Annotated in this window: 109 protein-coding genes, 9 tRNA genes and 2 riboswitches (2 of these 120 running past the window's edge); of the genes, 92 read left to right on the forward strand and 26 right to left on the reverse strand. The window is 52.7% G+C overall.

Features of this window, described 5'->3' with window-relative positions; all coding sequences use genetic code 11:
* From NST23_RS03070 to ggt, 35 genes are all read left to right on the forward strand, one after another.
* A tRNA-Met gene (locus NST23_RS03070) sits at window positions 1–26 on the forward strand (it extends 51 nt beyond the left edge of the window).
* A 46-nt stretch (window positions 27–72) separates the two neighbouring features.
* Window positions 73–149, forward strand: a tRNA-Asp gene (locus tag NST23_RS03075).
* 40 nt (window positions 150–189) lie between these two features.
* Window positions 190–265: transfer RNA gene (locus NST23_RS03080), tRNA-Phe, on the forward strand.
* A 15-nt stretch (window positions 266–280) separates the two neighbouring features.
* Window positions 281–356 (forward strand) — tRNA-Thr (locus NST23_RS03085).
* A gap of 4 nt (window positions 357–360) precedes the next feature.
* Window positions 361–435: transfer RNA gene (locus NST23_RS03090), tRNA-Gln, on the forward strand.
* Between the two features lie 5 nt (window positions 436–440).
* A tRNA-Lys gene (locus NST23_RS03095) sits at window positions 441–516 on the forward strand.
* Window positions 517–579: 63 nt separating this feature from the next.
* Window positions 580–658: transfer RNA gene (locus tag NST23_RS03100), tRNA-Leu, on the forward strand.
* 51 nt (window positions 659–709) lie between these two features.
* Window positions 710–785, forward strand: a tRNA-Gly gene (locus NST23_RS03105).
* 182 nt (window positions 786–967) lie between these two features.
* Window positions 968–1,044: transfer RNA gene (locus tag NST23_RS03110), tRNA-Arg, on the forward strand.
* Between the two features lie 237 nt (window positions 1,045–1,281).
* Window positions 1,282–2,235 (forward strand): AAA family ATPase, encoded by a 954-nt coding sequence (locus tag NST23_RS03115; protein WP_122965618.1) that lies wholly within the window; start codon window positions 1,282–1,284, stop codon window positions 2,233–2,235.
* A gap of 14 nt (window positions 2,236–2,249) precedes the next feature.
* On the forward strand, window positions 2,250–3,455 hold the full coding sequence (locus tag NST23_RS03120; RefSeq protein ID WP_122965617.1) for a DUF58 domain-containing protein: 1,206 nt from the start codon (window positions 2,250–2,252) through the stop codon (window positions 3,453–3,455).
* A 4-nt stretch (window positions 3,456–3,459) separates the two neighbouring features.
* Window positions 3,460–5,694 (forward strand): transglutaminase TgpA family protein, encoded by a 2,235-nt coding sequence (locus NST23_RS03125; RefSeq protein ID WP_173597808.1) that lies wholly within the window; start codon window positions 3,460–3,462, stop codon window positions 5,692–5,694.
* 20 nt (window positions 5,695–5,714) lie between these two features.
* Window positions 5,715–5,817, forward strand: a riboswitch (purine riboswitch).
* A gap of 232 nt (window positions 5,818–6,049) precedes the next feature.
* Window positions 6,050–7,588 carry a glutamine-hydrolyzing GMP synthase gene (guaA, locus tag NST23_RS03130; protein WP_122965627.1) on the forward strand — a complete coding sequence of 513 codons (1,539 nt, stop codon included), beginning with the start codon at window positions 6,050–6,052 and terminating at the stop codon, window positions 7,586–7,588.
* 89 nt (window positions 7,589–7,677) lie between these two features.
* A riboswitch (purine riboswitch) is annotated at window positions 7,678–7,779 on the forward strand.
* A 120-nt stretch (window positions 7,780–7,899) separates the two neighbouring features.
* On the forward strand, window positions 7,900–9,276 hold the full coding sequence (locus NST23_RS03135) for an NCS2 family permease (RefSeq protein ID WP_063229610.1): 1,377 nt from the start codon (window positions 7,900–7,902) through the stop codon (window positions 9,274–9,276).
* 284 nt (window positions 9,277–9,560) lie between these two features.
* Window positions 9,561–10,856, forward strand: a complete 1,296-nt coding sequence (locus NST23_RS03140; RefSeq protein WP_280648982.1) for a histidine--tRNA ligase — start codon at window positions 9,561–9,563, stop codon at window positions 10,854–10,856.
* Between the two features lie 99 nt (window positions 10,857–10,955).
* The gene (locus tag NST23_RS03145; protein WP_340963079.1) at window positions 10,956–12,416 is read left to right on the forward strand and encodes a M1 family metallopeptidase; all 1,461 of its coding nucleotides are present in this window, start codon (window positions 10,956–10,958) and stop codon (window positions 12,414–12,416) included.
* Between the two features lie 19 nt (window positions 12,417–12,435).
* Complete coding sequence (locus tag NST23_RS03150) at window positions 12,436–13,983, forward strand: M1 family metallopeptidase (RefSeq protein ID WP_242772869.1); 1,548 nt, start codon at window positions 12,436–12,438, stop codon at window positions 13,981–13,983.
* 181 nt (window positions 13,984–14,164) lie between these two features.
* Window positions 14,165–14,653 carry a 5-(carboxyamino)imidazole ribonucleotide mutase gene (gene purE, locus NST23_RS03155; protein WP_173597812.1) on the forward strand — a complete coding sequence of 163 codons (489 nt, stop codon included), beginning with the start codon at window positions 14,165–14,167 and terminating at the stop codon, window positions 14,651–14,653.
* Window positions 14,650–15,807, forward strand: a complete 1,158-nt coding sequence (gene purK / locus NST23_RS03160; protein WP_122965611.1) for a 5-(carboxyamino)imidazole ribonucleotide synthase — start codon at window positions 14,650–14,652, stop codon at window positions 15,805–15,807. Before purE ends, purK begins: the two co-directional genes overlap by 4 nt.
* 2 nt (window positions 15,808–15,809) lie before the next feature.
* Window positions 15,810–17,105: an adenylosuccinate lyase gene (gene purB, locus NST23_RS03165; protein WP_063229604.1), complete on the forward strand. Its 1,296-nt coding sequence runs from the start codon at window positions 15,810–15,812 to the stop codon at window positions 17,103–17,105.
* A 395-nt stretch (window positions 17,106–17,500) separates the two neighbouring features.
* Window positions 17,501–18,016 (forward strand): sigma-70 family RNA polymerase sigma factor, encoded by a 516-nt coding sequence (locus tag NST23_RS03170; RefSeq protein WP_122965610.1) that lies wholly within the window; start codon window positions 17,501–17,503, stop codon window positions 18,014–18,016.
* A 150-nt stretch (window positions 18,017–18,166) separates the two neighbouring features.
* Entirely contained in the window at window positions 18,167–18,865 is a 699-nt protein-coding gene (locus NST23_RS03175; RefSeq protein WP_063229601.1) for a response regulator transcription factor, read from the forward strand.
* Window positions 18,862–19,878: a sensor histidine kinase gene (locus NST23_RS03180; protein WP_122965609.1), complete on the forward strand. Its 1,017-nt coding sequence runs from the start codon at window positions 18,862–18,864 to the stop codon at window positions 19,876–19,878. The genes NST23_RS03175 and NST23_RS03180 overlap by 4 nt, the downstream gene beginning before the upstream one ends.
* A 69-nt stretch (window positions 19,879–19,947) precedes the next feature.
* Window positions 19,948–20,718 carry an ABC transporter ATP-binding protein gene (locus NST23_RS03185; RefSeq protein WP_122965608.1) on the forward strand — a complete coding sequence of 257 codons (771 nt, stop codon included), beginning with the start codon at window positions 19,948–19,950 and terminating at the stop codon, window positions 20,716–20,718.
* Window positions 20,693–22,582 (forward strand): ABC transporter permease, encoded by a 1,890-nt coding sequence (locus NST23_RS03190; protein ID WP_122965607.1) that lies wholly within the window; start codon window positions 20,693–20,695, stop codon window positions 22,580–22,582. Before NST23_RS03185 ends, NST23_RS03190 begins: the two co-directional genes overlap by 26 nt.
* Window positions 22,583–22,726: 144 nt before the next feature.
* Window positions 22,727–23,197, forward strand: a complete 471-nt coding sequence (locus NST23_RS03195) for a nucleoside deaminase (protein ID WP_063229597.1) — start codon at window positions 22,727–22,729, stop codon at window positions 23,195–23,197.
* A gap of 255 nt (window positions 23,198–23,452) precedes the next feature.
* Window positions 23,453–23,929 (forward strand): Lrp/AsnC family transcriptional regulator, encoded by a 477-nt coding sequence (locus NST23_RS03200; protein ID WP_063229596.1) that lies wholly within the window; start codon window positions 23,453–23,455, stop codon window positions 23,927–23,929.
* A 110-nt stretch (window positions 23,930–24,039) separates the two neighbouring features.
* On the forward strand, window positions 24,040–25,602 hold the full coding sequence (locus NST23_RS03205; protein ID WP_122965606.1) for an ABC transporter substrate-binding protein: 1,563 nt from the start codon (window positions 24,040–24,042) through the stop codon (window positions 25,600–25,602).
* A gap of 43 nt (window positions 25,603–25,645) precedes the next feature.
* Window positions 25,646–26,602 (forward strand): ABC transporter permease, encoded by a 957-nt coding sequence (locus tag NST23_RS03210; RefSeq protein ID WP_063229594.1) that lies wholly within the window; start codon window positions 25,646–25,648, stop codon window positions 26,600–26,602.
* Window positions 26,602–27,432, forward strand: coding sequence for an ABC transporter permease (locus NST23_RS03215; protein ID WP_063229593.1), 831 nt, complete (start codon window positions 26,602–26,604; stop codon window positions 27,430–27,432). Before NST23_RS03210 ends, NST23_RS03215 begins: the two co-directional genes overlap by 1 nt.
* A 35-nt stretch (window positions 27,433–27,467) precedes the next feature.
* Window positions 27,468–28,442, forward strand: coding sequence for an ABC transporter ATP-binding protein (locus NST23_RS03220; RefSeq protein ID WP_173597814.1), 975 nt, complete (start codon window positions 27,468–27,470; stop codon window positions 28,440–28,442).
* Window positions 28,439–29,425, forward strand: a complete 987-nt coding sequence (locus NST23_RS03225) for an ABC transporter ATP-binding protein (protein WP_173597815.1) — start codon at window positions 28,439–28,441, stop codon at window positions 29,423–29,425. The genes NST23_RS03220 and NST23_RS03225 overlap by 4 nt, the downstream gene beginning before the upstream one ends.
* Window positions 29,426–29,447: 22 nt before the next feature.
* A complete protein-coding gene (locus tag NST23_RS03230; RefSeq protein ID WP_122965602.1) occupies window positions 29,448–30,029 on the forward strand; it encodes a chromate transporter in 582 nt (193 codons plus the stop codon).
* Entirely contained in the window at window positions 30,026–30,556 is a 531-nt protein-coding gene (locus tag NST23_RS03235; protein WP_122965601.1) for a chromate transporter, read from the forward strand. Before NST23_RS03230 ends, NST23_RS03235 begins: the two co-directional genes overlap by 4 nt.
* Window positions 30,557–30,595: 39 nt before the next feature.
* A complete protein-coding gene (gene ggt / locus NST23_RS03240) occupies window positions 30,596–32,206 on the forward strand; it encodes a gamma-glutamyltransferase (RefSeq protein ID WP_274874804.1) in 1,611 nt (536 codons plus the stop codon).
* Window positions 32,207–32,312: 106 nt separating this feature from the next.
* Here the strand turns inward: ggt and NST23_RS03245 are convergent, their stop codons facing one another.
* The gene (locus NST23_RS03245; RefSeq protein WP_229049806.1) at window positions 32,313–32,630 is read right to left on the reverse strand and encodes a DUF3139 domain-containing protein; all 318 of its coding nucleotides are present in this window, start codon (window positions 32,628–32,630) and stop codon (window positions 32,313–32,315) included.
* A gap of 225 nt (window positions 32,631–32,855) precedes the next feature.
* Between NST23_RS03245 and NST23_RS03250 the strand changes: the two genes are divergently transcribed.
* Window positions 32,856–33,188: a hypothetical protein gene (locus NST23_RS03250; protein WP_242772848.1), complete on the forward strand. Its 333-nt coding sequence runs from the start codon at window positions 32,856–32,858 to the stop codon at window positions 33,186–33,188.
* A 181-nt stretch (window positions 33,189–33,369) separates the two neighbouring features.
* On the opposite strand, the gene NST23_RS03255 is transcribed toward NST23_RS03250, so the two are convergent.
* The 3 genes from NST23_RS03255 to NST23_RS03265 form a co-directional block, all read right to left on the reverse strand.
* The gene (locus NST23_RS03255; RefSeq protein WP_173597818.1) at window positions 33,370–33,708 is read right to left on the reverse strand and encodes a cupin domain-containing protein; all 339 of its coding nucleotides are present in this window, start codon (window positions 33,706–33,708) and stop codon (window positions 33,370–33,372) included.
* A gap of 129 nt (window positions 33,709–33,837) precedes the next feature.
* The gene (locus tag NST23_RS03260; protein WP_122965596.1) at window positions 33,838–34,818 is read right to left on the reverse strand and encodes an ABC transporter substrate-binding protein; all 981 of its coding nucleotides are present in this window, start codon (window positions 34,816–34,818) and stop codon (window positions 33,838–33,840) included.
* An 86-nt stretch (window positions 34,819–34,904) separates the two neighbouring features.
* A complete protein-coding gene (locus tag NST23_RS03265; RefSeq protein ID WP_173599440.1) occupies window positions 34,905–35,732 on the reverse strand; it encodes a helix-turn-helix domain-containing protein in 828 nt (275 codons plus the stop codon).
* 341 nt (window positions 35,733–36,073) lie between these two features.
* Between NST23_RS03265 and NST23_RS03270 the strand changes: the two genes are divergently transcribed.
* On the forward strand, window positions 36,074–36,433 hold the full coding sequence (locus tag NST23_RS03270) for a response regulator (protein WP_122965594.1): 360 nt from the start codon (window positions 36,074–36,076) through the stop codon (window positions 36,431–36,433).
* Window positions 36,434–36,531: 98 nt separating this feature from the next.
* A complete protein-coding gene (locus NST23_RS03275) occupies window positions 36,532–37,254 on the forward strand; it encodes a polyphosphate polymerase domain-containing protein (RefSeq protein WP_340963083.1) in 723 nt (240 codons plus the stop codon).
* 105 nt (window positions 37,255–37,359) lie between these two features.
* Here the strand turns inward: NST23_RS03275 and NST23_RS03280 are convergent, their stop codons facing one another.
* Both NST23_RS03280 and NST23_RS03285 read right to left on the reverse strand, forming a co-directional pair.
* Complete coding sequence (locus NST23_RS03280; protein ID WP_242772828.1) at window positions 37,360–38,505, reverse strand: response regulator; 1,146 nt, start codon at window positions 38,503–38,505, stop codon at window positions 37,360–37,362.
* 79 nt (window positions 38,506–38,584) lie between these two features.
* Entirely contained in the window at window positions 38,585–39,037 is a 453-nt protein-coding gene (locus NST23_RS03285) for a hypothetical protein (protein WP_274874813.1), read from the reverse strand.
* Here NST23_RS03285 and NST23_RS03290 point away from each other — a divergent pair.
* From NST23_RS03290 to NST23_RS03360, 15 genes are all read left to right on the forward strand, one after another.
* Window positions 39,018–39,470 carry a prepilin peptidase gene (locus NST23_RS03290; RefSeq protein WP_233454110.1) on the forward strand — a complete coding sequence of 151 codons (453 nt, stop codon included), beginning with the start codon at window positions 39,018–39,020 and terminating at the stop codon, window positions 39,468–39,470. The genes NST23_RS03285 and NST23_RS03290 overlap by 20 nt on opposite strands.
* Window positions 39,471–39,593: 123 nt before the next feature.
* On the forward strand, window positions 39,594–40,454 hold the full coding sequence (locus tag NST23_RS03295) for a flp pilus assembly protein CpaB (protein ID WP_340963086.1): 861 nt from the start codon (window positions 39,594–39,596) through the stop codon (window positions 40,452–40,454).
* 3 nt (window positions 40,455–40,457) lie between these two features.
* Window positions 40,458–41,615, forward strand: a complete 1,158-nt coding sequence (locus NST23_RS03300; RefSeq protein ID WP_173597822.1) for an AAA family ATPase — start codon at window positions 40,458–40,460, stop codon at window positions 41,613–41,615.
* A gap of 12 nt (window positions 41,616–41,627) precedes the next feature.
* Window positions 41,628–43,016 carry a CpaF family protein gene (locus tag NST23_RS03305; protein WP_340963088.1) on the forward strand — a complete coding sequence of 463 codons (1,389 nt, stop codon included), beginning with the start codon at window positions 41,628–41,630 and terminating at the stop codon, window positions 43,014–43,016.
* Window positions 42,994–43,920, forward strand: coding sequence for a type II secretion system F family protein (locus tag NST23_RS03310; protein ID WP_173597823.1), 927 nt, complete (start codon window positions 42,994–42,996; stop codon window positions 43,918–43,920). Before NST23_RS03305 ends, NST23_RS03310 begins: the two co-directional genes overlap by 23 nt.
* Before the next feature lie 4 nt (window positions 43,921–43,924).
* Window positions 43,925–44,860 (forward strand): type II secretion system F family protein, encoded by a 936-nt coding sequence (locus NST23_RS03315; RefSeq protein ID WP_122965588.1) that lies wholly within the window; start codon window positions 43,925–43,927, stop codon window positions 44,858–44,860.
* 97 nt (window positions 44,861–44,957) lie between these two features.
* A complete protein-coding gene (locus NST23_RS03320; RefSeq protein WP_122965587.1) occupies window positions 44,958–45,182 on the forward strand; it encodes a hypothetical protein in 225 nt (74 codons plus the stop codon).
* A 118-nt stretch (window positions 45,183–45,300) separates the two neighbouring features.
* On the forward strand, window positions 45,301–46,710 hold the full coding sequence (locus NST23_RS03325) for a VWA domain-containing protein (RefSeq protein WP_340963091.1): 1,410 nt from the start codon (window positions 45,301–45,303) through the stop codon (window positions 46,708–46,710).
* A 50-nt stretch (window positions 46,711–46,760) separates the two neighbouring features.
* A complete protein-coding gene (locus tag NST23_RS03330) occupies window positions 46,761–47,660 on the forward strand; it encodes a hypothetical protein (protein WP_340963094.1) in 900 nt (299 codons plus the stop codon).
* Window positions 47,661–47,714: 54 nt separating this feature from the next.
* Window positions 47,715–48,434 carry a hypothetical protein gene (locus tag NST23_RS03335; RefSeq protein ID WP_340963097.1) on the forward strand — a complete coding sequence of 240 codons (720 nt, stop codon included), beginning with the start codon at window positions 47,715–47,717 and terminating at the stop codon, window positions 48,432–48,434.
* Entirely contained in the window at window positions 48,431–48,631 is a 201-nt protein-coding gene (locus NST23_RS03340; protein WP_242772824.1) for a hypothetical protein, read from the forward strand. Before NST23_RS03335 ends, NST23_RS03340 begins: the two co-directional genes overlap by 4 nt.
* 39 nt (window positions 48,632–48,670) lie before the next feature.
* Entirely contained in the window at window positions 48,671–48,871 is a 201-nt protein-coding gene (locus NST23_RS03345; protein WP_173599444.1) for a hypothetical protein, read from the forward strand.
* On the forward strand, window positions 48,858–49,349 hold the full coding sequence (locus NST23_RS03350; protein WP_340963099.1) for a TadE/TadG family type IV pilus assembly protein: 492 nt from the start codon (window positions 48,858–48,860) through the stop codon (window positions 49,347–49,349). Before NST23_RS03345 ends, NST23_RS03350 begins: the two co-directional genes overlap by 14 nt.
* The gene (locus tag NST23_RS03355; RefSeq protein ID WP_122965581.1) at window positions 49,350–50,021 is read left to right on the forward strand and encodes a Tad domain-containing protein; all 672 of its coding nucleotides are present in this window, start codon (window positions 49,350–49,352) and stop codon (window positions 50,019–50,021) included.
* Window positions 50,022–50,091: 70 nt separating this feature from the next.
* Window positions 50,092–51,405, forward strand: coding sequence for a VWA domain-containing protein (locus NST23_RS03360; protein WP_340963101.1), 1,314 nt, complete (start codon window positions 50,092–50,094; stop codon window positions 51,403–51,405).
* A 134-nt stretch (window positions 51,406–51,539) separates the two neighbouring features.
* Here NST23_RS03360 and NST23_RS03365 read toward each other — a convergent pair whose 3' ends face one another.
* Window positions 51,540–52,133: a hypothetical protein gene (locus NST23_RS03365; RefSeq protein ID WP_122965579.1), complete on the reverse strand. Its 594-nt coding sequence runs from the start codon at window positions 52,131–52,133 to the stop codon at window positions 51,540–51,542.
* Window positions 52,134–52,351: 218 nt separating this feature from the next.
* On the opposite strand from NST23_RS03365, the gene NST23_RS03370 reads away from it, so the two are divergent.
* Window positions 52,352–53,143: a DUF169 domain-containing protein gene (locus NST23_RS03370; protein WP_217365751.1), complete on the forward strand. Its 792-nt coding sequence runs from the start codon at window positions 52,352–52,354 to the stop codon at window positions 53,141–53,143.
* On the opposite strand, the gene NST23_RS03375 is transcribed toward NST23_RS03370, so the two are convergent.
* The 5 genes from NST23_RS03375 to NST23_RS03395 all read right to left on the reverse strand — a co-directional run bounded on the left by NST23_RS03375 (window position 53,140) and on the right by NST23_RS03395 (window position 57,904).
* The gene (locus tag NST23_RS03375) at window positions 53,140–53,661 is read right to left on the reverse strand and encodes a DinB family protein (RefSeq protein WP_217022636.1); all 522 of its coding nucleotides are present in this window, start codon (window positions 53,659–53,661) and stop codon (window positions 53,140–53,142) included. The two genes, NST23_RS03370 and NST23_RS03375, sit on opposite strands and share 4 nt — an antisense overlap.
* Before the next feature lie 65 nt (window positions 53,662–53,726).
* Window positions 53,727–54,674 (reverse strand): helix-turn-helix transcriptional regulator, encoded by a 948-nt coding sequence (locus NST23_RS03380; RefSeq protein ID WP_122965576.1) that lies wholly within the window; start codon window positions 54,672–54,674, stop codon window positions 53,727–53,729.
* A gap of 165 nt (window positions 54,675–54,839) precedes the next feature.
* Window positions 54,840–55,298, reverse strand: coding sequence for an AraC family transcriptional regulator (locus NST23_RS03385; protein ID WP_274874819.1), 459 nt, complete (start codon window positions 55,296–55,298; stop codon window positions 54,840–54,842).
* Between the two features lie 202 nt (window positions 55,299–55,500).
* The gene (locus NST23_RS03390; RefSeq protein ID WP_122965574.1) at window positions 55,501–56,616 is read right to left on the reverse strand and encodes an aminopeptidase; all 1,116 of its coding nucleotides are present in this window, start codon (window positions 56,614–56,616) and stop codon (window positions 55,501–55,503) included.
* Window positions 56,617–56,704: 88 nt separating this feature from the next.
* Window positions 56,705–57,904 (reverse strand): iron-containing alcohol dehydrogenase, encoded by a 1,200-nt coding sequence (locus NST23_RS03395; protein ID WP_122965573.1) that lies wholly within the window; start codon window positions 57,902–57,904, stop codon window positions 56,705–56,707.
* 178 nt (window positions 57,905–58,082) lie between these two features.
* Between NST23_RS03395 and NST23_RS03400 the strand changes: the two genes are divergently transcribed.
* Window positions 58,083–59,285, forward strand: a complete 1,203-nt coding sequence (locus NST23_RS03400) for a PIN domain-containing protein (RefSeq protein WP_287103251.1) — start codon at window positions 58,083–58,085, stop codon at window positions 59,283–59,285.
* A 68-nt stretch (window positions 59,286–59,353) separates the two neighbouring features.
* On the opposite strand, the gene NST23_RS03405 is transcribed toward NST23_RS03400, so the two are convergent.
* Window positions 59,354–61,069, reverse strand: coding sequence for a methyl-accepting chemotaxis protein (locus NST23_RS03405; protein ID WP_340963102.1), 1,716 nt, complete (start codon window positions 61,067–61,069; stop codon window positions 59,354–59,356).
* 265 nt (window positions 61,070–61,334) lie between these two features.
* On the opposite strand from NST23_RS03405, the gene purC reads away from it, so the two are divergent.
* The 7 genes from purC to purN are packed head-to-tail and all read left to right on the forward strand — an operon-like array spanning window position 61,335 to window position 68,296.
* Entirely contained in the window at window positions 61,335–62,054 is a 720-nt protein-coding gene (gene purC, locus NST23_RS03410) for a phosphoribosylaminoimidazolesuccinocarboxamide synthase (protein ID WP_173597834.1), read from the forward strand.
* A complete protein-coding gene (gene purS, locus NST23_RS03415; protein ID WP_122965570.1) occupies window positions 62,047–62,295 on the forward strand; it encodes a phosphoribosylformylglycinamidine synthase subunit PurS in 249 nt (82 codons plus the stop codon). Before purC ends, purS begins: the two co-directional genes overlap by 8 nt.
* 4 nt (window positions 62,296–62,299) lie before the next feature.
* The gene (purQ, locus tag NST23_RS03420) at window positions 62,300–62,992 is read left to right on the forward strand and encodes a phosphoribosylformylglycinamidine synthase subunit PurQ (RefSeq protein ID WP_122965569.1); all 693 of its coding nucleotides are present in this window, start codon (window positions 62,300–62,302) and stop codon (window positions 62,990–62,992) included.
* Window positions 62,973–65,216, forward strand: a complete 2,244-nt coding sequence (gene purL, locus NST23_RS03425) for a phosphoribosylformylglycinamidine synthase subunit PurL (RefSeq protein ID WP_122965568.1) — start codon at window positions 62,973–62,975, stop codon at window positions 65,214–65,216. The genes purQ and purL overlap by 20 nt, the downstream gene beginning before the upstream one ends.
* Complete coding sequence (gene purF / locus NST23_RS03430; protein ID WP_122965567.1) at window positions 65,201–66,619, forward strand: amidophosphoribosyltransferase; 1,419 nt, start codon at window positions 65,201–65,203, stop codon at window positions 66,617–66,619. The genes purL and purF overlap by 16 nt, the downstream gene beginning before the upstream one ends.
* A gap of 31 nt (window positions 66,620–66,650) precedes the next feature.
* On the forward strand, window positions 66,651–67,691 hold the full coding sequence (gene purM / locus NST23_RS03435) for a phosphoribosylformylglycinamidine cyclo-ligase (protein WP_287103254.1): 1,041 nt from the start codon (window positions 66,651–66,653) through the stop codon (window positions 67,689–67,691).
* Complete coding sequence (gene purN, locus NST23_RS03440; protein ID WP_122965565.1) at window positions 67,685–68,296, forward strand: phosphoribosylglycinamide formyltransferase; 612 nt, start codon at window positions 67,685–67,687, stop codon at window positions 68,294–68,296. The genes purM and purN overlap by 7 nt, the downstream gene beginning before the upstream one ends.
* 100 nt (window positions 68,297–68,396) lie before the next feature.
* Here purN and NST23_RS03445 read toward each other — a convergent pair whose 3' ends face one another.
* On the reverse strand, window positions 68,397–70,574 hold the full coding sequence (locus NST23_RS03445) for an EAL domain-containing protein (RefSeq protein ID WP_167470350.1): 2,178 nt from the start codon (window positions 70,572–70,574) through the stop codon (window positions 68,397–68,399).
* 150 nt (window positions 70,575–70,724) lie between these two features.
* On the opposite strand from NST23_RS03445, the gene NST23_RS03450 reads away from it, so the two are divergent.
* The 3 genes from NST23_RS03450 (at window position 70,725) to purD (ending at window position 74,160) form a co-directional block, all read left to right on the forward strand.
* Window positions 70,725–71,099 carry a hypothetical protein gene (locus tag NST23_RS03450; protein WP_063229564.1) on the forward strand — a complete coding sequence of 125 codons (375 nt, stop codon included), beginning with the start codon at window positions 70,725–70,727 and terminating at the stop codon, window positions 71,097–71,099.
* Between the two features lie 195 nt (window positions 71,100–71,294).
* Window positions 71,295–72,845, forward strand: a complete 1,551-nt coding sequence (gene purH / locus NST23_RS03455; RefSeq protein WP_122965563.1) for a bifunctional phosphoribosylaminoimidazolecarboxamide formyltransferase/IMP cyclohydrolase — start codon at window positions 71,295–71,297, stop codon at window positions 72,843–72,845.
* A 37-nt stretch (window positions 72,846–72,882) separates the two neighbouring features.
* Window positions 72,883–74,160 carry a phosphoribosylamine--glycine ligase gene (gene purD / locus NST23_RS03460; RefSeq protein ID WP_173599454.1) on the forward strand — a complete coding sequence of 426 codons (1,278 nt, stop codon included), beginning with the start codon at window positions 72,883–72,885 and terminating at the stop codon, window positions 74,158–74,160.
* A 123-nt stretch (window positions 74,161–74,283) separates the two neighbouring features.
* Here purD and NST23_RS03465 read toward each other — a convergent pair whose 3' ends face one another.
* The 4 genes from NST23_RS03465 to NST23_RS03480 form a co-directional block, all read right to left on the reverse strand.
* A complete protein-coding gene (locus NST23_RS03465) occupies window positions 74,284–75,522 on the reverse strand; it encodes an MFS transporter (protein WP_173597839.1) in 1,239 nt (412 codons plus the stop codon).
* Between the two features lie 11 nt (window positions 75,523–75,533).
* Window positions 75,534–75,977 (reverse strand): MarR family winged helix-turn-helix transcriptional regulator, encoded by a 444-nt coding sequence (locus tag NST23_RS03470; protein WP_122965560.1) that lies wholly within the window; start codon window positions 75,975–75,977, stop codon window positions 75,534–75,536.
* 123 nt (window positions 75,978–76,100) lie between these two features.
* Window positions 76,101–76,235, reverse strand: coding sequence for an EYxxD motif small membrane protein (locus tag NST23_RS03475; protein ID WP_255679199.1), 135 nt, complete (start codon window positions 76,233–76,235; stop codon window positions 76,101–76,103).
* A gap of 19 nt (window positions 76,236–76,254) precedes the next feature.
* Window positions 76,255–76,794, reverse strand: coding sequence for a YgaP family membrane protein (locus tag NST23_RS03480; protein ID WP_340963106.1), 540 nt, complete (start codon window positions 76,792–76,794; stop codon window positions 76,255–76,257).
* A gap of 192 nt (window positions 76,795–76,986) precedes the next feature.
* Between NST23_RS03480 and NST23_RS03485 the strand changes: the two genes are divergently transcribed.
* The 9 genes from NST23_RS03485 to NST23_RS03525 all read left to right on the forward strand — a co-directional run bounded on the left by NST23_RS03485 (window position 76,987) and on the right by NST23_RS03525 (window position 86,912).
* Window positions 76,987–78,741, forward strand: a complete 1,755-nt coding sequence (locus NST23_RS03485) for an adenine deaminase C-terminal domain-containing protein (RefSeq protein WP_274874823.1) — start codon at window positions 76,987–76,989, stop codon at window positions 78,739–78,741.
* A 319-nt stretch (window positions 78,742–79,060) separates the two neighbouring features.
* Window positions 79,061–80,311 (forward strand): branched-chain amino acid ABC transporter substrate-binding protein, encoded by a 1,251-nt coding sequence (locus tag NST23_RS03490; RefSeq protein ID WP_122965557.1) that lies wholly within the window; start codon window positions 79,061–79,063, stop codon window positions 80,309–80,311.
* Window positions 80,312–80,456: 145 nt separating this feature from the next.
* Window positions 80,457–81,419: a branched-chain amino acid ABC transporter permease gene (locus tag NST23_RS03495; RefSeq protein WP_167470349.1), complete on the forward strand. Its 963-nt coding sequence runs from the start codon at window positions 80,457–80,459 to the stop codon at window positions 81,417–81,419.
* A gap of 9 nt (window positions 81,420–81,428) precedes the next feature.
* Window positions 81,429–82,712, forward strand: a complete 1,284-nt coding sequence (locus tag NST23_RS03500; RefSeq protein WP_063229622.1) for a branched-chain amino acid ABC transporter permease — start codon at window positions 81,429–81,431, stop codon at window positions 82,710–82,712.
* 21 nt (window positions 82,713–82,733) lie between these two features.
* Window positions 82,734–83,510 carry an ABC transporter ATP-binding protein gene (locus NST23_RS03505; RefSeq protein ID WP_122965555.1) on the forward strand — a complete coding sequence of 259 codons (777 nt, stop codon included), beginning with the start codon at window positions 82,734–82,736 and terminating at the stop codon, window positions 83,508–83,510.
* Between the two features lie 14 nt (window positions 83,511–83,524).
* Window positions 83,525–84,232 carry an ABC transporter ATP-binding protein gene (locus tag NST23_RS03510; RefSeq protein WP_063229556.1) on the forward strand — a complete coding sequence of 236 codons (708 nt, stop codon included), beginning with the start codon at window positions 83,525–83,527 and terminating at the stop codon, window positions 84,230–84,232.
* A 179-nt stretch (window positions 84,233–84,411) separates the two neighbouring features.
* Window positions 84,412–85,872, forward strand: a complete 1,461-nt coding sequence (pdxR, locus tag NST23_RS03515; protein ID WP_340963109.1) for a MocR-like pyridoxine biosynthesis transcription factor PdxR — start codon at window positions 84,412–84,414, stop codon at window positions 85,870–85,872.
* Window positions 85,873–85,924: 52 nt separating this feature from the next.
* Entirely contained in the window at window positions 85,925–86,602 is a 678-nt protein-coding gene (locus NST23_RS03520) for an AzlC family ABC transporter permease (RefSeq protein WP_309538873.1), read from the forward strand.
* The gene (locus NST23_RS03525; protein ID WP_229049812.1) at window positions 86,592–86,912 is read left to right on the forward strand and encodes an AzlD domain-containing protein; all 321 of its coding nucleotides are present in this window, start codon (window positions 86,592–86,594) and stop codon (window positions 86,910–86,912) included. Before NST23_RS03520 ends, NST23_RS03525 begins: the two co-directional genes overlap by 11 nt.
* A 116-nt stretch (window positions 86,913–87,028) precedes the next feature.
* On the opposite strand, the gene NST23_RS03530 is transcribed toward NST23_RS03525, so the two are convergent.
* The gene (locus NST23_RS03530; RefSeq protein WP_122965553.1) at window positions 87,029–87,790 is read right to left on the reverse strand and encodes an IclR family transcriptional regulator; all 762 of its coding nucleotides are present in this window, start codon (window positions 87,788–87,790) and stop codon (window positions 87,029–87,031) included.
* A gap of 190 nt (window positions 87,791–87,980) precedes the next feature.
* On the opposite strand from NST23_RS03530, the gene NST23_RS03535 reads away from it, so the two are divergent.
* Genes NST23_RS03535 through NST23_RS03555 form a run of 5 tightly spaced genes read left to right on the forward strand, consistent with a single transcriptional unit; the run spans window position 87,981 to window position 92,994 of the window.
* Entirely contained in the window at window positions 87,981–89,099 is a 1,119-nt protein-coding gene (locus tag NST23_RS03535; RefSeq protein WP_122965624.1) for an ABC transporter substrate-binding protein, read from the forward strand.
* An 8-nt stretch (window positions 89,100–89,107) separates the two neighbouring features.
* Entirely contained in the window at window positions 89,108–90,202 is a 1,095-nt protein-coding gene (locus NST23_RS03540; RefSeq protein WP_122965623.1) for an ABC transporter ATP-binding protein, read from the forward strand.
* A gap of 3 nt (window positions 90,203–90,205) precedes the next feature.
* Window positions 90,206–91,048, forward strand: coding sequence for an ABC transporter permease (locus NST23_RS03545; protein WP_122965552.1), 843 nt, complete (start codon window positions 90,206–90,208; stop codon window positions 91,046–91,048).
* Window positions 91,045–91,845 carry an ABC transporter permease gene (locus NST23_RS03550; protein ID WP_122965551.1) on the forward strand — a complete coding sequence of 267 codons (801 nt, stop codon included), beginning with the start codon at window positions 91,045–91,047 and terminating at the stop codon, window positions 91,843–91,845. Before NST23_RS03545 ends, NST23_RS03550 begins: the two co-directional genes overlap by 4 nt.
* A gap of 12 nt (window positions 91,846–91,857) precedes the next feature.
* The gene (locus tag NST23_RS03555) at window positions 91,858–92,994 is read left to right on the forward strand and encodes a M20 family metallopeptidase (protein ID WP_281869908.1); all 1,137 of its coding nucleotides are present in this window, start codon (window positions 91,858–91,860) and stop codon (window positions 92,992–92,994) included.
* A gap of 80 nt (window positions 92,995–93,074) precedes the next feature.
* On the opposite strand, the gene NST23_RS03560 is transcribed toward NST23_RS03555, so the two are convergent.
* The gene (locus NST23_RS03560; RefSeq protein ID WP_309538874.1) at window positions 93,075–94,250 is read right to left on the reverse strand and encodes an MFS transporter; all 1,176 of its coding nucleotides are present in this window, start codon (window positions 94,248–94,250) and stop codon (window positions 93,075–93,077) included.
* Window positions 94,251–94,257: 7 nt separating this feature from the next.
* Window positions 94,258–94,716 (reverse strand): MerR family transcriptional regulator, encoded by a 459-nt coding sequence (locus NST23_RS03565; protein WP_173597846.1) that lies wholly within the window; start codon window positions 94,714–94,716, stop codon window positions 94,258–94,260.
* Between the two features lie 208 nt (window positions 94,717–94,924).
* Here NST23_RS03565 and NST23_RS03570 point away from each other — a divergent pair, with 208 nt between their 5' ends.
* The gene (locus tag NST23_RS03570; protein WP_340963110.1) at window positions 94,925–95,899 is read left to right on the forward strand and encodes an aldo/keto reductase; all 975 of its coding nucleotides are present in this window, start codon (window positions 94,925–94,927) and stop codon (window positions 95,897–95,899) included.
* 61 nt (window positions 95,900–95,960) lie between these two features.
* On the opposite strand, the gene NST23_RS03575 is transcribed toward NST23_RS03570, so the two are convergent.
* On the reverse strand, window positions 95,961–97,460 hold the full coding sequence (locus NST23_RS03575) for an IMP dehydrogenase (RefSeq protein WP_063229548.1): 1,500 nt from the start codon (window positions 97,458–97,460) through the stop codon (window positions 95,961–95,963).
* 102 nt (window positions 97,461–97,562) lie between these two features.
* Here NST23_RS03575 and NST23_RS03580 point away from each other — a divergent pair, with 102 nt between their 5' ends.
* Complete coding sequence (locus NST23_RS03580; protein WP_340963112.1) at window positions 97,563–98,357, forward strand: GNAT family N-acetyltransferase; 795 nt, start codon at window positions 97,563–97,565, stop codon at window positions 98,355–98,357.
* 72 nt (window positions 98,358–98,429) lie between these two features.
* Here the strand turns inward: NST23_RS03580 and NST23_RS03585 are convergent, their stop codons facing one another.
* A complete protein-coding gene (locus tag NST23_RS03585) occupies window positions 98,430–99,833 on the reverse strand; it encodes a sensor histidine kinase (RefSeq protein ID WP_122965545.1) in 1,404 nt (467 codons plus the stop codon).
* Window positions 99,830–100,531 (reverse strand): response regulator transcription factor, encoded by a 702-nt coding sequence (locus tag NST23_RS03590; protein ID WP_122965622.1) that lies wholly within the window; start codon window positions 100,529–100,531, stop codon window positions 99,830–99,832. Before NST23_RS03590 ends, NST23_RS03585 begins: the two co-directional genes overlap by 4 nt.
* A gap of 173 nt (window positions 100,532–100,704) precedes the next feature.
* Here NST23_RS03590 and NST23_RS03595 point away from each other — a divergent pair, with 173 nt between their 5' ends.
* The 3 genes from NST23_RS03595 (at window position 100,705) to NST23_RS03605 (ending at window position 102,882) form a co-directional block, all read left to right on the forward strand.
* Entirely contained in the window at window positions 100,705–101,769 is a 1,065-nt protein-coding gene (locus tag NST23_RS03595) for a DUF3048 domain-containing protein (RefSeq protein WP_173597850.1), read from the forward strand.
* Window positions 101,770–101,887: 118 nt separating this feature from the next.
* Window positions 101,888–102,178 carry a YerC/YecD family TrpR-related protein gene (locus tag NST23_RS03600; protein ID WP_063229546.1) on the forward strand — a complete coding sequence of 97 codons (291 nt, stop codon included), beginning with the start codon at window positions 101,888–101,890 and terminating at the stop codon, window positions 102,176–102,178.
* 17 nt (window positions 102,179–102,195) lie between these two features.
* A complete protein-coding gene (locus tag NST23_RS03605) occupies window positions 102,196–102,882 on the forward strand; it encodes a heptaprenylglyceryl phosphate synthase (protein ID WP_287103257.1) in 687 nt (228 codons plus the stop codon).
* Window positions 102,883–103,029: 147 nt separating this feature from the next.
* Here the strand turns inward: NST23_RS03605 and NST23_RS03610 are convergent, their stop codons facing one another.
* Window positions 103,030–103,254, reverse strand: coding sequence for a hypothetical protein (locus NST23_RS03610; protein ID WP_340963114.1), 225 nt, complete (start codon window positions 103,252–103,254; stop codon window positions 103,030–103,032).
* A 114-nt stretch (window positions 103,255–103,368) separates the two neighbouring features.
* On the opposite strand from NST23_RS03610, the gene NST23_RS03615 reads away from it, so the two are divergent.
* The 3 genes from NST23_RS03615 to NST23_RS03625 all read left to right on the forward strand — a co-directional run bounded on the left by NST23_RS03615 (window position 103,369) and on the right by NST23_RS03625 (window position 106,903).
* A complete protein-coding gene (locus NST23_RS03615; protein WP_287102815.1) occupies window positions 103,369–104,067 on the forward strand; it encodes a hypothetical protein in 699 nt (232 codons plus the stop codon).
* 406 nt (window positions 104,068–104,473) lie between these two features.
* On the forward strand, window positions 104,474–105,637 hold the full coding sequence (locus NST23_RS03620; RefSeq protein ID WP_340963117.1) for a HesA/MoeB/ThiF family protein: 1,164 nt from the start codon (window positions 104,474–104,476) through the stop codon (window positions 105,635–105,637).
* Window positions 105,638–105,664: 27 nt separating this feature from the next.
* Complete coding sequence (locus tag NST23_RS03625) at window positions 105,665–106,903, forward strand: PqqD family protein (protein WP_340963120.1); 1,239 nt, start codon at window positions 105,665–105,667, stop codon at window positions 106,901–106,903.
* A 117-nt stretch (window positions 106,904–107,020) separates the two neighbouring features.
* On the opposite strand, the gene NST23_RS03630 is transcribed toward NST23_RS03625, so the two are convergent.
* Window positions 107,021–108,118 carry a DUF418 domain-containing protein gene (locus NST23_RS03630; RefSeq protein ID WP_274875351.1) on the reverse strand — a complete coding sequence of 366 codons (1,098 nt, stop codon included), beginning with the start codon at window positions 108,116–108,118 and terminating at the stop codon, window positions 107,021–107,023.
* 162 nt (window positions 108,119–108,280) lie between these two features.
* Between NST23_RS03630 and NST23_RS03635 the strand changes: the two genes are divergently transcribed.
* The 5 genes from NST23_RS03635 to NST23_RS03655 all read left to right on the forward strand — a co-directional run.
* Window positions 108,281–109,081: a VanW family protein gene (locus NST23_RS03635; protein ID WP_340963122.1), complete on the forward strand. Its 801-nt coding sequence runs from the start codon at window positions 108,281–108,283 to the stop codon at window positions 109,079–109,081.
* A 100-nt stretch (window positions 109,082–109,181) separates the two neighbouring features.
* Complete coding sequence (gene pcrA / locus NST23_RS03640) at window positions 109,182–111,524, forward strand: DNA helicase PcrA (protein WP_173597854.1); 2,343 nt, start codon at window positions 109,182–109,184, stop codon at window positions 111,522–111,524.
* 41 nt (window positions 111,525–111,565) lie between these two features.
* Entirely contained in the window at window positions 111,566–113,584 is a 2,019-nt protein-coding gene (gene ligA, locus NST23_RS03645; RefSeq protein ID WP_122965537.1) for an NAD-dependent DNA ligase LigA, read from the forward strand.
* Window positions 113,585–113,666: 82 nt separating this feature from the next.
* Window positions 113,667–114,521 (forward strand): WD40/YVTN/BNR-like repeat-containing protein, encoded by an 855-nt coding sequence (locus tag NST23_RS03650; protein WP_233454105.1) that lies wholly within the window; start codon window positions 113,667–113,669, stop codon window positions 114,519–114,521.
* 32 nt (window positions 114,522–114,553) lie between these two features.
* Window positions 114,554–115,343, forward strand: the 5' portion of a protein-coding gene (locus NST23_RS03655) for a CamS family sex pheromone protein (protein ID WP_122965536.1). It continues 278 nt past the right edge of the window; only the first 790 of its 1,068 coding nucleotides appear in the window; its start codon is at window positions 114,554–114,556; its stop codon lies off the right edge, out of view.

The following is a 115,343-nucleotide window of genomic DNA, read 5'->3' on the forward strand; positions in this document are numbered from 1 at the left end:
AGGTTCAAATCCTGCTCCCGCAACCAAATTTTCCTTGATGGAATGGAAGTACCCTTGGGTGCAACCAAACATGGAGCTGTGGTGAAGTTGGAGTTCACGCCGGTCTGTCACACCGGAGGTCGCGGGTTCGAGTCCCGTCAGCTCCGCCATTTTTTGAATAAAAGAATGGCATAAGATAAAAATCATTATGGCTCGGTAGCTCAGTCGGTAGAGCAGAGGACTGAAAATCCTCGTGTCGGCGGTTCGATTCCGTCCCGAGCCACCATTAGTAACATATCTTGCCGGTATAGCTCAATTGGTAGAGCACCTGACTTGTAATCAGGGGGTTGTGGGTTCAAGTCCTATTGCCGGCACCACCATTGGGGTATAGCCAAGCGGTAAGGCAACGGACTTTGACTCCGTCATTCCTAGGTTCAAATCCTAGTACCCCAGCCATTTGCGAGCCATTAGCTCAGTTGGTAGAGCATCTGACTTTTAATCAGAGGGTCGAAGGTTCGAGTCCTTCATGGCTCACCAGTTTTTACAATCAAGAGTCGAGTAGCACGATAGAAATATCGATGCGCTTTTCTGTTTTATCTTGCGGGTGTGGCGGAATGGCAGACGCACCAGATTTAGGTTCTGGCGGGAGACCGTGGGGGTTCAAGTCCCTTCACCCGCACCTTATAAGAAAAAGGATTTGCAGCCAGAGCAAACCTTTGTTCATGTACATGCGGACGTAGCTCAATTGGTAGAGCGTCGCCTTGCCAAGGCGAAGGTCGCGGGTTCGAGACCCGTCGTCCGCTCCATAGATGTTCTCGGGTCTCTCACCCGTTCCGGGTTTACCCTTGAAGAGCATTAAAGAAGAGTGTCACGGGCACTTCAGATCTGGCTTGTCGGGTAGCAAATCGACGAAGTGGTGCCAGTAGAAGCGAGACCCGTCGTCCGCTCCATCATTATTCAACCGTTTCAGGTTGACTCTTACAATTAAGTGCCCTTAGCTCAGCTGGATAGAGCGTTTGACTACGAATCAAAAGGTCGGGAGTTCGAATCTCTCAGGGCACGCCATTACTTCATATGAAACCGTAGAGTAGGATCAATTCCTACTCTTTTTTGCATAACCTCGGCTGCATTCTTACAAATTTTAAGTAAGTTTTCCTTGTATCTCCCAATTCCATCTATTACTTTAGAATTACACTGTATTTTCAACATCAACAATACAGGTGATACAAGGGAAAACAGGTGACAACGAGAGTTTGTTACATGCGTGATGGAAGAATAAGATGGAACAGGAGATGTATCAACGTGAACCCAATTAAATTGGACCAAATGCATCCTGCAATTGCTAAACTGATCGATAATATAGAAAAAGTTTTGATTGGAAAACGTTCGGTAATCGAGATGATGGTCGCAGCGATTTTGGCGAATGGGCATGTTCTTTTGGAGGACGTGCCGGGTGTCGGAAAGACGATGCTCGTACGCGCTCTGGCCAAATCGATCGGGGGCGAGTTCAAGCGTATCCAATTCACGCCCGATTTGCTGCCGACCGACGTGACTGGGGTAGCTATCTTCAACCAGCAAACGATGGAGTTTGAATTTCGGCAAGGACCGTTGTTTGCAAACGTGATTTTGGCGGATGAAATCAACCGGACATCGCCAAAGACACAGTCAGCTCTTTTGGAAGCAATGGAAGAGCGCTCAGTCACCGTAGACGGCACAACGTATCGGTTGGCCAACCCGTTTTTTGTGATGGCGACGCAAAACCCGCTGGAATACGAAGGAACGTTTCCACTGCCGGAAGCACAGTTGGACCGTTTTCTGATGCAATTACGCTTGGGATATCCGACTGTAGATGAAGAAATGCGGATGTTGTCGAGATTCTCAGATGTGAATCCGCTCACAGAGCTTGAGCCTGTCTTGTCGGCAGCAGACTTGACGCAGCTCCAGAAAGAAGTTGCTGCGATCAAGGTGTCGGAAGGGGTAAAAGAATACATTGTGCGGCTTTGCCACCGTACACGTGAACACCACCATATTTACCTTGGTGTAAGTCCACGCGGGTCACTTGCCTTGTATAAAGCGGTGCAGGCACTTGCATTTGTACGCGGCAGAGATTACGTTATCCCGGATGATGTCAAAGAACTGGTGCCGTTAGTATTCGCCCATCGGATGATCGTGAAGCCGGAAGCACGTCTGGAAGGAGCAACCGTTGATCGGGTACTGACCGTGATCTTGACCGAAACCCGAGTGCCGGTGAGCTGAGGCGGTGACTGCGAATGAGACAGCAAAGATGGGGTAAGCTCAAAGCGGTCCTGCTTGTGGTGATCACCTATGTTTTCGCCAAATTTCAGGGCGGTTTTTCCAGCTGGTTTCTTTTTTACAGCAGTCTGGTGTTTCTGGTATATGAGGCTCTGGCGTATTTTCTCATGTTCTCTACGCTGGAAGTAGAACGCCACATCGATCGCAACCGTTTGCAGGACGGCGAGGACGTCGTTGTGACGGTTCGTCTGCGCCGGAGAATCCGGTTTCCGCTCGGGTGGCATATGGTTGTGGAGCCGTTGCCGGAGCGTCTCGCAGGCGTGTATGAGCCGCACAGACAGCTGATTTTTCCTTGGTTTAAAAAAGAGATGGAGTTTCGCTACGTCATTCCCAGTCTGCCACGCGGTTTTTACACGCTGGATCAGTGTGTTGTCAGCGGAGGAGATTTTTTCGGATTTTGCGAAAGGCGGAAAGTGTTTTCATTCCCCCAGGAGTTTCTCGTCTATCCACGCTATAAGGAATTGACGCATTGGGCTTTGGGCGATGGCAGCTTCAGCGGGAATGTCCACGTGTCACACAAGCGCTCCGACGACGTCGCTGCGGTAAGGGGCGTACGCGATTATCAGCGCGGTGACCGTCTGAGCCAGATTCATTGGCGTGCATCTGCCAGAGGGACTGGCTTAAAAACAAAGGAATTTGAGCATCAGGCGATGAATCAGGCTGTCTTTTTCCTTGATGTAGAAAAGGAAAGCTACGAGGGCCAGCCAGCCCAGCTTTTCGAAACGGCGGTAAAGCTAAGTGCAAGCCTGATCGCGTATGCCAACCGGAACCAGTATCACTACGGGCTGGTGTACAGGCAAAAGGAACGCATCTCGATTGCTCCGGCGCTGTCCCATGCCCACTTCCTGCGTGTGTTTGATCAGTTGGCGCGAGTCATGCCGCAAGGAAGCGAGTCGTTCGCACGGGTTGTAGGGCGAGAAGCGCTGGAACAGCAACAAGGTGTAACGCTGATTATCGTCACACCGCGAGTAGACAAAGACCTGGTCAATCGACTGATTGCGTTGTCGCAAAAAGGAAGAAGAGTGCAATTGTTCTACGTACATGCGGAAGCCACCATTTCCCAGGAGCGCAGACGAATGCTGCAACTGCTCGGCGGAAGCAAAGTATCGTGTACGTCTATCCACGTCGATGAACAAGAGTGGAAGCGGATAGGAGGTGCTTAGACTCATGAGCGTGTGGAAACGTCCAACGGTATGGCAATGGGTCTCGGCCCTTTTTCTGTTCCTGATGCTAAGAGAGTGGCTATTGCCTTTGCAGGAGCTGACAGATACAGGCATCCTTTGGCCTTTTTATGCGATCGTGGCCGGAGTGCTGATTATCGACGTAGCCATACCGTATCGCTGGATTACAATACCGATCAAAATGCTGGGCCTGCTGTGGCTTTTGCATGCTTCTTTGTTCGACACACCGCTGTTTGCGACGGATTGGCTGGCGGAGTTGTACGGGCAGATAGTTCATGACCTCCCGTTGGCTTTTCAGCAGGATTGGGCAGCGATGTCCATCTTGTCGCGAAATGCCTTGTTTGACCTGATGCTGATCGTTTTGATCACGATGCTGACGTACTTGGTACTGGAGCAGCGGCAAGGCTTATGGTTCGTCTTTTTGACAGAGCTGTATTTGGCTGTCCTTGATACGTTCTTGCCGTATGACGCCAGCGAGGGGATTGTGCGGACGCTCATTTTCGGGTTCTTGCTCCTGGCTGTCAGTCATTTGATGAAGATGACCAACATGGCTACCGTGGCAGAAAAAAGGAGCCGACTTCTCTTCGGTTCTCTGATGGCTTCTCTCCTGATCATTCTCGTGAGCGTAGGCATCGGCTATGCCGCTCCGAAGAAAGCAGCGAGCTGGCCTGATCCGATTGCTTTTCTGATGGGCAACGGGAACGAGACGCCGACAGCGGTCATGAAAAAAGTTGGTTACGACAACAACGACGAGCGGTTGGGCGGACCTTTTCTGCAAGACAATACGCTGGTGTTCATTGCGACAACGAACGAGCGCAGCTATTGGCGCGGCGACTCCAAAGACCTGTATACAGGTGTAGGCTGGGAGAAAGGGGAACGCGATTACACGGCGATTCTCGACCCGCAAAACTACGAGTGGAAAAATGAACTGTTCCACGGGTTCGAAATGAAAAAGGTAGAAGCAACGCTGGAATTTAAAGGACCGCAGCAGTTTGCCACTGTCTTTTATCCGGGGCAATTGAACAAGGTGAGCAATTACGCTCCGCCGAATGCTACTGTCGTGTACGATCAGTTGAACCAACAGCTAGAGGTGCGGGCAGGCAAAATCAACCTGATCCAGCCCAGATCGCAAAATGGCAAAACGGAATACGCTCCTAACACATTGCTGCTCAAGCTCAACCAGTACAAGGTGAATGCAGAGGTTCCGGTTGTCAGCGAAAAGGCAGTGACCGAAGCGGGAACCGACTATCCGGAAGAGATCAAAGAGCGGTACTTGCAGCTTCCGGCAACTTTGCCGCCGCGTGTAAAAGAGCTGGCGAAGTCGATTACGCAAAATGCCAAGACCCCGTACGAAAAAGTCCGGGCGATCGAGAATTACTTGCGATCGAGTGGAAAATATAAGTATGAAACGAAAGATGTGCCTGTAGCTGCGGAGGGTCAAGATTTTGTCGACCATTTTCTCTTTGACAGCATGAGAGGGTACTGCGATCATTTCTCCACCTCCATGGCGGTTATGTTGCGCTCTCTGGACATCCCGACGCGCTGGGTAAAAGGCTTCGCTCCGGGGGAGAGAGTAGGCAGCGACGATCAAAACCGCGACATCATGGAAATTCGCAACAAAGATGCCCACTCGTGGGTAGAGGTGTACTTCCCGGGTCACGGGTGGATTCCTTTTGAAGCGACCAGCACCTTTATCTCGCCAGTGCGATTCAACTACGATTTGCAAACCTCCCAACCGCAATTGCCGATCCCTGTGCCGGATCTGGGCAACCAGACTTCGCCAGACAGAGGAGACGGGCGCTTCAATGAGCTGGAAGAGGGAGATGCCGTCCCTGGGAAAAGCTTTTCGATTCCGTGGCAAGTCAATGCGGGGCTGGTGGTTGTGGCAGCCGTTGCGGGCTTCATGGCTTGGAGGAGGAGAAAAGACATTCAACTATGGTGGCTCCGAAGACAGATTGATCAACATAAAGGAAACAAGTACCAGGATCGTTTCAACTGGTTGCTTCGCGTGATGGAAAGTGTCTACTCACGTCGGCAATCGGGTGAGACTCTCCGGGAGTATGTAGGCAGAATCACGATTCCAGCCGACAAGCGGCAAGACTTGCGTTACTTGACGGAAATGTACGAGCGAACCGTTTACGGCTACAAGGAATTGGAACAAAAGGCACGTTCCGTGGCAGAGCAGCTGATCGAGAGATTGATCCGTCAACTGAAGCCTTGAACAAAGCCGTCCCATCTGCTAGAATGACGATCAATGAGTCTCGTATAATGATCAGGAATACGGCCTGAAAGTTTCTACCGCTGAACCGTAAATTCGGCGACTACGAGGAGAGCACTTCGGATTTCTGTACATGCAACCACACATGTGTACACAAGCTGGGACGCTGCCTCCGTATGAAAGATCGGAGTCACCGTCCCGGTTTTTTTGCAAATATGCGACAATTCGGCTTGTAGACGAGTGAGCATGATGCAGAACCGGGGGAAGCGGAAACTGTTTGACCATGCATCAAGCGAGGAGGTCGGCAAAATTGCAGCCGACACTCACGTCCTGTGCGTAACAGGAGAAGGGGGATATGATGGACAAGTCATTGGAAATGGTCGTCGTACTCGATTTCGGAGGCCAGTACAATCAATTGATCGCGCGACGCGTTCGCGATCTCGGTGTCTACAGCGAGCTGATGCCGTTCAATACGCCTGTAGAAAAAATCAAGGCAATGCAACCAAAAGGGATTATTTTCTCCGGCGGACCTGCGAGCGTGTACGAAGAGGGAGCGCCTAAAGTAGATCCGGCGATTTTTGATCTGGGCTTGCCAATCCTGGGTATTTGCTACGGCATGCAGCTGATGAGCCACATGCTGGAAGGAAAAGTAGAGCGAGCTGGCAAACGCGAGTACGGAAAAGCGGAGCTGCGTTTGCAAAATGCCCACAGCCTGTACGAAAAATGGGATGCGAATGAAATCGTCTGGATGAGCCACACCGATAAAGTAGTAGAGCTTCCGACTGGTTTTAGCGTAGATGCTGTGAGCGACAGCTGCCCGGTAGCGGCGATCAGCAACCCTGAGCGCAAGCTGTACGGCGTGCAATTCCACCCAGAAGTTCGTCATACCGTAAAAGGAAGCGAGTTCATCGGCAACTTCCTGTTTAACGTGTGCGGTTGCGAGCCTACCTGGAGCATGACGACTTTCATCGAGGACGAGCTGGTTCGCATCCGTGAAACCGTAGGCAACAAGCAAGTTCTGTGTGCCTTGAGCGGCGGCGTTGACTCTTCCGTCGTAGCAGCGTTGATCCACAGAGCGATTGGCGATCAATTGACTTGCATGTTCGTAGACCACGGCCTTCTGCGCAAAGGGGAAGCGGAAAGCGTCATGGAGACATTCGGTGAGAAATTCTCCATGAAAGTGATCAAGATTGACGCTCGCGAGCGTTTCCTGAGCAAGCTGAAAGGCGTTTCCGATCCTGAGCAAAAGCGCAAAATCATCGGCAACGAGTTCATTTACGTATTCGATGAAGAAGCAGGCAAACTGACAGACATGGACTTCCTGGCGCAAGGTACACTGTACACGGACATCGTGGAAAGCGGAACGGCGACAGCGCAAACGATCAAATCCCACCACAACGTGGGCGGCTTGCCGGAAGACATGAAGTTCGAACTGATCGAGCCTTTGAAAACATTGTTCAAGGACGAGGTTCGCAAATTGGGTACAGAGCTTGGCTTGCCGGATGAAATCGTTTGGCGTCAACCGTTCCCAGGTCCGGGACTCGGCATTCGCGTTTTGGGCGAAGTGACAGAGGAAAAACTGGAGATCGTTCGTGAATCCGACGCGATTCTTCGCGAAGAGATTGCCAAAGCAGGTTTGGATCGGGACATTTGGCAATACTTCACAGCTCTGCCGAACATGACGACAGTGGGCGTAATGGGCGATGTACGCACTTATTCCTACACAGTAGGCATTCGTGCCGTTACTTCCATCGACGGCATGACAGCTGACTGGGCACGCATTCCGTGGGATGTTCTGGAGAAAATCTCCACGCGGATCGTCAATGAAGTCGACAACGTAAACCGCATCGTGTACGATGTCACTTCCAAACCACCAGCAACGATTGAGTGGGAATAAAATAAATCCGGATGTTCACCTTATTTCAAAAATGAACGTTCGTATTTTCGTTGACATTCGATATGTCACCTGATACACTTCTCAATGTGAACAGGTAATATAGGAAGGTTCGTATATTCTTGAGAATATGGCTCAAGAGTTTCTACGGGGTCGCCATTAACGACCTGGCTACGAACAAAATGTCGACGGGATGCGAGTTTGTTATTATTTTTGAAATTGTTCCCGGAGTGTTTTGTGAAGAGGCCAGGCGCATACTAATAGCGTCCGGGCCTTTTTTCATTGCCACTACCATAAGCATGGGGGGACTTACGGTGCGGAAGTACTTTGAGTTTGACAAACTGGGCACCAATTACCGCCGCGAAACAATCGCGGGCATCACTACTTTTTTGGCCATGGCGTACATTCTGGCTGTCAATCCGTTCATTCTCAGCGGTGCAGACTTGCCGCCGGATCTGAAAGCAAACTACCCTGAGTTCGGCGCTGTATTCACGGCGACAGCTCTGGCAGCAGCGATCGGAACGCTGCTCATGGGGATTCTTGGACGTTTGCCGATCGGGCAAGCACCAGGGATGGGACTGAATGCGTTCTTTACTTACACCGTCGTGTTGACGATGCACATTCCTTGGCAGCAAGCATTGGCTGGGGTATTTGTCTCTTGTACGATCTTTTTGATTCTGTCCTTGACTGGCGTTCGGGAAGCGATCATCAAAGCGATTCCAAAAGGGTTGAAATATGCGGTTTCTGCGGGGATTGGGCTGTTTATCGCATTTATCGGTTTGAAAAACGCAGGCATTGTGGTTGCAAATGACGCGACGTTTGTCGCTTTGGGTCATTTGACCTTTTACCATGAAGGAATGAAGCCAGAAGACGTATTGGCTGCGAAAAATGCCTTGCTGGCAATCTTCGGTCTGATTGTTACGGTCGTTCTGCTTTCGCGAAAAGTGAACTCCGGTATTTTCATCGGGATGGTGGTCACAGCTGTAGTCGGGATGATCTTCGGTCTGGTCAGCCTGCCAGAGCAGGTTGTATCTGCACCGCCGAGCCTGGCGCCGACATTCGGTGCGGCGTTCCAATACCTCGGTGATCCATCTGCTTTGTTTACAGTGAACATGCTGATCGTTGTTCTTACGTTCTTGTTCGTTGACTTCTTCGATGCAACAGGTACTTTGCTCGGCGTAGCCAGCCAAGCTGGATTGTTGAAAGAAGACGGAAACTTGCCGCGTCCTGGCAAAGCGCTCGCTTCTGATGCGATTGCCGGTATGGCGGGTGCGGTACTCGGTACTTCGACGACTACTGCTTATGTCGAGTCCACGGCAGGGGTAGCAGCAGGCGGCCGTTCCGGTTTTACTGCTATCGTTACAGGCGTGTTGTTCTTGTTGGCTCTGTTCTTCTCGCCGCTGCTCGCGATTGTGACCCCGGCTGTTACCGCCCCGGCGCTGATTATCGTCGGTGTGCTGATGGCTTCGCATATCGCCCATGTGGCTTGGAACGATCTGGACGAAGCGTTCCCGGCGTTCCTGACGATCTTGTTGATGCCGCTGACTTACAGTATCGCAACAGGGATTGCGACTGGCTTCATCGTTTATCCAGTGATGAAGTTGCTGAAAGGCAAAGGGCGTGAAGTGCATCCGGCGATGTACGTTCTGTTCTTCGTGTTCCTGGCCTACTTCATCTGGTTGCGCGAATAGGATATTTTGGAAAATGGCTTCTCGTCTACTGGACGGGGAGCTTTTTTTGCGCTATGATAGGAAAAATCTTTTGATGTGGAGGGACCTCTGTCATGTTTAGCCAAATGTCGTTCCTTCAACAGCATCACCACGGCTAGAGCGTTTGTATCTTCGGAAATGTTTCCGCAGGTGCAAGCGCTTCTTGTGCTTTGTGCCTGCGGTGGTGATTTTTTTGTAGCCATGCGGGCATGAAGTTGCCTCGCATGGCTATTTTTGTTGGTTCGAAAACAGAAAGGATGAGGGACATGGAAAACAGCGTTTTGAAAAGCGTGAAAGGAACAAAAGACTTTTTGCCAAAAGAGCAGGCGCAGCGCAACTGGATACGGCGCACGCTGGAGGCGGTGTTCGAGGCGTACGGCTGCAAGCCGCTGGAGACTCCGACATTGCAATACTATGAGCTGCTCGCATCCAAATACGGCGGCGGGGACGAGATTTTGAAAGAAGTTTATCGGCTGAGTGACCAAGGGGAGCGGGAACTCGCCTTGCGCTACGATTTGACGGTTCCTTTGGCAAAAGTCGTCGGGATGAACCCGGAGATGAGATTGCCCTTCAAGCGCTATGAGATCGGCAAAGTGTTTCGCGACGGTCCGGTGAAGACTGGACGGCTGCGGGAGTTTATCCAGTGCGACGTCGATATCGTCGGTACGTCCTCGATGCTTGCCGAGGCAGAGCTGATCAGCATGGCGTTTGCGGCATTCGCCAAGCTTGGGCTGGACGTGTACATCGAGGTAAACAATCGCAAGCTGTTGTCGGGCGTGTTGCAGGAGCTGGGGGTACCGGCAGAACGGGCGGGAGATGTGATGCTGTCGCTCGACAAGCTGGAGAAAATCGGCGTGGAAGGGGTACGCGACGATTTGCGGGAGCGCCAGGTGGAGGAGCCGCTTGTTGCAGCGATCACGGCTTTTTTGCAAAAGGGTGCGCTGACTTTGGACGCTTTGGCGAAGCAGTTTTCCTCTGATACTTTCCAGCAGGGCGTACAGGAGCTGCAAGAGCTGTTTGACTACTTGCAAGGAGCAGGCGTCTCTGGCGAGGTGCGCTTTTCGCCGTTTTTGGCCCGCGGCTTGGGGATTTACACGGGTACGGTCTACGAGATTTTTTTGCAGGATCGAAGCATTGCCTCAAGCATCGGGAGTGGCGGCAGGTTCGATGAGATTATTGGGCGGTTTTTAGGCGATGGGCGAGCATATCCGGCGGTGGGCATCTCGTTTGGGCTTGATGTGATTCTGGCGGCGCTCTCCATGCGGGAGGCAAGCGAGCGGGCAGCCGCTGACGTTTTGGTCATCCCGCTCGGCACCGAGACGCTTAGCCTTGGGCTAGCGAATCGCCTGCGTGCGAGCGGTCTCCGGGTCGAGCTGGAGCTTGCGGGCAGGAAGCTGAAGAAAGCGCTGGACTACGCAAACAAGGAAGGGATAGCCTACGCGCTGATTTACGGCGAAAATGAAGTGAACAGCGGACAGGTGATCGTGCGGGACATGCGGCAGGGCAGTGAAGAGGCAATAGCACTCGATTCTGTTTCAAGCTGGTTGTCCAGTAGACTGTAAAGGAGATAGCCTTTTTTTGCCACTTTCGTTACGATAAAGAAAAAAGGGGGCGAAGGCATGCGAAAATGGGCCTTTTGGCTAGGATGCAGTTGCTTGGTGATGAACTTGGGATGGCCAGCTAAGGCAAGCGAGGAGCCGCTTTTGCAAAAGCCGTTGTATCAGGCGAATGTCCACATTGATCCAGTGAAAAAAGAAGTGAGCGGAAGCATAGCCATCACCTTTTGGCCGAAAGACCCGAAACATGCCTACCTTCATCTTTATCCGGACGTATTTACGAAACGACAAGATGGAATGCTATGGGAGGAACTTTTAGGCAAGGAACCTGGACTTGGCACGTATGATAGTAACAAGCTCACAGTCGACGGAAAAGCGGTTGCGGGCAAAAAGACTGGGCATATTTTGGAGATACCGCTTGCAGCAGAAGGAAAACCGATAAACGAGACAGGCCCGCACAAAATCGAGCTGGATTTTGCGATGAAGCTTCCTCACAACGACGGGAGGATGTCATACGATGAGCACGCGATCTGGCTGGGCAACTGGCTGCCGATTCTCGCCGTGTACGATCAGGGCGGGTGGCGTCTCGATGCGTACGAGCCTGTAGGCGATCCCTTTTACAGCGAGGTCGCAGATTACGAGGTCAACGTCACTTTTCCAGCGGGCTATCAGTGGGCGAGTACGGCACCCGATAAAGCAGCAGAGGTGACTGCGCCGTCAAAAGGAGAAAAAACGGCACGGCTGCGCGTAAAAGATGTGCGCGATTTCGCCCTTGTTGTCATGGATGCGAGCTACCAGAGCACAGAGAGCAAAGCAGGAGATACAGTAGTTCGCACTTGGTGGCGCCAAGGGGATGACGTGCAGCAAGCCAAGCAAAACCATCAGGCGGCTGTTTCGTCACTGGCGTATTTTCATCAAAACTTGGGGGCATATCCGTACACGGAGTACGATGTGATTCGGACAGGCGGGGCGATCAACGGGATGGAGTACCCGGCTTTGGTGTTTCTGGACGGGCGGCATTTTCTGGCGAATGCAGAGTACGCGATCGATACGGTGGTGCATGAGACGGCCCACCAATGGTTTTACGGATTGGTCGGCAACGATCAGCTTCGCGAGGCGTGGCTGGACGAAGGCTTTACTGAATATGCAACGATCGCCTTCCTGACGGAACAGTATCCGCTACACGGTGCTGAGCGCGTGCGCAGGCGGCTTGCCAACGGGACGTTTGTGCCACTTTACGTAAAAGAACATCAGCGGCCGTGGCAGGCTCTCACCGAGTTTCCTGCCAATCAATACTATAGCGACCTCGTTTACTCCAGGACAACCTCCATGCTGTGGCTGTTGCGGGGAGCTTGGGGGGAAGAGCGGCTGTATGATGTTTTGAGACAGTATGTGGCGACTTACCGTTACCAGCTTGTCAGCGGCGAGCAATGGAACGCGTTTTTGACAAAAGCGGCTGGCGAGGACGCGAGCGCATTTTTGGACTATTGGATGAATCTGGACATGTCCCAGCAGGAACAGGCAGCGGCTTGGCTGGAACGACAACGCGAAAAGCAGCAAAAGTAAGCGAAGGCAGGGGAGTGCCATGTGGCGCAAGCATTGGGTGGTCGGCATGGTAGTAGGGATTGCTCTGGCAGTGTGCTTGTGGAGCAGCCCGTGGGCGGGACAAGCCGGGGCAGATGTGACAGTGATCGCCAACCCGGAGCAGAAGCCGGCAGCTGTCACGTACAGCGCAGAGGTGTGGCTGGATATGAACGAGCGAGTCGTAAAAGGAACGTTGACGACCCGCTTTGTACCACAGGATGACAAAGCCTTTTTCCATCTGTATCCGAATGCTTTCGCTACAGAGGCGGATCTTCGCTCAGAAAACTGGGAGCAAGTGCTGGGCAAACAAAGAGAGCCGGGCGGCATTGCGATCTCGGCTGTCAAAGTAAACGGACGCCAAGCTGATGTTCGCTATGAAGGAAAAACGAACACGCTTTTGCGCGTGCCGCTCCCACAGCTTCCGCCGAACAAGGCAAAAGCCGAAACGGTTGTGGAGATGAGCTTCCGCCTGCAAGTGCCGTATAACAACGGGCGGCTGTCTTACCACGATCATGCCATGTGGCTCGGCAATTGGCTGCCGATTCTCGCCGTCAAGGACAGCGGCGGCTGGCGACTCGATCCGTACACAGCGATCGGCGACCCGTTTTACAGCGAGGTGGCGAACTATCATCTGCGCGTTCATTTGCCGGAAGGGTATCAGCTTGCTACGACGGGGCTGGAAAGTGTCGCTGTCGTCACGCAAACAAGGCCGCAGCGCCAAAGTATATACGAGCTGGATGCCTGGAACGTTCGTGATTTTGCCATGGTCGTGATGGATGACACGTATCAGGCGATGTCCGGCAAGGTGGGGGAAACTGTCGTTCGGACCTGGTCGCAGCAAGGCGATGATGCGGCAGTCGTGAACAGCTTGCACCAGACGGCGATGGAATCGCTCGACTACTATGGAAAACAGTTTGGCACGTACCCCTACAAGGAATACGATGTCGTCAAGACGGGCGGCTTTTTTGGGGGAATGGAGTATCCGAGTCTCGTCTTTATTGAAGAGGAATTTTTCAACACAGCGAATAGCATGGGAGCGGCTGTGGTTGCGCACGAAACCGCCCATCAATGGTTTTACGGCATCGTCGGCAACGATGAAGTGCGGGAGGCGTGGCTCGATGAAAGCTTGACCGACTACGCCACGATGGCGTTTTTGCAGGAAAAGGATGCCAAGCGCGCGCAGGCGTACATGCGGATGAGGCAAGGCCAGTCGCGAGCGGCGGAAGCGTATGCGAAGCAAGGAATTGACGCCGAGACGAGTGTGACGGCCTTCCCGGACTGGAAAAGCTACAATGAGCTGGTCTACGGACGCTCAGGCGTCATGTGGTGGACTTTGCGGGATGCTTGGGGAGCCGAACGGCTGAATCAGCTATTGCGCCAGTACGTGAGTGAGCACCAGTACGGGCTTGCGAATGGAGCAGCGATCAAGGAACTGGTATCGGCGGCAAGCGGAGCGGATGCCACACCGTTTTTTGATTACTGGCTTCATCTCAAGCTGGAGCTTGCGGAAGCAGCGAACGGCTGGTTGGAAAAGGTTAAACACGAATGATGGAATCAAACCTAATTTAAAATGTTCGGAAGCGTGGTTGACAGGCAAACTTTCTCCCTGCTACACTGTGTATGTTGATAGCAAACGAGTACGAATAGCCCAGGCGATGAGTACGGCGCAAAAAGCCGTTAGTCGGTTGGGTTTTCTTCTGATGATACAAAACGTAGGGGGCGAATGGTTCATGCTACAGCCGTTGGTAGGCGTCATTATGGGCAGTACGTCAGACTGGGAAACGATGAAGGAAGCATGCGCAATTCTCGATGAATTGCAGGTTCCGTACGAAAAGAAGGTCGTCTCTGCACACAGAACGCCTGACCTGATGTTTTCGTATGCCGAGAGTGCAAAAAGCCGCGGGCTGGAAGTCATCATCGCGGGAGCGGGTGGCGCAGCCCATTTGCCGGGCATGGTGGCTGCCAAGACTGAACTGCCAGTAATCGGTGTACCTGTGAAGTCTTCCAATCTGAACGGACTGGATTCGCTTTTGTCCATCGTGCAAATGCCAGGCGGCGTGCCAGTCGCCACAGTCGCAATCGGCAAAGCGGGCGCGATCAATGCAGGGCTGCTCGCTGCGCAGATTTTGGGGATCAAATACCCTGAGGTGCAAGAGCGCTTTGTGGCAAGACGTGATGAAGTGCGCAATAAAGTGTTGGAGGCTGGCGAACTGGAATGACGACCAAACAGAGCAAGCAAATCAAACCAGGATCGACTCTCGGAATACTCGGCGGCGGACAGCTCGGCCGAATGATCGCTCTCGCTGGACGAGCTATGGGTTATCGCTTTGTGACGATGGACCCGACCGTCGACGCTCCGTGCGGACAAACGGCGGATCGGCAAATTGTCGCCAGCTACGATGACGTGGAAGCGGCGATGCAGCTTGCTTCTGTCAGCGACGTGATTTCCTACGAATTTGAAAATGTGGATGCACAGGTAGCAGAGGTGTTGGAAAGCCATGCGTACGTGCCGCAGGGCAGCCGCCTTTTGCGCATCACACAAAACCGGATTTCCGAAAAGACGGCGATTCGCGAAATCGGCATTCCGGTCGCACCTTTTCGCGTAGTCGGCAGTTTGCAAGATTTGCAGGGAGCCGTAGCCGAACTGGGGTTGCCTGCGGTCATGAAGACAGCGACCGGGGGCTATGACGGCAAAGGCCAGTGGGTCTTGCGCAGCGAGGACGAGCTTGCGGAGGCGTACGAGACACTCTCCAAGGCAGGAACAGAGCTGATCGTGGAACAGTTCGTGCCTTTTCAGATGGAGTTGTCGGTCATTGCAGCGCGAAATCCAGACGGAGAGTTGGCTGTATTCCCGACGTCGGAAAATATTCACCAGGAAAACATCTTGCACCTGAGCATCGTGCCGGCGCGTGTCGCACCGGAAGTAAAAGCACGCGCAGAAGAAATCGCCCGCACGATTGTCGAGAAGCTTGATGTAGTCGGGCTGATCGCTGTGGAAATGTTTTTGACCACAGACGGGCAACTGTACGTCAATGAACTGGCGCCACGTCCGCACAATTCCGGCCATTACACGATGGATGCTTGTGTGACTTCGCAATTTGAACAACACGTCCGGGCTGTTTGCAACTTGCCGTTAGGCTCGACAGAGTTGCTCTCTCCCGTCGTGATGGTTAATATTTTGGGAGAGCATCTTCAGCCTGTCATCGATCAAATCGACAAGCTGCCGCGCACGGCCAAGCTGCATCTGTACGGAAAAGCCGAGAGCAAGGCGAAGCGGAAAATGGGGCATATCAACGTGCTCGCCCCCACTGTGGAAGAAGCGCTCACCCACATTGATGAGTTGAAAATCTGGACGAATCCATCGGAGGTATAATCATGATCGAACGTTATTCTCGCCCGGAAATGCGTGCCATTTGGACGGAAGAAAACAAGTTCAAGGCTTGGCTGGAAGTAGAAATTCTCGCATGTGAAGCTTGGTCCAAGCTGGGAATCATCCCGGAAGAGGACGTGAAAAAGCTGTGGGACAAGGCCAGCTTTGACATTAACCGCATCTATGAGATCGAGGAAGAGACACGCCATGACGTAGTGGCGTTTACCCGTGCGGTTTCGGAAACATTGGGCGAAGAGAAGAAGTGGGTACACTACGGCTTGACCTCTACTGACGTGGTGGATACTGCGTTGTCCTACTTGCTGCGTCAGGCGAACGAAATTTTGGAAAAAGATATCGAAGACTTCATTGCGATTTTGGCTGACAAAGCTCGCGAGCACAAAGACACGGTTTGCATGGGCAGAACGCATGGCGTGCACGCCGAGCCTACCACTTTCGGCTTGAAGCTGGCGCTGTGGCATGAAGAAATGAAGCGCAACCTGGCGCGTTTCCAGGCGGCGAGAAAAGAAGTGGCGTACGGCAAAATTTCCGGTGCAGTAGGCACGTATGCGAACATCGACCCGTTCGTGGAAGCATACGTATGCGAAAAGCTTGGTCTGTCTCCGGCTCCGATTTCTACCCAAACATTGCAGCGCGACCGTCATGCCGAATATATGGCGACATTGGCTCTGATCGCAACTTCGCTGGAGAAGTTCGCAACAGAGATCCGCGGTCTGCAAAAGAGCGAAATGCGCGAAGTGGAAGAAGCGTTTGCCAAAGGTCAAAAAGGCTCTTCCGCCATGCCGCACAAGCGCAACCCGATCGGCAGCGAAAACATTTGCGGTCTTGCGCGCGTCATCCGCGGTCACATGCTCACTTCTTACGAAAACGTGTCGCTCTGGCATGAGCGGGATATTTCCCACTCTTCCGCAGAGCGCGTGATTTTGCCAGACGCGACCCAAGCGCTGAACTACATGCTGCGCCGTTTCATGAACATCGTGAAAAACTTGACGGTATTCCCGGAGAACATGAAGCGCAACATGGATCGCACATTCGGATTGATCTACTCCCAGCAAGTCATGCTCAAGCTGATCGAAAAAGGCATGAGCCGCGAGCAAGCGTACGATACGGTGCAGCCGCGCGCGATGCAAGCCTGGGAAGAACAGCGCTCTTTCCGCGCCATCGTGGAAGAAGACGCAACGGTCAGCTCCACACTGACCAAAGAAGAGCTGGATGAATGCTTCGACTATCGCTACCATTTGAAGCATGTGGATACGATTTTCCAGCGTCTTGGCTTGCTGTAAGGTTTGAATATGCTTGTAAGGAACGCTCCCGAGTGATTCGGGGGCGTTTTTTTTGCGGAAGAACATCCCTTTTTACGTGGAAATCATGTATGAGGAGGATTTTTCAATATATTTTGATGTAAAACGCTGAGCGGAAAAAAGCGAGTGTGGGACAGAGTGGAGTTCGTCCGTTTCGCCAAAGCTTACTTCCCTGTTACCGAAAATTATTTTGCAAGTTGGCTCAGGCTGTAACCAAACGAGTGGGGCTCTCGTACCTATAAGTGCGAGAGCTTACAAGCAAGCTATAAGTACCTTACAAAAGTGTAAGCTTCTTGAAATATAACTCGATGGTTCCTGCCTCTGATCCGTTTTACAATGAGATCAACTCATACGGATCACGAAATGGGAGATCGATTATGACTACTGCACTCATTTATGCGAAACCAAACCAAAGACAAATTTACGAAGATTATTCCGCCAAAATATACCGCTATTTCCGCTACCGCGTAAAGAACATCTGGGACGTGGAAGACCTGACAACGACTGTGTTCATCAAAGTATACTCGAAGCTGGATCAATACGATGGCCGCCATCCTTTTGGGGCATGGATTTTCCGCATCGCGCATAATGCCCTGATTGACCACATGCGCAAAAAACGGGAATGCCCGGTTGATCAGGACACTTTCAGCACAATGGCTGCGACTGACAAGCTGCCGGAGGAGTGCCTGCTGACGCAAGAAACGACGGAGGGACTGTGGCAAAAGGTACACACCTTGACGACAGATCAACGCAACGTGATTTCTTTGCGCTATCTCGCTGATTTGCGTATGAACGAGATTGCCGAGATTTTGGGCAAGACAGAGGCTTCAGTCAAAATCTTGCATTTTCGCGGGATCAAAAAACTTCAGCAAATGATGGATGCAAAAGCTTGAAGGCGGATGACAATACCGCCTTTTTTTGTTGGGCGAAAACGGGCGTGGCGTGATTCGGACAGCTTGGCGCAGTTGGCGTTGCCGAGTTTTCTAGTGGTATAGTAGAGAGAGGAAGAATTAGGAGATTCGCGATGAGAGGAGTATAAGCTGATGTCGACAATCATGATTGTGGAAGACGACCCGAAGATCAACCAGCTTTTGCAAGAACAGCTGGAAAAATACGGATTTCAAACGGTCAACGTCGAGCATTTTGACCGCGTCATGGATGTGTTCATAGACAGGCGGCCCGATCTGGTACTGCTGGATGTGAACTTGCCCAAGTTTGACGGCTTTTACTGGTGCAGACAGATGCGGCAGGAGTCCAACTGCCCGATTTTGTTTATTTCCGCGCGGGAGAGCAAGATGGATCAGGTCATGGCGCTGGAAAATGGCGCAGACGACTACATTACCAAGCCGTTCGACTACGATGTGGTGCTGGCGAAAATTCGCAGCCAGCTGCGCCGCGCATACGGACAATACGCGCCGCAGGAAGGGGAACGCACGGTAGAGGTTGCGGGACTGAAGCTGTTTTTGGAGCGGATGGAGCTTTCGATGAACGATACGAAGATCGAGCTGAGCAAAAAAGAGGCGCTGCTGCTGGAAGCGTTGATGAATCAATACCCGCGCGTCGTGAGCAGGGAGCGCTTGTTGGAAAAGCTGTGGGACGAGCAATTCGTCGATGAAAACACGTTGAACGTGTACATCACGCGTGTGCGCGGAAAGCTGAAAGACATCGGGCTGGAAGGAGCCGTCGAGACTGTGCGCGGTTCGGGCTATCGTCTGCGAGCGACCTGGGAGGATGGGCAATGAAGCTGTTCCTCAGGGATCAATGGGCCTTTGCCGCCTTTTTTCTCGTTCAGCTGTTTTTGCTGATTTTGATTTTCGCCATGGACGGCTACTGGAACGAATCCTTGGTTATTTACGTGATGTTTTTGTCCGTGTTTTTTGCCGGAGCTTTTCTGGTCGTGCGTTATTTGACCCATCGGTTGATTTACCAGCGCTTGAGTAAGCCGGTAGAAACGTTGGAGGAGCTGACGCAGACGTACGGAAACGCAGCGCTTTGCCGCGCCTTGGACGAGAAAAGCCTGGAGCAGTATCGGCTGTACAAGGAGCAGCTGCATGCGTACGAGAACAAGCAGCGCGATTACACGACGTTTATCCAGCAATGGGTGCACCAGATGAAAACGCCGATCTCCGTCATCCATTTGCTGCTGCAAAATGAAGATGATCCGAAATCGGAGAGCGTGCGTGAAGAAATCGACCGGATCAAGCGCGGCTTGGAAACAGTGCTGTACATAGCGCGGCTGGACCGCTTTGAACAGGACTTTTTGATCGAGCCTGTGGCGATTCGCACATTGACGCAAAACGTGCTGGCGGAAAACAAGCGTTTGTTTATCCGCAATCAAGTGTATCCAGAGCTGAAAATAGAAGAGAACTGGCGAGTGGAATCCGACGACAAATGGCTTTCGTTTGTGTTGAACCAGCTTTTGACCAACGCGGTTCGCTATTCGGCAGGGAAAAGCAACAAGGTGACGATCCGAGCGTACGAACGCGGGCAGCATGTCGTCCTGGAAGTGCAAGACTACGGGATCGGCATACCAGCCGAGGATATCAGACGGGTGTTCAAGCCGTATTTTACCGGGGAAAATGGCCGCAAGTATCCTGAATCGACCGGGATGGGCCTGTACTTAGTCAAGGAAATTTGCGGACGGCTGCACCATGGCGTGGAAATGGACTCCGAAGTGGGCGAGGGCACGACAGTCCGCCTTGTCCTGTCTGCGGTGGTGCCAACCTTACAAGAACGTAAGGATGATGAAAGTTAAATCGATAGTTGAAAAACGTGCGCCCTCGTATAGTGAAAAGTGGGATGTCAGAGGAAAGGGGAAAGACGCATGGAAATGCTTGCGGTGAACAGTCTGAGTAAAATATACGGAGGCAAAGTGACATACCGCGCGTTGACCGATATCGATTTTTCGATTCGCAAAGGAGAATTTGTCGGTATCATGGGTCCATCCGGCAGCGGGAAAACGACGCTTTTAAATATGATCTCCACGATTGACTCTCCTACATCGGGGGCTGTTCTCTTGAATGGAACGAATCCGCACTTGTTGAAAAAAGACAAGCTGGCGCTCTTCCGTCGCCGCGAGTTGGGCTTTGTGTTCCAGGATTTCAATTTGCTCGATACCCTGACGATTGGTGAAAATATCGTTTTGCCGCTTACGCTGGAAAACGTCAAAGTTCAGACGATGGAAGAAAAGCTGCAAAATGTGGCTACGAAGCTGGGAATTTTGGACATTTTGGATAAGCGTACATACGAGGTATCCGGCGGGCAGCGTCAAAAGACCGCCATCGCTCGCGCTATCATCCATTCCCCTTCGCTGCTTTTGGCCGACGAGCCTACGGGAAACCTCGATTCCAAGTCTTCGCGAAATGTCATGGAGACTTTGGAAGCGATCAATAAAGCGGACAATACGACGATGATGATGGTGACGCACGATGCCCTGGCAGCCAGCTACTGTCATCGGGTCATTTTTATCAAAGACGGGCAGTTGCATAACGAAATGTACCGGGGAGAGAACCGTCAGGCGTTTTTCCAAAAGATTATTGACGCGCTATCGTTTTTGGGAGGGAACACCTATGACCTTTCGACAATTCGCGTGTAATAATGTTTTGCGCAATAAACGTACTTATGCTGCCTTTTTCATGAGCAGCGTGTTCTCTGTCATGATCTTTTTCGTCTACGCCATGTTCATTTTCCATCCGGGAATTGTCGGCGAGGAGATTCATGAATCAGTAGCGACCGGGATGATCGTAGCGGAATACGTCATCTTTCTGTTTTCGTTCTTTTTCCTCTTCTACTGCGTGGGAGCGTTTTTGAAAAAGCGGGAAAAGGAATTTGGGATTTTGTTCATGCACGGCATGACTCCGATGCAGCGCAATGTGCTCATCTGCATGGAAAACATGCTGATCGGGGTCGTCTCCATCGCGTTTGGGATCGGTCTTGGGATGGTGCTGGCCAAGCTGTTTTTCCAGTTTGCGGGCTTTCTGCTCGATGTGAAGGCATTGGGTTTTTATCTGCCCTGGAAAGCGATAGGGCTGACAGTGGTGGCGTTTCTTATTTTGTTCGCGGCGATCTCACTGTTTACTGTGCTGTTGCTCAGAAGCCGCAGCCTGCTTGAACTGTTGCAGGGGAGCCGCCGTCCCAAGCGGGAGCCTAGCGCGTCGATCGTGCTGTCGCTCGTAGCGGTTGCCTTGCTCGGAATGAGCTATTGGCTTGCCCTGACAGCAGACGGCATCTACGTGGTGGCGCTTGTGTTGCCGGTGACCGCTTTGACAGTGGTAGGAACGTACTTGCTGTTTACACAGCTGAGCGTGATCCTGATTGAATATTTGAAGAAGCGTCGAGCGATTTACTGGCGGCGCACGAATCTCCTGACGCTATCTGACCTGGCGTACCGGATGAAAGACAACGCGAGAATGTTTTTCCTGGTCTGTATCGTTTCGACGGTCGCCTTTTGTGCGATTGGGACGTTGGCTGCCTTGGCAGGTTCGATCCAGGAGACAGTCGTGAAGACGAATCCGTTTGCGTTTGAATACCAGAGCAAAGCAGGCAATCCTGACAAGGACGCGCATTTGCAGTTGATTGAAAACAGCTTGCAGCAAGGCGGCTTTTCTTTTGAAAAATATCAGGTGTCCATGCGCGTGCTGCCCGAGGCTCCGAATATGGAGAGAATCGGGGTCGTAAAACTGTCCGATTACAACCGCATCGCCGTGGCCGCCAATTCGCGCGAGCTGAAAATGGCCGACAACGAAGTGTTTTTGCTGCTCTTGTGGTTTGATGACGCTGTGAAGCAAAAGACGTTGCGCGTGGGCAACCAGGAGCTGATCGTCAAAACGGATACGAAAATGAACCCGCTGATCAGCGGCATCGATTTTGAGCGTCTGGCCGTCGTGCCGAACAAGGTGTACGATCAACTGACCAATTTGCGGGAAGAACAGCGTTTTGCCTATGATGTGCCGCGGTGGAAGGACACGCAGGATATCAGTCTCAAGCTGACTGATGAAATCGAGCATCGGAACGATATACATTCCTTTGCCGCCCGTGCTCCCCTCTATCACCAGATGAAACAGATGGCAAACACCGGGCTGTTCATTGGGCTGTTTGTAGGGGTTCTGTTTTTCGTAGCAGCAGCGAGCTTTTTGTATTTCCGGCTGTACACGGACTTAGAAAATGACAAGCGGCATTATGGAGCGATTGCCAAGATCGGGCTGACGGATGCGGAGTTGACGAGAATTGTCACGACGCAGATCGCGCTGTTGTTTTTCGTACCGATACTGGTTGCGATCATCCATAGCATCGTGGCGTTTGTTTCGTTGCAGAGCCTGCTCAAAATCATGCTCATCGCCTCCGTCGTCAAGCCGACTGCCATCGTGTTGTGTAGCTTCGTCATCGTTCAGGCGATTTACTTTTGGGTCATCCGCAATCGGTACTTGTTCCATTTGAAGCGGTCGATGAACCGAATATAGTGCTAGTGTGCAAAAGGTGGTCCGGGAGCGGGCGCCTTTTTTGCGCGTCTGAATAAGTCGGCAAAGCGATGAGCGAGTTTGGCTAATGCAAGTACACAAACTGGCATAGGATATAGAAGGAGCGCAAAGCGAGGAGGGAAAGGCATGGAACAGGAAACATGGATGGAGCATGCCGTCAATCTGGCGTTGGATAATGTAACAGCCAGCCGTGGCGGGCCTTTTGGCGCGATAGTCGTGAAGGACGGGCAAATTGTCGGGCGAGGCCGCAATGAAGTGACGGCGACGAACGATCCTACCGCGCATGCGGAGGTTCAGGCGATTCGCGAGGCGTGTCAGAAACTGGGGACTTTCCAGTTGGACGACTGCGAGCTGTACACGAGCTGCGAGCCGTGTCCGATGTGCTTGGGGGCGATTTACTGGGCGCGTCCGCGGGCCGTGTACTACGCTTGCACAAAAGAAGACGCAGCGCGTGTCGGATTCGATGATCAGTTCATTTATGAGCAAATCATGTTGCCGCATGAGCGCAGAAGCATTCCTTTTCGCCAGATGGAGCTGGAGAATCGGCAAGGTCCGTTTCTGGCTTGGGAGCAATCGGAAAAGCGGATTGAATATTGAACGGGTGGTGCTGGTCGTTCAGCCATTTCCTACGGGGAGTGGCTGTTTTTTTGTTTATGAATACGCGAAATATGATAAAGGAAAATAAAAAAATGAAAATGCTTTCAAAAAGAAATTTTCTGAATAAAGGGTTGCATCGTGCCGTAATTCGTATTATAGTAACAACAATCGTTACGTAATTCGACTGTAATTTTTAATTTACAACCGCTATAAGGTTAAAAAATGGATAAGTAAGACGAATAAAGGAGTGGTTATATGGAGGAGAAATTCCGGCGTTCCCTGTACCCGGAGCTTGACGATACAGATTATGGGATCATCCGCGCTCTGCAAGAAAATGCTCGCCTGCCTTTTACCCAAATCGCCAAAGATCTCGGGGTGACCGAAAAAACGATTCGCATGCGCGTGCAGCAGCTGCAAGACGAAGGAACGTTGAGTCTGGTTGGCATCGTCAATCCAGTCAAGGCAGGCCTGCATGTTCAGGCGATCATTCAAGTAGCGGTCGAAGCGGAAAAGCTCGACGAAGTCGTCGCCGCGCTGAACGAGATGGTGGAAATCCGCCTGATCGTATTGACCTCCGGTGACTATCAGCTGTTCACGCAGGTCTTGGTAAGAAGCTACGAAGAATTGTCGGAATTTTTGATGAAAAAGCTGTACAAAGTCCCGGGAATTTTGCGGACAAACGTCATCAATGAGCTGAAAATTTTGAAATCCAAGTACAACTTCGTCCGCTAAAAAAGCGGGAACCTTGGAAGGGGGAATGCCATCGGACGAATGAGCCGCTGGGATTGTCTTGAAAAAGTCGTCATGTTTATCACAGAAAAAAAGAGAGAAGGGGTCATCTTATGTTTTCGACCAAAATGAGCAAAGCGATGCTCGGTGCCGTGCTGGGGACGGTTTTATTGGTAACAGGCTGTGGAGGAGGAAGCGGAGCAGGAACGGCTGATAGCGGAAAAACAGCAACAGCACCTGCTGCTGGCAAAAAAGTAATCAATATCGGGCTGAAGGCAGATCCGCCATCGATGGACCCGAGCATCTCCACATCGCTTTATGATCGCCAAGTATACGCGAGTCTTTACGACAAGCTGTTCGATATCGATGCGCAAGGCAAGATTGTGCCGATGCTGGCTGAATCGTACGAAGTTACGCCGGATGGCAAGACTTATACACTCAAGCTCAAGCAAGGCGTGAAGTTCCACGACGGTACGGATTTTGATGCGGATGCCGTCAAATTCAACTTCGATCGCAACATCAGTGGAGAAAAATCCCGCCGCAAAGGGGAGCTGAAATTCGTTGAATCCGTGTCGGTTGTCGATAAAAGCACGGTGAAAATTCAATTGAAAGAGCCGTTTGCTCCGTTCCTCTCCGTGTTGACTGACCGTTCCGGCATCATCGTCTCGCCGAAAGCAGTCAAGGAGCATGGCGAACAATATCTCAACCATCCAGTCGGAACCGGGCCGTTCACTTTTGTTGAACAGGTAAAAGGCGACCACGTGACGCTGAAGAAAAACGAGAACTACTGGAACGGCGCGGTAAAAGTCGACGAAGTGAACTACAAAGTGTTCACGAACGGCACAGCCAAGGTGCAAAACTTGCGCTCCGGCACGCTGGACATCATCGACGATACGCCTGTGAAAGAAATCCCTGTCGTGAAAGGCGATACGAATCTGCAACTGATCGCCGAGTCGGGAATGGGCTTCCAAGGAATTTACTTGAACAACTCCCGCCCGCCGTTTGACAACAAGTTTTTGCGTCAGGCTGTAGACCGCGCCATTGAGCGGGAAGCGGTCGTGAAGGTACTGTACAACGGCTATGCGGCGCCTGCGCGTACAGCGTTTACCAAAGGAAATCTCGCTTACAACGAACAGTTGAACACACCAACAGCGCCAAATGCGGATGAAATCAAGGACTTGCTGGCAAAAGGCGGCAAGCCAGGCGGATTTGACTTCAAACTGTATATCGCGACTTCTCCGGAAAACGAGCAGCTGGGAGCTGTGCTGCAAAGCATGCTGAAGCAGTACAACATCAACATGACACTGGAGAAGCTGGAGTACGGACAGCTGATTGAAACAGGCGACAAAGGCGAATTTGACGCTTTGCAACTGGGCTGGTCCGGTCGTCAGGACCCTGACCAAAACTTGCATGACTTCGTCGTAACCGGCACTTCCAACAACAACGGCCGCATTTCCATTCCGAAGCTGGACGAGCTGGTTGTAGCGGCACGCGGGGAAATGGACGAAGCGAAGCGCAAAGCCTTGTACGATGAAGCAGCGAAACTGTTGCAGGATGAAGCGGGGTACGTGTACTTGTACCACCAATACGTATTGATTGGCATGAACAAAAAAGTAACGGGCTTCAACTATGTACCGGATGGCTTGATCCGTACCGCGACTTTGGACAAGCAATAAGGCAAGCGAAACACTATAAAGGCAAGAGCAAGGAGGAATTGTCATGATGTTCGTGGTCAGGCGTCTGCTGCTGACAATCCCGATTCTCCTGCTGGTGTCCATTATGACTTTTTCTTTGATCCACATGATCCCGGGCGATCCTGCCCGGGTCATTTTAGGACAGGAAGCGACACCGGAAGCCTATCAGGCACTGCGAACAGAGCTGGGTTTGGACCAGCCGATCGTAGTGCAATATTTTTCCTGGCTGGGAAAAGTGTTGCAGGGCGATTTGGGAATCTCGATTACGGACCGGGTGCCGGTCTCTGAACTAATAATGCAAAGGCTGCCCGCAACAGTGGAGCTGACGATCGGAACGTTTCTCGTCGCCATCCTGATTGCGTTTCCGGCCGGGATTCTGGCGGCTGTGCGCCGCGGGACGTGGGTTGACTACACGAGCACCTTTACCGCGCTGGGCGGAATGAGCATCCCGAGCTTTTGGCTGGCAATGATGATGATTATCTTTTTTGCGGTCAACAACCAGTGGCTGCCTGCCTCCGGCTATGTTCCGTTTCTGGAAAATCCGACGCAAAATTTGCTGGCGATGATTCTTCCCTGTTTGGCGACAGGGCTGAGGGAGTCTGCGGTCCTGATGCGGATGCTGCGCTCTTCCTTGCTCGATGTGGTCAGCATGGACTTCATTCGGACGGCAAAAGCAAAAGGCTTGAATGAAGCACGGACGATTTTGGGCCATGCGCTGCGCAACGCCATGGTGCCAGTGGTCACGACTTCCGGATTGATGATCGCGGGTCTTTTGGGCGGATTGGTCATTACCGAGTCGATCTTTTCCATTCCCGGCTTCGGCCGTCTGATCGTCGAATCCGTGTTCAAGCGGGACTATGTGACGGTACAAGGAGCGATTCTCGTCTCTGCGGTTCTGGTAGTCATGGTCAACCTGGCTGTCGATATGTTGTACGCGGTGATCGATCCGCGCATCAAAGCTGGGAAAGGAGCGGGTGAGTGATGAAAACCGCACGCAAATTCCTCCGAAATGGTCTTGGCGTCATCGGAGCAGTCATTATTCTTGTGCTCATTCTGGTAGCCATCTTCGCACCACAGATCGCTCCGTTTGACCCGAATGCACAAGATTACAACAAAGTGATGATGCAGCCGGACGGTGAGCATTTGTTTGGGACAGACGACCTCGGTCGGGATATTTTCTCCCGCGTCGTCTACGGTGCGCGAATTTCCATCCAGGCTGCGCTGATATCTGTTGGAATTGCCATGCTGATCGGCGTGCCGATCGGTTTGCTGTCAGGATATTACCGAGGCTTTTGGGATGAGTGGGTAGTCATGCGGAGCGTCGATGCGATGCAGGCTTTTCCGTTTTTGATTTTGGCGCTCGCGATCTCGGCGGTGCTTGGTTCCGGTTTTGGCAACGCCATGCTTGCGATCGGCATCGGCTTTGCGCCTGCCTTCATCCGGATTACCCGAGGTCAGGTTCTGTCTTTGCGCAACATGGAATATATTCAAGCGGCGCGTTCGGTCGGGGTAAAAGATGCGCGCATCATTTTCCGCCATATCCTGCCCAATGCGCTCAACCCGATTGTGATTCAGGCGACGCTCGCCATGGCATCAGGCATTATCGCCGAGGCTTCGCTTTCCTATCTGGGATTGGGTGTGCAGCCGCCGACGCCGTCGTGGGGCAGCATGCTGAACCAGGCGCAAACGTTGATGTCTGTCGCACCGTACGCGACGTTTTATCCGGGCATCGCGATCTTTTTAGTCGTGCTGGGCTTCAACTTGCTGGGAGATGGATTGCAGCAGGTGCTGGACCCGCGCTCACGTAAATAATCAAAAGCCCTACGCAGGGAAAAGGAGTGGAGCAGATGACGACCATCTTGGAAGTCGAACAACTGAGAACCCGGTTTCGCACGGACAGCGGTGTCGTCAGTGTAGTTGACGGCGTCGACTTCTCCATCCGTGCTGGTGAAACACTCGGTGTCGTAGGCGAATCAGGCTGTGGCAAGAGCGTAACCAGCCTGTCGATCATGCGGCTTTTGCCACCCAACGGAAATACGAGCGGAACGATTCGCTTTCACGGAAAAGACGTGCTGGGGCTGTCGGAAAAAGAAATGCAGGCTGTGCGCGGCAACGAGATTGCGATGATTTTTCAGGAGCCGATGACTTCGCTCAATCCGCTGCATACGGTAGGCAGACAAATTGAGGAAGCCGTCATGCTGCATCGACAAGTGACAAAAGCCCAGGCAAAAGAGCGGGCAATCGCCATGCTCAAGGCAGTCGGCATGCCTCGCGCAGAAGAGATATACGGAGAATTTCCGCATCAGCTCTCGGGCGGAATGCGGCAGCGGGTCATGATCGCGATGGCGATGTCCTGCGATCCGAAGCTGATCATTGCCGACGAACCGACGACGGCGCTAGATGTGACGATTCAGGCGCAAATTCTCGACTTGATGCGTGACCTGAAAGAAAAAACGGGAACCTCGATCATGCTGATCACGCACGATCTGGGCGTAGTAGCCGAGATGTGCGACCGTGTCATCGTCATGTACGCTGGGCAGGTCGTCGAGGAAACAGATGTGGATACTTTGTTTGAAAGTCCGAAGCATCCGTATACGATTGGCCTGATGAACTCCATACCGGAGCTGGACGAGGAACGCGAATATTTGGAAACCATCCCAGGGGCAGTTCCTTTGCCGCATCAGATGCCGACTGGCTGCCGTTTTGCGCCGCGCTGCTCCAGGACAATGCCGATCTGCAACGAAAAGCCGCCGGAACTGTTGCAACTGAACGGGACAAAATGCCGTTGCTGGCTGTATGCAGAGGAGGGAGAGCAACAATGACGACACCTCTATTGGAAGTAAAAGGACTTCAGCAGCATTTTCCGATCAAGGGCGGCTTTTTGAAACGAACGGTCGGACACGTCAAGGCAGTGGATGGCATCGACTTGACTGTCTACCCCGGAGAGACGCTCGGGATTGTAGGCGAGTCGGGCTGCGGAAAATCGACGACGGGTCGAACGATCTTGCGCCTTTTGGAGCCGACGGCAGGGGAAGTCTGGTTTGACGGGAAAGATTTAGCGAAGCTGCCCAAAGAAGAAATGCGCCTGATGCGCAAAGATTTGCAAATGATCTTCCAGGACCCGTACGCTTCGCTGAACCCGCGCATGACGATCAAGCAGATTTTGCTGGAATCGCTGATGGTGCACAACATCGGGACGAAGCCGGAACGGGAAAAGATCATTGAAGACATCATTCAAATCGTCGGCTTGCGAAAAGAGCATCTGAACCGTCACCCGCACGACTTTTCCGGGGGACAACGGCAACGGATCGGGATTGCCCGCGCGCTCGTGGTCAAGCCAAAGCTGATTATCGCGGATGAGCCTGTTTCTGCCCTGGACGTATCGATTCAGTCGCAGGTGCTGAACTTGCTGAAGGATTTAAAAAAGGAATTTAATTTGACGTTGATGTTCATCTCGCATGACTTGTCGGTAGTCAAACATTTGTGCGACCGGATTGCGGTGATGTATTTGGGGCGTGTGGTGGAAATCGCCGACAAGCGGACGCTGTTCGAGAATCCGAGCCACCCGTACACACGGGCGCTGCTCTCGGCTGTTCCGGTGGCGAAGCCGCGGCAAAAGCGCGAACGGATTTTGTTGACGGGGGATTTGCCAAGCCCGGCGAATCCGCCAAGCGGCTGCACGTTTCACCCGCGCTGCCCGTATGCAACAGACATTTGCCGCTCGCAAACGCCCAGTCTGTCAGACATCGGCGGGGGCCAACTGGTATCCTGTCATCTGGTGCAATCGGGAGAGGTGCTCCGCTAAGGCAAGGGATGGAGGTACGAACATGGTTTACTGGCATTTGTTTCTCGCCTTTTTCCGCATCGGGATATTTGGTTTCGGCGGAGGACCGACGATGGTTCCCCTGTTTTATACCGAGTGCGTGAAAAAGTATAAATGGGTATCGGATGAAGATTTCTCGGACAATTTGGCGCTCGCCAACGCGCTGCCCGGGCCGATTGCCACCAAGCTGGCGGCTTTCATCGGCTATCGGGTAAAAGGCTGGATGGGCGCACTGGTGGCAAATATCGCCGTGGTCATGCCGATCGTGCTCGTCATGATTGGACTTTTGCAGGTGATCTATCAATGGAAGGACGCGCCTGGCGTCTACGGCATGATTCAGGCGATCGGCCCGGTGATTGCCGTCATGACAGGCGTGCTGACGTGGGAGTTTCTCGCAAAAGGCTGGAAGGGAGCAGCGAGCAAAACAGGCGTGAGCATCTCGCTCGGTCTGTCGCTCGTAGCGTTGCTTTTCCTTGACTGGCATCCAGGCATTGTCGTGGGCATTGCGCTGCTTGTCTCGTTCGCTTACTCGACCTGGTCTGTCCGCAAGCGCAAGAAGCAGGACGGCAAGGAGGGAGCGGCATGATTTATCTGCAACTGTTTTGGGCTTTTTTTATCTCTAACATATTGGGGTACGGCGGAGGGCCGCCGAGCATCCCGCTCATTCAAAACGAGGTCGTCGATCATTACCACTGGATGTCCATAAAGGAGTTCGGGGAAGTGCTGGCGGTAGGCAATGCGCTGCCAAGTCCAATCGCGACCAAGCTGGCAGGCTACATCGGCTATCAGGTGGCAGGTGTGCCGGGAGCGACTGTCGCTCTGCTCGCTACGGTTGCGCCTACTGCCATCGCGATGATTTTGCTGCTTCAATTCATTAACTTGTTCCGCAACGCACCGCAGGTGAAAGCGATGACGCAATCGGTTCGCCCTGTCGTGACTGTTTTGCTGGGAACGATGACGTATCAGTTTTTGCTGGGGGCAGTCGAAGGGATCGGCTGGATACAGACGGGCATTTTGACCGTTGCGTCTTATCTGCTGCTGGAAACGTGGAAGGTGCATCCTGCTTTTGTCATGGTAGCAGCGATGGTGTATGGGTACATCTTTATCGGCTAACGAGCAAGCAACGATAACTACATCAAGGAGGCATAAACCATGGTTAACTACGATGCAATGGAATACCCGTACGCTTCAAAACGTGTGACCACCTTTGCGAGAAACGGTATGGTCGCAACCTCGCAACCGCTGGCGGCACAGGCAGGTCTTGATATTTTGAAAAAGGGCGGCAATGCGGTAGATGCGGCGATTGCGACGGCGGCATGCCTGACTGTCGTGGAGCCGACGTCCAACGGGATCGGCGGCGATGCGTTCGCGCTGGTCTGGATCAAGGATGAGCTGCACGGTCTGAATGCGAGCGGGCCAGCTCCGCAAGCGATTTCGATCGATGCGCTGAAGGCAAAAGGTCTGGAAGAAATGCCGACATACGGCTGGACGCCAGTGACTGTGCCAGGTGCTCCGGCAGCCTGGGCAGCCCTGTCCAAGCGCTTCGGCAAGCTGCCGTTGACGGAAGTGTTGCAGCCTGCCATCGATTACGCGGAGAATGGCTACCCGCTTTCGCCAACGCTCGCTCATTACTGGAACGCAGCGTACAAAAAGTTTTCGCAGCTGTGCAAAGGCGAAGAATTTGCGCACTGGTTCTCCACTTTTGTGCCAGAGGGCAAGGTGCCAAAAGCAGGCGACATCTGGAAATCGCCAGGGCACGCCGCTACTTTGCGCGAGATCGCGGAGACAAACGGGGAGAGCTTCTATCGCGGCGCGCTTGCCGACAAAATCGACGCCTTTTCCCGCGAGTGCGGCGGCTATTTGCGCAAAGAAGACCTGGCGGCATTCGAGCCGGAATGGGTACAGCCAGTAGGCGTCAACTACCGCGGTTACGACGTGTGGGAAATCCCGCCGAACGGTCAGGGAATGATCGGGCTGATGGCGCTGAACATTTTGAAAGGCTATGATTTTGCCGCAAAAGACACGACAGAGACGTATCACAAGCAGATCGAAGCGATGAAGCTGGCGTTTGCGGATGGGTTGAAATACATCACAGAGGAAAGCAAAATGAAGGTCGCAGTCAAAGACTTGCTGTCCGAGGAGTACGCAGAGGAGCGCCGCGCGCTGATCGGCGACGAGGCGTTGACGCCGGAGCCGGGTCAGCCGAAGTCGAGCGGAACGGTTTATTTGGCAACAGCCGATGGCGAAGGGAACATGGTGTCGTTCATCCAGAGCAACTACATGGGCTTCGGCTCGGGAGTCGTCGTGCCAGGAACCGGGATCGCCATGCAAAATCGCGGGCACAACTTTTCGCTCGATCCAGGCCACGACAATTGCCTGGAGCCGGGCAAGCGGACGTTCCACACGATTATTCCGGGCTTTTTGACCAAAGACGGAAAAGCAGTCGGTCCGTTCGGTGTAATGGGTGGCTTCATGCAGCCTCAAGGTCATGTGCAGGTAGTCATGAACACGATCGATTTCCACCTCAATCCGCAAGCGGCGCTGGATGCCCCGCGCTGGCAGTGGATGGAGGGCAAAACGGTGGAGCTGGAGCGGCACTTCCCGGAGCACCTGGCGCAAGCATTGGAGCGCAAAGGGCACACGATCAAGTGGGCGCAGCTCGGCAACTACTTTGGCCGCGGCCAAATTATTTGGCGCGATGAACACGGCGTGCTGAGCGGCGGGACGGACATGCGCGCAGACAGCAGCATTGCCGCGTGGTAGGGGAGTACAAAAATTGGCGAATGAATAATGCCGGAGCTTAGCTTCGGCATTTTGTTTTTTACTGGGGTGGATAGGTTCCGCAAGTTTTTTTCATGCTTCAAAGGTTTTAGCTTTCTCTGTGCTTATCAGTTTTACCGCTGTAACCACTCTGCTTTACTTTTTCATCTATTCGATAGTAGTATTTCGTTTCTCTTTCATCCGAAAAAATGACCTGGGCGCTGTAATCTCCGAATTTTCTGGAGTACGTGACATCAATGCTCGCAATGTCAGCAATGTTGTAGTTTTTCTCACTCAATAAATATTCTCGTACATTGCTTTGTATATCTGATTTCGTTTGTGGATAGCCGCCTATGATCCATTCAAAGTTGTAAGAAACAGCAACTGTCAAGAATATGAGCATGCAGATGACAAGCGTTTTTCTCACAGCGATCCCCCCTAAAATTTGCCATCTAAACAGCGTTCATATTATCATGAAATTACAAATTTTTGAAGCAATGCAGAAGGGGGGAGATGGATTGGAGATTGCCGACGTCTCGCGGAGCCAAGGTTGCCGTCCCTGCTGCCATGTTGCCGATTGCAGATCAGTTGAACAAGTAGAAAGATTGATTAAACAAATTCTGGGGCTTTTCTGATAGGAGGGAGGGAACCCATGGAGACGTTGCCTTCTTGGGTCTGGGGTTTCTATTATGTATTCATTTTGATAGCGCTAGTCAGCGGTATTGTGTATCTCATTCGGAAACAGCGCAAGCTTCTTTCCATACTGACCATATTGTCCTCCATAATTGGACCGATTGTATTCTTTTTACAGTCCTTGCTGCGTGCTTCCGGGACGGAAATAGATAACTTGTGGCATAGCCTTGGTCAAGGGGAGATATGGGCTTTGTTTGTCCTCCTGGCGTTTATGGAAATGCTAGTGTGGTATGTAACGCTTATTAAAGATTTTTTGGGGAGAAGGGGGAAAAGGAACAGTCTCAAAACGTAAGAGGAGCAGTATTTCCTTTTATAAAAAGTTTTTTCCTGCAAAATGAAAGAGGCAAAAAAGGCACTTGGCAGCATCGCAAATTCGGCTATCGTTAGTTTGTGACAACTTGCCGATAGCCGAATTTGAAAAGATGCTGAAAGTACCTTAGCAATCACTAGCTTCAAATCTCATTGCTTGCTGCTTACTCGGACTCGGAATGGTCAGCGTTTGCTGCGCCTCTAGGCTCGACCAACATGACATGGGCTTCCTTTTCGGCGAACGGCTTTTGCGCGGCTCCCCCCGGGACAATAAACATCTCGCCCTTGGAAATTTTCACCTGACCATCGCGAAAAGCAATGAACATCTCTCCTTCGAGCACGATAAATACTTTATCGACACCATCATGCTCATGCCATTCAAAATCCCCGTCAATTTTAATCAGCTTGAATTGAACGTCATGTATTTCCCCCACGACTTTCGGAGACCAAAGCTCGTTGATTGCAGATAGCTGCTCATTCAGATTAATAACCTCGTAATTCATAGGAATCCCTCCTTTTTTTGCCTGCACTGTACTTACCCTTACCTTTCAAAGAGCGGGATAGCATCTATTGTCACTCGCATGTTGCACAAGAGTGATTTCGCTCGGATTTTTCGCGTTTTTTAGACCTTGCTATTTACGCAAGGCATCTGTGATATTTTGCAAAGCGTATTGGATAGCTAATGGGCCGCCAGTAATAGCGGAAGTATCCATTAAATGCACATTGCCTTTCTTCACGGCATTCAGATTGTTCCATACCTTGCTTTGTTGCAAGTCATTCATCAATGCTTCCTTTTTGGTAATGTCGCCGATCAGGAAAATATGGTCTGCTTGAACAGTTGAAATTCCTTCAAACGCAGTAAACTCATTGTTCGTACCTGTAAATTTATGATCTGGTGTAAGCCCCAGTCCCTTTTCTTTATCGAACGCGAGTTTATAGACTGGATTTCCTTCCCCTAGTACATTGAACGTTTTTCCATCCCAAGACAAAATGAGAGCCACTGACTCGCCTGCCATCGGCTTTAAGGCTTCGCGCCCGGTTGTAATGTCGTTCATCATCTTGTCGATGACTTTTTCCGCTTCGTCGTCTTTGCCGATAATCTTGGCTACTGTACGAATCCCGTATTGCCAATCATTGTAGATGTCCTTGGTGTTCAACGTAATGACTGGCGCCACTTTTTCCAGGGAATCATACATTTTTTCATGTTGTTCTGTTGCCAAAATAATATCAGGCCCAATGGAAAGAATTTTCTCGATACTAGGGGATACTTTATCTCCCAGCTCTTCGGCTGAATCCAGCTTTCCTTTTAAATAAGCTAAAGAAGCGAGAAACTCTTTTTCCGTAGAACCAGCAGGTGGCTCGCCTAATGCCACTAATATTTCCGGATAAAAGTACCATAGTGCGGCCAATTTCTCCGGTTTTTTCTCGATCACAATTTCTTTGCCTAACGAATCTTTAAATGTTCTTGGCCAAGCAGGTGTATCTGTCTTAGCTGTGGATGTAGATGTACTTTCCGGAGCGGAGCTTTTATTTTCGGCAGGTGCTTGATTGCAGCCTGCTAGTATGCCTGCTAGTAATAGAGTGGAAATTAACAGGCTTTTTATTTTTGGCATGGGCGATTCCTCCGACATGATGTTTTCTTTGGCTTGCCATTAGTATAGTAAAGCCATTTTTCGGAGAGAATGGATGCCTGTTGAAATCAGCATGGATTATTGATGAACTGCTCGCGATATTCAGTGGGGGAAATGCCTAATTGTTTTTTGAACACTCGACTAAAATAAAAAGGATCGGCAATGCCAACCGTTTGTGCAATTTGCTGTACGGGCAATTCACTTGTTACTAGCATTTCTTGCGCCATGTTGATGCGGTACTTCAATAAATATTCTGCCGGTCCCATGCCTGCATATCTTCTGAATACGTAAGAAAGCCGATTGCGATTGACGTTATGTTGTTCTGCAAGTGATGCTATCGTAAGGCTTTGATAGTAGTGTTCATGAATATATTGAGCTACCCGTTCGAATAATGCGTGTGGTTCATAGCTGTTTTGCCGATTCGCAACACATAGCAACGCTTCATTCAGTACATCTCGAAACAGCATCTCGGTCTGAAACATGGAAATGCCGCCACGCTGATTGTACACATGCCAAAGACGCATGATTAATTCGATCAGACGGGGGGATTGTCCCGTTGCTAATTCAAAATGCTGATGCGAAAAGCTGGACGCTTCCAGTTCTGCGTCACATATCCGATATTGGACGAGAATATATTCCCAGTTGGTCTTGCCAAACATTTTTTGCGCCAGACTCATTTTTGCACCGCCATGCACCACTTTTCCTGGCGAAAGAATATAAGGCGTACCATTAAACTGGAATTGCACCTTCCCTGTAAGGGGAAACACGAATCCAGGATAAGAATCTGTATAGTCAGCGTGAGGCACACCGGGATCTCTGGCATATCGATATACTCCTTCCACTTGAAAAGGAATGTGCGCAAAATGCTTTGCTAACTGATCAACGTCGATTTTCACATTGCATGCCTCATTTCCATCGTAGTTTGCCGGCTCTCGTCTATTTCCACATTATTGATAATGAATATCAGTGTCAATCTATTTGCACAACAAAAGTGCCGCTCCCGGCTCATGTTCAAACAGCCGGGTGGCGGCATCGGGTCAGTTTTTCGTAAAACTTATGCGCTTGTTCAGAATTTGTTCAGATGGTCGGAGTACAATGAGGAGTACGTATAGAAAAGGTCTTGATTCCTATTTTAGCCAAAATAATCCTGCCTGTCTTTCTACGGGGCATTCAATAGGGATTGAGTCCTGCTGAAACTTTCGATCAAACACAGGTCGGGATGGGAGAAGTCATGTCAATGAGCAGCATCATGATAGTGGATGATACCGCTTTTACGAGAGCCATGCTTCGCAACATACTGGAGTCCCTGGGGCTGGAAGTAACGGTGGAGGCTGATTCGGGCGAAGATGCCGTCCATAAATACGGGCTGTACAGGCCAGAGCTTGTCTTTATGGACATTTCCATGCCCGGTATGAATGGGATTCGCGCCTCTCACAAAATCATGGATATGGACAAAGATGCGAAGATCATTATATGCTCAGCTGTCGTGCGGCGCGATACCGTCATCAAGGCGATTCAGGCTGGTGCGCGCGATTTTATCGCCAAGCCGCTTCAGCTTGACCGTGTGGAATGGGCTGTTCGCAATGCATTGGGCTAAAGATTTCATGTATGAAGACGAGCTTGACGACACCATTTTTCGTTTGGATGAGACGAATAATCATGGTGTTTTTGATTTGGAAAAGAGGGTGGGCTGAAATGAAAGGGACCAGGGCGACAGGAAGGCATGCGGGCAGCAAAGTATTTCGTCATGAGCTGAAGTATTATCTTCACTGGAGCGACTACGAGACGATCAGAACAAAGCTGCGGCTGATTGCGTATCTAGACCCGCACTCGATTGACGAAACAGGCTATCAGATTCGCAGCCTGTATTTTGACGATATTCAGGACATGGCTCTGGAAGATAAAAAGAACGCCGCATCCAGCGGCAGAAAGTATCGAATCCGCATCTACAACAACAGTGACGCTGCAATCAAAATGGAGCGAAAGAGCAAGATTGGCGGGTACATTTGCAAGGAAGCGGTTGCGATTGCGCGGGACGAATATGCGAGCATCATGACGGGACAAACCGATTTTCTCAAGGAGACGGAGAGCAGCTTGCTCCGCGATTTTTATGTGGAGAGTCGGCATCCCCTTTTTGCCCCAAGGATTGTTACCGACTACATCCGGGAAGCGTATGGGATGGAAACAGGCAATGTGCGAGTGACCTTCGACAAGCAGCTGATGACCACTGTTGATTTCGATGATCTGTTCAACGACCAGCTCGCGATGGTGAGCGTCATTCCACAGCCGATGCTGATTATGGAAGTCAAGTTCGATCATTTCCTTCCTTTTAACATCCAATATTTGCTGCAAAATTTGAGCAACCAGCGGACGCTGATCTCCAAATACGCTGTATGCAGAGAAAAACTAAAAATTTAAACAATTCACAGTACGAGCGTGGAATGCAGTCTTTTTCGCAGATGTCAAAGCCCTTCCTGACAAATGGGCCGGGAAGGGCTTTCGAGTAGCGCTTTGTGCGTGGCCTTACGCATACGGCTTTGCTTTCCACGCTTGAAACCAGTTCGAAATATCCTCATTCACAGCGGAATCAAGCTCTTGCTCCCAGCGCGTAGCGAGCAATTCATACTGCTCTTCGACCGATGCGGGATCATTCATGGCGTCGTAGAGCTGCATCAGGGAGAAATAGCAGTCCTCGTCCAAAGGATGCAAAAGCTGAATGCGCTCGTTTACTTGAATCGCTTCAGCAAGCATGCCTTTTTCCTGATAGAAGTGGTTCATTTTTTTCGCGAGCTGGAGCCATAATCGGCGCAGACGCTCCCGCTCGTACTCGGCCCACAAATAGTCGTACTCGCCAAAGTAATCGCCGCTGTACATGGCAAGCGTCTGCTCGTAATCTGCGATGTTGTCGCGAGCAGGCGGAGCCAGCTGCGCCAGGCGCTTCTCCCATTCATCTACGTCAATCAACGAGGACTCCACTGTCAGCTTGTAGCCCGTTTCGAGGTTGCCTTTGTTGATCGTAACCGTTTTGATGCCGGATCGCTTCAACGTTTGGCGGATCAAATAGATCGCTGTGTAGAGCTGAGGCATTCCTTTGGATAAATCGTAATCGGGCCATAAAAGCTCCAAAAGCGTATCTTTGTCCACCGTTTTGTTGCGGTGATGAAACAAGTAGGCAAACAGTTCGCGCACTTTGTTTGTTCGCCATTTGATCTCCTGCGGCTCCTGGCCGGACATGTGGAACTGGAGATGGTTGAAGCATTGGATGGAGACAAGCGGCGTGGCTTGCTGTTCGGTTGTTTGCGCGATGTTGATTTTTTCCCGCAGACGCTCGACGGTTTTCTCCAGCCGTTTCAGTTGGACAGGCTTCATGATGTAGTCCAGCGCGCACAGTTCGAAAGCGTCTACTGCATATTTGTCGTAGCCGGTCACAAAGACGATTTCCGGGGAAGGATCGGCATTCTGGAGCTGCTCCCCGATTTCCAGACCGTTGATTTGCGGCATGTTGATATCGAGAAAGACGACATCCGGGCGAAGCTTATGCGTCATTTCAATCGCCTGGATCGGGTTGGTAAACGTCCCGATCACCTGTATGCCACCTATTTTTTGCTCAAGCATGATCTGTAGATGTTGCAAAGGCAGTTGTTCGTCATCGACCAAAATTGCTTTCATCGACTTCTCCTTCCTTACGTTGTCTTGAATGCATAAAACTCCCTCTATTGTAGACATCACAAGCCTCTGAAAAGTTGCTTTAATCAGCCGAAAAGGAATTGTAAAGCTTATGGTGAGATTTCAGCCACGCATCACTCCGGTACATATCGGCTGCTGATTCAACTGGATGAACACGCGCGTTTTCCTTCCGGCCGGGCTTCATCGCGGCATGACGGTTTCCTTTCGCGTGCCTAAATCGCATAGGGAAAAGCAGGGCAAGAGTGGTTTGGCAGAAGCGGATCTGCTGAACCACTCTTTTTGTCATACAAGTATTTTGGTCCGTGCGCGATTCGGCAAAATACGCCGGGCAGCGAGGGAGCAGGATCAAGGTAAAAGGACCTGTTCCGAGCGGAAATGGCAAAATGTTTTTTCTAAAATAACCCAAAAAATTTTCCCGAATGCGCAACAATATTCCCCAAATGATCGTCAGTGGTGGTGAAATTTTCCTCCAAAAGAAAGGGGGAGGAGGGCGCGTGCCGACCTTGTATGTCATCGTTCCCATTCTTTTCGTAATGGCAGTGGCTGTGTATACAGACCTACGCTACCGACTGATTTACGATTGGTTGACGCTGCCTGGGATCGCCTATTTTCTGATCGCGCATGCGGTTCTCCGGCCGGAAGACTGGCTGGCGCACCTCCTGGGGGTCGTCGTGCTTGGCGGACTGTCGCTCGGGATGGCCGTCATCAGCAATGGGCAGTTGGGGGGTGGCGACATCAAGCTGCTTGCCGTGGTTGGGGCAGCGTTGGGCTGGCAGGCGGGATTGTTCGCGATGGTTCTTGCCTATCTGCTTGCCGGAGTCATCATGCTTCCCGTATGGCTTGCCTCAAGACTGTCGCGAAAGGTGACTTTGGATCGGGAAATCCCGCTGGCTCCATTCATCGCGGGGGGAACCGGGCTGTTGCTGGTAATGGTTATCTATTACTAGGCGGTGATTCTCGGGGAATAATCCGATAGTAACAGTGTGTATTTTTACTTATTATGGAAAATATGGGCTGTGCAGCATGATTTGACATTATTCTAGCTACAGAAAAAGAGAGGGAACCTTTTCATGTTGGAATCGAAACGACGGGCAGTTATTTTTCTGGCGTTATCCTTTTTGCTTGCGGCTCTGGCCGGGTTTCTGTTTTTGAAGAAAATCAAGGACATGAACGCGCAGCTCGGGGAGATGGTGGAGATTTACGAGGCGAATGTCGATATTCCCTCTCGTGCCTTGATCCAACCCGATCAATTGACGACAAGACAAATTCCGAAAAAGTACGCGGATGGTTCGTACGTTGTCGACAAGATGAGTCTGAAAAATCAGGTAACGGTCGTCCCTTTGTCGAAAGGCGACATCATTACGAAAAATATTTTGAAGCCGGCGAATATGGTCCGCGATCAAAACAATCGGCTGATTACCGTGTACGCGTCGGGAAACATCATGTTCGACCAGGAGCTGGAGGCGCTGGACCGTGTGGATATTATCATCTCGACTACGAAGGCCGGTCAGCCTGTAACCGAAGTGTTCATGAAGGACGTTCCTGTCGCCATGGTGGCGAAGTCGGACAACAAATTCAAGGGCGTGGCGCTGGAGCTGCCGTTTGAGGATGTGCCCAAATTCATCCATCAGCAGCACTACGCCGAGCTGATGCGCATTTTGAAAGCCAATGTCGGCAAAGGAGAGCTGGGGATTCCCGACCCGTTTACAACCACGGAGCCGAACAAGACGGAGACGGCGCCAAAGCCAAAGCCTGCGGAAACAAAGCCGCAAACGCCGCCAGCCACAACACCAGCGACTCCGCCAGTGACGGCACCAGCGGCTCAGCCAGCCGGGCAAACTCAGCCAGCACCGACCAATCAGCAGCAGCCAGCGAAACCGCCAACTTCGGTACAGCCGCCAACCAATCCAGCACCCAAAACCGGAGGGTAAGTCATGAGCAAAGAAGTGAAAATTCTTGTAGTCGCAGATTACGATTCGGTCAAGGAAATGCTCACGGAATTTTTGGCCGGGTATGAGCAAACACGCTATACGACCTCCAGCGAAGTGAAAAAAGAAATCGACCGGATCGGACCCGATGTCGTGTTGCTCGTCCAGCCCGAGGAGGGGGCCGGAGTCGAGCTGGTTCAGTACATACAGAGCGAGTTGCCAGAGGGAATCGTCATTTTTTTGACGGAAAGGCAAGATTTTGCCCTGCTGCGGGATGTCGTCCGCGCCGGAGCAGTCGAGTACATCGTCATGCCAGACGAGTTGAACCTGTTGACCGATCGCCTCGAAAAAATATCCGAGCTGTCCCAAATCCAGCAGCGCAAAAAAGGCGCGGATGCTTCCGGCAAAGCGTTTGTGCGCGGGCGGGGCAAGGTGTATTCCTTTTACAGCGGCAAGGGAGGCAGCGGCTGTACACAGCTTGCCACAGGCTTTGCCCAGTCGCTGAAGCTGGAATCGACGGCCAGCGTGCTTTTGATTGATCTCAACCTGCAGTACGGGGGCGTGGAGACGTTCCTGTCGTTTGACAGCAACCGCACGCTTGGGGACCTGATTCCGGTCATGAATGAGATGAACGAATTTCACATCCGCAACGTGGCGCAGCGCGAGGCTCACTCCAAGCTGGAAGTGCTGGTCAGCCCGCGTGACGCCGAGATTGCGGAAAACATGTCCGAGGCGTTTGTCACGCGCCTGATCCGGGCGAGTCGCCGCAGCTATGATTTCGTCATCATCGACCTGCCGAGCCATATGAACGAGCTGGTCTATGCCGCTTTGTCGGAAGCCGACATGATTTACTACGTGATGAACCTGGATACGCCTTCTGTGCAAATTTATCGGCTCGTCGAAGACTTGTTCAGACGGCTGCGCATCGATACCGAGGGCAGGCTGGAAGTCGTCGTCAACCAGGTGGGCCGGGATAACGAGCTGGCTGTGTCCGACCTGAAAGGGCTGTTCAACGCCCCGATTACCGCGGAAATCAGGCGGGATCACGCGGGTGTGCAGGCGGCTGTCAATCAGGGAAGGCCGTTGCAAAAGGAAGCGAATGAGAAAAAACTGACTCCTGCGGCAAAAGACATCCGAAAATGGGTCCAAAGCAAACTGTCTTGAGGGGGGAGCTAGATGGCTTTATTCAAGCGCAAGCAAGAGCAGAAGACAGCAGAAGATGAGTCGTCACGGACGACACTGGCAGCGACACTTGCGGCTCCCGCCTTCAATCCGTACATTGACGAGCTGGCAGAGCATTACAAGACACGCCTTTTGCGGGAAACCAACCTGGAGCGGCTGACCAGCCTCGGCTCGCAGGAAATGCGGGTGGCGATTGAGCGTCTCGTGTCGCAGTACATGTCGGAAGAAAAAGTCGTGATCCCGCGCAGCGAAAAGGAATTGCTGCTGACTCGCCTGATCAACGAATCGGTGGGGCTGGGGCCGTTGGAGCCGCTGCTTGCGGACCCGGAGATTACGGAAATCTCGATCAACGGACACAACCTCGTCTACATCGAAAAACGCGGGCGGCTGGAGTTGACCGACTTGAAGTTTCGCGACGAGGAACATTTGCGGCACATCGTCGACCGGATCGTGGCTCCGCTCGGCAGGCGGATTGATGAAAGCTCGCCGATGGTCGACGCCCGCCTGAAAGACGGGAGCCGGGTGAATGCGGTCATCCCGCCGATCAGCTTGAACGGAACGCTGGTGTCGATCCGCAAATTCCGCAAAGAGCCGTATTTGATGGACGATTTGCAACAATTCGGCTCGTTTGACGAGGCGATGTCGCGCTACATCCAGGCAGTCGTGGAAGCGAAGATGAACGTGCTGATCTCCGGCGGTACAGGAAGCGGGAAAACGACGCTGCTCAACGCGGCCGCGCGAGCGATCCCCCACTACGAACGGATCATCACGATCGAGGACTCGGCGGAGCTGAAGCTGACCCATCCGAACTGCGTCGGACTGGAGGCGCGCCCGCCGAACATGGAGGGAAAAGGCGAGATTACGATCCGCCAGCTCGTGCGCAACTCGCTGCGGATGCGGCCCGACCGGATTATCGTCGGGGAAGTGCGCGGCGCGGAGGCATTCGACATGCTGCAAGCGATGAATACAGGTCACGAAGGCTCACTCACCACGGTGCACGCCAACTCGCCACTGGACGCCTTCAACCGTCTGGAAGGAATGGTCGTCATGGCGGGGATGGATTTGCCCTCTGCCATCGTCCGCGAGTACATCGTCAGTGCGCTCGACATCATCGTACAGGTCATGCGGCTGTCGGACGGGACGCGCAAGATCGTCTCGATCTCCGAGGTGGCGAAGTCGGAGGACAAACGGGTAGAGGTGCAGGAAATTTTCCGCTTTCACCGGACTGGAATCGGCAGCAAAGGCGAAGTGCTCGGATATTTTACCCCGACCGGAATCATCCCGCGCAGCCTGGAGCGGTTCAAAGTATTCGGGATTGAGCTGGACGAGTCGATGTTTACGGCGAAAGGAGGGGGCAGACGTGAGCCTAGCTATTCTGTTTAGCCTGGCGGTGCTGTTCGGAATTTGGGGCATGTACGAATACCTCGGATACCGCACGAAGAAAAACGAGTGGAAAAAGAAAGCGGAAGACTGGTACGAGGTAAAGACACAGCGCAAAAGCTTCATCGTCGTCTGGGGCGACCGCTTCGACCAGAAGCCGTACGCCCAGGAGATCGGCAAAAAGCTGAAAAAAGCCAACATTCCGCTGACCCCTTCCGAATTTTTCGCGGGCATGTTCGTCGGGACGATGGGGCTTGGGTTTTTCCTGCACAGCGTAGTGGCGATTCCGGCTCCCTACAACTTCATGGCAGGCGGAGGCGCGATGTATGTCATCCAGAAAGCCGTCTTTTTTGCCCGGCGCCACAAATATTTGGAGAGATTGAACGATCAGCTCTCGGAGGTGTGCCGCCTGCTTGCCAACTCGTTGCGCGCAGGGCTGACGCTGACCCAGGGGATCGCGATTGTGGCAAAAGAACTGAACGCTCCGGCGGGAGAAGAGTTCAAGCGGATGTCGCGGGAGCTGGCGCTTGGCGTCAGTTTTGACCGGGCGCTGATGGAGATGGAAAAGCGGATTCCGACGCGCGATTTCCGCATTTTCGCGGCGACCTTGCTCATCCAGCGCAGGGCAGGGGGCAACCTGAGCGAAGTGCTGCAGGAGATGGCCGAGACGATGGAGGAGCGCCGCCTCGTCTCGCAGGAAATCAAGACGATGACCGCCGAGCAGCGCTACGTCTCGTATCTCGTGCCGATCATGCCCGTCGCCCTGGTGCTGATGATGAACATGATTAACAAAGGCTTTATCGATCCGCTGTTTACGCCGATGGGGCTGGTGCTGCTCGGGCTGTTCCTGATCGGAACGTTGCTGTCCTACATCCTGGTGAAAAAAGTGACCAACATAAAGGTGTGAAACGATGGATGCACTAATCATCACCTGTCTGTTTCTGTTTTTATTGTTCTTTTCCATATTTTTAAAGGAATGGTATTTGTTTTCTGTGCAAAAGCGCACGCTGATCGAGCATATGTACGAGGTGACGGGGCAGCGGACGTACGATGTGCGCAAGCCGGAAACGGCCTCGGAACGACTGGTCAAGCGGCTGTTGCGCTACGGGGATGACTATGCGGTCCTCGGGCAGCGCTTCAACTTTTTCAGCGAGTCGCACGAGGTGGAGGACTGGCTGCTCAAGGCGGGCCGCCCGCTCGATCTGACTGTAGCCCGCTTTCAAGGCGTCAAAATCGTGCTCGCCCTGCTCGGCATCATCATCGGGGCGTTGTTGTTCGTCCTCGGCTTTCCGTTCGCCCAGTTTGGGCTGATCCTGTGGCCGCTGGCCGGCTATTTTTTGCCGATCCTCTGGCTGAAGAAAAAGGCGAGCGAGCGCCAGCAGCAAATCCGCTACGATCTGCCCGAATTTCTCGATACGGTCAGCGTGACGTTGCAGGCCGGAGTCAGTCTCGATCACGCCCTGCGCGAAGTCATCCGCTTTTTCAGCGGGCCGATTCAGGAAGAGTTCTCGCGCTTCAACCAGGAGATCGACCTTGGCGTGCCGCGGGAAAAAGCGTACGAGCAACTGCTGCGGCGCAACGACAACCCGGAATTTCAACTGTTGATCAAGGCATTGATCCAAGGAATGCGTCTGGGTGTGCCGATCTCGGTGACGTTCAAGGTGCAGGCGGACAACATGCGGCGAATGCGCAAAGAGCTGGTCAAGGAAAAAGCGGCGAAGGCCTCGCCGAAGGTCACGCTGATTACCACGCTCGTCGTCGCCCCGACCGCCATGCTGATGATCGGCGGCCTGATGGTACTGAACATTTTGGAAAATGCCAAGACGTTTACGGGCATTTTCCAATAAATGCTGGATCGGATGCCTGTAAGGGAGGTGATGCAGGCAGAGGCGTCCGGAGTCATTTTTTACCTATTAAATACATTCCCGTTTGGAGGAAAAAACGATGGTGACAACATTGATGCAAAAACTGTTTGTAAAAGCAAGCTTTTCCCTGCGCAACGAAAAGGGAGCGCAATCGATTGAATGGATCGCACTGGCTGCAGTCGTCCTGGCGGTGCTTGGCGCTGTAGCGACCTTTTTCAGCAAAGATGAAAACGTGGGCAACGCCGTTTCCGGCACGCTGTCCGATGTCATTGAGCACATTGGCGACAAGATTACAGGTGACTAATGCCAAGCGTCAATTCCGGTGCCTACGGTTAGTGGTGGAAGCTGATTTTCACCACTAACTTTCCCTGTTTTTTGCCTGGGAACAACAAGCAGCTCTGAAATGACGGAGGTACATACAGATGAAAGCTATCAAGGTACTGATTGCAGCCCTCGGGCTGATGGTCATCTTGCATGCTTGCTCCAGCGACGAGCCGTCGAGCACGCAGGAACCGACGACGCCACTGGAAGCGGTGTCCAACGAGCAGGTGGAACAGCCAGTCAATCAGGAGCAGAAGCCGTCGAAGGAGGAGCAAATCGCTTCCCTGAAAGCATTGCTTCCTGAGGGAGCCACAAAAATTCCGGAGACGGCCGCCGAGATTGCCAGTTTTCCTATCGGGCGCTATGCGGGAAGCAACTATTCCGAGCATGAACAAGAGCTGCAGACTTTTTTGCAGGAGCTGCCCGCCATCGAAAACCCCGATCAGGAGGTTGTCGGCATGTACTATATGGCGCTGCTCGGGCTATTCGCCGAAGACTACCCCGATCCGGAACGGCTGATCGAAGATATCAAAATGGCTTCGTTCGGAAGTCCTGAAATCGACGATCCCCGCTTTCAGTTCAAGGAGCAGTACAACGTCGAAATCATTCTCGACGCGAGCGGCAGCATGGCAGGCCGGATGGACGGCAAAACCAAAATGGACGCGGCCAAGGAAGCGATCAAAGCGTTTGCCGAGACGTTACCCAAAGAGGCGAATGTGGCCCTCCGCGTGTACGGGAACGAAGGGAGCGGCAAAGACTCCGACAAGGCGCTTTCTTGCAGCAGCAGCGAGCTGGTGTACCAGTTGCAAAAATACGACGCCGGAAAGCTCGCCGCAAGCTTGAATCAATTCCAACCGACGGGCTGGACTCCGATCGCTCATTCCTTGCAGGAGGCAGAGAAAGATTTGAGTCAGCTTGCCGGGGACAAGAATACCAACCTGATTTTTCTCGTCAGCGACGGAATCGAGACATGCGGCGGAGATCCGGTGGCAGCAGCGAAGCAGTTGGCGGATTCTAACATCACGCCTGTCTTGAATGTCATCGGCTTTGACGTGGACGGAGAGGGACAAAAGCAGTTAAAGGCAGTCGCAGAAGCAGCGCGCGGCCGCTATGTATCGATCCGCGACAAAAAAGGGTTGCAGGACGAATTTTCCAAAGCAAAAGAAATTGCGGACGAGTGGTACAAATGGAGGCGCAAGGAATCCAGTGAAGCGTACTCCCGAAAAGTCAATCTGCTCGTAAACAATACGCACTACAAGCTGGAGTGGAAGTTTTTGGCCGACGATGAGAAGCGAAACGTCGACTGGATGATTCGGCAGATCAAACGGGATAAACGGTTCCCGCAGCAGCTCGCCGAAGAGTTGGCCCGATTGCAGGATGAACATAAGCGAAACGTGGATAAACGGGCGGACGAACTGGAAGACATGCTCGATTCTCTGGCCAAAAAATCATACAAGGAAACCATTGAAGCCATTTCTGAGCAGTACGGCATCAATGCAGGCGGAAACTAGCGCCGCCAATCAGTGGTTTGCCAGGGATTAAGGAAATCGGGGTGAATGCTGTGAAGCGTCTAGCAAGACGGACGAATTGGGCTGCCATCGTTGCCCTGTTCATACTGGTGATCAATCTTTTCCCCTTTGCAGCTTTTGTGCATGCAGAGTCTGTGGCGCCTGGCGACGTGCGTCCAGGCGCAGTCCAGCCGGGAGAGATCAGGCCGGGAAATATTTCGCCAAATGACATACAGCCTGGTAGTTTTCAATGGGAAACAGGAGAGATTTCGCCCGGTGAGATACAGCCGGGGAGTCTGGATGTAGGAAACACCCGTCCTGGCAATGTTCAGCCAGGCAGCGTCACACCGGGCAGCCTTTCCGGCAAGGGCGATTCCAAAGCCTACGACTATGTAAACTGGTCGATCAACAGTGCGTTCGGCGGCAGTCTCAGCATGGTGGCCGACATGACGGAAGGGAATGTAGACCCGGCTACCTTTGCCAGCATGCGCAGCCTGTTTTTGGTCGAGCTGGGCGTCAAGGCGATCGACATTCATCTGAAAGACACTTCCTTCGACTGGGTGAGCGGCTTGCCTGTCGACGGCTTCGACGCTGCTTCCGCCTGGATGAATTTCAAGTTCATCAAAGACACGGCAAGCGGCCTGCAAGTGACAGGACTGGTCAAAGGCTTGAACGTCGCGACAGCGGGAATCAGTCTGGTGTTTGACAGCATCGATACCTTCACGAACTTTCAGGATGCCTTTGATTCAGGCAACAGCCAGTCTGAGCGCATCGACTATGCGATCGACGGAACAGGCAGCTTCGGCAGCACGCTTATGGATGCCGGGGTCATCGCCGCCATGATTCCCGGAGGGCAGACGGCCGCTGTCGTGCTTGTCTCAGTCGGCGGCGTTCTGTGGGTAGGCAGCAAGCTGGCGAAATGGGGACGCAAGCTGTTCAAACGGTTCGCCTAGCGTCTGATACTGGTCGTGACTGGCCGCCAAAACGTTAGATGGGAATGAGTCAGAGTGAAGCATCCGATCAAAGAAAGCTTCCTGTTTTATACACGCAACATCGAGTCCATGCTGCTCTTGTCAGCGGTCGTCGTTCTGCCTTTTTTGCTCATTCACAATTTTACCGTCAACTATATCCACTTTATCGCTGCCTTGACGGGCGGGCAGGTGGTTTCCGCCTTTTTCAACCTGTTTTTGCTGCTCGTGTTTTTGACAGTCGTGCAGCTTCCGTTTGCCCAGTATGTGCAAAGCGAGCTTGCGGGAGAGGAACGGCCGATTCGCCAGGCATTGCGCACGTTTTTGGATCAAGGCTTTGCCGTGTTTGTCTTCGGGATCGTCTACGTCCTGGCCGTGTCTTTTGGCATGATGCTGTTTTTTGTGCCGGGGATTGTCATCCTCGTGCTGTTTTACTTGACTCCTTATTTGACGGTCATGAAAAAGCAGCCGGTGCAGCAGTGCTGGAAAAAGGCGTTTGCGCTGGGGAAAAAGCATTTTTTCTCTATTCTCGGCGTGATTTTGCTGATTAGCGCCATCGAGTGGGGCATCAGTGTGATCGGGCTGTTTACCGTCACGTACATTACGACCAGCTTTGGCGCGGTTTTCTTTACGCAGATTTTGCTGAATGTCATTTTCTTTCCGCTGATGGCGGTGATGCTGACGATGTATACGCACAGATGGATGAGTGAGCCAGCGACTGCGGAGAGCGTGGATACCGGGAGGAGGGACACGGCTTGACGACAAAAGAAGCGAAAAGGCAGCGGTTTTGGAACGGGATCGCGATTGTTTTGTACGGCGTGCTCCTGCCGCTCTGCTGCCTGCTCATGGTAGTGGGGGAGACGATTCCGTATCCGCTGCTGCTTGTCTGGTTTGCGCTGCCCTATATCGAACAGTCTGGCATGGAGTACGCACGCCGCAAAGAAGTGAAGCGGTAGAGACGACGCCAAGCGAATAATCATGGAGGGGGAAACGACATGTCCAAGCAGGAGAAAAACTGGCAGCGTTTCTGGAAGTTCATGCTGCTTTATTTTTACGCCCTGATTGTGCCTGCGGCGATCATCGGCGCCATTTACCGGGGAGACTTTCCGATCCAGCTGGTCATTTTGGCGATCGGGCTGCCGTTTATGAAAAAAAATCATCTGGCTTTTCTCCGGAAGAAACATGCGTCTGTTTAACCGTACGCCCAGGCAGTCGGTGATGCCGGGCGCAAGACAGGGCCGCGCGAACGCGAGGAACGCAGGAAAGCTGTCGCGTCTGCTGTCCGGGGAAAAAGGCTCGGTCACGATTGAGTTTCTCGGGATTTTGCCGCTGCTTTTTCTCATCATGCTCGTTTGCTGGCAGTTTTTGATCGGCGTGTACGGGGTGATCGCCGCGCAATCGGCTGCCAATGAGGCGGCAAAAGTATTCGCCATCACCGGGAGCGAGGCCAGTGCACTGAACGCCGCTGAAAAAGTGTTAGCCGGAGCGGGTGGCGGCATCGGCTTCAACAGAGGAGAGTCGTACATCGAGACGACAAGTGACGGGTACTTCAAAGTCATGGTCGGCGCGAACCTGGAAATCGCCTTTTTGCCGGATATTTTGACACAGAACATGGATGAGGCGGACAAAAGGATTTCGTTCCAGCGCGAGATCACGAGCAGGGTGGTTCACTAGATGAGAGACTGGCTGGCGTGTTTGCGGAATGAACGAGGCAATGTCACAATCTTTACGCTTACGATCTTTATGCTCATCATGCTCATCTTGTTCATGGCGCTGTTTAACCTCTCGACAGTCTTCGTCGTCAAGGAGCAAGCGTCAGACAGTGCGCAGCAAGCGGCGCTGGCGGCGGTCAAGCCGATCTACGACGAGATGGAAAAGGCACTCGTTCGCTACGATCGATCTCCCATGCGCCTGAAGGACGAGACATACATCAAGCCGTTCGTGGATCAGGCGGAAGCCGCTATCCGCGCGAGCCATCCGGATTGGGCCAGGAGCGAGGTGCGGTACGAAGCGATTGACCAGGTGCTGGGAAGCTGGCTGCCAGCAAACGTGGAGCTGCTGCTGTATGTGCAGGCGGGTCTTGCAGAAGCAGCCCCGAAGCTGCGGGATGTCGTCGTCACGATACTCGACGCCAATCACGCCACAGTGCCCGGTTCGCAAATTGTCGTCACCGCGGATGAGCGCATCCAGGTACAGACTTCTGTCCGCTTCCGCTCCACTACGTTTGACTTTTCCTTCATGCCTGACCCGAAGCACGAGGAGGAAGTGTACCAGACGGGATCGAGCAGACAGATTGGCTTTCTCCATGCGGCAGGAGGTTTTTTTCTCAGTTCTATCACGCTGTAAAGGAAAGCACGGTTCATCTCGTCATATCCGATGATGCAGAACATACACACGACAAGGAGGCTATGACCGAATGCACAGTAAGTACAGGCGAATGCTCGGCCTGGTGAACAGCTTGATGACGGCACTGCTGCTGTGCGGCTGCACCCTTGGCGCATCTGGAGCAGGGCCGCGAGTGGGCGAGGTGAAATGGCCGCAAAATACGCAGGAGTTGATTGCGGAGCAGCCCGGACAGTTGGCGGGCACGCATTTTTACCTCGCCCAGCATCCGCATCGGCCGGCTATTGCTGCCATTCTCGACAAAATGCCTACTGTGGTGGATGGGATGAACGAAGCGTATTTGCAACTGTACTGGAATCAGCTGCTCGCTTTGTTCTCCGAAGACTACCTCAGTCCGCAGATGGTTGTGGATCGCTGGAAAATGGCTTCGTTTGGAGATCCCGGCATCGAGGATGCGCGGTTTCAGTTTCGGGAAAATTTTAATGTCGAAATCATTTTGGACGCGAGCGGCAGCATGGCCGGGAAAATGGGAGACAAAACCAAGATGCAACTGGCCAAGGAAGCGATCAAGGAATTTGCCGAATCACTCCCGGAGGAAGCAAACATTTCGCTGCGCGTCTATGGACATAAAGGGAGCAATGCCGATGGAGACAAACAGCTCTCCTGCTCCAGCAGCGATCTTGTCTATCCGCTGCAATCGTACGAGCCGAAGCGGCTGGACCAGGCGCTTGCACTGTTTGAGCCGACTGGCTGGACGTCGATCGCCCATTCTCTCAAGCTTGCCCAGCAAGATTTGGCCGCGTTTTCGGCGGATAAAAACACGAACGTCATCTACCTCGTCAGCGACGGCATCGAGACTTGCGGCGGCGATCCGGTGGCTGTAGCCAAAGAGCTGTCCCAGTCGCAAATCATGCCGCTCGTAAACGTGATCGGCTTTGACGTGAACGCCGAAGGGCAGAAGCAATTGAAGGCGATTGCCCAGGCATCGGAAGGCTTGTATGCCAACGTGACGAACCGCGAGCAATTCAAAAGAGAGCTGGAGCGGGCAAAAGAAATCGCTCAAAAGTGGGAGCAGTGGAAGCGGGACGCCCTGACGGAAGTAGGCGAGGTGCTGATCGACCGCCGCAAGTGGATCGACGCCTACAACCGGGACTGGTACGAGAAAAGCTGGCGGGAGAGCTTGAATATCGGAAGCGCGATCGAGTATTTGGCGGCAAGCGGCAAGATCGGCAACCAGGCCAAAGCGTATTTTACGAAGCAGAGACAGGACAGGGAAGCGTTAGCCTCGCAGGCGAAAGAAGAGCTTACCGATTATTTGGTCAACCTTACCAACAAGACTTATCAGGAAATGAAAGAGGAAATCGAGGAAAAATACAGTGGAAGCTAATAGAAAGTCCCGCTGCCTGAGACGGTGTGTCTGGCAACGGGACTTTTTTGCACGAAAAGCAGTCTGGGGCGTTTCTGCCGGAGCAATCGCACGGTGTTTCGCTTTCGCTGCATGCAGGCGGTCAGTCGACCACATCAGTCATAGGTGAAGGTGACGACCTGCTTCAAGGCAGTATCGACCCCGATGGCGATTGCGTTGTGGCCGTCTGAATAGTAAAAGTAGCGCTTGAGATCGTTGTCTGTGGCCTCGGAAGTCCGAACGAGCTGAAAGTCAGCCGTGGCCAGCAAGTTTTGCGAGCGCACGAAGTCGGCTGCGGCTTTTTCCAGATCGGCTTCAGCGATCGTTTTCGTCGCTTTCTCGCCGTCTTTGCCAATCACGTCAATCGAGAGCGAGAGAAGCTGCTTTGTCTTTGGCTCGATGATCGCGTGGTAGCCGGATATATCTCCGCTTTTCGGCTCGCCGCGAAGCAGGGCGTGAACGGGCACTCCTTTGTAGATCGGCTCGCCAGTGGCGGCATCGATCAGTTTGGCAGGGTCTTCAAGTGTAATTTCCCGATCGGCGGTATCTACCGTCAGATGATAATACTGACGAACAGCGCCCGCAGCGATTTGCGCCGCTTCTTCTTTTCCCAGCCCCTGCACCTGTTCAGGTGTATTGGGCTTGGAACAGCCTATGATAAACAACGCCAGGATGGTCGTCGCGAGTAAAAAGGTTGCCAGTTTTTTCATGGGTCAAGCCTCCGTGCCTGTTGCGTAATCTTTTCTTATCCTAACAGGAAACGGGGCCAGGAGATATCGATTTTCCTTTCCACTACCTTACGATGTTGTAAGTTTGCAAAGAAATAGGGCGGACAGACAGGACATGAGGGTTGAAAAGACGAAAAATTCAGTGTACGGGTGTTTTGGTGAGCGAGAGCAATTTTGTTGAAACGAGGAGGAGAAGCGCTATGAGCACGAGTACCATTACTGCCCTGGAGTTGAATGAGGCCATTCAAACGTATGTGCGGACGGAAACGTTCCCTGTGGGCATTTCGATCATTCGCGAGGAAGCGGCATTGCCGACAAAGGCAAAGCGACCGCAGCAAGACTTGGGGTACCCGATCACGATTTGCCAGGCGGTCGGCTTTTCGCGACGTTATGGCTGGAGCATTGCCATGAACGGCGCAGACCTGTCCTGTCCGATCGCGCAGGTGGCGTTCGGCTACGAGGAACAGCCTGCGTTTTACACCGAGGGCCATCTCGCTTGCGGGATGTATACAGATTCGCTGGAAACGGGAGCGAAAAGCGAGGCGGATGTCCCGAAATTTTCGGCGGAGGAAAGCGGCTACTACGTGTCATACCCACTGGAGCGGGCGCAGGTCGAGCCGGACGTGGTTGTCATTTACGGAAACGCGGCACAGGTGATGCGGCTGGTGGCGGGAATGCTCTACAAGCGCGGCGGCTCGATTCCGTCCACTTTTTCCAGCCGGGCGGACTGCGCCGATATTGCGATCAAGCCGATCCAGACCGGACAACCGCAAGTGATCGTCCCCTGTTACGGAGATCGGCTGTTTGCCCAGACGCAGGACCACGAGATGGCGTTCAGCTTTCATTTCCGCGATGCAGCCGAGCTGGTGGAAGGGCTGGCAGCCACGCAAAAAGGCGGGATACGCTACCCGATCCCGTCCTTCCTGCGCTATCAGGCAGAGTTTCCGCCGACCTACCAAAAGCTCGCTGGTCTGTTCGGAGAAAAAAGTTAGCCTTTTAGCCTGTTCAATTGGTGCAGATGGTGGCGATAGTGCATCTCTACAAGCGCAAACCACTCCTGTGCATTCAAAGGTCCGAAGCGAGGGTGTGCGACTTTGTGGTGTGTCGGAATATCCTGCAAGGTCGGCTCCAATTCTTGCATCAGGCGCAGGACAGTGCGCAAGCCGTCGTGCAGTTGCTCTTTGTTCTCTGGCTGCTTGGGTGTATATTGGGGCGAAGCAGGAACGTGGATGCGGATAGGCGGTAAGGAGCCATGGGCAAAGATTGCTTGCCCGTCCTCAGACATTTGGGCATCCGGCTGGATGACTTCGGGCGCGCCTTTTCTACACGCTTCGATGTTGGCGAGTTGCATATAGAGGGCCGATTGGATCAGATGCTGGTACATCTGGCCGATGGACCATTCCTCTTCGCTTGGCTTTTGCAGCAGACGGTCCATGTCAAATGCTTCGAGTTCCTGGATGTACAGATCGGTTACTTGTTGCATGCTGTGCATGATTTCGGTTGGATTCATCTTGTGGTCAGCTCCTCTTTCATTCTTTGTCACAAGCATACAAAAACGCTACTGACAACTGTATGTCAGTAGCGTTTTAGCAATTTTTCCGCTTCCTCGCGAATTTTTTCACGGAGGGATGGCGGTTCGAGAACGAGCGCATTTGCCCCCAGCCCCAGAACCCAGTCCGAGATTTCCTCCAGTTGCCGGACGCGCAGCGTGACCAGCACCCCGTCCGGATGATCGGCCATCTCTTCTATATAAAAGGACTTTGCTTCCAGCACCTGATCGGCTATCGCTGGCTGGACGAGCAGGCGGACTTCGAGTGTGCGGTTGTCGGGAGGCTTGTAATCGTCAAAGGAAAAATGCTCCGGGAGGTCAAAGCTGTCTTCGAGCATGGTCAGCCCGCTCATGCGGGACAGGCGGAACCTGCGGATGTCCTGGCGCAAATCGCAAAAGGCGAGCAAAGTCCACACGCCCCGAGCCAGCACAAGCCCGTAGGGAGCCGCATCGCGCACGCTCTCGCGGTTGCCGTCTGTCTCGGGGATCGTTTTGCGATAGCGGAAGCGGACTTTGCGGCGATGCAGGATGGCTTCGTGGAGCAGCTCGGCATATTGCTTTTCCCGCTCGCGCTGGTTGGCTTCTCCGATATCGAGCAGGCGAAAGGTCGAGCGAATCCCCTCTACTTCCCTGATAAATTCCTGCGACAGAAGCGCTTCAACTTTACGTTGGACACCGCGGGCGCTGTGGCCGTAATTTTTGCCAAACGCCTGCTCGACCAGGTCTGCGCCGATCAGCAGCGCGACGGCTTCCTCCACCGTAAAGCGAACGGGCGGCAGAAAAAAGCCTTCCATCAGCGAGTAGCCTTGCCCGGGCGAGCCGACGACAGGGACCCCTGCTTCGCTCAACGCCTGCATATCCCGGTAGATGGTCCGCACGCTCGTCTCGAATGTCGCGGCCAAATCTTCCGCGCGCAAGGTGCGCTTGCGCTGAAGCTCCAGCACAATGGCCAGCAGGCGGTCTGATTTGTTCATGCATAGACCCCATTTCCCAAAACGTTTCTCATCCCCATTGTAGTTTTTGCGTCGAGCGAACAAAAGCCAGGAATGAACTTTCTGCCGGGCGGTCGTCACGCCGCGCCATGTCGTGTCGCGCCGCCAACGCTATCGCTGCAAGTACTGCCATGCCATAAGACTAATCTATAATGTTGTTACTGGCACACATATTTCGCAATAAGGATTGGTCGTGATATCGCCCGTATATTTTTCCAAAATGGGTTTGCTGTCCATCGTGTATCCTTTGCTGTGGAGAGCAGGAAAAATTTCAGCATACGCCCGCTGGATGTCCTCTGCTGTATGCTTGGCTTCGAAAACGAGGTAATTCCCGCCCGCAAGCTCGCCTTCGCAAATGGAATCGGCATCGTCCAACTGATAATTTGCGGAGAGCACAATGCAAGCATCAAATCGGCAGCTTTCAGGAGCGGTTGTCTGTGGGTTATCTTGTGGAATGGCAAACAGGATAGCCGATTCCAGAAGCTGTTTCTCCTTCGCCCATTTTTTTAGCTCCTCCATTACTTCCGCATTGGCAGGACCGTATGGACCGACTCGCCGCATATACGCAATGCGATAGGGGGGGATAGTTTCGACTTTGCATTTCATGGATGGTACTTCCTTTCTTCGTGGATTTGGTTGCGTATTGACTGTAGCATGTTATAAAAAATATTTGCGTTAATTTTTTAGAATTTTTTGTAAATTTTAAAATGATGATTTTCACGGAACATCAGCATGAAAAAATGGATAGGGTTCAGATGTTCTCTGAAGCCTATCCATTGTTAGTGCTAGACGTGCTATACGGTATGCCCTACACCAGATTTTCCGGGTTCAAGCCTTCCAGCTCTGGCAGCACGAAGCGGCCGTCTTTTCTGATCAGCACGTCGTCAAACCAGATTTCGCCTCCGCCGTATTCCGGACGCTGGATTTGCACCAGATCCCAGTGAACAGAGGAGCGGTTTCCGTTGTCCGCTACTGTGTAGGCGTTGCCAGGTGTGAAGTGGAAGCTTCCGGCGATTTTTTCGTCGAACAGGATGTCCAGCATCGGATGCAGGATGTGCGGGTTGAAGCCAATGGCAAATTCCCCGATATAGCGAGCGCCTTCGTCGGTGTCGAGAATGTCATTCAGCGCTTTTGTATTGGAGCTGGTCGCTTCGACGATTTTTCCTTCTTTAAAAGTGAATTGCACATCGGTGAAGGAAATGCCGTGGTAGTTGGAAGCGGCGTTGTAGAAAATGGTGCCTTCTACAGAATCGCGAACAGGCGCTGTGTACACTTCGCCGTCCGGGATGTTGCGCTTGCCGTCGCATTTGACAGCGTTGATGCCTTTGATGGAGAAGCGCAGGTCGGTTTTTGGCCCGACGATGCGGACACGGTCGGTGCGCTCCATCAGTTCTTTCAGCGGTGTCATCGCTCTGGACATTTTCGCGTAGTCCAGGTTGCAGACGGAGAAGTAGAAGTCCTCGAAGCCTTCCAGACTCATATTGGACAGTTGCGCCATTGATTTGTTCGGGTAGCGCAAAACGACCCAGCGTTTGTTTGGCACGCGTTCGTTTGTGTGCACTGGCTGATACAGGACACGGGAGTAGATGCCCATCTTGTCTTCCGGAACATCGGCAAATTCGTTGATGTTGTCGTAAGCGCGGATCGCGATGTACGCGTCCATGTCTTTCATGCGCTCGTATTCGTATTTGGCCATCAATGCCATATGCTCTTCGCTCGTTCCTTGGTAGAGCGCGCGCAGCACTTCCTGGTCTTTCAACGTTACCAATGGCAGAGCGCCGACAGCGAACGATTCGCGAACGAGCGCACGTACAAGCTCAGGTTGCAGCCCTGTGTTTTCGATCAGGACTTTTTCCCCTTTTTGCAAATTGAGAGAGTAGCGGACGAGGCGGCTAGCCAGTTCATTGATGCGTGGATCTGCCATATGTACGACCTCCATATAGTAAAAAAATTTTTATTAATCTCATTATCGCACAGGAAAGCGCGTGCCTGCCAGTATGTTCGTGCAGCATTTACAGGCAAGCCTGGTAGATCGCGACGACATCTTCCGCATGCAGTTTTCTGGCGCTCGGCAGATGTCCGGCACCGCGTCCGCCAATCGTAATCGCTTCTTCGGCCATTTTTGGCAGCGCGTCCTGCGTTACACCAAAGTCAGAAAGCCGCTCGGTGATGCCCATGCTTTCATACCAGCGGGCAACAGCCACGATGGTTGCGCGCGCTGCGGCTTGCTCGTCTTCCTCGGTAACTCCGAAGCAGTGTCGGCCCATGCGCGCCAGTCTCTCTGGACGCTCCGGCAAAATGACCTGCTCGAAATAAGGAAGCGAAAGAATCGCCAGTCCACGCCCGTGTGCCATGTCGTAAATGCCGCTCAACGGGTGTTCGATTCCGTGCAGAGGCATTCCGGCGCCGCGCCCTGCATTGGCAAAAGGACTGATGCCAAGCGTGCTTGCCCAGAGCAAAGTGGAACGTGCCTCTTCGTGATCCGGTTGGCGAATGGCGGTAACGGAGTGCTCCGCAACGAGCCGAATGAGCGTTTCCGTGATTCCGTCCTGCACATTCGTTTTGTCTGCGCTGATCAAGTATGTTTCAAACAGATGCGAGAAAATATCTGCGCAAGATTCCGCCGTGACGCGTGCGGGAACGGTAAATGTGATCGATGGATCGAGAATCGCGATTTTCGGATAGAGGGCCGGGCCGTTTATGGAAGATTTCTCGTGTGTGTCCCAGTGGGTCAGGACGCTGATATTGTTTGCTTCTGATCCGGTTGCAGCCACAGTGGGCACGGTGAGAAGCGGGAGTGCTTCCTGCACGGGCACCAGCCATTTGCCTGAGCCGCTCGGATTGCCGCGCATGTAGTCGTAGATGGGCCGCCCGGAAACGGCTGCGGCGGCAATGGCTTTGGCTGCATCCATAACAGAGCCTCCGCCCAAGGCAAGCACGAAGTCGCATTGCTCTTCGCGGGCAAGCGCTGCTCCGGCATCGACGGTCGCTGTGCGCGGGTTCGGTTCAATTTTGTCAAAAAGAGTATAGGCTACTTGCGCTTCTTGCAGGAGCGTAATGGCGCGGCTAAGCAGACCTGTGCGCTTGGCTGCGCTGCCACCTGTGACGAGAAGCGCTTTGTTACCGAGAGTTTTCGCTGCCTGGCCCAAACGCGCAAGTTCGCCCATGCCGAAGTAGATATGGGTAGGAAAAGATACTTCAAAGGGAAACATCTGATATTCCTTCTTTCACGTGTAGGTTGTACCAAAGACAGTGTAACAGAATTGAATGAAAGAGTGGAAATACAGTAGGGATTATTTTACACTTGTTAAAAAATGGGGATTTGTTGTGAAGAGTTATATCACTTAAAAAAGTGTCTACATTGAACGGTACAATCTATAGGAGGAACAGATGAGACGCCAGTTTTCATATTTCTTTAGGCCCAGCAACGAGGATATTCAAAAAATGTGGGAAGATTGTATTTTTGTATTTGATACGAATGTATTACTAGATTTGTATAGGTATACAGACGGTACGCGCGAATCACTTTTTAGCGTATTCGATTATTATTCAGACCGGATTTGGCTCCCGCATCAGGTCGGGCTGGAATTCCATAAGAATCGTATTTCAGTAATTATTGAACAGCGGGAAGCTTATAAAAAAATTAGTAGTGAACTAAAGGAACTATCTCACAAAGTAATGGCTGATCTGGAAGGGAAGTTGCAAAAATATAAGCAACACCCTGCTATTGAAATGGATAAATTACTTCATAAAATTAATGGGGCATGGGAAGCCAGTGTACAAGCGTTAGCCAAACAGGAATCAGAACATCCTGATCTAAGAAATGATGACACGGTTTTCAAGAAATTAGAGGAATTGTTTGAAGGGAAAATTGGCCCGCCACTTACGAAGGAAGAATTGGATAAAATTTTAAAAGAAGCTGAACGTAGGTATAGTATTTCTTTTCCACCTGGATATAAGGATGCAAAGGAGAAGAAAGGACAGATCACAAAGTTTGAAGACTTGATAATTGAGGATCAATTTGGCGATTTCATAATATGGAAACAAATTATCCAAATGGCAAAAACGGAGAAACGCCCTGTGATTTTTGTAACGGGTGATACAAAGGAAGATTGGTTTGAGACAATCCGTGGAAAAACCCAGGGGCCGAGATTTGAACTGCTCTATGAATTCCGTAAAGAAACCAACAACCAATTTTATATGTATCGTACAGATAAATTCATCGATTATGCGCAAGCTGCATTGAGCCAATCCATTCAAGACGAAATGGTTCAGGGAATATCCGAGTTTAGAAAAGTAACAGAGAAGAAACCTAAACCGCTTCTGAACGATTCGATAGGTGCAATACTGGAGGAAATTAGGAATACCGAAAGAAGTAGATATGAAAATAACAAGGCTAGTATCGAGAACGTGGAGTGGCACCCAGGTGATATTGCTAGACATCCGAAATGGGGAGAAGGATTTGTATTAAGGGTTTTACACGATGAAGACCACACTGAATTACGGATCGGATTTCCCGAGCCTGTTGGTGTACAGACATTATTGGCACGGTATGCTCCGCTAGTAAAAGTTGATCGAGGAGATAATTCGTAAGGCGAAAATGCAAAAAGCTGGCGAAAACTCGCCAGCTTTTTTACTTCTAGCCCGGGCGCCAGAATATTTCAAGCCACACGAAATCTCTCGCTGATTTCATGCAGCCGCGTGGACAAAGCGAGCAGCTCGGAGGCCAGATGGCGCGACTTGGCTACGGATGAAAGCTGTTCCTTGGAGGCGTCGAGCATCTCTTCTGTGCTGCTTTTCGTTTCCTGCGAGATAGCGAGGAAAGTAACCAGCGTGTGGTCGACATCCTGCATGCCTTGGGTAATGTCGGACAGCCCTTCTGTGGCTGCGCGCAGCTCCCCGGTCGTCCGGTCGACGGCCTGGCGCAGATGGAGGAAGGCGGCTTCCGCTTCTTCCAGCTTTTGCACGCTCTCCTGGAGCTGGGTGGAAGCTTGGGAAGTTTCGCGTGAGATGGAAAGCGTCTCAGTCTGAACCGAAGCCATCAGGCGGTTGATTTCAAGCGCTGCCTTTTCCGATTCGTGTGCGAGCTTGGCGACTTCGCTCGCTACTACGGCAAAGCCGCGTCCGTACTCGCCGGCCCGTGCCGCCTCAATGCTGGCATTCAGGGCGAGCAGCTTGGTTTGCTTCGCCAAGTTTTCGATCAACGAAACCGCGTGCCCGATCGACTCCGACTGCTCTTGCATGTTTGCCATACGGGTGTCCAGTTGCTTGTACGTTTGGAAAAAGCGCTGGAAGATGACCGTCAACTCGTCGATTCTGCTTTGGCCGCTGTGCGTGACCGATTCCATCTGGCCGCCTGCTTCGATCACACTCGCGATTCGTGCAAACAGCATGTCGATGGAAGCACGCATCCGTTGAAAAGAAGCACTTGCCTGTTCGGTCGAAGCGGCTGTTTGCTCTACGCCTTTATTCACCGTGTCCAGGCGGATGGAAAGCATCGACGAGCGCTCCCCTGCCTCGTCAGCGGTCTGCCTGATCTCGATGCCGCCGCGATTCAACTCCTGAATCATCGACTGGAATTCGGAGATGATGAGGTGCATCTGCTCGACCATATAATCGAAGTGATGCGAGATCGCCCGGATTTCCGGCCCTTCCTTTTCCAGAGCGGAGCGCTGTGTCAGATCGCCGGCGCTGACCTTTTGGATGGCCTGGATCAATGTTTGGAACGGATTCGTAATACCTCGCACAATAAACAAGCATAGTAAAACAGAGAGGACGAGACTTCCTGCAATGGCAAAAAGGATCAGTCTGGTCGTTTCGTGCAGATGGACTAAATATTGCTCTTGCGGCACGTCGATGACGTAGACGAAATTTTCTTCAGGTGAATGGGTAAAGGCCAAAGTATGTATCGTCCCGTCAATCGGGAGGTGGATGACGCCGTAGCGTTCGGCTTCCAACTGATGCGCGTACTCAGGCGGAACGGGGATCGCTCCCTGCTTCGTCACGTTGGGAATCGGCTGAAACGCGCCGCTGCGCACGACGTATTGCTGAACATCCAGGCCTTCCTGGGCCAAAGAATTTTTTTGCTGCAACAGCTCGAACTCCAGCCTTTTCAAATAAGTTTCCTCGTCGGTGACAAAGGCGAACTTCAACAGGGAAATTTTTTCCGTCGTCTTGTCCGTCTCCGAATCGAGTCTGGCTTCCATTTGGGCGATCATGATTTTTTTGGCCTGCGTGTAAAAAGTCCCGCCGATCGCTGCGAAAGAGAGGAGCAAAAGGCAGAACAGCGGCACGGTCAGCTTCGTATGGAGCCGTGCGCGTCTGTGCCAGTGCGTAAATGGGGCTAGTAGTTTGCCAAAGATAAGGTGCGTCTTCATCCGATGTCCCCCTGATTATATGGATAGTCGTGGAGTCCTGTGACTAAGGACTATTGTAAAGAGCGGATGTAAAGCCAGTATGGATAACGTGTAAACGAATGTTAACGAAAACTTAACAACGATTATGCAACAATTTCCGAACGTTTGTCGAATCGTATTCACGCATTTTTCGTTGATAAATGCGTATGATTGTGTTTTAATGTAGTTGAATCGTTCGTGAATTAATCGTAACTCAACCTTTTTATCTGGGAAGGTGGCTCCTACAGTGGAAAAACAGGAACAACTCTACGAAGGTAAGGCGAAGCGTATTTATCGGACATCTGTGCCTGATCAATACTGGGTAGAGTACAAAGACGACGCTACAGCATTCAACGGAGAGAAGCGGGCGCAAATCACCGGAAAAGGTGAGCTGAACAACCGTATTACCGCTATCTTTTTCACCATGCTAAAGGAAAAAGGCATCGACAACCATTTTGTCCGGCTGCTGTCTGCAACAGAGCAAGTAGTCCGCAAAGTGGAGATCATCCCTTTGGAGGTCGTTGTCCGCAATATCGCGGCAGGTTCACTTGCCAAACGTCTTGGCATGGAAGAGGGAACTGTTCTCCCGCAGCCAGTTGTTGAGTTTTACTACAAGGATGACGCACTGGGCGATCCGTTGGTAAACGCCTCCCATATCAAAGTGTTGGGAATTGCGAGCGAAAGTGACCAGGCGACGCTTGAGCGCATGGGACTTGCTGTCAATGAGGTTCTCGTACCTTATCTGGCCGAGCGCAATATCACGCTGGTCGATTTCAAACTCGAATTTGGAAAAACGCCGGACGGGGAGATTCTCCTCGCCGATGAAATATCCCCGGACACATGCCGTTTCTGGGACTCTGTCACAAAAGAGAAGCTGGACAAAGACCGCTTCCGTCGCGATTTGGGCAATGTAGAAGAAGCGTATCAAGAAATGCTGAAGAGACTGGGAGGAGACGTACATGTTTAAAGCTGTTGTTTATGTAACCCTGCGCGAGAGCGTTCTGGACCCGCAAGGCCATGCAGTAAAAGGGGCTTTGCACACTCTAGGTTTTGACGAAGTAAACAATGCGCGTATCGGAAAGTACATGGAACTGGAACTGAACACGGCAGATCGTGCGCAGGCAGAAGAGCGTGTACGTGAAATGTGCGAAAAGCTCCTGGCTAACACGGTGGTTGAAGACTATCGCTTTGAGATCGTGGAGGGCTAAAGATATGCGAGTAGCCGTTATCGTCTTTCCAGGCTCGAATGCTGATGTAGATTTGTACAACGCAGTTGAAGATGTCATGGGAGTGCCTGTTGACTACGTATGGCATTCCGAAACAGATTTGTCCGGATACGACGCAATCCTTTTGCCGGGCGGATTCTCTTATGGAGACTATTTGCGCTGTGGCGCGGTCGCTCGCTTTTCGCCCGTGATGGAGCAAGTGGTGAAGGCAGCAGAAGCAGGCAAGCTGGTAATGGGAATCTGTAACGGCTTCCAAATCCTCACAGAGGTAGGGCTGTTGCCAGGCGCTCTCTTGCGCAACCGTTCCCTCAAATTCGCCTGCAAGCTGTCCGGGCTTCGCGTCGACAACAACGAAACTCCGTTTACCCTCGACTATGCGGCTGGGGAAGAAATCCAAATCCCGATCGCGCATGGCGAAGGAAACTACTACTGTGATGAAGAAACGCTCGCGAAGCTTAAAGCGAACAAACAGATCGTTTTCCGCTACAATGGCGAGAACCCGAATGGTTCTCTTGATGATATCGCAGGCATTTGCAACGAGCGCGGCAACGTACTCGGCATGATGCCTCACCCGGAGCGCGCTGTCCACAAGTGGATGACATCCGATGACGGCCGCCGCATGTTTACCTCGATCCTGAAGACGTGGAGGGAACAAAACAGTGTCACAACTCACGCATAAAGAACCGACCGCCCAGCAAATTGCCGATCAGAAGCTCTACCGTGAGATCGGGCTGACTGACGAAGAATACCAACGTGTAGTAACGATTATGGGACGCCAGCCAAACTGGACAGAAACCGGATTGTACAGCGTTATGTGGTCTGAGCACTGCTCCTACAAAAACTCCAAGCCTGTCCTGCGCAAGTTCCCGACAAAAGGCCCTCGCGTTCTGCAAGGACCAGGTGAAGGGGCCGGGATCGTGGACATCGGCGACAACCAGGCTGTTGTATTCAAAATCGAGAGCCACAACCACCCTTCTGCTATCGAGCCGTATCAGGGAGCAGCTACAGGCGTGGGCGGGATCATCCGCGATGTGTTCTCCATGGGTGCACGCCCGATCGCATTGCTCAACTCGCTGCGCTTTGGCGAGCTGACCACGCCACGCGTCAAATATTTGTTTGAACATGTGGTTGCGGGAATTGCCGGCTACGGTAACTGCATCGGGATTCCTACCGTTGGCGGAGAAGTGAACTTCGATCCTACGTATGAAGGCAATCCGCTCGTTAATGCTATGTGCGTGGGTCTGATCGACCACGAGAAAATTCAAAAAGGCGTAGCCTCCGGTATCGGCAACCCGGTCATTTACGTCGGGGCGAGCACAGGACGCGACGGTATTCACGGCGCGACTTTTGCCTCCGAAGAGCTGACCGAGGAATCGGAGAAAAAGCGCCCGGCTGTACAAGTGGGCGACCCGTTCATGGAAAAATTGCTGCTGGAAGCGTGCCTGGAACTGATCGACACAGGAATCGTCGTAGGGATTCAGGACATGGGCGCGGCTGGTTTGACCAGCTCCAGCTCGGAGATGGCATCCAAAGCGGGCAACGGAATCGAGATGAACCTGGATCTCGTGCCGCAGCGCGAAGCAGGCATGTCTGCTTACGAAATGATGCTGTCCGAATCGCAAGAGCGCATGCTTGTCGTTGTGGAAAAAGGCAAGGAAGCGGAAGCGATCGCGATTTTTGACAAATGGGGCTTGGCCTCCGCTGTCGTGGGCAAAGTAACGGATGACAGCAAGCTGCGCCTGTTGCACAAAGGCGAGGTCGTAGCAGAAGTGCCAGCAAACAGCCTGGCAGATGACGCTCCGGTTTACCACCGTCCTTCCGCAGTGCCTGCTTACTATGAAGCAAACGGAAAAGTGGATGTGCTGGCTGCCATCGAGGAGCCAAAAGATCTGAACGAGACGCTGAAAAGTCTCTTGGCGCAGCCGACTGTTGCCAACAAGGCATGGGTGTACGAGCAATACGACCATATCGTACGCGCGAATACAGCAGTGAAGCCTGGTTCTGACGCAGCAGTCGTCATGGTGCGCGGCACGCGCAAGGCTCTTGCCATGACAACCGATTGCAACGGACGCTATGTGTATCTCGATCCAAAAGTGGGCGGAGCCATCGCGGTAGCGGAATCCGCGCGCAATGTCGTGTGCTCCGGTGCCGAGCCGCTTGCGATCACCGACTGCCTCAACTTCGGCAGCCCGGAAAAGCCGGAAGTATTCTGGCAGTTCGAGAAAGCGTGCGAAGGCATGAGCGAAGCGTGCGTGGCCCTCGACTCGCCTGTTATCGGCGGTAACGTATCTTTTTACAATGAACGCAGCGGCGATGCGATCTACCCGACTCCAACTGTCGGCATGGTCGGTCTGATCACCGATGTTGACCATATTACGACGCAAGACTTTAAAAACGAGGGCGACGTCATCATCCTGCTCGGCGACACGTTCGCGGAGCTGGGCGGCAGCGAGTATCAAAAGCTCGTGACAGGCGCAATCTCCGGTCGTCCGCCGCAACTGGACCTGACCAAGGAAGCCGCTGTGCAAAAGCTCGTGCTCACAGCGATTCGCCAAGGCTTGGTCAATTCCGCGCACGACTTGTCCGAAGGCGGTCTAGGTGTAGCGCTGGCAGAATCTTGCTTCGGCAAAAACATCGGCGCACAAGTCGAGCTTACATCCGACTTGCGCACAGACGTGCTGCTGTTCAGCGAATCCCAATCCCGCATCTTGCTCAGCGCAAGCAAAGAGCAGGCGGAAGCGATTGTGGCATTGGCAGGTGAGCACGGCGTACCAGCTGCAAAAATCGGTACGATTGGCGGCGAGCGTCTGGTAGTAACAGTGAACGGTACGGAAGCAATCAACGCTTCCACTCAAGAGGTGAAAGCAGCCTGGAAGGATGCGATTCCATGTTTGATCGGGTAATCTGGGACAAACTGAATGAAGAATGCGGCGTCTTTGGCATTTACAACCACAAGGAAGCATCCCAATTGACCTATCTGGGTCTGCATGCCCTTCAGCATCGCGGTCAGGAGAGCGCAGGTATCTGCGCCTCCGACGGCGAGAAGTGGTATAAGCACCGGGGAATGGGACTCGTCTCCGAAGCATTCGGCAAAGGCGACCTGGAAAAATTCCGCGGCCATATCGCCATCGGTCATACCCGTTATACGACCGCTGGCTCCAGCAAAATCGAAAATGCCCAGCCGCTGTTTTTCCGCTACGCGCAAGGCAGCATGGCTGTTGCTCATAACGGCAACCTCGTCAATGCCGCTGTCCTGAGAAAAGAGCTGGAAGCGAAAGGCTCCATTTTCCAAACGACAAGCGACACCGAGGTTATTGCCCACCTGATCGCACGCTCCGAGAGCCGCGATTTGCCAGGAGCAGTAAAAGATGCTCTCCAGCACATCAAGGGCGCGTATGCGCTGTTGGTCATGAACGAGAAGCAGTTGGTCATCGCTCTTGATCCGAATGGACTCCGTCCGCTGTCTCTCGGCCGACTGGGGGATGCGATCACTGTGGCTTCCGAGACCTGTGCGTTCGATATTATCGGGGCGCAGTACTGGCGCGATGTTCAGCCGGGAGAAATGATCGTCGTCGATCAGGATGGCATCATCGAAACCAAGCATACCGAGACAACGCAGCGCTCGATTTGCACGTTTGAATACATTTATTTCGCCCGTCCTGACAGCGACATCGACGGGATCAACGTCCACATGGCGAGAAAGCGCCTCGGCAAGCAGCTTGCCCTGGAATCGGCTATCGACGCTGATGTGGTTACAGGGGTGCCGGATTCGAGTATTTCGGCGGCGATCGGTTTTGCGGAAGCGACAGGTATTCCGTACGAGATCGGTCTGATCAAAAACCGCTACGTCGGCCGTACTTTTATCCAGCCGAGCCAGGAGCTGCGCGAGCGGGCTGTTTATCTCAAGCTGTCTGCCGTTCGCAAAGTCGTGGAAGGCAAACGGGTCGTCATGATCGACGATTCGATCGTGCGCGGTACGACAAGCAACCGGATTGTCCGCATGCTGCGCGAAGCTGGCGCCAAGGAAGTTCATGTCCGCATCAGCTCTCCGCCTGTCATGAACTCTTGTTTCTACGGAATCGATACCTCTACGCGCGACGAGCTGATTGCGTCGACCAAGTCGGTAGAGGAAATTCGTCAAATCATTGAAGCCGATTCCTTGTCCTTCTTGTCCGTCGAGGGCATGATCAATGCCATCGGCCGCCAGGATTCGGCTCCAAACAAAGGACACTGCCTCGCCTGCTTTACAGGGGAGTATCCGACCGAGATTGAATTTGAAGAGGCGCTACCAGCGACCAAGTGCTAATACAAGCAACCTCTTGCAAGGGGGAGAAACGATGAGTGAAGCATACAAACAAGCGGGCGTAGACATCGATGCGGGTAACGAAGCAGTCGAACGCATGAAAAAACACGTGAAGCGGACATTCCGTCCCGAAGTGCTGACCGATTTGGGCGGCTTCGGAGCACTGTTCCGTCTGGACACGAAAAAATACGAAAAGCCGATTCTCGTATCTGGTACCGACGGGGTGGGCACCAAGCTGAAGCTGGCTTTTGCCATGGACAAACACGATACGATCGGGATCGACGCCGTTGCCATGTGCGTCAATGACGTCGTGGTGCAAGGCGCAGAGCCGCTCTTTTTCCTCGACTATTTGGCGGTAGACAAAGTCGTTCCGGAAAAAATCGAGGCGATTGTCAGCGGGATCGCCGAGGGCTGCTCCCAGTCCGGCTGCTCGCTCATTGGCGGCGAGACGGCAGAAATGCCAGGCATGTACGCCGAGGGCGAATACGACATCGCTGGATTTACCGTAGGGGTTGTCGACGAAAGCAAAATGATCACGGGTGCGAATGTAACAGCAGGTGACGTGTTGATCGGGCTTGCCTCCAGCGGCGTGCACAGCAACGGCTTCTCGCTCGTGCGCAAAGTGCTCTTGGCAGACAAGGGCATGTCCTTGCATGACCATGTAGACGCATTGGGCAAAAAGCTCGGCGAAGAGCTGCTGACCCCGACTCGCATTTACGTGAAGCAAGTGCTGGCTGTGCTCGAATCGTTTGAAGTAAAAGCTTTGGCCCACATCACAGGCGGCGGCTTCACGGAAAATATCCCGCGCGTGTTGCCGGAAAACACGCAAGCGGTCATTAACGTAGGCTCCTGGCCTGTTCTGCCGATTTTCACACTTGTACAGGAAGCGGGAAACATTTCGTATCCCGACATGTACAAAACGTTCAACATGGGCATCGGCATGATGCTGGTCGTGAAAGAAGCAGACGCAGCGAGCGTCATGGAAAAACTGCAAGAGCTTGGCGAGCAGCCGTACCTGATTGGCAACATTCAGGAGGGTGAGCGCAAAGTCGTATACAACGGGGTGGAATGGTGAGAAAGCTGGCCATTTTCGCCTCAGGAAGCGGCTCCAACTTCGAAGCGATCGTGCAGGCTGTCCAGGCAGGCCGACTTCCCGGTGTGGAAGTCGCTTTGCTCGTATGCGACAAGCCGCAGGCGAAGGTGCTGGAACGCGCGGAACGTCTGGGCATTGAAGCATTCGTGTTTCAGCCAAAAGATTACGCCAACAAGGCAGCTTTTGAAGCAGAAGTCGTGCAAGAGCTGCAAAAGCGGGAGATTTCGCTGGTCGTGCTGGCAGGCTATATGCGGCTGGTGGGCGAAACGCTTTTGGCTGCCTACGAAGGAAGCATCATCAATCTGCATCCGTCGCTGTTGCCAGCTTTTCCAGGCAAAGACGCGATCGGCCAGGCACTTGCTTACGGGGTAAAGATAACGGGGGTAACGGTACATCTGGTAGATGCCGGTCTCGATACGGGGCCGATCATCGCTCAGGTCCCGGTAGCAGTGCAGGAGCAGGATACGGCGGAAACGCTGGCAGCGCGCATCCACGCCGTGGAGCACGGACTGCTGGTGGAAGTCATCGGCATGCTGGCGGAAGGCCGGGTGCAGGTTGCAGGACGGCAAGTTCAGGTGAGATCATAACAGGCAACAAAAGACCGACACAGCTCAATCGTGTCGGTCTTTTTCGTGCTGGCAGCGTGAGCGCCAAAATCTTTCTCTCGCGCACGGTCCGAGATACGGTTTATTCAACTGAGCTTGTGCAACCAGTCCCGGGAAAAATCCGCTTATCCGAACGGGCAGCGCTTTTGGCCAGCAGCTTTTCGCATTCATCCGCCGGAACGGGTTTGCTGAAAAAATAGCCCTGCACCGTCAGGCAGCCAAGCGATCGCAAAAACGATAGCTGTTCCTTCGTTTCGACGCCTTCTGCTACGAGAGACAGCTTCAGGCTGTGAGCCATGGCTGCGATTGCGGTGACGATCGGCAAGTGAGAAGAAGAGTCCGACATGTTGCGCATAAACGACTGATCGATTTTCAACGAATTGATCGGCAAAAGCTGCAAGCAGCTAAGCGAGCTGTACCCGGTGCCGAAGTCATCAATTGATATCTGGATGCCCATGGCTTGCAGCTTTTGCAGGCGGGGAATGACAGCGTCAAGCCTGTGCATGGCGATACTTTCGGTTATTTCCAGCTCCAAGTAGCTTGGGTGTAGCCCCGTTTGTTGCAAAATGTCTTGGACCATCGTCACCAGATGCTTGTCCTGCAACTGGCGCATCGACAAATTGACGGCAAGCCGCACAGGAGGCAAAGCTTGCTGCTGCCACTTGACGAACTGCTGGCAAGCTGTCTGCAACACCCAGCGACCGATGGGAATGATCAGTCCCGTCTCTTCGGCGAGCGGAATGAAATCAAGCGGAGAGACGATGCCATACACCGGATGCTGCCAGCGGATCAACGCCTCCAGGCCGACAATATGCTCGTGCTTGCTGTCGTACTGGGGCTGATAGTACAACTGAAATTCCTCGTTCTCCAGCGCAGTGCGCAGTCCGGCTTCCAACGTCATTTTTTTGACGAAGGCGTCGTTCATCTCCGGTTGGAAAAACTGGATGTTGTTGCGGCCGTGTTCCTTCGCCTGATACATGGCTGCGTCCGCATTTTTGACCAAAGCTTCCGCGTCTGTGCCGTCCTGTGGAAAAAGGCTGATTCCGATGCTGATTGTGACCACAAAGCTTTGGTCACCAACCGTGATCGGCATGCTCAGCCTTTGCAAAACGGCTTCTGCGAACCTTTTTGCTTCCGTATGAGACATCCGGGGCAGGATGATCGTAAATTCGTCGCCACCCAGGCGGCAGACCGTATCGTTAGGACGTGCAGTCTCTTGCAGTCGCCGGGCGATTTGCGCAAGCAGGCCGTCTCCCGTGGAATGTCCGAGTGTGTCATTGATGTATTTGAACCGATCCAGGTCGAGAAACAGGACAGCGAGCTGGCTTTGCTCGCAGGCGGCCTGTTCGAGAGCGGCATCGAGCCTGCTTTGGAAAAGGGAGCGGTTCGGCAAGCCCGTCAACGTGTCGTGATAGGCGAGATAGTGAATCATGGCTTCGGTTTGCTTTCGTTTCGTAATATCCGTGGCGATGGCGAAATAGCCTACGACCGTATTCGTCACCACGATCGGGACGACGGTGACATTCAGTTCGATTTGCGTCCCGTCTTTATGAAAAGTGGAAATATCGTAATTGTCCGAGCTTCCTTGCTGGGCGTTCCGGGACATCAAAAGCACGCGGCGAATCCCTTCCTGATTCAGCAGCGCCCGGTAAGACTGATTGCGCACATCGTCCAGGGTGTATCCGGTCACGCACTCAAAAGCGGGATTGACGTTCAGGAATCTTCCGGACAAGTCGAGCCAGCAGACGATATTCGGATTATGCTCAAACAAAGATTTGTAGCGCTGCTCGCTCACTTCCAGACGTTGCTGCGCCCATTTTCGCTCCGTAATATCGTGAGTGACGATCAAGGCGCCGACAGGTTCTCCGGTGGGCGAGGACAGCAGCTTGCCGTTGGCGACCAGGATGGAAACAGCTTTTCCGAGAGGCTGTACCCAAATCTCCTGGTTGTAGACTTGTTCGTTGCGCAACACGCGGACTGACGGCAACTCCGCAAAAGCTACAGGAGTGCTGCCGTCAGGATGGTAAAAGGAATAAGAGCCGTACGTATGTTCATGCAAGTCTATAGGCTCGGACATGCCGAAGCGCTTGGCCGCTTCATTGAAAAAAAGGATGCGCCCATCCAGCCCGTACACAGTCACTCCGGCCTCCATGTGCTCCAGAATGGGCTGTAGCAAAGTTTCATGCAAGGCTGAGGAAGGCATGGCACCCAAAGAATCGTCAACTGGTGGAAAAAGCAGCTGATGGCGAGTTGACTTCATGTAAGCCTCCGGGCTGATGCATGTAATAGTACCATTTATGTTAATGAAACTGAGAATCATTGTCAACAAACGATTCGTACGTCTGAAAGCAAACCAAATCCGCCCTGCCGACATATTGTAAAAAGAAGCAGCTGAAGAGGAGGAGCCGATTTGAGCGGAGATTTTGTTGCCGATTTGCTGGGCAAGCTAAGCAAGCGAACAGGGCGGGAATGGACGCTGAACGATATTATGAAGCTCGCACAAAAATTTCCCAAAGGCGGGGGCAATATCGACGAGCTGATGGAAGAACTGTCCGACATGGGACTTGATGTTCCCGAGGAGACGAAGGAACGCGTCAAGGACAGGATGAAAAACGGCAAGTCCATTTCCATGGAAGAACTGGGCAGCATGGTCCCGAAAGCGAAAGAGGTCAAGGCCAAAAGCAGCAAGCCCAAAAAGCCGTCGAGAGCGGCTGGGAAGAGCAAGCATCTGTCCCTTGCCGAGCGGGTGAAAAAGCTGTCCGGTGGAAACAAAAAGAAGCGGTAAGCCTGCTGCCGGAAAAAAGCGGGAATGTGCAGTCGCGAGTGCCGAACAGGCATGGGCGGCTGCGTTTGTTTTCGCTGAGGAAACTCTTGATAAAAACGTACAATTATGTTTTAATATGAAAGGAATGTTCGTGTTTTAGTATTGCAAAAAAGCTTTTAGCCATGTTTTCTTACTAATAGTCAGGAGGTTCTATCCGTGAGTGTGAAAAAAGCGTTGATCAGCGTTTCTGACAAGACAGGATTGATTCCGTTTGCCCGTCGTTTGGCAGCTGCCGGAGTAGAGATCATTTCCACCGGAGGTACGGCTTCTCTCTTGAAAGCAGAGGGTGTTCCCGTCATTGGCATTTCCGAAGTAACCGGATTTCCCGAGATTTTGGACGGACGCGTCAAAACGCTGCATCCGAATATCCACAGCGGCCTCTTGGCTGTGCGTGACAACGAGGCACATCAAAAGCAACTGAAAGACCTGAACATCGAAACGATCGATCTGGTTGTGGTAAACTTGTATCCATTCAAGGAAACGATTGCCAAACCGGACGTGACATACGAAGATGCGATTGAGAATATTGATATTGGTGGGCCGACGATGCTGCGTTCTGCGGCGAAAAACCATGCGTTCGTGAGCGTCGTGGTCGATTCCGCCGATTATGAAAAGGTAGCCGAGGAAATCGAGGCAAACGGCGATACTACGCTGGAAACGCGCCGTCGTCTGGCTGCGAAAGTATTCCGTCACACAGCTGCCTACGATGCCCTGATCTCCCGCTATTTGAGCGAGCAAGTAGGCGAGCTGCTGCCGGAGAGCTACACGGTGACGTACGAAAAAGCGCAAGACTTGCGCTACGGCGAAAATCCGCACCAGCGCGCTGCTTTTTACCGCGAACCGCTGTCCAGCCAGCTGAGCATCGGCTACGCAGAGCAACTGCAAGGCAAAGAGCTTTCCTACAACAACATCAACGATGCGGACGCGGCGCTGGCGATTGTGCGTGAATTTACCCAGCCGGCAGTTGTGGCGATCAAGCATTCCAACCCTTGTGGCGTGGGCATCGGCGCAGATATTCGCCAAGCGTACCAAAAGGCGTACGAGGCTGATCCTGTCTCCATTTTCGGCGGTATCGTAGCGGCGAACCAGGCGATTGACAAAGATACGGCCTTGGCGATGAAAGAAATTTTCCTGGAGATTATCATTGCTCCTGATTTTACGGAAGAAGCGAAAGCGGTTCTCGCCGAGAAAAAGAACTTGCGTCTCTTGCGCATCCCGGCATTGAATGAGTCTGCGAAAAAAGCGGACAATCTGTTCCGCGTGGCTCCGGTAGCGGGCGGCGCATTGATTCAGGACTTCGATTACAAACAGCTGGAAGAAAGTGAAATCCAGGTTGTAACCGACCGTCAACCGACAGCGGAAGAAATGGCCCAGCTGCAATTCGCCTGGAAGGTTGTCAAGCACGTGAAGTCCAACGCTATTTTGCTGGCAAAAGACAACATGACGATCGGCGTCGGCGCAGGTCAAATGAACCGTGTCGGCGCTGCGAAAATCGCCATCGAGCAAGCGGGCGAGCTGGCAAAAGGCTCCGTTTTGGCTTCCGATGCGTTTTTCCCGATGGGAGACACTGTAGAAGCAGCTGCTGCCGCAGGCATTACGGCGATCATTCAGCCAGGCGGCTCGATTCGCGATCAGGAGTCCATCGACGCTTGCAACCGCGCAGGAATCGCCATGGTGTTCACTGGCACGCGCCACTTCAAGCACTAATCTGTACAGATCCCTTCAGTAACAGGAGGATATCCATATGAAAGTATTGGTAGTAGGCGGCGGCGGCCGCGAGCACGCCATTATCTGGAAGCTTTTGCAAAGCTCCAAAGTACAGAAAGTATACTGCGCTCCCGGCAACGGGGGAACGGCTGAGATTGCGCAAAACGTCCCGATTGGCGTCAATGACTTTGCCGCTCTGGCCCAGTTTGCCAAAGACGAGGGAATCGATCTGACTGTGGTAGGTCCGGAAGATCCGCTTTTGGGCGGAATCGTCGATTTCTTCGAGGAACGCAACCTGCCTATTTTCGGGCCGAACAGTAAGGCGGCGATGATCGAAGGCAGCAAATCGTTTGCCAAAAGCTTGATGAAGCGCTATAACATCCCGACTTCTGCTTACGAGTCGTTCCTCGATTACGAGTCAGCGAGCGCCTACGTGCGTCAGCAAGGCGCGCCAATCGTGGTAAAAGCAGACGGTCTGGCCGCAGGCAAAGGCGTCGTAGTGGCCGAGACTATCGAGGAAGCGGAAGAAGCGCTGCGGCAAATCATGCAGGAAAGCGTCTTTGGAGAAGCGGGAGCGCGTGTCGTCATCGAGGAGTGCATGTTCGGGGAAGAGCTGTCTCTGCTCTCTTTTGTCGACGGCGAAACCGTGAAGCCAATGATCACCTCGCAGGACCACAAACGCATTTTCAACGACGATCGCGGCCCGAATACAGGCGGCATGGGCACTTACGCTCCTGTGCCGCAAATGTCGCCAGAGCTGGTCGAGACGATTGTGAAGACTATCGTCGAGCCGATGGCAGCAGGCATGGCGAAGGACGGAATCCCGTTCAAAGGCATCCTCTACACCGGACTGATGATTACCGAGCAAGGACCAAAAGTGGTTGAGTTCAACGCCCGTTTTGGCGATCCCGAGACGCAAGTGATCTTGCCGCTCTTGGAAACGGATTTGCTCGATATTTTTGTGGCGACCGTGAACGGAGAGCTGGATGCGGTGGATGTCACCTGGAAAGAGGGCAGCGCCGTATGCGTGGTGATGGCGGCTCCTGGCTATCCTGGGGAATACCCGAAAGGAAAGCGGATCGACGGACTTGCGCAAACGAAAGAGGCAGTAACCGTTTTTCATGCCGGAACGAAGCAAACCGAGGAAGGCATCGTGACAAGCGGCGGCCGTGTGCTTGGCGTAGTAGGCACCGGAGCCAACCTCGAAAAAGCGCGCGAGGCAGCTTATGCAGCCGTGCAGTCGATTTCGTTTGAAGGGGCACAGTATCGCACCGACATTGCAGCGAAAGCGATGAAATATCAACAGAAGAACTAACAGGGGAAAGAAAAAGGCAGTCTCGTTCGTCGCTGAGGTACGAACGAAGGCTGCCTTTTCGTTGTAAAAAATGCCGCGACATTTTTTTAAAAGAGTTGCGCGACTGCTCTCATCACCGCTTGGTTACAGCCCGATTTGTTCCCCAGCCAGAGGTGCATTCTTCGCTTTTGCTTTGGCTGCCATAACTTGCGACACCACATAGACGAAGAGGAACAACAGCATGCAGACGGCAGACCAGCGGTACATGACGGAGTAGCTGGAATGGGTAGCGAGCACGCCGAGCAGCATGGAGCCTGCCGCGATGCCGAGGTCGATCGAGTTGAAAAACAGTCCGTTTGCCATGCCGCGCTGTTCCGGCGTGACGACTCTGACCATCCACGCTTGAATAGACGGTTGAATCATGCCGTACCCCAAGCCGTAGAAAAAGGCCGAAGTCAAAAGCAGCGCTTCGCTCGTCGTGACGGACAAGATCAGCAGGCTGATGCCTACAAAAATCGCGCCAGGCGGCAGAACGGCGACGTGACCTTTGCGATCGTACAGCTTGCCGGAAAAAGGACGAATGAGTACCATGGCGAATGCGTTGGCGAGGAAAAACCAGCCGACGTTTGCGATGTGGGTTTCTTTTCCGTACAGCGCCAAAAAGCTCAAGATGCCTCCGTACGTAATCGACAAACAAAAATTCAGACTCACAGGCAAGAGCAGCTTTTTGTCAAAAAAGCGGCCAAACCCTTTGATCGGGGCACTGTTAACGGCTGATGCTGATGGAGATGTGGTTGTTGCAGCCGGGCGAAGGTTGTACGCGCGAATCATGTGCATCAAAGGGAAGATGGCAGCCACCAGCACGACAAGGGCGAAAAGCATATAGCCGAATCCGAATGATTGGAGAATGCCGAGTCCGATCACTGGACCGAGCGCCATTGCCAGGCTCGTGGACAGGCCGAAATAGCCCATTCCTTCCCCGAGCTTGCGGATGGGAATGACATTGGTCACGATGGTTGGAAACGTCGTGCTGCCCATGCCGAAGCCGATCCCGACGAAAACGCGCAACAGCAAAAACAGGGCGATGTTCCCAGCCCAGAAGTATCCCGCACTGAAGATGCCGACAGTGCACAGGGCCATAACGGCAATCACTTTGCTGTTTTTCGTTCGGAGCGCTTCGCCTGTGAACACGCGCGCGACGACGGCAGCCAAAGAAAACAGGCTGATGACGAGACTGACGACAAAATCGTTTGCCTGATACGTCTGTTTGACGTACGCAGGGAACGTAGGCGTCTGCATTTGGATCGTAAGAAATAACAGCAAGTTGCACACAGTTAAAAGGACGAAATCCTTCGTCCACAGTTTCTCTCTACTCTCTCCCAACGGTTTCACTCCTATTCGGTTGTATGGCGGTCTATGTTCTCGTTGATTTCAAGCAGAATTTCCCGCAAAAAAGCCAGTTTTTCCGGCGGCAAGCCTGCAAAAATGTCCGCGACGGCTTTGGCCTCTGTCGGAATCGCCTTTTCAATCCACTCCCGGCCGTTTGCGGTGAGCGTCACGATATAGGCACGGCGATCCTGGTCGCTCAGCTTTTTTTCAATCCAGCCTTTTTTCACCAGGTTGTCGAGAATCCGCGTCATCGTGGGCTGGTCTTTTGCCGAGCGCAGGGCAAGCTCTTTCTGGTTGATCCCGTCCTCTTCCCGAAGGCGGTACAAGACGGCAAATTGCTCCGTCGTCAAATCAAATTCGCGCAAGAACAGCGAGACGTAGTGAATCATGCGGCGGTACGTGTTGCCGATCAAAAATCCAAGCGGTTCATTTTGCCAATGATCGATCATGACAAGGTCATTCCTTTGCACCAAAATACTTGCTTTGACAATTATATGCCTAGCAACTAATTTTGTAAATGGAAAAACCGCCTTTCCCTCAAGGCGGTCGCATCTGTGGAAAATCACTTTTGATTATTGGCGGTAGCGCCCTTTTCTTCGGGAGCTGTAAAAGGCGTAATAGCCGACAACGCCGATGACACCAAGAATCATGGCCATGACAAAGAAATTGTGTGACATCCATTCATAGAGTGGCGTTCCGACGATCATGGACAGCGTCTCCTCTTTTCTACGAGTAAGTAGGGTAACGTGTGCTGCTGTCGTCCTTTTCCTGGGAACGGTACGAGATGAACTCGCGGGCTGCTTGTTCCATCAATTGGTCTTCGGGAGTCAGCTCGCCTTTTGGCGCGTCGTCTTGTGCTTTGCTCTCCGCTTTTGTCGATTGCGTGCTGGCAGCTTGCGGCTTGTCCGTATGCGTCTGCGAGTTTGCCGAAGCGGACGCCTTTTCATGCTTCTGCTCTTGGGAAGAGTGGGAGGAAGCACCGCTGATTGCGCCTGTGACTTGATTCATGACGGTTTGTATCCCTTTTTGCTTCATTTGATCCATCATCCCGGACATGCCGTTCGCTTTGATCGTATTGATGCCAAGCGCTTTGTACATCGGGCAGAAACGGGTCGCGCCTTCCGCTACCTTCATCGCAGAAAAGGCCATCAGCAGCCAGGGGGCATTGTGCGGACGACGACTCATTTTTCCAATGCCGTAGGCCAAGCCCAACAGACCGCCTGTCATGCGAATGATCGCATCTGTAGTACCAACGTTCTTTTGCATTTGCTTTCGCCTCCTGTTGCATCTTCTACGAGATAGTCTGTGATAAATCCGTCCAGGCAACCCGTGGAAATTGTTAGGACGATGTGCTGGGCGAAGCAGGGGAAGCATTCGCAAGTGGCGAAGCAGTAAAGAATGAAATGAACGACTATTCAGTCGATTTGCATGATTGGACACCGAGAGGAGAGAAGTGGCATGCGAGTTCGCGCTTTATCGGAAGAAGCGTACCTGAATCTGATTCGTGTAAGCAAAAGGCAGGCTCCGGCAAGCTTGTGGATCAAGGGAGCCAGCGTACTGAACGTGTATACAAAGGAATGGCACGAGCATCACGTCGTTGTGGCGGGAGAGCGAATCGCTTATGTAGGAGAAAAGGAGCCGCTCGTTGATGAACATACCGAGATCATCGACGCGAGCGGAAAGTATTTGGTTCCCGGCTATATCGAGCCGCACGCGCATCCTTTTCAATGGTACAACCCGTTTACGCTGGCAGACTTCGCCCTGGAGCGGGGCACGACGACACTTGTGTCCGATACGCTGATGCTGATGAATTTGCCGTCGGAGCAAATTTCTGCGCTGATGGAATCGCTCGCCGCGCATCCGGTGAAGCAGTATTTCTGGGGCAGGCTCGATCCGCAAACGGGCAAAGAACATCCGCAATTCACAAAAGACGGCCTGCGGCGCATGCTGGAGCATCCGCTGGTCGTGCAAGGGGGAGAACTGACGAACTGGGGCGGCGTGCTCCAAGAGGACGACACCTTGCTGTTTGGCTTGAAGCATACGCGCGATTTGGGCAAAAGAATGGAGGGGCATCATCCGGGAGCATCCTGGGAAACGCTGAACATCGCCAGCGCAGCAGGCATCACCGCTTGCCACGAAGGGATTACCGCCGAAGATTTGCTCGCGCGGCTGCGTTTAGGGATGTACGCGACACTCCGCCACTCCTCGATTCGGCCTGACTTGCCAGAGCTGGTAAAAGGCTGGCTTGCGCTCGGTCTGCCGTGGTCTTCGCGAATGATGCTTACATCAGATGGCTGTACGCCTCCGATGCATCGAAACGGCTTCATGGACTACACGCTTCGCGTAGCGATAGAAGCTGGCATGCCGCCCGAGGAGGCATATGTCATGGCGACGTTGAATCCGGCTGTCTACTACGGTCTGGACGCTGAACTGGGCGGAATTGCGCCTGGACGGATCGCGGACATGGTCCTTCTCGCCGCCAAAGACGATCCTGCGCCGCTCGCTGTCTTTTGCAACGGCGAACAGGCGGCAGAGAGCGGCAGGCTGCTTGTCCCGACAGTCGAGCCACGCTGGGCCGACTACTCGTTTGAAGCAGCCGATCCGTTGGCAGAACGAGCACGAGCGGACTGGTTTTGCCTGCGGCCTGACGCGGAAGGAAAAGCTCCGGTGCTGAACATGGTCAACGCAGTCATTACGCGGATGACGCTGGAAGCTTTGCCCGCAGACGAGCAAGGTTGCATTTCACTGGCGCATGACCCGCAGCTCGCTGTGATCGTCAGCATCGATCCGGCAGGCAAAAAGCGCACGGCTGCCGTGCTGCGCGGTTACGGTGAGCATTTGCACGGGCTGGCAAGCTCGTATACGGCTTCTGGCGACTGGCTTGTCATTGGCCGCGATCCGCAGGCGATGGCGGCTGCGCTTGAACGAGTCAGAGAGATCGGCGGGGGAGTCGTTTTGATCGAGGATGGGCAGATTGCCTGCGAATGCCCGCTGCCGCTTGGCGGGAAATTTTCCCCGGCCCCGATGAGCGAAGTGATTTCCATGGCCGAGAATTTGACGGCCAGACTGCGCGCCAAAGGGCATGTTCATCTTGATCCGATCTACTCGCTGCTGTTTTTTACGGCCACGCACCTGCCCTACGCAAGGCTCACCGCGGAAGGGATCGCAGATGTAAAAACAGGACAAATCGTCGTTCCGGCACTCCCTCTCTAAAGAGGGAGTTTTTGTTTTCCTTTCATCCGCAAATGTAATGGATAACATTAAAGCTTTATTGTGTGAAAGTAAAGATATAACTGTTTGATTTCAATTGATCGCAATGAAATGCTGAGTATGTAAGCATCTGGTATATGCTTGGAAAATATATTTTTCCTCTTGTAAATTTTCAGATTTATTTTACAATAAATAATAGCCAAGCCACATCTATCTTCTGTTCCATCAGAAAACAAGCTTACATAGTCGCAACCTGGTAGCTAGGGTAGATCGACTGGCGAGGACAAAAATAAAAAATAATTAAAGGGGGATTCAATTCCGCATGAAAAAACTCTCTCACATCAGTATTTTATCTGCGGTATTGGCGACGAGTGTGGCACTCACAGGTTGCGCAGGAACCAGCAACTCATCAGGGGGAAGCAACACGGGCGGAGGTGGTCAGCCAGCGCAAAATCAGCCAAGCACGTCTGGCAGCGGCGGTGGCGCAGCAACAGACGGTGGTGTCATCAAGATCGCAACACAAACCCCCCTCTCCGGGAACCAGTCCTCTCTCGGAGACGCGATCAAGACAGGTGCGGAATACGCACTGAATCAACGCAAGGAAGAATTTAAAAAGCTCGGCTTCGACATCCAGCTCTTCCCGCAGGATGACCAGGCGGACCCGAAAATCGGGGTATCCAATGCGGAAATGCTCATCTCCAATCCTGATGTGTACGGGGTAGTCGGACACCTGAACTCCGGTGTGGCGATTCCTTCATCCGTGAAGTACGAGGAAGGCAAACTGGTCATGGTCTCCCCTGCCAACACAGCCGTGAAGCTGACCGAGGAAGGGAAGAAAACCGTACACCGGATTTGTGCTCGCGATGACGCCCAGGGACCGAAAGCGGCCATGTATGCGAAAAATACGCTCGGCGTGAAAACAGCTTTTATTATTCATGATAAGACCGCATACGGCCAAGGCTTGAGCGACCAGGTGAAGTTGCAGTTCGAAAAGGACGGCGTGCAGCTTCTCGGGTATGAAGGCATCACGCAAGGCGAAAAAGATTACAGCGCCGTACTGAATCAGGTATCGGCAAAGAACCCTGACATCATCTTTTTCGGCGGGCTTTATCCGGAAGGCGGAATCCTGGTCAAACAAGCCCGGGAAAAAGGATACAAGGGATATTTTATGGGTGGCGACGGCTTGGACTCTTCTGATATGATTAAAATAGCCGGCGATGCTGTCGAAGGCGTTGTGTTCACGTCAGTAGCAGGTGACGTGACGCAAACCGAAGAGGGCAAGAAGTGGGCTGAAGAGTACAAGAAAACCACGAACAAACCTCTAGAAACCTACTCCGTCTACGGTTTCGATTCCATGAACGTCATCCTTAACGGCGTCATGGAAGCAATCAAAGCGAACGGTGGCAAAAAACCAACACGCGAGCAAGTCCTCGAAGCAGTTCACAAAACAAAAGATTTTCAGGGGCAATTCACAAAAGTTACCTTTGATGAAAAAGGTGACAACACAAACGCAGATGTATTCATTTACAAGTATGACAAGGACAAGTCAACTTTTGTAGGCAAGGCCGAGTAATCGCAGCCAACATCACCGTACACTCTTTCATGCCTCATACCGGTAAAGGGGCGGCACGTTGGTGTTCGCCCTTTTCTACGGAAACTCACGTCCAGCCATGTGAATGAATGCAGAAAATTTCTACAAGTTTATTGAGAAGTGAGGGATGGGAAGCATGATGCTCAACATTTTGCCTCAGGTGTTGGTTGACGGATTAACACTTGGATTCATGTATGCAGTCGTAGCCTTGGGCTACACAATGGTTTACGGGATTTTGGAATTTATCAACTTTGCTCATGGAGAAATCTTTATGGTGGGGGCGTTTGTCGGGACAGAGGTATTGCTGATCTCTGATTCCTTGGGGGCGCTGGAAGGCATGAATCCTTTTGTCGCACTATTCTTGACACTGATCATCGCCATGGTGTTAACGGGGGCGCTTGGAGTGGGGATCGAGAGAGTGGCTTATCGGCCGCTGCGTGGGGCACCGCGTCTCGTACCGCTGATTTCTGCTATCGGCGTATCGTTTTTGCTGCAAGACCTTGTTCGTTTTACCGAAGCGCTGGCTCGCAATGAATTTTATCTGAACAGTCCAACTCTTTTTACTGGTTCGATTTCTTTAGGCAGCATTGCCACGATTCCTACCAAAGGCTTGATTGTAATTGTGCTCGCGATCGTAATGATGATAAGTCTGACGCTGTTCATTAACAAGACAAAGTGGGGAATCGCCATGCGTGCCGTAGCGCAGGATCAGAGTACGGCTTCGCTGATGACCATAAATGTAGACAAAGTAATCATGCTGACGTTTTTGATCGGTTCCAGTCTCGGTGGAGCGACAGGCGTGCTGTTCGCCCAAAACTACGGGACGATCGACCCTTATATCGGATTCATTCTCGGATTGAAAGCATTTACGGCAGCCGTTCTCGGCGGAATCGGCAATTTGCGCGGCGCGATGGTTGGCGGAGTGCTGCTCGGACTGCTGGAGTCGCTGTCGGGAGCGTTCATGGGACCGTTGACCAACGGCGCATTCGGTGCCGAGTACAAAGACGTGTTTGCATTCAGTATTCTAATCCTCGTGCTTCTCTTCAAGCCTGAAGGGCTGTTTGGCGAAGCTGTGAAAGAGAAAGTGTAGGTGAAACCAATGGCAAATCTGACATGGAAAACGTTCAAAGGAATACCGCTCGCGCTCACGTTGGTTTGGATCGCAGGCTTCGCGGCTGCTTTGCATTTCATGGACAAATCAGTCATCGCGTTTCTCGGCATTCTCTCTTCGATTGTGCTCATCTATTACACGAACACGTCGAAAGCGATCAAAATGGTCATCGGGGCAGCTGTGCTGTTGATTGTCATTCCGCTGGTCGCAGGGGAAAACCGCTACTACATGGAAGTGGCCTCGCAGGTGGGCATTTACGTGGCGATGGCGCTCGGCTTGAACATCGTAGTAGGCTTCGCAGGATTGCTCGACTTGGGATACGTCGCCTTCTTTGCTGCCGGTGCGTACGCATACGCGATCTTCTCGACCTCGCAGGCAAACGAATTTATCGCAGGCAACCTGTTTCCGCTGTCGGGTGAATGGTTCTGGCCGTTCCTCATCGTCGGATTGATCGTCGCCGCCGTCTTCGGGGTATTGCTCGGGCTACCCGTACTCCGTGTAAAAGGCGACTATTTGGCCATCGTTACGCTCGGGTTTGGTGAGATTATTCGGATTATTTTTAATAACCTGGACAAACCGATCAACATTACGAACGGACCACAAGGGATTACCCCGATTCCGTCGCCGGAGCTGTTCGGCATCAAGATGGGGACACCGTTTTTCTTTTACTTTATCGTGTTGTTCGTGATCGCTTTCATCGTCCTGGCGAATATTCGTTTCGAGCATTCCCGTCTGGGCCGCGCCTGGATCGCTGTTCGCGAGGATGAACTGGCTGCGCAGTCCATGGGGATCTCGCTGTTGAATACGAAGCTGGCGGCTTTTGCGACAGGGGCTTCCTTCGCAGGGGTGGTAGGCGTCATTTTTGCAGCCAAGCAGACGTTTATCGATCCGACTTCGTTTACGCTGATGGAATCAATCGGGATTTTGGTGATGGTCATTCTCGGCGGCAGCGGAAGCATCCCTGGCGTCGTGCTCGGAGCTGCTTTCGTCACTATTTTGCAAGTGCAGCTCTTGAAAGAGTTCTCCAACTTCTTGCACAGCTTGCAGCAGTCGGGAATCATCAACCTGCCGAACCAGCTCGACCCGTCCAAGTTCCAACGCCTTATTTTCGGGATCATGCTGATTCTCGCAGCCTTGTATCGTCCGAATGGACTGATTCCGGCCAAGCGGAAAAAGAACGATCTCGATGCGATCAAAGCGAGCGATTACGGCAAAGAAAAGCTGGGGATTCTCGGCAAGCTGTCCCAATTGGCTTCTGGCAAGCAGTCATAGCGGACGAGGAGGGAAAAGGGCATGGCATTGTTGGAAGCGAAAAATTTGACCAAGCGTTTTGGCGGACTGGTGGCGAACCAGGACGTCTCGATTTCCATAGAAAAAGGCAGCATTACAGCAGTAATTGGGCCGAATGGGGCCGGAAAGACGACTTTCTTCAACATGATCACCGGATTTTACGAGCCGGATGAAGGCGAAATCCTGTTGAACGGCAAAAGCATCAAAGGGCTGCGTCCCGACCAGATTGCGAGCCGCGGCATCACAAGGACTTTTCAAAACATCCGTCTGTTCAAGGAAATGACGGCGCTGGAAAACGTGATGGTAGGCGTTCACAGCCGCTTGTCTGCCGGATTGCTCGGCATTTTGTTCAACACAAAGCGCGTGCGCGTCGAAGAGGAAAAGGCGCGTGTGGAAGCGTACCAGCTCCTGGAATATGTCGGGATCGCGCATATCGCCAACGAAGCGGCGGGCAGCTTGCCGTACGGTTTGCAACGGCGCCTGGAAATTGCCAGAGCGATGGCGACCAATCCGGAAATCATTTTGCTCGATGAGCCTGCTGCGGGCATGAACCCGCGCGAGACGGTGGAAATGACCGACTTTATTCGCAAGCTGAAACGGGAGCTTGACCTGACGATTATCCTGATCGAGCACGACATGAAGCTGGTCATGGGACTGAGCGAGTACATTCACGTGCTGGACTACGGCCGCAAAATCGCCGAAGGAACGCCGGAACAAATCCGCAACAACCCGAATGTAATTGAAGCCTATCTCGGAAAAAGCGCGTCGGAAGTGTCGTAGAAGGAGGAAACACAATGGCATTGTTAGAGCTGAATAACGTTCATACCTATTACGGCGGTATCCACGCATTGAAGGGATTGAGCATTACCGTCAACGAGGGCGAGGTAGTCACTTTGATCGGCTCCAACGGGGCGGGAAAATCAACTACCTTGAAGACGATCTGCGGACAGACCCGCGCCAAGGAAGGCAAAGTGATTTTCAATGGCAAAGATATCACCCAGATGCGCACTCACGATATCGCCAGTGCGGGCATCGCTCACGTACCGGAAGGACGCCGTATTTTTCCCAAGCTGACAGTCCGCGAAAATTTGGAGATGGGCGCCTTCGGAGTAGCGGACAAAAGCGTGATTGAGGAAGGCATCGAGCGAGCTTTCGCCTATTTTCCCCGCCTGAAAGAGCGGATTGATCAAAAAGGGGGCACGATGTCCGGCGGCGAGCAGCAAATGCTGGCGATTGCACGCGGCTTGATGATGAAGCCGAAGATTTTGATGCTCGATGAGCCGTCAATGGGACTGGCGCCGATTCTCGTGGAGCAGATTTTTGACATCGTCACTGAGCTGAACAAAGAAGGCATGACGATTTTGTTGGTGGAGCAAAACGCGAACCAGGCCCTTTCGGTGGCACATCGCGGCTATGTGATTCAGACCGGAGAAATCATTTTGAAGGACGATGCGCAGACCTTGCTGGCAAATCCGCAGGTCAGGGAAGCTTATCTCGCATAGCCTCGCGTAGCAAGGAGCCGATGGAGAGACATCTCCGTCGGTTTTTCTTTTCTTTGCGAACAAAAAGTAATTTTGCAAAATTTCGTATATGATTAGCATAGACCGATTGAACCCGTCTGAACATGTACAGATAGAAAAAAGCGGAACGGGTCAGTTGGCGGGAGAGGAGAAAGAGGAGCATGCTGGATATCAGTCCCCATTTGATTGAGGACGGAGAAGCTTTGTACTTGCAGCTTTATCGATATTTTCGCGAAGAAATTCAAAGAGGCGGACTGCCGTCCGGGACGAAGCTGCCGTCTGTACGCGCTTTGAGCGGATTTTTGCACGTCAGCAAAACGACGGTGGAAAGCGCGTACCATCAGCTTTTGGCAGAAGGATATATCGAGAGTCGGGAGCGCAGCGGGTTTTTTGTCGTGGATGTCGACTGGGATGGACCGATCTTGAAGATGCCCGGCAAGAAGCAATATCCAGATGTTGACGCCGTTCGCAAAGAAAAGGAGCGCGTACAAGGGATAACCGAGGTGCTTCCCGCTCCCGTCCGCTATGATTTCCACCAGGCAAAAGTAGACGCCGAGCATTTTCCGTATGAACGCTGGCGCAAATACACGAATCAGTGCATGCAAAAAGAGAACAAGAGCGTGCTCTACTACGGCGACAGGCAAGGAGAGCCGCTTTTGCGGGAAGAGTTGGCCCGCTATCTGGGGCGAGCGCGCGGCGTGCAGGCTACGCCTGAGCAAATCGTAATCGGTGCAGGAACGCAGATTATGATCAGTTTGCTCGGCTTCATGTTCGGTGCGCAGGGACAGGCTGTCGCTATGGAGGAGCCGGGCTATAACGGCGTTCGTTCTGTTTTTTCCCATCTCGGCTTTGAGGTTCGGCCGATCCGGCTGGAGGACGACGGGATCGATGTGGAGGCGCTCAGCAAAAGCGGGGCCAGGTACGTCTATATTACCCCGTCTCATCAGGACCCGTCCGGAATCGTCATGCCGTACGCCAAGCGCTTGAAGCTGCTGCACTGGGCCAATCAGGCAAACGGGTACATCATCGAGGATGACTACGACGGAGAGTTTCGTTATCACGGCCGACCGATTCCTTCCCTTCAGGGGCTGGATACCAACGGGCGGGTGATCTATGTCGGGACTTTTTCCAAGGCGCTTTTGCCATCGATTCGGATTAGCTACATGGTGCTGCCTCACGAGCTGCTCAAGATTTATCACAAAGAGCTGATTGATTTTGACCAGTCTGCTTCGCGCATCCATCAGGAGACGCTGGCCTTGTTCATGAAGCATGGCGACTGGGAGCGGCACATTCGCAAAATGCGGACGATTTATCGCAAAAAGCACGATGCGATGCTTCAACTTTTGCAGGAGCAGCTTGGGGCGCACATTTTGCTCAAAGGCCAGGACGCCGGGCTGTCCGTGACGATTGAGGTAGCGAGTGAACGTACAGCCATAGAGCTTGCGCAAATCGCGGCTGCGGAAGGGATTCGCGTCTACCCGACTTCCCACAAGTGGATGGAGCCAGCGCAAAAAGGACTGCCTGCTTTCCAGTTCGGCTTTGGCGGTTTGAGCCTGGAAGAGATGGGCGAGGGCATTCGCCTGTTGAAAAAGGCGTGGGCGCCGTATTTGCAGAGACATTGAAGCAACAATTGCATCAGACAGAGGGGAAGCGCAGAAGGGAGAGCACATCAAGGTGTCGCAGTCGTTGTTTGTAAAAGGAATGAAGCAAATCATTCCGGTGGCAGCCGCCGGAATTGTGGATGGAATGGTGTTTGGCATTTTGGCGAGGCAGGCAGGGCTGGGAGTGACGGAAGCGATGCTGTTTTCCTTGCTGGTCAATGCAGGCTCGTCGCAGTTTGCGGCTGTCGGTTTGATTTCCCAGGGGATTGTCGGTTGGCCGATCCTGGTTTCGACGCTGCTCTTGAACGCTCGTCATCTGTTGTACGGACTGGCTCTGGGGCCGAAGTTCCGCGAGACGGCGCCATGGAAGCTGTCGCTGATGGCCGGGACGCTCAACGACGAGACGTATGCGCTCAAGGCGACCTATTTGGCCGCCGGGGAAAAACCGAGCCTTGCTTATTTCGCCGGAGCGAGTACGGCTGATTACGTGATCTGGAATGCCAGCACGCTGGCGGGAGCCATTTTCGGAACGGTATTTACCCAGACGGAAAGCTGGGGGCTGGATTTTGCTTTTATCGCGACGTTTCTCGGGTTTCTGGCCGTTAATCTGGTTTCATCGTATCATCTCAAAGTGGCTGGTTGTGCCGCGGTTGTCGCCTGTCTTGGCTTTTGGCTCGGAGGAGCGACGGTTGCCGTGATCACCGGGACAGTGACGGCCGTAGTGATGGGGGCGTTGAGCGGTGAACGATAAAATTTTGCTGTATATCGTTTTAATGGCGATCATTACGTATTTGACGCGATTTCCGATGCTGTTGATCAGTTCCAGGTGGCAGATTCCGGCCTGGCTCGGACGAGGTTTGGCGATGGTGCCAGTCGGCGTGTTCACATCCATGACGATTCCGCCCATCCTGTTTCACGCGCCAAAAGGGGCGTGGAGCCCGGAGTATTTGGTGGCGGGCACTGTGGCGCTGGCGGTAGGGCTTTGGAAAAAGCAGATCGTTTGGGCGTTGCTCGCTGGAGTGGTTATCGTGGCGCTGTGGCGGCAAGTGTTCGCGTTTTAGGACATTTCAGGCATGCCGGGCCGAGTGCTGGGCGCATGAGAAAAGACAAAGACCTTCTCCCCAACGGAAAGTGTGATCGTGCGGGGGAAAAGGTCTTTTTGTGTTTGTCATGTTTGTCAGCCCAAGCGATAGCCCAAGTGGGCGGACATCTCGCGCACAGTCGCAAGCGTGTCTGCCAAAATCTCTTCCTGTCTCGGCAAGACGCGATCAGACGGGCCGATCACACTGACGGAGGCTGTCACATGTCCGGTTGAATCGAAAATCGGCGCAGCAATTCCCGTGACGCCCGCGTTGCGGCGATTGGAGCTGATCTCGTAGCCGCGTTCGCGGATCGTGCGCAGATTGTCCTTGATGTCCGCCACCGATGTGTAGGAATGAGTAGTGTACGTTTTCAACGGATGCTCCGCCAATATTTCGTCCTGGAAAGACTCCGGCTGAAAAGCGAGCAACACCCGGGCAGCCGATGTCGAGTACAGCGGAAAGCGGCGGAAGGACTCTACGGTAAAGCGGATCGGGTGAAGCGAGTCTTCCTTCGCTACGTATATGGCGTCTTTTGCATCCTGGACGCAGAGGACGGCAAGCTCGTTGACCCGGGAGACGAGTCCGGTCAAATACGGTTTGGAAAAATCGACGATATCGTGGTTGGTGAGCACCTTCGTGCCCAACTCCAGCAAAGTATAACCGAGCGTGTATTGCTTGGTTTTTTCATTTTGGCGAATGAAGCCTTCGGACTCCAGCGTGGATAGCAGCTTGTGTACGGCCCCTTTTGACAGTTGCAGTTTTTTGCTCAGTTCTGTCACGCCAAGCTCTTTGGGAGAATCAAGGAACATTTTCAAGAGTCGGCAGCCGTTTCGTACAGAAGACAATACTTGGTCCATGAAAAACGTCTCCTTTATGTGCATTAGCCCTATTTTACCACAGGTAGGGTTGCGAATTGCGATAATGGTTGTTTTTGTATGACTACCTTGAATAGTCAGTATCTTTATGATAGGATAACACTATCGTTCTCGAATAGCAAACACTGTTCTCTATTCGTGAACAATAAAGGTAAATCGGGGGTTGACGAACTTGAAGAAAAAGGCATTATCTGTTCTGTCCATTTTTGCTTTGACTGGTTCTTTGTTGGCTGGATGTGGCTCCTCCACGCCGCAAACAGCTACACCAGCTCCGACCACGGGCAATTCAGGAGGTACACAAGCACAAGTACAACTGGAAGATACGCTGGTGGTAGCGGGGAACGGAGCTACTGTAGAGAAGCTGATGAAAGACGAGATTTTCAAAAAGTTCAACGAGAAGTATCCGAATGTGAAGCTGACGTATGTATCCGGAGTTTCCACGGAGATTGTAGCGAAAGTCAAAGCACAGAAAAACGCTCCGCAAATTGACTTGACGATCATCGAAGGCGGGGAACAGGAAAAAGGACGCCAGGAAGGCTTGTGGGAAACGATCTCGGGCACTGAGATTCCGAATGTGAAAAACGTGCCGCAAGATTTGAAGGTGACAGATGACAGCGGCGTAGTCGTCAACTTCACGCCGATGGGGATTTCGTACAACAGCGAACTGGTCAAAGAGAAATCGCTGCCTGTGCCGAAATCGTGGAACGATCTGACCAAGCCGGAAGTGAAGGGCAACATTACGATGACAGATGTGGCGAGCAACTTCGGACGCTCCACGATGATCATGCTGGCCTACGCGAATGGCGGATCAGAGAAGAGCATCGAGCCGGGCTTCGAGAAATTGGCAACGCTTGCAGGATACATGCCTACTTTTGCCAAGAGCGCGGCGCAATTGCAGCAAAATCTGCAAAACAAGAGCGCAGCCTACACCACCTGGACGATGGCGCGCAGCCTGACGCAAAAAGAAGCGGGCGTGCCGCTGGAATTTGTTTTCCCTGAAGAGGGAGGAAATATCGTGCCAAACATCGCTACTTTGGTCAAAGGAGCGAAGCACCCGCAAGCAGCAAAAGCATTTGTCGACTTTTTGCTGACAGACGAGGTGCAAACGATGTACGCGACCAAGCTGTACTACAATCCTGCCACGAGCGTGAAGCTGCCGGACGATGTAGCGAAGACACTGGAATTTGACCGTTCAAAAGTCGTGAACTTTGACTACGACATCATCAGCAAGGAAACATCCGCTTGGCTGGATCGCTTTAACAAAGAAATCGCACCTAAAACAGGAAAGTAGGTATGGAAGTGACAAAGGTGATTGACGTCGAACTGCGCGGCATCATGAAAAAATTTCAAAACAATGTCGTGGTTCAGGATTTCAACCTTCAGGTGGAGCAAGGCGAATTTATCTCGTTTTTGGGTCCATCCGGTTGCGGCAAAACGACGACCTTGAACATGATCGCCGGATTTTTGGACCCGGACGGTGGAGACTTGCTGATCAAAGGTCAGCGGATGAACGGAGTACCGCCGTACAAGCGCGAGTTGGGGATGGTTTTCCAGACGTACTCGCTGTTCCCGCATATGACCGTAGCGGAAAACATCGCCTACGGCTTGAAGCTGCGCAAGATAGGCAAGCAAGAGATGCAAGATCGCGTGAAACGCGTGCTTGAGCTGGTCAAGCTGCCGAATGTGGCGGACCGCTATCCAAAGCAGCTGTCTGGCGGTCAGCGTCAGCGCATTGCGATTGCCCGCGCTCTGGTGATTGAGCCTTCGCTTTTGCTGCTGGACGAGCCGTTGAGCAACCTCGATGCGAAGCTGCGCGAGGAACTGCGCGACGAGTTGAAGCGTCTGCATCAGGAGATTGGCGTAACTACCATTTTCGTTACGCACGATCAGGAGGAGGCGCTGGCACTCTCCGATCGTATTGTTGTCCTGAATCACGGCTTTGTGGAGCAGATCGGGACTCCGCTCGAAATCTACAACCAGCCGGCTTCCGAGTTCGTGCATACGTTCATCGGCAAAACAAACCGGATGGAAGGCGAGGTCATCGCGATCGACGGCGACACGCTGACCTTGCGTACGACAGGCGGTTTGCTTGTGCAGGCGACAGGGCAGCAGCGTGCGTTTGCCCTCCAGCAAAAAGTGGTCATTTTCGTCCGGCCAGAGAAGATCAAGCTGTCCGACGCAGCGGATACGGCACAGCCGAATCGGGTAAAAGGCCATCTCCAGCTCGCTTCTTTCCTCGGCTCCTACACGGAGTGCGAGGTGGCGACCGGAGCGCATACACTGTCAGTCAAGGTTCAGATGAGCGACAAATCGGCTGAACAAGAAGCAGGCAAAACGGTTTACTGTCAGTGGAATGCGGAAGACGTGCTGGTCATGCCCGTGGAGAGGGGATGACGGATGAACAAGCGTCTTTCGATCACACTGCTGACGGCACCTGCGATGATTGTTTTGCTCGGGGTGTTTATTTTGCCGATGCTGCTCATGCTTATGCTCAGCTTCCAGGATGAAAACCAGGCTTTCACGCTGCAAAACTACACCTTGTTTGTTCAAGATTCGTTTTATGTGGAAATTCTTTGGCGGACGATTCGCGTCAGTCTGTGGACCGTGCTCGCCACCTTGCTGCTGGGCTTTCCGGTGGCGATGTACATGGCGCAGGCTACAGGAAAAATGCGCGGAATCGTGACGATGCTCATTTTGGCTCCGCATCTCATCAGCGTGGTCATCCGCAACTTCGGTTGGGTAGTCGTGCTGGGAGAGAAGGGCTGGATTAACGAAATGCTGATGAAGCTCGGCTTGATTGAGCAGCCGTTGCGGCTTTTGTACAACGAGCTTGGCGTCGTCATCGGTCTGACCGATTCGTTTATTGCCTACATGGTGCTGGCGATTGCGACCAGCCTGTACGCCATCGATCCGTCCTTGTCCAAGGCAGCTTCGATTTTGGGAGCTTCGCGCATTCGCACGTTCTTTACGGTGACTTTGCCGCTCTGCTTGCCGGGGATCATCGCGGGAACGACTCTGGTTTTCAGCTTGTCGATGAGCGCGTTTGTCACTCCGGCGCTGATGGGCGGAACTTCGGTAAAAGTCATGCCGGTCATTGCGTACGAGCAGATCATGGCGACCTTGAACTGGCCGCTTGGCGCTGCGCTTGCGTTCCTGCTTTTGGGCAGCACGATTTTGCTGGTGACACTGTATACGAAGTTGATCGAAACGAAGCGGTATAAAGAGGTGTTTGCGTCATGAAAAAGATAAATACGTTCGGACTCATCACGTTCTTCGTGCTGCTGCTGGTCAATCTGCCGTTTCTGGTCATCATTCCAAGCTCGTTTACGGCGGCTGGATACTTGGCGTTTCCGCCGGAAGGCTTCTCTTTTCAATGGTACACGATGATTCTGGATCGGCCGGAGTTTGTCGAATCGCTCTGGACGAGTCTCAAACTGGCGACGGTTACCGCTGTTCTGGCGACCGTGCTCGGCACCTTGGCAGCATTCGCGCTGTCCAAGTACAAATTCCGCGGGAGCGGCGTCATCAACGCGCTGATGCTCTCCCCGCTTACCGTGCCTTCGCTGATTATCGGGATTTCCGCTTTGCTGTTTTTTACACGGATCGGTATTGCAGGAACGTTTACAGGGCTGCTCCTGGCGCACATCCTGATTTCCATCCCGTATGTTGTGCGTCTGGTGCTCACAGGACTTAGTACATTTGACTATACGCTGGAAAAGGCAGGGTACATGCTGGGTGCACACCCGCTGCGCGTTTTTTGGGACATCACGCTGCCTTTGCTGCGCCCAGCCATTGTGTCGGGAATGATTTTCTCGTTCCTGACGTCGTTTGACAATGTGACGGTTTCCTTGTTCTTGGTAGCGCCAGATACGACCACGCTTCCGCTTGCGATCTTCACCTACATGCAGGAAACGCTCGATCCGCTGGTGGCTTCAATTTCCGCGGTCGTCATCCTGCTGAGTCTGGTCTTTATCGTATTGCTGGAAAAAGTATACGGACTAGAGCGCCTGTTCGGACTCAATTCACAATCTCATTAAGGAAGAGGCACTATGTCAATCCAGACTTATTTGCAAGACAATTTGAATCACTTTTTGCAACTGCTTGAGGAAGCGGTCAACATGGACTCGCCTTCCCGCGACAAGCAGCTGGGCGACCGGATGGCGGGCTGGTTCGCGCTGCAATTTCAAAGGCTGACAGGCGGCAGGGCGGAACTGATTCCGAATGCGACTTACGGGGATCAGGTGCGCTGCACGTTGGGCGACGGGGAAAAACAAATTCTCATTATCGGTCACTACGATACCGTGTGGCTGGAAGGAGAAGCAGCGCGCAGGCCGTTTTCCATGCAAGATGGCAAAGCGTACGGGCCGGGCGTCTACGATATGAAAGCAGGCGTGTTGCAGGCGATGTTTGCGCTGCGTGCGCTCGTGAAGCTGGATCGCTTGCCAAAAGACAAAAAAATCGTGCTGCTGCTCAACAGCGACGAAGAAATCGGCAGTCCGACTTCCCGCTGGCTCGTGGAGGAGGAAGCTTCCCGCTCGGTTGCGAGCTTCGTGCTGGAGCCGCCGACAGAGCCTGGCGGAGCGCTGAAAACATGGCGCAAGGGAAGTGCGCACTACACGTTGGCTATCCACGGAAAATCGGCTCACGCTGGCGTCGACCATCAAAAAGGCGTATCGGCGATTGAAGAGCTGGCCCGTCAGGTGCAATTTCTGCACTCGCTGACCGACTATGAAAAAGGCACAACGGTCAATGTAGGGATCGTCAAAGGCGGAATCGGCGCAAATGTCGTCGCAGATTACGCCGAGGCAGAGGTAGATATCCGGGTGGTGTCCATGGACGAGGCGCAACGGATTGAAAAAGTCATGCAGGGACGAGAGCCAATGCTTGCGGGTACGAGCATCCACGTGTCAGGCGGCATTCGCCGTCCGCCGATGGAGCGTACCGAGGAAACGGGAGCGTTGTTTTCGCTGGCCCAATCCATCAGTATCAATGAACTAGGGATGCATCTAGAGGAATCAGGCACCGGCGGCGTCAGCGACGGCAATTTTGCGGCGGCTTGCGGAGTTCCCACGTTGGATGGACTTGGTACAAAAGGTGGATTGGCTCATTCGCCGAAGGAATGGATCGAACTGGGTGAAATATCGACTCGCGCTACACTGCTGGCGCGACTGATCGAAGAAGTATAGATAAAAAAGAAAAAGAGGCACCTGACAGCTGCATTCCTTTTGCAGCCGTACAGGTGCCTTTGTTATGCCTGATTGGTTGGTTAGTGGACGTTTGCCAAATGGCGGCGTCCTGCCGACAGAGCGACAATGCTGATCAGTACGACGATGGCTCCGACGTAGAACGGCACCTGAGACGAGTACCACTCGGCGAGCTTTCCGGCAAGCCAAGGGGCGATGGCGCCGCCTACAAAGCGGACGAAGCTGTACGCGGACGAAGCAACCGCGCGTTCCACCGGAGCGACGTCCATGACAACCGTAGTCAAAACGGTATTGATGATCCCCAAAATCGCCCCAGCGACTGCGATCGCGACGACCAGCCCGGTCTGCGAGGAGACGGCGAAGCCCATGTAAGCCAAATCAAGGGCGAGCAACAACAGCATGGTGTACAAGGTCGGGACAGAGCCAAAACGATCGGTCAGCTTGGGAGCGACGATCACGGACGTAATGGCGAGCAAAACTCCCCAGAAAAAGAAGACCAATCCCAAGCTGTGCTCATCCATATGCAGCACAAACGGCGAATAGGCGAGCAGGGTAAAAAATCCGAAGTTGTAGAGCAAGGCAGTTACTGCCATGGTGAACAGTCCAGGGTAGCGCAGGGCGCGAAACGGATCGAGCAGCGAAGTGCGTTTTTTCGGCTTCGGTATTTCGTTCAGGAGGACGAAGACAGCGAGAAAAGCGATCGCCATCAACACCGAAACGCCAAAAAACGGACCGCGCCAGCTAATGCCTCCCAGCAAGCCGCCGAGAAGCGGGCCTACCGACATCCCGAGTCCGATGGCTGCCTCATACAAAACAATCGCAGAAGCTGTGCCTCCGCTGGCCACGCTGACGATGACGGCAAGCGCGGTCGAAATAAAGAATGCGTTTCCCAGTCCCCAGCCAGCGCGGAACCAGACGATCCCGTCGATTGAATTTGCCATGCCGCCCAAAAAAGCAAAGATGATAATAGCGAGCAAACCAAACAGCATGGTGCATTTCGGACCGATGCGGCTGGACAACCATCCGGTGACGAGCATGGTCACCCCGGTCATCAACATGTAACTCGTAAACAACAAAGACACCTGACTTGGCGTTGCTTGCAGCTTGGCAGCGATCGCAGGCAAAATCGGGTCTACCAGGCCGATCCCCATGAAGGCTACGACACAGGCGAATGCCACGGCGTAGGCCGATTTGGGCTGTTTCAAGATCGTGCGTAAAGAATGTGCGTCAGCAGACATAAATGTGTTACCTCCCTGTTGCTTTTGCTTCCAGCTCATTGCGTTTTGTGACGATCCGCGCAAGCTTCTCATCGTAAGATTCCAGCAGCTCTTGCATTCTGGTCAGTTTCCCGTGCAAAATGTCCCGTTGGTTGCCGAGCGTTTCTTCCAAAGTTCTCAGCGTCTCGATTCGCCTGTGCAGCTCCTCGCCTTCCAGCTCGCGGCCCATGTAGTGCTGGTGGTAAAACTCGCGCTGCTCCTCGTATTTGCGTCCCAGCTCCATCATTTCTTTAATCTCGGACAACGAGGCGCCGAGCAAGTCGCGGATGTCTTTTACGTGGACAATTTGTTCGACGTCCGCTTCCGTGTACATGCGATAGCCGCTCTCCGTCCTGCCGGAAGGAGACACCAGGCCAAGCTCCTCGTAATAGCGCAAGGCTCGCTTGGTCAAATTCGTTTTTTTCGCAACCTCTTCAATTCGGTACATCAGTCCATCCCTTTCCGAAACAAGATGATTTTCACGAGTCGTTTCGTCACAACTATAACCTTAACGTAAACGTTATGGTTTTGCAATGTGCAAGTGTGCTCTTATTGTTTGGCGATAGAGGGAAAAACATGAAATCGAGCGGCAAATGCGCGATAATGAAAGAGTCTTGCACAAGCCATTTCAATTATGGAAAGCGAGGTCGACCACCATGAAATATTACCGTTTGGGAAAAAGCGGGCTGAACGTTTCGGCCCTGGGACTGGGAACCAATTCATTTGGAGGGCGTGCTGATGAACGAACATCCTTAGAAATCATTCATACCGCCATCGAGAACGGGATTACGTTCATCGATACGGCGAATATTTACACGCAAACCGAATCGGAGCGCATTATCGGACTGGCGCTGGAAGGGAAGCGGCACGAGGTTGTTTTGGCGACCAAGGCTGGTCTGGTAAAAGGCGAAGGGCCGAATCAGCGCGGCTCGTCGCGTTATCATCTGATGCGGGAGCTGGAAGACAGCTTGAAGCGGCTGCGCACCGATTACGTCGACTTGTACCAGATTCACACGTTTGATCCCGAGACGCCGTTGGAAGAGACGCTGCGGGCGCTCGACGACATGGTTCGCTCCGGAAAAGTGCGCTACATCGGGGCATCGAACTACGCGGCGTGGGAGCTGATGAAAGCGATCGGGATCAGCGAGAAAGCAGGCTTGAACCGCTACGTATCGACGCAAGTCAGCTACTCGCTCGCGGATCGTACGCCGGAGCGGGAGCTGGTGCCGATGTGTCTGGATCAAGGAGTCGGCATCATCCCGTACTTCCCGCTTGCCGGGGGCATTTTGACCGGAAAATATACAAGCGTGGACAAGGCGCCTGCCGGTTCACGCGCTGACAAAGAGCCGCGCTTCGTCCAAAAGCTCAGTGAACAAAACCTGGAGTTCGGGCAGCAGGTGGGCAAGGCTGCGGCTGAGCTGGGCGTATCATCCAGCGTCCTGTCGCTTGCCTGGCTGATGCACAAGCCTGCTGTCTCGACGGTCATTGTGGGCGCGACTCGCGTGGAACAGCTCACGGACAACTTGCAAAGCGCAACGCTTGCGCTGAACGAGGCAACGATGCAAAAGCTCGACCAGTTGAGCGAGCCGTACCGTCATGGGGAGCCGTTTGCGGTGTATCGGTTGGGGTGAAAAATAAGAAAACGACGCGAACCGATCTTCGCGTCGTTTTTCTGCTTTGACTGCAATGCTGTTACTCAGCCGCCATTGTGCTTTCTTTCAAAATGACGTCATGCGCTCCGCCTTCGACCAGGCTGGTAGCGGAAATGAGCGTGATGCGCGCTTTTTGTTGCAGCTCAGGGATGGAGAGGGAGCCGCAGTTGCACATGGTCGACTTGATTTTGCTCAGGGTGCGGTCCATGTTTTCACGCAGGCTTCCCGCGTAAGGAACGTACGAATCTACGCCTTCCTCGAACACGAGCGCGCTTTTGCCGCCCGTGTCATAACGCTGCCAGTTGCGTGCGCGGTTGGAGCCTTCTCCCCAATACTCTTTTACGAAGTTGTTGCCGATTTTCACTTTTTTGGTCGGGCTTTCGTCGAAGCGGGCGAAGTAACGGCCCAGCATGACAAAGTCTGCGCCCATTGCCAGAGCAAGTGTCATATGGTAGTCGTGCACGATGCCGCCGTCCGAGCAGATCGGTACGTAAATGCCTGTTTCCTTGAAGTATTCATCGCGGGCTGCCGCTACTTCGATTACAGCAGAAGCCTGGCCGCGCCCGATTCCTTTTTGCTCGCGCGTGATGCAGATGGAGCCGCCGCCAATCCCTACTTTGACGAAGTCTGCGCCTGCTTCGACGAGGTAGCGGAAACCTTCCTTGTCGACAACGTTTCCGGCGCCGATTGGCACGTTGAAGTTTTCTTTTACAAATTGCACAGTATCGCGCTGCCATTCGCTGAAGCCGTCCGAAGAGTCGATGACGAGAATGTCAACGCCCGCTTCTACCAGCGCAGGAACGCGCTCCTGATAGTCTTTGGTGTTGATACCCGCGCCTACGATATAGCTTTTGTTGGCATCGAGCAGCGACAGCGGGTTGTTTTTGCGGGAATCGTAGTCTTTGCGGAATACGAGGAAGTCCAGGTTTTGGTTTTCATCCACGATTGGGAGGCAGTTGAGCTTGTGCTCCCAGATCAGGTCGTTTGCTTCCGACAGCGTGATTCCGGATTTGCCGTAGATCAGGGAGGAGAACGGCGTCATGATATCGCGCACAAGCTTGTCCTGCGAGTCGCGGCTGACACGGTAGTCGCGTCCGGTGACGATTCCGAGCAGCTTGCCTTTGGCGGAGCCATCTTCGGTAACCGCAACGGTGGAGTGGCCTGTCTGTTCTTTCAGCGCCAAAATATCTTTTAATGTATGTTCTGGCGTCAGATTGGAGCGGCTGACAACGAAGCCTGCCTTGTGGTTTTTCGCTTTGCGAACCATGGTCGCTTGGCTTTCGATCGATTGGGAGCCAAAAATAAAGGAAATACCGCCACATCTAGCCAATGCGACCGCCATATGATGGTCGGAAACTGCTTGCATGACTGCGGATGAGAACGGTATGTTGAGTGTAATAGCTGGCTTTTCACCTTTTTTAAACTTGGTAATCGGAGTGGATAAGTCCACATTGTTTGGTGTGCATTCTTTCGTGGTGAGATTCGGAAGCAGCAAAAACTCGTTAAACGTCCGAGATGGTTCTGTGTAATAAAAAGCCACAATTCTCTCCTCCTGTATGATCTTTATAAGAGAAATTTTTATCATGGTAACCGCCAGGCGTTAGAACGTCAATAGGGAATCGAAAGAAGGGGTGTTTTCGCAGTGATTTTGCCGCTGAAATATGAACAAATAAGTTCGCTTACGCCAATTGCCTTGGAGCAATCGTATATTTTTTATGGAAATGTGCATCTTCGCCCGGAGCGCAGCGTGTTTGCAGCGGACGTGGGGGATGGTGAGGTGCGGGCAGTTGGCGCTTACTTGCAGGGAATGCCCTTCCATGCTTTTTCCTTGCAGCTTTTGGCCGCAGAGGGGGAGTACGATGCGACTGACATGCTGAACTATTTTCGCCAGCAGCCGTCTGTCGATATGCCGGAAGGACAGACGGGCGTGTTTGGCTTGCCGCAAGCGGCTTTTGAGCGGGTGAAAATTCCCGGCATCCGGGCGCAAAGGACGTTGCAGCTAATGAAGCTGGTCGCGCCTGACAGGCTGCTTGCGCCGGGAGGTTCCCGTTTGCTTGCTCCTTCAGAGGGGCAGCTTGCTGTCGCGCTGGCCGGGCAGGTTGGCATGATCAGCTTTCGTGCCGAGGAAGTGGAAGAAATGCCGCATATCGCGCTTTTTTCCGAACAGGACGAGCCAATGGCTTTGGCTGGCTTTCACGTCTACGACGATGCTTTTGTGGAGATCGGGAACATCGGCACCAGCGAAAAGCATCGGAAAAAAGGCTTGGGAACACAGATCGCCTCAGACATTAGCCGAATGGGGCTGGAAAAGTCGCCAAACGTCTACTTGATGGTGTTTGCCGATAATCCCGCTGCGATTCGCGTCTATGAAAAGCTGGGCTACGAGACGGTGTCCCGCTACGCCTTTATTGAATTTGAATTTGAATTTGCCTGGTAAACGAAGTGAAAAGGAACGGCTCGACCGCGATCGTGAGGATCGGGCAAGCCGCTCTTGTTGACGTGGAAGTAGTCAGCCTTTGAACGAAACGGGAACAGTCATGGTGAAGCACGGTCCGCCTGCATCATTGCGAGCGATAATCGTCCCTTTGTGCGCTTCAAAAACGGCGCGGGCGATAGCCAGTCCGAGGCCGTGCTTGCCGGATTTGCCTTTGCGGAAGCGCTGGAACAGATGAGGGAGCAGCGATTCTTCGATGGGTGGACCATCATTGGAAATGCTGATCACTACGTTTTGCCCCAGCTGGCGTCCGGTAATGGTCAGACGGTTTTTCGCATAGCGGAGCTGGTTTTCCATGATGTTGACGAACGCCGTGCTCAATTGCTCGCCGTCGCCTTCCACAATCAAATCAGACGGTACATTGACTTCCCATTCGACTTGCGGATTCAGGACGGCAAGCCGTTGCCGCAGCAGGTGCATCATTTCCGACAGATCGACTTGTCCCACCTGCATCATTTGCGCCACAGATTCAATCTTGGTCAAATAGAGCAGTTGTCCGACGACCTTTTCCAGCCGCTTGCTCTCTTCCATGATGATCGCCAGCCCTTTTTCCGCTTGCGGCCCCTGAAAGACCCCTTCAATCAAGCCCTGGGTGTAGCCCTGGATCGCCATAATCGGCGTTTTCAGCTCATGGGAGATGTTTTGCACAAAATGACGTTGCGATTCGTCGTATTCCTTCAATTGATTTTTCATCGTGTCAAAAGAGCGGGCCAACTGGCCGATCTCGTCTCCGCGGTCCATCACGAGCGGAATGTCAAACTGGCGGCGGGCAATCTTGTTGCACAGCTCGTCCAGGCTGCGCAGCGGTTTGCTCAAGTAGCCGCTGAACCAGACGGCGAGCAGCCAGCTAACGAGCAGAAGCAGGCTGAACACGAGCAAAAACTGGCGGGTGAGAATCGCATTGATCTGATTCAGCTCCTGTTCCTTGGAGAACAGCACCATGTAGTAAGGAAAGCCGTGGTAGTCCATGCGCTTGCTGACGAACAGGTAGTTTTCGTCGCCGCGACTCAACGTGCCGTGCTGCAACTGGTCGTTCGGATGCGCGGCTGCCTTGATAAACAATTCGCGCGCTTCCTCATACGGAATCCGCCCACTGCTGCTGCGGCTGCCCAGCTCCCGCCCGTTTTCTGCGTAGACGATCATGTCAAACGAGTATTCGTAGCGGGAGAGGAGCAGTTGCAAAAAGTAAGGGGCTGCAGCCGGAACAGGCAGCAGTTCGTTGTCTTCATTGAAGGAAATATGCTTGGACAGCGTGTTGAACTCGTCCTCCAGCAAGGCGTACGTATTGGAAACGAGGTATTGCTTGACCGCCAAAGGATAGCCGATCCCGAGGCCGACGCCCAGCACGCTTGTCAGCAGCATGAACAAAATGAGAATTTGCCGGGAGAGCGGCAAGTTTTTCAGGCGAAATTTGCTCATATGCGCGTCATCCGGTAACCGAAGCCATAGACGGTTTCCAGCGGGAATTTCGCCATCTTTTTGCGGATGCGCTTCACGAGATCATCTACAGCGCGGTCGGAGCCGATGTAGTCCTCGCCCCAGATGGAGGTCAGGATTTGCTCGCGGTTCAGAGCCAGCCCCTGATTGTGCAAAAGGTAGATGATCAGCTCAAATTCTTTGGTCGTCAGATCGATCAATTCGTCTCCTTCTTTTACTTGCCGGCCTTTTTCTGAGATCATATAAGGGCCAACCGTTACCCAATCCTGGAAAGTTTGCGCGGAAGCTGCGGCAGCACCAGGCTTTTCATACGTGCGCTGCAAAAGCTTTTTCGCGCGGATGACCAGCTCGCGGGGCAAAAACGGCTTGGCGAGATAATCGTCGCTGCCCAGCTCCAGTCCAATGATTTTATCGACATCTTGGTCGCGGGCGGAAATGAAAATGATCGGTACATTCGATTTTTCCCGAATGAGTCGCAGCAGCTCGTAGCCGTCGATATCTGGCATCATGATGTCCAAAATCCATAGATGCGGCTGTGTTTCTTCATCTAGCAACGGCAGCACTTCGGCACCGCTGGAAAACGCCTTGACCTGCAATCCGGCGCTTTGCAAGTACGATTGCAGCAAATCCAGGAGGTTGGTTTCATCGTCCACCAGATAGACAAGGTAGGGGGTATTCATGGTTTCGCCCTCGCTTTGCATCTGTTTTCCATTATTGTAGCATAGCCAAAAACGCGATGTGTGGCATGTCCGTATGAGAATCGTGGAAAACGTGTGGAAGCAGGAATCCCCTCCGCTCTCACGAAAAAGAAGTAGGGAAAAAAAGGCATCAACAGATGGAAAGGAGCGATTTTGTGAAACGACATACGAAGACGTCACTCATGCTACTATCCCTGCTGCTATTCGTTACGGCGTGCAGCCCGCAGCCGGTTGACACACAGCCGACACCGGCTCCAGAACAGCCGACCGCTCCTATCGTGCAAAATCCACCGGAGACGAATCAACCGATCCAGTACCCGTATAAAGCGCCGTTGACGGGACTTGGCAGCCAGGAACGACTGGACAGCAAGCGCCCGGTCATGGTCATGGTGAACAACGCGCCGCCAGCCCGGCCACAGACGGGACTGAACAAGGCGGACATTATTTACGAAGTGCTGGCAGAAGGCGAGATGACGCGTTTTCTGACGGTATACCAGAGTCAAAAGCCGGAGGTCGTCGGGCCAGTGCGCAGCATTCGCCCTTATTTCATTCAATTGGGCATCGGCTTCGACGCTGTGCTTGTCCATGCTGGCGGCAGTCAGGAGGCGCTGGAGACATTGGCGCGGTCCGACTACAGCCATCTGGATGAAATCCCGAACGGGCGCTATTTCTGGCGGGAGAGCTTCCGCAAAATGCCGCATAACCTTTACACCAAGCCAGAGCTGATCGAGCAGGCTATGGCAGACAAAAAAATGCGGACAACCGCAGAAGTGCCGCATTTCACTTTCTTGGCGGATGACGCCGAGATCAAGGAAGGCGAGCCTGCGACGCAAATTGATCTGACTTTTCACGCGCTGAACAAGGCTGCTTTTACATACGATGCCGAGCAGAAGAAGTACATGCGGTTCACAGCTGGCAAACCGCACGTCGATTTGAGCGACAACAAGCAGCTCTCCGCGACCAATTTGCTGGTTATTTCGACCAAGCATCGTGTATTGGACAGCGAAGGTCGCCGACAGGTCGATGTGATCGGCCCTGGAGACGGTTATTTGTTCCAGCAGGGCAAGGCGCGCAAAATCAAGTGGAAGCGCAGCAACGGCGTGATTCGCGCCTACGAGGATGCGGCTTTGACGGAAGAAGCGCCGCTTTTGCCAGGAAATACATGGGTGGAAATTCTTCCGAATACCCCGGGTCTGTCGCAATCCTTGAAGTTCCACTAGGGATTGGGGCTTGCGGATGAAGGCGGTTTCTTCTAAGATTAATTGTAGGGCTTTAGTGCTTAAAAATTGTACAGTGAGAAACCGTTCGGAAGACGGATACCATAACGGGGTGACGAAAATGCAACTGGAAAAACTGAAGGGAAAAGGGATCGAGCAGCTGTTTGAAGCGGTTCTGTCTCTGGAAACCATGGAAGAATGCTATCAATTTTTTGACGATCTGTGCACCGTAAACGAAATGCAGTCGCTCGCGCAGCGCCTGGAAGTGGCGCGCATGCTCAGAAAAGGCTTTACCTACAATCAGATTGAAGCTGAGACAGGGGCCAGCACAGCAACTATTTCCCGTGTGAAGCGTTGCCTGAACTACGGCAACGACGGATACGAGATGGCGCTGGAGCGCATCGGAAAATAACTAGGAGGCAGGCAACGTTGATTGACTATCGCAGTTGGCGCCATACGTTTAAACTGGACCCGGATAAAACAATCGATGACGATTCGCTGGAGTTGATCTGCGAGTCAGGCACGGATGCGATTATCGTTGGAGGCACGTATGGGGTGACTTTTGACAATACGCTTGAGCTGATGTCCCGCATTCGCCGCTACGCAGTACCGGCCGTGCTGGAAATTTCGTCGCTCGATGCGGTTGTTCCCGGATTCGATTCCTATCTGATCCCGCTCGTGCTGAATGCAGGCGATCCAAACTGGATGTTCGCCCCGCACGTTTCGGGACTCAAAACGTACGGAGCCTACATTCATTGGGATGAGATTATTACGGAAGGCTACCTGATCGCCAATCCGCAAGCCGGCGTCGCCGAGCTGACTTCTGCCCTGCCGATCACAGACGCAGCAGAAGCCAAAGCGTATGCGCAAGTCGCGACCAAAATCTGCCGCTTGCCCATCGTCTATCTGGAGTACAGCGGTACATACGGCGATCCTTCCATCGTCAAAGCTTGCAAGGCAGGGGCCGACGAAGCGCACGTCTTCTACGGCGGCGGCATCCGCACCCCGCAGCAAGCCGCTGAAATGGCGGCAATCGCCGATACAGTCGTCGTTGGCAACGTAATTTACGATGACTTGCAGGCTGCTTTGGCTACGGTTGGGGCTGTAAAAGCGTAAATAGAGCGACCACCCCAACTGTTTAGATGGGGTGAATTGTAAATGAATGAGGAAACCACTACTTGGTAAAAAGCGGGGATCTCCCTGACTTAGCCTGGTAGTGGTTTTTTATTTTTGTACGCAAAACAAAGGAGGTGCTTTTTACTATTATTTCATGTTTTTGTTTTTCAATAAAATAAAAACGATGAGAAATGCTTGTAAAATCAACACTCCCATTAACAGATAATTGGTCGTCGTTAACGTTCCATTCAAAGCAGCAAGTTCTCCCTTTACTTCAAGTAGCGAACTGCTGGTCTTGTCTCCTGACTCTCGGATACTCGCTGAAAAGTCATTGAAATATTGATGAAGTTCCGTAAAATCAATTTTTTCCATAAAAAGTCACCCTTTTACATTTTTGTTATTAATAGCGAAAATTCATTGACTCATCACATTGCGGATTATACTATATAATTAAAAAATAGTAAAATTCTGGGATAGTGTTGTTTTGTGAAAATCTTTGGTATTAAGTCGTTGTTCGCAAGTGTACTATGTGGGGCGGTATTATTGTCTGCCTCTGGATTGTCAATGACCCATGCGGCAGAAAGCATCCAGGAAGTTCCGCTAAAATTGACTACTGTGGAGATTCAACTTACTCCTGATGTGGAAATGGTCCGTAGCGAAACAGAGGACACGGCAACCGTCGAAATAATTGACAAGAGAAGTGGTGAGGTAACAGCTACATATTCGGAGACTATCGAAGAAGTTTTACCTGCCGTGATTGGTAAAGGGATTAACGCTCTTGCCTCTGGAGAATATACGACCGTAACTGTTAAAAAAGACAAAAAAGATGGTCCGGTAAATACAGAATTATCCGCGAAGCTGAAAGTCTATACGTCTGGTTCCTTTAGACAAATTAATTCGATTGAAAGCAAAAATATGAAGATCACAAATTCCAACTCTGCTACTTTGGAAGATAAAGATATTGTCGCAATCTCAACTTCTGATAAATTCCCTACTCAAGAAATCGAAGTGAGTGGCAGTGCAACCATTACGTATAAGAGCACAAATTCTGCAAGTGCAACAGGAGCTTTCAGTGTGTCGGCATTAACTGCAGCAGGTTTTGAGGTATCTTATACCGGATCGAAAGAATGGGAATATTACGCTCGTAAAGCTATCGATATGGGACTTCGCTACAAAGTTAAATAAAAGATGGAAAAAGCTCCACGAAAAGCGCAAGTATCTTAGGGCAGTGCGGCCTGATACGTGCGCTTTTTATTCTTAGAGAGAACATAGGTTGATTTTGAAAGCTGGTTTTAAAAATGGTAAAATTCAACTATTTTTCTCTTTAGCACCAAGTATAAAAATACCATTTATAGATTTTTTTTGAAAAAATTTATAGATTTTTCTAACTCTTCAAAATATAATCTAATTGTCGGTATTTTCTTACATAGAGAGGAGGAACTGAATTATGAAAATCCAAGCGAAAAAGGTAGAGAGCGTTCGCACAACTGCAGTAGCAGCTTAATCACAATGCATTGGGGGGATAGCACTCGGGCTATTCCCTTTTTTCATCTTACTTAATTAAGCGCGCTTATCCCGGAGGTGTTTTTATATGGTACGTCGACCTTTGTTCAAACCGGTGCATCCTGTCTATGAAGTGACAGAACAGACGATTCGCATGGGAGATGCTCCCGGGTATTCCGTCGAGCTGGATGACGAGAACAAAGCGATACGCAAGATGGTCAAGCTGATGGACGGAACGCGCACGATTGAAGATATACATAGCGCTTTGCTTGGCGAATATCCTGAGCTTACTCGCGAGGAGATAGCGGAAGCAGTAGAAGACCTCGGAGGCCTGGGCTTTATTATGGACCAGGCGGCGGAGGAAGCTTCTGGCCTGACGCTGGCGCAAAAAGAGCGATACAAGGCGAACATCCGCTTTTTCTCGCTGTTTACCAACCTGGAACAAAGTCCGAGTTATGTACAGGAGCAACTGAGCGGAAAAAAAGTGACCATCCTCGGCATGGGCGCTTTCGGCTCAACGGTGCTCGCCAATCTGGTCGGAGTGGGAATCGAGCAGATCAAACTTGTTGATTTTGACAGGGTAGAGCTGAACAACCTGAACCGCCAGATGTTGTTCAATGAGGCAGATGTCGGCCGTCTGAAAGTGGAGGCAGCGCGGGATTTCATCGCCAGACTGCATTCAGGGGTGGCAATCGAAACCGAGACGATGCAAATCGGGTCCAGTGCAGATGTGGAGCAGGTCATCGCCGGGAGCGATCTCGTCGTACTGGCAGCCGATCAGCCATTTTTCGTCTTGCCAAGATGGGTGAACCGGGCTTGCGTCAATCTGGGCATCCCGTATATTGCCGGGGGCTTTAATTTGATCGAAGGGCAGTTTTTCTTGGTCGATCCAGGGAAAACGGGATGCCTGGACTGCATGCATTTGCACCGCTCCGAACAGGTGGAAGATTACGTACGGCTGATTGAAAACTTGCTCAACACCGAGTTCAGGCCGCCTACTGCTACGATCGCGCCGAATACGATGATGATTACCGCCATGATGGCTTCGGATGCCGTCCGGTTTTTGACGGGAATCGCGCCTGTGCAATCGGCAGGAAAACTGCTGTTGTTTGATTTCAACACATTGGAAAAGAAAGTGTTCGTCGAATGGGAGCGCAACGAGCAAGCGTGCCCGACTTGCGGAAAAGGCAACGGCGAGGAGCCGATTTTTCAGGTCAGGGCAAACGAAGTGTACGTGAATGTGAGGCATTGATCCGGAAGAGAGGGAGGGGATTTTGGCGTGAAGATGACAGGCGACAGTGTCCTCAAAATGCATCCGCTTGCGCGCCGGGCGGAAAACGAAGAGGAGATGCTGATCGGGCGAACCGATATCAGCAATTTTATTGTACTCCCGGTTATTGGCGTGGAAATCATCGATTTGCTTGATGAAGGCAAAACCGTAAACGAAGTCGCTACGATCATGGAAGAACGGCTGGGCGAGCCTGTGGACGTGCTTGACTTTGCCAACGATCTCGCAGCTTCCTACCAGTTTGTCCATACGGTAGACGGCGAGGTGGTGAACGAGCCGGTTGCTGTTGTCGACCACTTTTCGTGGATCAAGGAAGCGACGGGACAGTTTTTCTTTAACCGTGTGGCCTTTTGCCTGTATGGTTGTGTATTTTTGGTCGGGGTGTTGCTGTGCGCCTTCACAGGCAAGTACATTCCGGTCTACTCCGACATTTTTGTCTCTACTTCCGTAACCGTTTCTGTGCTGGCTTCGTTTGTGACGATCTGGATGTTTTTGTTCTTTCATGAGCTGGCGCATTTGCTGGCAGCGCGGTCGCTTTCCATCGGCAGTCGCATCGGGCTGGGGCATCGGCTTGTCTTTGCCGTAGCGGAGACGAACATGTCCAATATCGTTCTGGTAGAGCCGGGGCGTCGTTACAAAGCGTTTGTGGCCGGAATGGCGTGGGACGCGACATTTTGGGGGATCGGCGTGATCCTGCTTTTCGCCCATGACGCTGGCTGGGTGAGTCTCTTGCCTTTTATCCAGGCATTTATCCGCATGGTTAACGTGATTTTGCTCATGGCGCTGGCGTTTCAGTTCATGGTGTTCATGCAAACGGATGTGTACTACATGCTCGCCACCCGTTTTCGCTGCGCCAATCTGCTGATGAATACGCGACTTTTTCTGAAAAGCAAAATCCGGTCGTTGACGCAGGAAGAGCAAGAGGAATGGGAGTATGTCTCCTTGCATGAAAAACAGGTCATCCGTTGGTACAGTTGGGTGTATTTGATCGGTTCCGTCTGGGCGATCTGGTTTTTTGTCCAGTACCAGCTGCGCATGGCGATTGATTTTATTGCGAAGATCGCCGATGAGATGCGTCACGCTTCCGTCGCTTCGTGGCAGTTTTGGGACGGCATCCTGTTGATTATGCTCGTGTTGGTTCCATTCTTCATCGTAGGCTGGTCGTGGCTTCGCGCCTATCGACAAAGAAAAAGCGAACGGGAGCGGGCCAAATCCTTGCAGGAGGCGTAAACAAACGTCTCTCCTTCGGCAAGGGGCCTGCTCCACACATTCGCTTTTGACAGGAGTGTAAAGAAACGCGATGTTTCTTTACGCTTTTTTGTTTTGGCAGGCAGCGGTCATCGAACATCAAGCTAAAGAGCGTTTCCCGTTGCTGTCTTTGCGAAGCGGCGTGACTTGCAAATAAGTGAACACGCGCCATATCCACTCAAGCGGGCCCATGCGGAAGGCGGACAGCCACAGCATGCTGAAAGCCATTTGCCCGACATAAATCCCGAGGCAAAAGAGCGTGGACTGCCAGTAGGTGAGCGTACCATACCAGCCGAACAGGTAGCCGCCGACCAAGATCAGCACCGTTTGCCCCACGTAGTTGGTGAGGGCCATCCGTCCGTAGCTGGTGAGCGGAGCCAATGCTTTTTGGACACCGCTGTGCTGCAAAAGCCGGATTAGCGTCGTCACGTAAAAAGCTGACATGACAAAGCCGGTCGAAGTCAAGGCGATCGTGTAGTACGTGAGCGCAAGCAATTGTTCCTCGGACATGTCGTCCACAACGATCATGTTGGCTGTCATAAACGGGTCAGCCGGAAGGAAATGATACTGGGCGTACAGACCGACCAGCATAAGGACGAAAGCGATGCCTTGAACCTTTTTGATCGCAGGCAGAAAGCGGGGAATGTCCTGGAATACCCCGAATTGCCCGACAGACAAACCGAGAATGAACAGCGGCAGCACCAGCATCGGCTTGAAGCCCGTGGAGCAAACGAACATGGCGAGGATCAGCCCGACAATCAGGTTTGTTCTCGCCTTCAAGCGGTAAAAAGGCATGAGCATAAAGCCGAAGATCGCGTAAATAAACAAGGCTTCGCCCGGATGGAACATTTTGTGGACAAAACCGAAGGCCAGAAGCGCAAGCAGACGGCGGACAAACAGAACCGTACTGTTGGCGCCTTTTGCTTTCGCCCGGCTGACAAACAGATGGAAGCCTACTCCGAACAGAAACGAAAAAATCACGAAAAAGCGCGATTCTACAGCAAAATTGAAAAACTGAAACAGCCAGGCGTCCAAGCTGCCAGGGGTTGGAGTCTTTACGTCAAGCAGCGGCAAAATGTTGACCAGGATGATTCCGAGCAAAGCGAAGCCGCGTACAGTATCCAGTGTGTCGATCCTCTGTGTCCCGGTAGGAGTGAGCGCTGTCAAAATGATCACTTCCTTTGTACCTAGATTTATGTCCAATCAGACGTCTCTTCATCCTAACGCACAGCGAGGAAGGGAGAAAGAGATTTGCATTACGCTCTGCTTACAAAAATGTAAGAGGCTCGCTCCCAGCGCAACTATCTGATTGCTCACCTCGTCTATTTGTATAAATCAGGAAGGAAAGGAGGCGCGAAAATGAAGCCGATTCTCCGGGGAAAGTGGCGGCTTGCCGCAGGAGTTGCCTATTATCGCGGCATGAGGCATGCGCAGTGGCTGTTTGGGCGAACGAGATTGGCGCGGGAAAAAAGCAGCCAGCCGCTTCCTTATGTCCATTTTTCCCATCAGACTATTTTGTTGCGCCAATTGCAGCATGTCGAAATGTGGATGCAGCACAACAAGGTGAAAAATTTGCGCCTCGCGACCGCCTGTTTGCACGGAGTGATCATTCGGCCGGGCGAAACTTTTTCCTACTGGAAGCTGATTGGCAAGCCGACAAAAAGAAAAGGCTACGTAGAGGGGATGCTGCTCTCGCATGGTCGCGTCACAGCCGGGATTGGCGGCGGTTTGTGCCAGCTATCCAACTTGCTGTACTGGATGACACTGCACACGCCTTTGACCGTGACCGAACGCCATCGCCACAGCTACGATGTGTTTCCCGACGCGAACAGAACCCAGCCGTTCGGAAGCGGCGCCACTTGCTTTTACAACTACCTCGATTTGCAGATTGAAAACCGGACGAGCCAAACTTTCCAGCTTTGTGTCTGGCTGACGGACACGCATCTGGTGGGGGAATGGAGAGCTGACATGCCGCCGACACGAAGGTATGAAATGATTGAGAAAGAGCATGCCATCACCCCTTCGATCTGGGGCGGATACGAGCGGAGCAACCAACTGTGGCGCAATGTGTATGCCCAGGACGGGGAGTGGCTGGAACAGCAGTGGCTGACGGAAAATCGCGCCTATCTCATGTACGAGCCGCTTTTGCCAAAAGGATGATCTTTCCTCTCCCGTATACGAACTGGAACTCAGGTGCAATCTGTGCGAAAATAGGAACATATGCACTCGTATAGGAACGTGGAAAGGTGGATTTATACATATGTCTTCAGTAGAACGAATTACGTCAGGCTTGAATCCGGAACAGCGGGAAGCCGTACTTACCACGGAAGGTCCTGTCCTGATTCTGGCCGGAGCGGGTAGCGGCAAGACCAAGGTGCTGACACAGCGGATTGCTTATCTCATCAGCGTGAAGCAAGTTGCGCCATGGAGCATTCTCGCGATTACGTTCACCAACAAGGCTGCGCGCGAGATGCAGAACCGCGTAGCGGCGATCATTGGCGGTGCAGCGGCTCAGGATACGTGGCTTTCGACGTTTCACTCCTTGTGCGTGCGAATTTTGCGCAGGGATATTGACCGGCTTGGCATCAACCGCAGCTTCAGCATTCTCGACGCTGGCGACCAGTTGTCTGTCGTCAAGCAGTGCCTGAAGGAACTGAACATCGATCCGAAGCAATATGAGCCGCGGTCCATCCTGGCTGCCATCAGCGGAGCGAAGAACGAACTGACAGACCCGGCGACTTTTGCCAGACTGGCGGGCGATCCGTTTTCCCAGGTGGCTGCCAAGGTGTACGAGGCGTACCAGAAAAAGCTGAAAAGCAACCAGTCGCTGGACTTCGACGACTTGATCATGACGACGGTTCGCCTGTTCAAGGAAGTGCCGGAAGTGCTGGAATTTTACCAGAAAAAATTCCGCTACATACACGTCGACGAGTATCAGGATACGAACCGCGCCCAGTATCTTTTGATTTCCATGCTGGCCGACAAGTTCCGCAACGTCTGCTGCGTGGGGGATGCCGACCAAAGTATTTACAAGTGGCGGGGAGCGGACATCTCCATCATCCTGAACTTTGAAAAAGACTACCCGGAAGCAAAGCTGATCAAGCTGGAGCAAAACTATCGCTCGACCAAGACGATCCTGCAAGCAGCGAACCAGGTCATCGCCAACAACAAGCTGCGCAAGGAAAAGAAACTGTGGACGGAAAATCCCGGCGGAGAAAAAATCATGTGCTTCCAGGGTGATTCCGAGCATGACGAGGCGTATTTTATCGTCGATACGATTCGCAAGCAGATGGCGAAGTACAAGCGCTACGACAAGTTTGCCGTTCTGTACCGGACCAATGCCCAGTCCCGTGTGGTCGAGGATGTGTTCATCAAATCGAACATTCCGTACACCATCGTCGGCGGCACGAAGTTCTACGATCGCAAAGAGATCAAGGACATTCTCGCCTACTTGCGCCTGATTTCCAATCCGGACGACGATATCAGCTTGCAGCGCATTATCAATGTGCCGAAGCGCAACATCGGTGACACAACCGTCGACAAGCTGCAAGCGTACGCCAATGCCAACGGCCAGTCGCTGTACCAGGCCATTCAGGAGACGGCTTACATGGGCCTGCCGTCCCGCACGACGAATGCGATTTTGTCGTTTAACGATCTGATTACCAATTTGATGCAGATGACGGACTATTTGAGCGTGACCGAGCTGGTAGAGGAAGTATTGAAGCGATCCGGCTATCGTGAATCGCTGAAAGAAGACAAGACGCTGGAAGCGCAGGCGCGTCTGGAGAACATCGAGGAGTTTCTGTCTGTTACGCAGGAGTTCGAGCGCAAAAATGAAGACAAGAGTCTGCTCGCCTTTTTGACCGATTTGGCGCTTGTCGCTGATATTGATTCGCTTGGCGAAGATGGGGAAGAAGAGGTAGTAGCCGCAGACGGGCAAGTTGTGCTGATGACGCTGCATAGCGCCAAAGGGCTGGAGTTTCCGGTAGTGTTTCTCGTCGGACTGGAGGAAGGCGTGTTCCCGCACAGCCGCTCCCTTTTTGACGACACCGAGATGGAAGAAGAGCGTCGTCTGGCGTACGTAGGCATTACCCGGGCAGAAGAGCGCCTGTACATGACGTGCGCGCGGATGCGGACGCTGTTTGGACGAACCAACGTCAGTGCGCCGTCGCGATTTTTGCAGGAAATTCCGCCCGAGCTGTTGGAAGGCAACCCTGCCGCAGCAGAGCGAAGCTTTGGCGGTGGTGGCCGCGGCGGAGCATTTGGTCAGCGCGAGATGGGGGCAAGATCGTTCGGCTCGACCTCCCCGCAAGCAGGCGGGGGCTTCGGTTCCGCCAAGCCAGGAATGGCGCAACGATCGACAGGAGGCTCGGCAACGTTCACTCGTCCAGGGTTGCAGGCTGGCGACAAGCTGCCTGGACACGGTCAGGGAGCAGGAGTGGATTGGAAAGTCGGAGACAGGGTGCAGCACGGCACGTGGGGCATGGGTACTGTCGTGAAAGTAAAAGGAGCGGGTGACGATATGGAGCTTGATATCGCATTCCCTAGCCCGACTGGCATCAAGAAGCTGCTCGCGAAATTCGCGCCGATACAGCGGGCGTAATGCTAATGCGCAGACTATCGCTAAAGTAAAGGATGAACGAGATGGATCGATTGACGGCGGAAACAAAAATCAAAGAATTGGTGAAACGAATTGAGCGGCACAACCGTCTTTACTATGAACAGGATCGACCTGAGATTTCCGATCAGGAATACGATCAATTGATGCGGGAGCTTACCGAACTGGAAAACCAGTTTCCAGAACTGGCTTCTCCGGATTCTCCCACCCAGCGCGTTGGGGGGGAGCCTTTGCCATTCTTTGAAAAAGTCGTACACAAGACGCCGATGCTCAGTCTTGGCAACGCTTTTGGGGAAGCAGACATCAGAGATTTTGACCGCCGTGTCCGCCAGGCCGTGGGGAGCCAGGCCGTTCGCTATGTGGCTGAGCTGAAAATCGATGGGCTTGCTGTGTCCTTGCACTACGAAAACGGTATGTTTGTGCGCGGAGCGACTCGTGGAGACGGGAGCACAGGCGAGGACATCACCCAAAACTTGAAGACGATCCGCTCGATTCCGCTCAAGCTGACCAAGCCGCTGACCTTGGAGGTGCGAGGCGAGGCGTACATGCCAAAAGCTGCTTTCGACAAGCTGAACCGGGAGCGGGAAGAGCGCGGGGAAGCGCTGTTTGCCAATCCGCGCAACTCGGCAGCCGGCTCGCTTCGGCAGCTCGATCCGAAAATCGCTGCATCCCGTCAGCTCGACACTTTTATTTACGGGATTGGCGACTTGCAGGGCGAGACAGTCGAGTCCCACAGCGAAGGGCTTGACCTGCTCGAATCTCTAGGCTTCAAGGTGAACAAAGAGCGCCGCGTATTCGAAGACGTCGAGGAGCTGCTCGCCTTCATTGAAAACTGGACAGAAAAGCGCCCGACCTTGCCATATGAAATCGACGGCATGGTCATTAAAGTGGACAGCTATTCGCAGCAGGAAGAGCTGGGCTTTACGGCAAAAAGCCCGCGCTGGGCGGTCGCGTACAAGTTTCCGGCGGAAGAAGCGGTCACGGTGCTTGAAGGCATCGAAGTGTCCGTAGGCAGAACGGGAAGCGTGACACCGACGGCCCTTTTGAAGCCAGTCAGTTTGGCGGGCACGACAGTAAAGCGTGCTTCTTTGCACAACGAAGACATCATCCGGGAAAAAGGCTTGCTGATTGGCGATCATGTCGTCGTCAAAAAGGCAGGCGATATCATCCCGGAAATTATAGCGGTGCTGCCGGAGCGCAGAACGGGCAGCGAAGTGCCTTTTGCCATGCCGACGCATTGTCCGGAGTGTGGCAGCGAGCTGGTGCGCTTGGAGGAAGAAGTGGCCTTGCGCTGTATCAACCCGATGTGTCCGGCATTGATCCGTGAAGGCATGATCCACTTTGTTTCCCGCACAGCGATGAACATTGACGGGCTGGGCGAAAAAGTGGTGGCTCAGCTGTACCGCGACGACATCATTCACAGCGTCGCTGACCTGTATTATTTGCACCAGCAGCGCGATGTGCTGCTGGGGATGGAGCGCATGGGCGAAAAGTCGGTAGACAATTTGCTGGCAGCGATCGAAGCGAGCAAGGAAAACTCGCTGGAACGCGTCCTGTTCGGGTTAGGCATCCGCCTGGTCGGAGCAAAGGCGGCGAAGGTGCTTGCCGAGCATTTTGGCCATATCGATGCCATCATGCAGGCGACAGAAGAAGAACTGACGCAAATTAACGAGATCGGCCCGAAAATGGCTGCGAGTCTCATCAACTATTTCGCTCAACCGCAAGCACAAGCTGTCATCGAAAGATTGAAGGCAGCGGGAGTGAACATGGAGTACAAAGGCATTCGCGTCGAGAGTGGCGCCGACTTGCCGTTCTCCGGAAAAACGATTGTCCTGACCGGAACATTGACCCAAATGTCCCGCCAGGAAGCAGAGGAAGCGATTGCCCGATTGGGTGGCAAAGTAACGAGCAGCGTCAGCAAGAAAACCGATCTGGTAATTGCAGGAGAAAAAGCTGGCTCCAAGCTGGAGAAAGCAGAAAAATTGGGTGTGGCTGTTATGGATGAAGCCGGATTCCTGGAAGTTCTTCAAACAGCAACACCGTAAAGAAAACGGTGGCGACAGACAGATGAGCAAGGGAAGGGACGTGAAGAGCATGAATGGCTTTAGGCGATGGGGAATTGGAGCAATGACGATGCTGATCTTGAGCGGCTGTAGCGATGGCGGCGTCGTTCAGGAGAAGCCCGCCACCTCTTCGGTTATTGCATCTGCTCTGAAGGGTGACTTGACCTATCAGGATGTTTTGGAAAAGGGAGAAACCATTCATAATCTGGCGATGACGTCAGACGCTGCACAAGTATGGGTAGGCACACATGCCGGACTGTACAGCTCCGCAGGGGGTTCCTTGTGGGGATTGCTGTCGCCAGAGCTGGCGCAGATTGATGTCGTAGGCTGGTTTGTCGATCCGAGCGACGCCCACCACATGTACGTCGGTGGCAGTGAAGGAGTCCTACGCACCGCAGATGGCGGGAAAAGCTGGACTTCTTCCAGCAAAGGCTTGCCTGAGCCTGCAAATATCCGCAGCTTTACTGGGGTTCGCCAAGGGGAAAAAGTTCGTCTGTTCGCGTTTGTAACAGGCGAGGGCATCTACCAATCCACAGACAAAGGCGATACATGGACGCTCTGGCAGCCGATGGATCAGGAAGTATATGCCATGGATTTTGACTCGAATGAGAACCGTCTCTATGTAGCGGCACAGTTCAGCTTGCTCTATAATGAGGAAGGGCAGTGGAAGACAGAGGCGATTCCGGATGCAGAACAGATTTACTCGCTATCCCTCAACAGAAATACTGGCGTTCTCGCTGTCGCAACCGAAAAAGGTGTCTATGAAAAAAACGATGGTGAGTGGCATCTGCTCGAAGCTCGCTCGCCGGAAAAATTGATCGTCATTGCCTCGGGTGGTGGCGATACAAAATGGGTAGGGATTGGCGAATCGGCGTTGATTTACAAGCTCAACGGCAATCGCTGGACCAAATGGAACTGATCCCATTTTTTTCAGGACAAAAGGAGTAGCGTATGAAAGCGAAGTTTTTGACAGGATGCAGGTACGCAGCCGCGTTTTTGCTTGCGATTGCCGTCTCTGGTTGTTCGTTGCTGCCAGGGGGCAAGGACAAGTCGCCTGAGCCTACCGCGCCGTCCTTGTCTGAAGTAGTGGAAGTATCTGAGGATTACTATGGCAGCATCACTCCATACAAGCCTAACCAGACGCGCGGCATGCTGAGCAGTGCGCGATACCGCATCGATTTCAGCCATCTGGAGCTTGGCTTGATGGAGTTTGCCCGCGATACGTTTCCGACCTCCCAGTATTATTTTCAGGAAGGTCAAGTCGTCAAAAAAGAACAGGTGACGCAGTGGATTGCCCAGGAAAAGGCGAGTGGAACGAAAGGCCAGCAGAAAAACGGCATTTTGGTTCACGTCCTGGAGCATGATTACTTGAACAAAAAAGACAAGCAATTGGCAGGCATGGTGCTCGGCTTGTCTGTATCGCCGAACTACCAGGATGCAACTGGCAAGGAAATGGTGTACACACAGCAGGAGCTGCAAGCAAAAGGGCAGCAGCTTGCCGCCAGTATCGTCGCGACGCTGCGGGTGAGCACTCCGAATGTGCCGATGCTGATTTTGCTGTATCAGGTTCCCGAAGCGAACTCTTCGCTTGTGCCAGGGCATTTCATCATGTCGGGTACAGTGGGAGCGAGCGAATCGGCCGTATCGAAGTGGCAGCCGATTGAAGAGGAGTTTTTCCTGTTCCCGAGCGCGGATGTAGAGAAAAAATATCCGCAGCAGTCGTTGCAGTACGATAAGCTGA

This window comes from Brevibacillus sp. FSL K6-0770 (genome assembly GCF_038000275.1).
GTDB lineage: Bacteria > Bacillota > Bacilli > Brevibacillales > Brevibacillaceae > Brevibacillus > Brevibacillus parabrevis.

Bases quoted from the DNA above. Each gene is read 5' to 3' on its own strand.
- NST23_RS03225 (WP_173597815.1), top strand. From the start codon at position 28,439: ATGACGACACCTCTATTGGAAGTAAAAGGACTTCAGCAGCATTTTCCG.
- NST23_RS03185 (WP_122965608.1), top strand. From the start codon at position 19,948: ATGGAAATGCTTGCGGTGAACAGTCTGAGTAAAATATACGGAGGCAAA.
- NST23_RS03555 (WP_281869908.1), top strand. From the start codon at position 91,858: ATGTCAATCCAGACTTATTTGCAAGACAATTTGAATCACTTTTTGCAA.
- NST23_RS03180 (WP_122965609.1), top strand. From the start codon at position 18,862: ATGAAGCTGTTCCTCAGGGATCAATGGGCCTTTGCCGCCTTTTTTCTC.
- NST23_RS03355 (WP_122965581.1), top strand. From the start codon at position 49,350: ATGAGAGACTGGCTGGCGTGTTTGCGGAATGAACGAGGCAATGTCACA.
- NST23_RS03545 (WP_122965552.1), top strand. From the start codon at position 90,206: ATGAACAAGCGTCTTTCGATCACACTGCTGACGGCACCTGCGATGATT.
- NST23_RS03255 (WP_173597818.1), bottom strand. From the start codon at position 33,708: ATGAATTACGAGGTTATTAATCTGAATGAGCAGCTATCTGCAATCAAC.
- NST23_RS03610 (WP_340963114.1), bottom strand. From the start codon at position 103,254: ATGGAAAAAATTGATTTTACGGAACTTCATCAATATTTCAATGACTTT.
- NST23_RS03405 (WP_340963102.1), bottom strand. From the start codon at position 61,069: ATGAAGACGCACCTTATCTTTGGCAAACTACTAGCCCCATTTACGCAC.
- NST23_RS03235 (WP_122965601.1), top strand. From the start codon at position 30,026: ATGATTTATCTGCAACTGTTTTGGGCTTTTTTTATCTCTAACATATTG.
- NST23_RS03120 (WP_122965617.1), top strand. From the start codon at position 2,250: ATGAGACAGCAAAGATGGGGTAAGCTCAAAGCGGTCCTGCTTGTGGTG.
- NST23_RS03295 (WP_340963086.1), top strand. From the start codon at position 39,594: ATGTTGGAATCGAAACGACGGGCAGTTATTTTTCTGGCGTTATCCTTT.
- purM (WP_287103254.1), top strand. From the start codon at position 66,651: ATGAGTGAAGCATACAAACAAGCGGGCGTAGACATCGATGCGGGTAAC.
- NST23_RS03125 (WP_173597808.1), top strand. From the start codon at position 3,460: ATGAGCGTGTGGAAACGTCCAACGGTATGGCAATGGGTCTCGGCCCTT.
- NST23_RS03230 (WP_122965602.1), top strand. From the start codon at position 29,448: ATGGTTTACTGGCATTTGTTTCTCGCCTTTTTCCGCATCGGGATATTT.
- NST23_RS03390 (WP_122965574.1), bottom strand. From the start codon at position 56,616: ATGGCAGATCCACGCATCAATGAACTGGCTAGCCGCCTCGTCCGCTAC.
- purN (WP_122965565.1), top strand. From the start codon at position 67,685: ATGGTGAGAAAGCTGGCCATTTTCGCCTCAGGAAGCGGCTCCAACTTC.
- NST23_RS03315 (WP_122965588.1), top strand. From the start codon at position 43,925: ATGGATGCACTAATCATCACCTGTCTGTTTCTGTTTTTATTGTTCTTT.
- NST23_RS03300 (WP_173597822.1), top strand. From the start codon at position 40,458: ATGAGCAAAGAAGTGAAAATTCTTGTAGTCGCAGATTACGATTCGGTC.
- NST23_RS03195 (WP_063229597.1), top strand. From the start codon at position 22,727: ATGGAACAGGAAACATGGATGGAGCATGCCGTCAATCTGGCGTTGGAT.
- NST23_RS03220 (WP_173597814.1), top strand. From the start codon at position 27,468: ATGACGACCATCTTGGAAGTCGAACAACTGAGAACCCGGTTTCGCACG.
- NST23_RS03205 (WP_122965606.1), top strand. From the start codon at position 24,040: ATGTTTTCGACCAAAATGAGCAAAGCGATGCTCGGTGCCGTGCTGGGG.
- NST23_RS03490 (WP_122965557.1), top strand. From the start codon at position 79,061: ATGAAAAAACTCTCTCACATCAGTATTTTATCTGCGGTATTGGCGACG.
- NST23_RS03620 (WP_340963117.1), top strand. From the start codon at position 104,474: ATGGTACGTCGACCTTTGTTCAAACCGGTGCATCCTGTCTATGAAGTG.
- NST23_RS03650 (WP_233454105.1), top strand. From the start codon at position 113,667: ATGACGATGCTGATCTTGAGCGGCTGTAGCGATGGCGGCGTCGTTCAG.
- NST23_RS03320 (WP_122965587.1), top strand. From the start codon at position 44,958: ATGGTGACAACATTGATGCAAAAACTGTTTGTAAAAGCAAGCTTTTCC.
- NST23_RS03485 (WP_274874823.1), top strand. From the start codon at position 76,987: ATGCGAGTTCGCGCTTTATCGGAAGAAGCGTACCTGAATCTGATTCGT.
- NST23_RS03360 (WP_340963101.1), top strand. From the start codon at position 50,092: ATGCACAGTAAGTACAGGCGAATGCTCGGCCTGGTGAACAGCTTGATG.
- purD (WP_173599454.1), top strand. From the start codon at position 72,883: ATGAAAGTATTGGTAGTAGGCGGCGGCGGCCGCGAGCACGCCATTATC.
- pcrA (WP_173597854.1), top strand. From the start codon at position 109,182: ATGTCTTCAGTAGAACGAATTACGTCAGGCTTGAATCCGGAACAGCGG.
- purB (WP_063229604.1), top strand. From the start codon at position 15,810: ATGATCGAACGTTATTCTCGCCCGGAAATGCGTGCCATTTGGACGGAA.
- NST23_RS03635 (WP_340963122.1), top strand. From the start codon at position 108,281: ATGAAGCCGATTCTCCGGGGAAAGTGGCGGCTTGCCGCAGGAGTTGCC.
- NST23_RS03495 (WP_167470349.1), top strand. From the start codon at position 80,457: ATGGGAAGCATGATGCTCAACATTTTGCCTCAGGTGTTGGTTGACGGA.
- NST23_RS03445 (WP_167470350.1), bottom strand. From the start codon at position 70,574: ATGAAGTCAACTCGCCATCAGCTGCTTTTTCCACCAGTTGACGATTCT.
- NST23_RS03475 (WP_255679199.1), bottom strand. From the start codon at position 76,235: ATGATCGTCGGAACGCCACTCTATGAATGGATGTCACACAATTTCTTT.
- purS (WP_122965570.1), top strand. From the start codon at position 62,047: ATGTTTAAAGCTGTTGTTTATGTAACCCTGCGCGAGAGCGTTCTGGAC.
- NST23_RS03305 (WP_340963088.1), top strand. From the start codon at position 41,628: ATGGCTTTATTCAAGCGCAAGCAAGAGCAGAAGACAGCAGAAGATGAG.
- NST23_RS03345 (WP_173599444.1), top strand. From the start codon at position 48,671: ATGTCCAAGCAGGAGAAAAACTGGCAGCGTTTCTGGAAGTTCATGCTG.
- NST23_RS03385 (WP_274874819.1), bottom strand. From the start codon at position 55,298: ATGAAATGCAAAGTCGAAACTATCCCCCCCTATCGCATTGCGTATATG.
- NST23_RS03210 (WP_063229594.1), top strand. From the start codon at position 25,646: ATGATGTTCGTGGTCAGGCGTCTGCTGCTGACAATCCCGATTCTCCTG.
- NST23_RS03200 (WP_063229596.1), top strand. From the start codon at position 23,453: ATGGAGGAGAAATTCCGGCGTTCCCTGTACCCGGAGCTTGACGATACA.
- NST23_RS03530 (WP_122965553.1), bottom strand. From the start codon at position 87,790: ATGGACCAAGTATTGTCTTCTGTACGAAACGGCTGCCGACTCTTGAAA.
- NST23_RS03500 (WP_063229622.1), top strand. From the start codon at position 81,429: ATGGCAAATCTGACATGGAAAACGTTCAAAGGAATACCGCTCGCGCTC.
- NST23_RS03590 (WP_122965622.1), bottom strand. From the start codon at position 100,531: ATGAATACCCCCTACCTTGTCTATCTGGTGGACGATGAAACCAACCTC.
- NST23_RS03170 (WP_122965610.1), top strand. From the start codon at position 17,501: ATGACTACTGCACTCATTTATGCGAAACCAAACCAAAGACAAATTTAC.
- NST23_RS03570 (WP_340963110.1), top strand. From the start codon at position 94,925: ATGAAATATTACCGTTTGGGAAAAAGCGGGCTGAACGTTTCGGCCCTG.
- NST23_RS03365 (WP_122965579.1), bottom strand. From the start codon at position 52,133: ATGAAAAAACTGGCAACCTTTTTACTCGCGACGACCATCCTGGCGTTG.
- purF (WP_122965567.1), top strand. From the start codon at position 65,201: ATGTTTGATCGGGTAATCTGGGACAAACTGAATGAAGAATGCGGCGTC.
- pdxR (WP_340963109.1), top strand. From the start codon at position 84,412: ATGCTGGATATCAGTCCCCATTTGATTGAGGACGGAGAAGCTTTGTAC.
- NST23_RS03560 (WP_309538874.1), bottom strand. From the start codon at position 94,250: ATGTCTGCTGACGCACATTCTTTACGCACGATCTTGAAACAGCCCAAA.
- NST23_RS03380 (WP_122965576.1), bottom strand. From the start codon at position 54,674: ATGAACAAATCAGACCGCCTGCTGGCCATTGTGCTGGAGCTTCAGCGC.
- NST23_RS03370 (WP_217365751.1), top strand. From the start codon at position 52,352: ATGAGCACGAGTACCATTACTGCCCTGGAGTTGAATGAGGCCATTCAA.
- NST23_RS03175 (WP_063229601.1), top strand. From the start codon at position 18,167: ATGTCGACAATCATGATTGTGGAAGACGACCCGAAGATCAACCAGCTT.
- purE (WP_173597812.1), top strand. From the start codon at position 14,165: ATGCTACAGCCGTTGGTAGGCGTCATTATGGGCAGTACGTCAGACTGG.
- NST23_RS03470 (WP_122965560.1), bottom strand. From the start codon at position 75,977: ATGATCGATCATTGGCAAAATGAACCGCTTGGATTTTTGATCGGCAAC.
- NST23_RS03285 (WP_274874813.1), bottom strand. From the start codon at position 39,037: ATGACATACAAGGTCGGCACGCGCCCTCCTCCCCCTTTCTTTTGGAGG.
- NST23_RS03275 (WP_340963083.1), top strand. From the start codon at position 36,532: ATGAAAGGGACCAGGGCGACAGGAAGGCATGCGGGCAGCAAAGTATTT.
- NST23_RS03375 (WP_217022636.1), bottom strand. From the start codon at position 53,661: ATGAATCCAACCGAAATCATGCACAGCATGCAACAAGTAACCGATCTG.
- NST23_RS03145 (WP_340963079.1), top strand. From the start codon at position 10,956: ATGAACTTGGGATGGCCAGCTAAGGCAAGCGAGGAGCCGCTTTTGCAA.
- guaA (WP_122965627.1), top strand. From the start codon at position 6,050: ATGGACAAGTCATTGGAAATGGTCGTCGTACTCGATTTCGGAGGCCAG.
- NST23_RS03350 (WP_340963099.1), top strand. From the start codon at position 48,858: ATGCGTCTGTTTAACCGTACGCCCAGGCAGTCGGTGATGCCGGGCGCA.
- NST23_RS03280 (WP_242772828.1), bottom strand. From the start codon at position 38,505: ATGAAAGCAATTTTGGTCGATGACGAACAACTGCCTTTGCAACATCTA.
- NST23_RS03395 (WP_122965573.1), bottom strand. From the start codon at position 57,904: ATGTTTCCCTTTGAAGTATCTTTTCCTACCCATATCTACTTCGGCATG.
- NST23_RS03140 (WP_280648982.1), top strand. From the start codon at position 9,561: ATGGAAAACAGCGTTTTGAAAAGCGTGAAAGGAACAAAAGACTTTTTG.
- NST23_RS03505 (WP_122965555.1), top strand. From the start codon at position 82,734: ATGGCATTGTTGGAAGCGAAAAATTTGACCAAGCGTTTTGGCGGACTG.
- NST23_RS03565 (WP_173597846.1), bottom strand. From the start codon at position 94,716: ATGTACCGAATTGAAGAGGTTGCGAAAAAAACGAATTTGACCAAGCGA.
- ligA (WP_122965537.1), top strand. From the start codon at position 111,566: ATGGATCGATTGACGGCGGAAACAAAAATCAAAGAATTGGTGAAACGA.
- NST23_RS03585 (WP_122965545.1), bottom strand. From the start codon at position 99,833: ATGAGCAAATTTCGCCTGAAAAACTTGCCGCTCTCCCGGCAAATTCTC.
- NST23_RS03325 (WP_340963091.1), top strand. From the start codon at position 45,301: ATGAAAGCTATCAAGGTACTGATTGCAGCCCTCGGGCTGATGGTCATC.
- NST23_RS03400 (WP_287103251.1), top strand. From the start codon at position 58,083: ATGAGACGCCAGTTTTCATATTTCTTTAGGCCCAGCAACGAGGATATT.
- purK (WP_122965611.1), top strand. From the start codon at position 14,650: ATGACGACCAAACAGAGCAAGCAAATCAAACCAGGATCGACTCTCGGA.
- NST23_RS03215 (WP_063229593.1), top strand. From the start codon at position 26,602: ATGAAAACCGCACGCAAATTCCTCCGAAATGGTCTTGGCGTCATCGGA.
- purQ (WP_122965569.1), top strand. From the start codon at position 62,300: ATGCGAGTAGCCGTTATCGTCTTTCCAGGCTCGAATGCTGATGTAGAT.
- NST23_RS03260 (WP_122965596.1), bottom strand. From the start codon at position 34,818: ATGCCAAAAATAAAAAGCCTGTTAATTTCCACTCTATTACTAGCAGGC.
- NST23_RS03270 (WP_122965594.1), top strand. From the start codon at position 36,074: ATGAGCAGCATCATGATAGTGGATGATACCGCTTTTACGAGAGCCATG.
- NST23_RS03600 (WP_063229546.1), top strand. From the start codon at position 101,888: ATGCAACTGGAAAAACTGAAGGGAAAAGGGATCGAGCAGCTGTTTGAA.
- NST23_RS03480 (WP_340963106.1), bottom strand. From the start codon at position 76,794: ATGCAAAAGAACGTTGGTACTACAGATGCGATCATTCGCATGACAGGC.
- NST23_RS03150 (WP_242772869.1), top strand. From the start codon at position 12,436: ATGTGGCGCAAGCATTGGGTGGTCGGCATGGTAGTAGGGATTGCTCTG.
- NST23_RS03190 (WP_122965607.1), top strand. From the start codon at position 20,693: ATGACCTTTCGACAATTCGCGTGTAATAATGTTTTGCGCAATAAACGT.
- NST23_RS03250 (WP_242772848.1), top strand. From the start codon at position 32,856: ATGGAGACGTTGCCTTCTTGGGTCTGGGGTTTCTATTATGTATTCATT.
- NST23_RS03550 (WP_122965551.1), top strand. From the start codon at position 91,045: ATGAAAAAGATAAATACGTTCGGACTCATCACGTTCTTCGTGCTGCTG.
- ggt (WP_274874804.1), top strand. From the start codon at position 30,596: ATGGTTAACTACGATGCAATGGAATACCCGTACGCTTCAAAACGTGTG.
- NST23_RS03510 (WP_063229556.1), top strand. From the start codon at position 83,525: ATGGCATTGTTAGAGCTGAATAACGTTCATACCTATTACGGCGGTATC.